124 protein-coding genes are annotated in these 112,238 nt (G+C 70.0%); 105 read left to right on the top strand and 19 right to left on the bottom strand.

Annotation, left to right across the window (positions count from 1 at the left end; genetic code table 11):
- Nucleotides 1-45: 45 nt before the first annotated feature.
- From FHX73_RS42835 to FHX73_RS42825, 3 genes are all read left to right on the top strand, one after another.
- On the top strand, nt 46-327 hold the full coding sequence (locus FHX73_RS42835; RefSeq protein WP_145911548.1) for a DUF397 domain-containing protein: 282 nt from the start codon (nt 46-48) through the stop codon (nt 325-327).
- Between the two features lie 264 nt (nt 328-591).
- Complete coding sequence (locus FHX73_RS42830) at nt 592-1,068, top strand: hypothetical protein (RefSeq protein WP_145911547.1); 477 nt, start codon at nt 592-594, stop codon at nt 1,066-1,068.
- Nucleotides 1,065-1,538: a hypothetical protein gene (locus FHX73_RS42825; RefSeq protein ID WP_145911546.1), complete on the top strand. Its 474-nt coding sequence runs from the start codon at nt 1,065-1,067 to the stop codon at nt 1,536-1,538. The genes FHX73_RS42830 and FHX73_RS42825 overlap by 4 nt, the downstream gene beginning before the upstream one ends.
- A 22-nt stretch (nt 1,539-1,560) precedes the next feature.
- Here FHX73_RS42825 and FHX73_RS42820 read toward each other — a convergent pair whose 3' ends face one another.
- Entirely contained in the window at nt 1,561-2,655 is a 1,095-nt protein-coding gene (locus tag FHX73_RS42820) for a site-specific integrase (protein WP_145911545.1), read from the bottom strand.
- Between the two features lie 235 nt (nt 2,656-2,890).
- Between FHX73_RS42820 and FHX73_RS42815 the strand changes: the two genes are divergently transcribed.
- A complete protein-coding gene (locus FHX73_RS42815; RefSeq protein ID WP_145911544.1) occupies nt 2,891-3,622 on the top strand; it encodes a hypothetical protein in 732 nt (243 codons plus the stop codon).
- 293 nt (nt 3,623-3,915) lie between these two features.
- Nucleotides 3,916-4,200: a hypothetical protein gene (locus tag FHX73_RS42810; protein WP_145911543.1), complete on the top strand. Its 285-nt coding sequence runs from the start codon at nt 3,916-3,918 to the stop codon at nt 4,198-4,200.
- A 1-nt stretch (nt 4,201) separates the two neighbouring features.
- Here FHX73_RS42810 and FHX73_RS42805 read toward each other — a convergent pair whose 3' ends face one another.
- Both FHX73_RS42805 and FHX73_RS42800 read right to left on the bottom strand, forming a co-directional pair.
- The gene (locus FHX73_RS42805) at nt 4,202-4,819 is read right to left on the bottom strand and encodes a DUF6372 family protein (protein ID WP_145911542.1); all 618 of its coding nucleotides are present in this window, start codon (nt 4,817-4,819) and stop codon (nt 4,202-4,204) included.
- A 75-nt stretch (nt 4,820-4,894) separates the two neighbouring features.
- Nucleotides 4,895-5,269, bottom strand: a complete 375-nt coding sequence (locus FHX73_RS42800) for a hypothetical protein (protein ID WP_145911541.1) — start codon at nt 5,267-5,269, stop codon at nt 4,895-4,897.
- Between the two features lie 150 nt (nt 5,270-5,419).
- Between FHX73_RS42800 and FHX73_RS42795 the strand changes: the two genes are divergently transcribed.
- Nucleotides 5,420-6,352: a hypothetical protein gene (locus FHX73_RS42795; protein WP_145911540.1), complete on the top strand. Its 933-nt coding sequence runs from the start codon at nt 5,420-5,422 to the stop codon at nt 6,350-6,352.
- Nucleotides 6,353-6,503: 151 nt separating this feature from the next.
- Here FHX73_RS42795 and FHX73_RS42790 read toward each other — a convergent pair whose 3' ends face one another.
- Nucleotides 6,504-7,154 carry a hypothetical protein gene (locus FHX73_RS42790; protein WP_145911539.1) on the bottom strand — a complete coding sequence of 217 codons (651 nt, stop codon included), beginning with the start codon at nt 7,152-7,154 and terminating at the stop codon, nt 6,504-6,506.
- A gap of 170 nt (nt 7,155-7,324) precedes the next feature.
- Entirely contained in the window at nt 7,325-7,924 is a 600-nt protein-coding gene (locus FHX73_RS42785) for a hypothetical protein (RefSeq protein ID WP_145911538.1), read from the bottom strand.
- A 354-nt stretch (nt 7,925-8,278) separates the two neighbouring features.
- On the opposite strand from FHX73_RS42785, the gene FHX73_RS45900 reads away from it, so the two are divergent.
- From FHX73_RS45900 to FHX73_RS42760, 5 genes are all read left to right on the top strand, one after another.
- Nucleotides 8,279-10,558 (top strand): hypothetical protein, encoded by a 2,280-nt coding sequence (locus FHX73_RS45900; protein ID WP_211786513.1) that lies wholly within the window; start codon nt 8,279-8,281, stop codon nt 10,556-10,558.
- Nucleotides 10,555-12,138 (top strand): helicase associated domain-containing protein, encoded by a 1,584-nt coding sequence (locus FHX73_RS42775; RefSeq protein ID WP_145911537.1) that lies wholly within the window; start codon nt 10,555-10,557, stop codon nt 12,136-12,138. Before FHX73_RS45900 ends, FHX73_RS42775 begins: the two co-directional genes overlap by 4 nt.
- A gap of 109 nt (nt 12,139-12,247) precedes the next feature.
- On the top strand, nt 12,248-13,177 hold the full coding sequence (locus FHX73_RS42770; RefSeq protein WP_145911536.1) for a hypothetical protein: 930 nt from the start codon (nt 12,248-12,250) through the stop codon (nt 13,175-13,177).
- A gap of 55 nt (nt 13,178-13,232) precedes the next feature.
- Nucleotides 13,233-14,453 (top strand): hypothetical protein, encoded by a 1,221-nt coding sequence (locus tag FHX73_RS42765; RefSeq protein ID WP_145911535.1) that lies wholly within the window; start codon nt 13,233-13,235, stop codon nt 14,451-14,453.
- Nucleotides 14,450-14,794 (top strand): hypothetical protein, encoded by a 345-nt coding sequence (locus FHX73_RS42760; protein WP_145911534.1) that lies wholly within the window; start codon nt 14,450-14,452, stop codon nt 14,792-14,794. Before FHX73_RS42765 ends, FHX73_RS42760 begins: the two co-directional genes overlap by 4 nt.
- Before the next feature lie 24 nt (nt 14,795-14,818).
- Here the strand turns inward: FHX73_RS42760 and FHX73_RS42755 are convergent, their stop codons facing one another.
- From FHX73_RS42755 to FHX73_RS42745, 3 genes are all read right to left on the bottom strand, one after another.
- Complete coding sequence (locus FHX73_RS42755) at nt 14,819-15,052, bottom strand: DUF397 domain-containing protein (protein ID WP_145911533.1); 234 nt, start codon at nt 15,050-15,052, stop codon at nt 14,819-14,821.
- A 193-nt stretch (nt 15,053-15,245) separates the two neighbouring features.
- Complete coding sequence (locus tag FHX73_RS42750; protein WP_145911532.1) at nt 15,246-15,482, bottom strand: DUF397 domain-containing protein; 237 nt, start codon at nt 15,480-15,482, stop codon at nt 15,246-15,248.
- A gap of 29 nt (nt 15,483-15,511) precedes the next feature.
- The gene (locus FHX73_RS42745; protein WP_145911531.1) at nt 15,512-16,372 is read right to left on the bottom strand and encodes a helix-turn-helix domain-containing protein; all 861 of its coding nucleotides are present in this window, start codon (nt 16,370-16,372) and stop codon (nt 15,512-15,514) included.
- Between the two features lie 216 nt (nt 16,373-16,588).
- On the opposite strand from FHX73_RS42745, the gene FHX73_RS42740 reads away from it, so the two are divergent.
- The 24 genes from FHX73_RS42740 (at nt 16,589) to FHX73_RS47460 (ending at nt 37,008) form a co-directional block, all read left to right on the top strand.
- Nucleotides 16,589-17,089 carry an ATP-binding protein gene (locus FHX73_RS42740; protein WP_170305340.1) on the top strand — a complete coding sequence of 167 codons (501 nt, stop codon included), beginning with the start codon at nt 16,589-16,591 and terminating at the stop codon, nt 17,087-17,089.
- A gap of 134 nt (nt 17,090-17,223) precedes the next feature.
- The gene (locus FHX73_RS42735; protein ID WP_145911529.1) at nt 17,224-18,255 is read left to right on the top strand and encodes a hypothetical protein; all 1,032 of its coding nucleotides are present in this window, start codon (nt 17,224-17,226) and stop codon (nt 18,253-18,255) included.
- The gene (locus tag FHX73_RS42730; protein WP_145911528.1) at nt 18,252-18,584 is read left to right on the top strand and encodes a DUF3263 domain-containing protein; all 333 of its coding nucleotides are present in this window, start codon (nt 18,252-18,254) and stop codon (nt 18,582-18,584) included. Before FHX73_RS42735 ends, FHX73_RS42730 begins: the two co-directional genes overlap by 4 nt.
- 44 nt (nt 18,585-18,628) lie before the next feature.
- Nucleotides 18,629-19,255 carry a hypothetical protein gene (locus FHX73_RS42725; protein ID WP_145911527.1) on the top strand — a complete coding sequence of 209 codons (627 nt, stop codon included), beginning with the start codon at nt 18,629-18,631 and terminating at the stop codon, nt 19,253-19,255.
- Entirely contained in the window at nt 19,252-19,827 is a 576-nt protein-coding gene (locus FHX73_RS42720) for a hypothetical protein (protein WP_145911526.1), read from the top strand. Before FHX73_RS42725 ends, FHX73_RS42720 begins: the two co-directional genes overlap by 4 nt.
- Nucleotides 19,824-20,102, top strand: coding sequence for a hypothetical protein (locus tag FHX73_RS42715; RefSeq protein WP_145911525.1), 279 nt, complete (start codon nt 19,824-19,826; stop codon nt 20,100-20,102). Before FHX73_RS42720 ends, FHX73_RS42715 begins: the two co-directional genes overlap by 4 nt.
- A complete protein-coding gene (locus FHX73_RS42710; RefSeq protein ID WP_145911524.1) occupies nt 20,099-20,683 on the top strand; it encodes a hypothetical protein in 585 nt (194 codons plus the stop codon). The genes FHX73_RS42715 and FHX73_RS42710 overlap by 4 nt, the downstream gene beginning before the upstream one ends.
- Nucleotides 20,683-21,123 carry a hypothetical protein gene (locus tag FHX73_RS42705; protein ID WP_145911523.1) on the top strand — a complete coding sequence of 147 codons (441 nt, stop codon included), beginning with the start codon at nt 20,683-20,685 and terminating at the stop codon, nt 21,121-21,123. Before FHX73_RS42710 ends, FHX73_RS42705 begins: the two co-directional genes overlap by 1 nt.
- Before the next feature lie 393 nt (nt 21,124-21,516).
- Nucleotides 21,517-24,195, top strand: a complete 2,679-nt coding sequence (locus tag FHX73_RS42700; protein ID WP_145911522.1) for a hypothetical protein — start codon at nt 21,517-21,519, stop codon at nt 24,193-24,195.
- 164 nt (nt 24,196-24,359) lie between these two features.
- Entirely contained in the window at nt 24,360-27,197 is a 2,838-nt protein-coding gene (locus FHX73_RS47470; RefSeq protein WP_145911521.1) for a hypothetical protein, read from the top strand.
- 136 nt (nt 27,198-27,333) lie between these two features.
- On the top strand, nt 27,334-28,203 hold the full coding sequence (locus FHX73_RS42690; RefSeq protein WP_145911520.1) for a hypothetical protein: 870 nt from the start codon (nt 27,334-27,336) through the stop codon (nt 28,201-28,203).
- A 132-nt stretch (nt 28,204-28,335) separates the two neighbouring features.
- Nucleotides 28,336-29,502, top strand: a complete 1,167-nt coding sequence (locus tag FHX73_RS42685) for a hypothetical protein (protein WP_145911519.1) — start codon at nt 28,336-28,338, stop codon at nt 29,500-29,502.
- A gap of 55 nt (nt 29,503-29,557) precedes the next feature.
- Nucleotides 29,558-29,767: a hypothetical protein gene (locus tag FHX73_RS42680; RefSeq protein ID WP_145911518.1), complete on the top strand. Its 210-nt coding sequence runs from the start codon at nt 29,558-29,560 to the stop codon at nt 29,765-29,767.
- A gap of 27 nt (nt 29,768-29,794) precedes the next feature.
- Entirely contained in the window at nt 29,795-30,298 is a 504-nt protein-coding gene (locus FHX73_RS42675; RefSeq protein WP_145911517.1) for a hypothetical protein, read from the top strand.
- Between the two features lie 242 nt (nt 30,299-30,540).
- Complete coding sequence (locus FHX73_RS42670) at nt 30,541-31,509, top strand: hypothetical protein (protein ID WP_145911516.1); 969 nt, start codon at nt 30,541-30,543, stop codon at nt 31,507-31,509.
- Nucleotides 31,510-31,614: 105 nt separating this feature from the next.
- Nucleotides 31,615-32,226 (top strand): hypothetical protein, encoded by a 612-nt coding sequence (locus tag FHX73_RS45380; protein WP_170305339.1) that lies wholly within the window; start codon nt 31,615-31,617, stop codon nt 32,224-32,226.
- A 167-nt stretch (nt 32,227-32,393) separates the two neighbouring features.
- Nucleotides 32,394-33,488, top strand: coding sequence for a hypothetical protein (locus FHX73_RS47465; protein WP_145911515.1), 1,095 nt, complete (start codon nt 32,394-32,396; stop codon nt 33,486-33,488).
- Between the two features lie 88 nt (nt 33,489-33,576).
- Nucleotides 33,577-34,104 (top strand): hypothetical protein, encoded by a 528-nt coding sequence (locus FHX73_RS42655; RefSeq protein WP_145911514.1) that lies wholly within the window; start codon nt 33,577-33,579, stop codon nt 34,102-34,104.
- Nucleotides 34,105-34,170: 66 nt separating this feature from the next.
- Nucleotides 34,171-34,419, top strand: coding sequence for a hypothetical protein (locus FHX73_RS42650; RefSeq protein WP_145911513.1), 249 nt, complete (start codon nt 34,171-34,173; stop codon nt 34,417-34,419).
- A gap of 47 nt (nt 34,420-34,466) precedes the next feature.
- Nucleotides 34,467-34,700 carry a hypothetical protein gene (locus FHX73_RS42645; protein WP_145911512.1) on the top strand — a complete coding sequence of 78 codons (234 nt, stop codon included), beginning with the start codon at nt 34,467-34,469 and terminating at the stop codon, nt 34,698-34,700.
- 89 nt (nt 34,701-34,789) lie between these two features.
- Nucleotides 34,790-35,179, top strand: a complete 390-nt coding sequence (locus FHX73_RS42640) for a hypothetical protein (RefSeq protein ID WP_145911511.1) — start codon at nt 34,790-34,792, stop codon at nt 35,177-35,179.
- 148 nt (nt 35,180-35,327) lie between these two features.
- The gene (locus FHX73_RS42635) at nt 35,328-35,567 is read left to right on the top strand and encodes a hypothetical protein (protein ID WP_145911510.1); all 240 of its coding nucleotides are present in this window, start codon (nt 35,328-35,330) and stop codon (nt 35,565-35,567) included.
- Nucleotides 35,568-35,740: 173 nt separating this feature from the next.
- The gene (locus tag FHX73_RS45375) at nt 35,741-36,205 is read left to right on the top strand and encodes a hypothetical protein (protein ID WP_170305338.1); all 465 of its coding nucleotides are present in this window, start codon (nt 35,741-35,743) and stop codon (nt 36,203-36,205) included.
- A 74-nt stretch (nt 36,206-36,279) separates the two neighbouring features.
- Complete coding sequence (locus FHX73_RS47460; RefSeq protein ID WP_145911509.1) at nt 36,280-37,008, top strand: hypothetical protein; 729 nt, start codon at nt 36,280-36,282, stop codon at nt 37,006-37,008.
- Nucleotides 37,009-37,029: 21 nt separating this feature from the next.
- Here FHX73_RS47460 and FHX73_RS45370 read toward each other — a convergent pair whose 3' ends face one another.
- On the bottom strand, nt 37,030-37,197 hold the full coding sequence (locus FHX73_RS45370) for a hypothetical protein (RefSeq protein WP_170305337.1): 168 nt from the start codon (nt 37,195-37,197) through the stop codon (nt 37,030-37,032).
- Nucleotides 37,198-37,453: 256 nt separating this feature from the next.
- Here FHX73_RS45370 and FHX73_RS42620 point away from each other — a divergent pair, with 256 nt between their 5' ends.
- The 11 genes from FHX73_RS42620 to FHX73_RS42570 all read left to right on the top strand — a co-directional run bounded on the left by FHX73_RS42620 (nt 37,454) and on the right by FHX73_RS42570 (nt 43,149).
- Nucleotides 37,454-37,828 (top strand): hypothetical protein, encoded by a 375-nt coding sequence (locus tag FHX73_RS42620; RefSeq protein ID WP_145911508.1) that lies wholly within the window; start codon nt 37,454-37,456, stop codon nt 37,826-37,828.
- Between the two features lie 49 nt (nt 37,829-37,877).
- Nucleotides 37,878-38,222, top strand: coding sequence for a hypothetical protein (locus FHX73_RS42615; protein WP_145911507.1), 345 nt, complete (start codon nt 37,878-37,880; stop codon nt 38,220-38,222).
- Nucleotides 38,215-38,793, top strand: a complete 579-nt coding sequence (locus tag FHX73_RS42610) for a hypothetical protein (protein WP_145911506.1) — start codon at nt 38,215-38,217, stop codon at nt 38,791-38,793. The genes FHX73_RS42615 and FHX73_RS42610 overlap by 8 nt, the downstream gene beginning before the upstream one ends.
- Complete coding sequence (locus FHX73_RS42605) at nt 38,790-39,110, top strand: hypothetical protein (protein WP_145911505.1); 321 nt, start codon at nt 38,790-38,792, stop codon at nt 39,108-39,110. The genes FHX73_RS42610 and FHX73_RS42605 overlap by 4 nt, the downstream gene beginning before the upstream one ends.
- 105 nt (nt 39,111-39,215) lie before the next feature.
- Nucleotides 39,216-39,797: a hypothetical protein gene (locus tag FHX73_RS42600; protein ID WP_145911504.1), complete on the top strand. Its 582-nt coding sequence runs from the start codon at nt 39,216-39,218 to the stop codon at nt 39,795-39,797.
- Between the two features lie 66 nt (nt 39,798-39,863).
- Nucleotides 39,864-40,385 (top strand): hypothetical protein, encoded by a 522-nt coding sequence (locus FHX73_RS42595; RefSeq protein WP_145911503.1) that lies wholly within the window; start codon nt 39,864-39,866, stop codon nt 40,383-40,385.
- A 14-nt stretch (nt 40,386-40,399) separates the two neighbouring features.
- The gene (locus FHX73_RS42590; protein WP_145911502.1) at nt 40,400-41,161 is read left to right on the top strand and encodes a hypothetical protein; all 762 of its coding nucleotides are present in this window, start codon (nt 40,400-40,402) and stop codon (nt 41,159-41,161) included.
- Entirely contained in the window at nt 41,158-41,556 is a 399-nt protein-coding gene (locus tag FHX73_RS45895) for a DUF6283 family protein (RefSeq protein WP_211786512.1), read from the top strand. The genes FHX73_RS42590 and FHX73_RS45895 overlap by 4 nt, the downstream gene beginning before the upstream one ends.
- An 8-nt stretch (nt 41,557-41,564) precedes the next feature.
- The gene (locus FHX73_RS42580; RefSeq protein ID WP_145911501.1) at nt 41,565-41,753 is read left to right on the top strand and encodes a hypothetical protein; all 189 of its coding nucleotides are present in this window, start codon (nt 41,565-41,567) and stop codon (nt 41,751-41,753) included.
- Nucleotides 41,750-42,547, top strand: a complete 798-nt coding sequence (locus tag FHX73_RS42575) for a class I SAM-dependent methyltransferase (RefSeq protein ID WP_145911500.1) — start codon at nt 41,750-41,752, stop codon at nt 42,545-42,547. Before FHX73_RS42580 ends, FHX73_RS42575 begins: the two co-directional genes overlap by 4 nt.
- Before the next feature lie 170 nt (nt 42,548-42,717).
- Entirely contained in the window at nt 42,718-43,149 is a 432-nt protein-coding gene (locus tag FHX73_RS42570; protein WP_145911499.1) for a hypothetical protein, read from the top strand.
- Between the two features lie 48 nt (nt 43,150-43,197).
- Here FHX73_RS42570 and FHX73_RS42565 read toward each other — a convergent pair whose 3' ends face one another.
- Nucleotides 43,198-43,491 (bottom strand): hypothetical protein, encoded by a 294-nt coding sequence (locus tag FHX73_RS42565; protein ID WP_145911498.1) that lies wholly within the window; start codon nt 43,489-43,491, stop codon nt 43,198-43,200.
- Nucleotides 43,492-43,703: 212 nt separating this feature from the next.
- On the opposite strand from FHX73_RS42565, the gene FHX73_RS42560 reads away from it, so the two are divergent.
- From FHX73_RS42560 to FHX73_RS42515, 11 genes are all read left to right on the top strand, one after another.
- Entirely contained in the window at nt 43,704-44,156 is a 453-nt protein-coding gene (locus tag FHX73_RS42560; protein WP_145911497.1) for a hypothetical protein, read from the top strand.
- A complete protein-coding gene (locus FHX73_RS42555) occupies nt 44,153-44,479 on the top strand; it encodes a peptide ligase PGM1-related protein (protein ID WP_145911496.1) in 327 nt (108 codons plus the stop codon). The genes FHX73_RS42560 and FHX73_RS42555 overlap by 4 nt, the downstream gene beginning before the upstream one ends.
- Before the next feature lie 25 nt (nt 44,480-44,504).
- Nucleotides 44,505-45,500: a hypothetical protein gene (locus FHX73_RS42550; protein ID WP_145911495.1), complete on the top strand. Its 996-nt coding sequence runs from the start codon at nt 44,505-44,507 to the stop codon at nt 45,498-45,500.
- Between the two features lie 149 nt (nt 45,501-45,649).
- Nucleotides 45,650-46,195 (top strand): hypothetical protein, encoded by a 546-nt coding sequence (locus tag FHX73_RS42545; protein WP_145911494.1) that lies wholly within the window; start codon nt 45,650-45,652, stop codon nt 46,193-46,195.
- Entirely contained in the window at nt 46,192-46,560 is a 369-nt protein-coding gene (locus tag FHX73_RS42540) for a hypothetical protein (RefSeq protein ID WP_145911493.1), read from the top strand. The genes FHX73_RS42545 and FHX73_RS42540 overlap by 4 nt, the downstream gene beginning before the upstream one ends.
- Before the next feature lie 14 nt (nt 46,561-46,574).
- Nucleotides 46,575-47,138 (top strand): hypothetical protein, encoded by a 564-nt coding sequence (locus FHX73_RS42535; protein ID WP_145911492.1) that lies wholly within the window; start codon nt 46,575-46,577, stop codon nt 47,136-47,138.
- A 61-nt stretch (nt 47,139-47,199) separates the two neighbouring features.
- Nucleotides 47,200-47,367 carry a hypothetical protein gene (locus FHX73_RS45365; protein ID WP_170305336.1) on the top strand — a complete coding sequence of 56 codons (168 nt, stop codon included), beginning with the start codon at nt 47,200-47,202 and terminating at the stop codon, nt 47,365-47,367.
- Nucleotides 47,368-47,448: 81 nt separating this feature from the next.
- On the top strand, nt 47,449-47,934 hold the full coding sequence (locus tag FHX73_RS42530) for a hypothetical protein (RefSeq protein ID WP_145911491.1): 486 nt from the start codon (nt 47,449-47,451) through the stop codon (nt 47,932-47,934).
- Nucleotides 47,931-48,314, top strand: coding sequence for a hypothetical protein (locus FHX73_RS42525; RefSeq protein ID WP_145911490.1), 384 nt, complete (start codon nt 47,931-47,933; stop codon nt 48,312-48,314). The genes FHX73_RS42530 and FHX73_RS42525 overlap by 4 nt, the downstream gene beginning before the upstream one ends.
- A 97-nt stretch (nt 48,315-48,411) precedes the next feature.
- On the top strand, nt 48,412-50,328 hold the full coding sequence (locus tag FHX73_RS42520) for a coiled-coil domain-containing protein (RefSeq protein WP_145911489.1): 1,917 nt from the start codon (nt 48,412-48,414) through the stop codon (nt 50,326-50,328).
- Between the two features lie 48 nt (nt 50,329-50,376).
- Nucleotides 50,377-50,814, top strand: a complete 438-nt coding sequence (locus tag FHX73_RS42515) for a hypothetical protein (RefSeq protein WP_145911488.1) — start codon at nt 50,377-50,379, stop codon at nt 50,812-50,814.
- Here the strand turns inward: FHX73_RS42515 and FHX73_RS42510 are convergent.
- Nucleotides 50,804-51,613, bottom strand: a complete 810-nt coding sequence (locus FHX73_RS42510; RefSeq protein WP_145911487.1) for a hypothetical protein — start codon at nt 51,611-51,613, stop codon at nt 50,804-50,806. The two genes, FHX73_RS42515 and FHX73_RS42510, sit on opposite strands and share 11 nt — an antisense overlap.
- Before the next feature lie 183 nt (nt 51,614-51,796).
- Between FHX73_RS42510 and FHX73_RS42505 the strand changes: the two genes are divergently transcribed.
- From FHX73_RS42505 to FHX73_RS42490, 4 genes are all read left to right on the top strand, one after another.
- Nucleotides 51,797-53,698: a hypothetical protein gene (locus FHX73_RS42505; protein ID WP_145911486.1), complete on the top strand. Its 1,902-nt coding sequence runs from the start codon at nt 51,797-51,799 to the stop codon at nt 53,696-53,698.
- Nucleotides 53,698-54,636 (top strand): hypothetical protein, encoded by a 939-nt coding sequence (locus FHX73_RS42500; protein ID WP_145911485.1) that lies wholly within the window; start codon nt 53,698-53,700, stop codon nt 54,634-54,636. Before FHX73_RS42505 ends, FHX73_RS42500 begins: the two co-directional genes overlap by 1 nt.
- A gap of 130 nt (nt 54,637-54,766) precedes the next feature.
- Nucleotides 54,767-55,489 carry a spherulation-specific family 4 protein gene (locus tag FHX73_RS42495; RefSeq protein WP_145911484.1) on the top strand — a complete coding sequence of 241 codons (723 nt, stop codon included), beginning with the start codon at nt 54,767-54,769 and terminating at the stop codon, nt 55,487-55,489.
- 14 nt (nt 55,490-55,503) lie between these two features.
- The gene (locus FHX73_RS42490; RefSeq protein WP_145911483.1) at nt 55,504-55,977 is read left to right on the top strand and encodes a hypothetical protein; all 474 of its coding nucleotides are present in this window, start codon (nt 55,504-55,506) and stop codon (nt 55,975-55,977) included.
- Between the two features lie 12 nt (nt 55,978-55,989).
- Here the strand turns inward: FHX73_RS42490 and FHX73_RS42485 are convergent, their stop codons facing one another.
- The gene (locus tag FHX73_RS42485) at nt 55,990-56,358 is read right to left on the bottom strand and encodes a hypothetical protein (RefSeq protein ID WP_145911482.1); all 369 of its coding nucleotides are present in this window, start codon (nt 56,356-56,358) and stop codon (nt 55,990-55,992) included.
- 207 nt (nt 56,359-56,565) lie between these two features.
- Between FHX73_RS42485 and FHX73_RS42480 the strand changes: the two genes are divergently transcribed.
- The 9 genes from FHX73_RS42480 to FHX73_RS42440 all read left to right on the top strand — a co-directional run bounded on the left by FHX73_RS42480 (nt 56,566) and on the right by FHX73_RS42440 (nt 66,884).
- A complete protein-coding gene (locus FHX73_RS42480) occupies nt 56,566-58,644 on the top strand; it encodes a hypothetical protein (protein WP_145911481.1) in 2,079 nt (692 codons plus the stop codon).
- 3 nt (nt 58,645-58,647) lie between these two features.
- The gene (locus FHX73_RS42475) at nt 58,648-60,843 is read left to right on the top strand and encodes a GDSL-type esterase/lipase family protein (RefSeq protein WP_145911480.1); all 2,196 of its coding nucleotides are present in this window, start codon (nt 58,648-58,650) and stop codon (nt 60,841-60,843) included.
- A 13-nt stretch (nt 60,844-60,856) separates the two neighbouring features.
- Nucleotides 60,857-61,453 carry a hypothetical protein gene (locus FHX73_RS42470; RefSeq protein WP_145911479.1) on the top strand — a complete coding sequence of 199 codons (597 nt, stop codon included), beginning with the start codon at nt 60,857-60,859 and terminating at the stop codon, nt 61,451-61,453.
- 71 nt (nt 61,454-61,524) lie between these two features.
- Entirely contained in the window at nt 61,525-62,571 is a 1,047-nt protein-coding gene (locus FHX73_RS42465; protein ID WP_170305335.1) for a peptidoglycan-binding protein, read from the top strand.
- 30 nt (nt 62,572-62,601) lie between these two features.
- A complete protein-coding gene (locus FHX73_RS42460) occupies nt 62,602-63,378 on the top strand; it encodes a peptidoglycan recognition protein family protein (protein ID WP_145911478.1) in 777 nt (258 codons plus the stop codon).
- A gap of 128 nt (nt 63,379-63,506) precedes the next feature.
- Nucleotides 63,507-63,893: a hypothetical protein gene (locus FHX73_RS42455; RefSeq protein WP_145911477.1), complete on the top strand. Its 387-nt coding sequence runs from the start codon at nt 63,507-63,509 to the stop codon at nt 63,891-63,893.
- Between the two features lie 66 nt (nt 63,894-63,959).
- The gene (locus FHX73_RS42450) at nt 63,960-65,498 is read left to right on the top strand and encodes a hypothetical protein (protein WP_145911476.1); all 1,539 of its coding nucleotides are present in this window, start codon (nt 63,960-63,962) and stop codon (nt 65,496-65,498) included.
- Between the two features lie 64 nt (nt 65,499-65,562).
- Nucleotides 65,563-65,985: a hypothetical protein gene (locus tag FHX73_RS42445; RefSeq protein ID WP_145911475.1), complete on the top strand. Its 423-nt coding sequence runs from the start codon at nt 65,563-65,565 to the stop codon at nt 65,983-65,985.
- 143 nt (nt 65,986-66,128) lie between these two features.
- Nucleotides 66,129-66,884 carry a DUF6011 domain-containing protein gene (locus FHX73_RS42440; protein ID WP_145911474.1) on the top strand — a complete coding sequence of 252 codons (756 nt, stop codon included), beginning with the start codon at nt 66,129-66,131 and terminating at the stop codon, nt 66,882-66,884.
- 62 nt (nt 66,885-66,946) lie between these two features.
- On the opposite strand, the gene FHX73_RS42435 is transcribed toward FHX73_RS42440, so the two are convergent.
- The 4 genes from FHX73_RS42435 to FHX73_RS42420 all read right to left on the bottom strand — a co-directional run bounded on the left by FHX73_RS42435 (nt 66,947) and on the right by FHX73_RS42420 (nt 70,026).
- A complete protein-coding gene (locus FHX73_RS42435) occupies nt 66,947-67,579 on the bottom strand; it encodes a phosphatase PAP2 family protein (RefSeq protein ID WP_145911473.1) in 633 nt (210 codons plus the stop codon).
- Nucleotides 67,576-68,853, bottom strand: coding sequence for an MAB_1171c family putative transporter (locus FHX73_RS42430; protein ID WP_145911472.1), 1,278 nt, complete (start codon nt 68,851-68,853; stop codon nt 67,576-67,578). Before FHX73_RS42430 ends, FHX73_RS42435 begins: the two co-directional genes overlap by 4 nt.
- 15 nt (nt 68,854-68,868) lie before the next feature.
- Entirely contained in the window at nt 68,869-69,315 is a 447-nt protein-coding gene (locus FHX73_RS42425; protein WP_170305334.1) for an ImmA/IrrE family metallo-endopeptidase, read from the bottom strand.
- A gap of 180 nt (nt 69,316-69,495) precedes the next feature.
- Nucleotides 69,496-70,026, bottom strand: coding sequence for a helix-turn-helix transcriptional regulator (locus FHX73_RS42420; RefSeq protein WP_145911470.1), 531 nt, complete (start codon nt 70,024-70,026; stop codon nt 69,496-69,498).
- A 333-nt stretch (nt 70,027-70,359) separates the two neighbouring features.
- Here FHX73_RS42420 and FHX73_RS42415 point away from each other — a divergent pair, with 333 nt between their 5' ends.
- The 18 genes from FHX73_RS42415 to FHX73_RS42335 all read left to right on the top strand — a co-directional run bounded on the left by FHX73_RS42415 (nt 70,360) and on the right by FHX73_RS42335 (nt 85,376).
- A complete protein-coding gene (locus tag FHX73_RS42415) occupies nt 70,360-70,662 on the top strand; it encodes a hypothetical protein (RefSeq protein WP_145911469.1) in 303 nt (100 codons plus the stop codon).
- A 350-nt stretch (nt 70,663-71,012) separates the two neighbouring features.
- A complete protein-coding gene (locus tag FHX73_RS42410; protein WP_145911468.1) occupies nt 71,013-73,403 on the top strand; it encodes a DUF7178 family protein in 2,391 nt (796 codons plus the stop codon).
- A 68-nt stretch (nt 73,404-73,471) separates the two neighbouring features.
- The gene (locus FHX73_RS42405; protein WP_145911467.1) at nt 73,472-74,383 is read left to right on the top strand and encodes a hypothetical protein; all 912 of its coding nucleotides are present in this window, start codon (nt 73,472-73,474) and stop codon (nt 74,381-74,383) included.
- Nucleotides 74,384-74,578: 195 nt separating this feature from the next.
- Nucleotides 74,579-75,082: a hypothetical protein gene (locus FHX73_RS42400; RefSeq protein WP_145911466.1), complete on the top strand. Its 504-nt coding sequence runs from the start codon at nt 74,579-74,581 to the stop codon at nt 75,080-75,082.
- Nucleotides 75,083-75,116: 34 nt separating this feature from the next.
- Nucleotides 75,117-76,115, top strand: a complete 999-nt coding sequence (locus FHX73_RS42395; RefSeq protein WP_145911465.1) for an HK97-fold major capsid protein — start codon at nt 75,117-75,119, stop codon at nt 76,113-76,115.
- Nucleotides 76,116-76,323: 208 nt separating this feature from the next.
- Nucleotides 76,324-76,692 (top strand): hypothetical protein, encoded by a 369-nt coding sequence (locus tag FHX73_RS42390; protein ID WP_145911464.1) that lies wholly within the window; start codon nt 76,324-76,326, stop codon nt 76,690-76,692.
- A gap of 3 nt (nt 76,693-76,695) precedes the next feature.
- Complete coding sequence (locus FHX73_RS42385) at nt 76,696-77,043, top strand: hypothetical protein (protein WP_145911463.1); 348 nt, start codon at nt 76,696-76,698, stop codon at nt 77,041-77,043.
- Between the two features lie 3 nt (nt 77,044-77,046).
- Entirely contained in the window at nt 77,047-78,138 is a 1,092-nt protein-coding gene (locus FHX73_RS42380; protein WP_145911462.1) for a hypothetical protein, read from the top strand.
- 108 nt (nt 78,139-78,246) lie between these two features.
- A complete protein-coding gene (locus FHX73_RS42375; RefSeq protein WP_145911461.1) occupies nt 78,247-78,900 on the top strand; it encodes a hypothetical protein in 654 nt (217 codons plus the stop codon).
- On the top strand, nt 78,900-79,760 hold the full coding sequence (locus FHX73_RS42370) for a hypothetical protein (RefSeq protein WP_145911460.1): 861 nt from the start codon (nt 78,900-78,902) through the stop codon (nt 79,758-79,760). The genes FHX73_RS42375 and FHX73_RS42370 overlap by 1 nt, the downstream gene beginning before the upstream one ends.
- A 78-nt stretch (nt 79,761-79,838) precedes the next feature.
- Complete coding sequence (locus FHX73_RS42365; protein WP_145911459.1) at nt 79,839-80,333, top strand: hypothetical protein; 495 nt, start codon at nt 79,839-79,841, stop codon at nt 80,331-80,333.
- Nucleotides 80,334-80,395: 62 nt separating this feature from the next.
- A complete protein-coding gene (locus FHX73_RS45360; RefSeq protein ID WP_170305333.1) occupies nt 80,396-80,554 on the top strand; it encodes a hypothetical protein in 159 nt (52 codons plus the stop codon).
- Nucleotides 80,554-81,225, top strand: a complete 672-nt coding sequence (locus FHX73_RS42360; protein ID WP_145911458.1) for an FYVE zinc finger domain-containing protein — start codon at nt 80,554-80,556, stop codon at nt 81,223-81,225. Before FHX73_RS45360 ends, FHX73_RS42360 begins: the two co-directional genes overlap by 1 nt.
- Nucleotides 81,226-81,227: 2 nt before the next feature.
- Entirely contained in the window at nt 81,228-81,653 is a 426-nt protein-coding gene (locus FHX73_RS42355; RefSeq protein WP_145911457.1) for a DUF1003 domain-containing protein, read from the top strand.
- Nucleotides 81,653-82,381 (top strand): hypothetical protein, encoded by a 729-nt coding sequence (locus tag FHX73_RS42350; protein ID WP_145911456.1) that lies wholly within the window; start codon nt 81,653-81,655, stop codon nt 82,379-82,381. Before FHX73_RS42355 ends, FHX73_RS42350 begins: the two co-directional genes overlap by 1 nt.
- Entirely contained in the window at nt 82,378-83,154 is a 777-nt protein-coding gene (locus FHX73_RS42345; RefSeq protein ID WP_145911455.1) for an NAD(+)--rifampin ADP-ribosyltransferase, read from the top strand. The genes FHX73_RS42350 and FHX73_RS42345 overlap by 4 nt, the downstream gene beginning before the upstream one ends.
- Nucleotides 83,154-83,783 carry a hypothetical protein gene (locus tag FHX73_RS42340; protein ID WP_145911454.1) on the top strand — a complete coding sequence of 210 codons (630 nt, stop codon included), beginning with the start codon at nt 83,154-83,156 and terminating at the stop codon, nt 83,781-83,783. Before FHX73_RS42345 ends, FHX73_RS42340 begins: the two co-directional genes overlap by 1 nt.
- Nucleotides 83,784-83,852: 69 nt before the next feature.
- Complete coding sequence (locus FHX73_RS42335; RefSeq protein ID WP_145911453.1) at nt 83,853-85,376, top strand: hypothetical protein; 1,524 nt, start codon at nt 83,853-83,855, stop codon at nt 85,374-85,376.
- A 100-nt stretch (nt 85,377-85,476) separates the two neighbouring features.
- Here FHX73_RS42335 and FHX73_RS42330 read toward each other — a convergent pair whose 3' ends face one another.
- Both FHX73_RS42330 and FHX73_RS42325 read right to left on the bottom strand, forming a co-directional pair.
- Nucleotides 85,477-86,307, bottom strand: coding sequence for a hypothetical protein (locus FHX73_RS42330; RefSeq protein WP_145911452.1), 831 nt, complete (start codon nt 86,305-86,307; stop codon nt 85,477-85,479).
- Complete coding sequence (locus tag FHX73_RS42325; protein WP_145911451.1) at nt 86,307-87,140, bottom strand: P-loop NTPase family protein; 834 nt, start codon at nt 87,138-87,140, stop codon at nt 86,307-86,309. The genes FHX73_RS42330 and FHX73_RS42325 overlap by 1 nt, the downstream gene beginning before the upstream one ends.
- A 222-nt stretch (nt 87,141-87,362) precedes the next feature.
- Here FHX73_RS42325 and FHX73_RS42320 point away from each other — a divergent pair, with 222 nt between their 5' ends.
- The 17 genes from FHX73_RS42320 (at nt 87,363) to FHX73_RS42240 (ending at nt 111,083) form a co-directional block, all read left to right on the top strand.
- The gene (locus FHX73_RS42320; RefSeq protein ID WP_145911450.1) at nt 87,363-87,869 is read left to right on the top strand and encodes a hypothetical protein; all 507 of its coding nucleotides are present in this window, start codon (nt 87,363-87,365) and stop codon (nt 87,867-87,869) included.
- A complete protein-coding gene (locus FHX73_RS42315) occupies nt 87,869-88,414 on the top strand; it encodes a hypothetical protein (RefSeq protein ID WP_145911449.1) in 546 nt (181 codons plus the stop codon). The genes FHX73_RS42320 and FHX73_RS42315 overlap by 1 nt, the downstream gene beginning before the upstream one ends.
- A 128-nt stretch (nt 88,415-88,542) precedes the next feature.
- Nucleotides 88,543-88,788 (top strand): hypothetical protein, encoded by a 246-nt coding sequence (locus FHX73_RS42310; protein ID WP_145911448.1) that lies wholly within the window; start codon nt 88,543-88,545, stop codon nt 88,786-88,788.
- Complete coding sequence (locus FHX73_RS42305) at nt 88,788-91,013, top strand: phage tail tape measure protein (RefSeq protein ID WP_145911447.1); 2,226 nt, start codon at nt 88,788-88,790, stop codon at nt 91,011-91,013. Before FHX73_RS42310 ends, FHX73_RS42305 begins: the two co-directional genes overlap by 1 nt.
- Before the next feature lies 1 nt (nt 91,014).
- On the top strand, nt 91,015-91,653 hold the full coding sequence (locus FHX73_RS42300; RefSeq protein ID WP_145911446.1) for a hypothetical protein: 639 nt from the start codon (nt 91,015-91,017) through the stop codon (nt 91,651-91,653).
- Nucleotides 91,650-91,889 carry a hypothetical protein gene (locus FHX73_RS42295; RefSeq protein ID WP_145911445.1) on the top strand — a complete coding sequence of 80 codons (240 nt, stop codon included), beginning with the start codon at nt 91,650-91,652 and terminating at the stop codon, nt 91,887-91,889. The genes FHX73_RS42300 and FHX73_RS42295 overlap by 4 nt, the downstream gene beginning before the upstream one ends.
- Nucleotides 91,890-92,061: 172 nt before the next feature.
- Nucleotides 92,062-92,607: a hypothetical protein gene (locus FHX73_RS42290; protein WP_145911444.1), complete on the top strand. Its 546-nt coding sequence runs from the start codon at nt 92,062-92,064 to the stop codon at nt 92,605-92,607.
- Between the two features lie 195 nt (nt 92,608-92,802).
- On the top strand, nt 92,803-95,262 hold the full coding sequence (locus tag FHX73_RS42285; protein WP_170305332.1) for a C40 family peptidase: 2,460 nt from the start codon (nt 92,803-92,805) through the stop codon (nt 95,260-95,262).
- A 19-nt stretch (nt 95,263-95,281) separates the two neighbouring features.
- Nucleotides 95,282-95,932 carry a hypothetical protein gene (locus FHX73_RS42280; protein WP_145911442.1) on the top strand — a complete coding sequence of 217 codons (651 nt, stop codon included), beginning with the start codon at nt 95,282-95,284 and terminating at the stop codon, nt 95,930-95,932.
- A gap of 63 nt (nt 95,933-95,995) precedes the next feature.
- Nucleotides 95,996-96,388 (top strand): hypothetical protein, encoded by a 393-nt coding sequence (locus tag FHX73_RS42275; protein ID WP_145911441.1) that lies wholly within the window; start codon nt 95,996-95,998, stop codon nt 96,386-96,388.
- A gap of 88 nt (nt 96,389-96,476) precedes the next feature.
- Entirely contained in the window at nt 96,477-98,372 is a 1,896-nt protein-coding gene (locus tag FHX73_RS42270; protein WP_145911440.1) for a baseplate J/gp47 family protein, read from the top strand.
- Entirely contained in the window at nt 98,372-99,688 is a 1,317-nt protein-coding gene (locus FHX73_RS42265) for a DUF7297 family protein (protein WP_145911439.1), read from the top strand. The genes FHX73_RS42270 and FHX73_RS42265 overlap by 1 nt, the downstream gene beginning before the upstream one ends.
- Nucleotides 99,689-99,699: 11 nt before the next feature.
- Nucleotides 99,700-103,926: a poly-gamma-glutamate hydrolase family protein gene (locus FHX73_RS42260; RefSeq protein WP_145911438.1), complete on the top strand. Its 4,227-nt coding sequence runs from the start codon at nt 99,700-99,702 to the stop codon at nt 103,924-103,926.
- A gap of 39 nt (nt 103,927-103,965) precedes the next feature.
- Nucleotides 103,966-106,470 carry a glycosyl hydrolase family 28-related protein gene (locus FHX73_RS42255; RefSeq protein WP_145911437.1) on the top strand — a complete coding sequence of 835 codons (2,505 nt, stop codon included), beginning with the start codon at nt 103,966-103,968 and terminating at the stop codon, nt 106,468-106,470.
- Between the two features lie 116 nt (nt 106,471-106,586).
- Nucleotides 106,587-108,206 (top strand): hypothetical protein, encoded by a 1,620-nt coding sequence (locus FHX73_RS42250; protein ID WP_145911436.1) that lies wholly within the window; start codon nt 106,587-106,589, stop codon nt 108,204-108,206.
- Between the two features lie 12 nt (nt 108,207-108,218).
- Entirely contained in the window at nt 108,219-109,580 is a 1,362-nt protein-coding gene (locus FHX73_RS42245; RefSeq protein ID WP_145911435.1) for a hypothetical protein, read from the top strand.
- A gap of 15 nt (nt 109,581-109,595) precedes the next feature.
- Nucleotides 109,596-111,083: a hypothetical protein gene (locus FHX73_RS42240; protein WP_145911434.1), complete on the top strand. Its 1,488-nt coding sequence runs from the start codon at nt 109,596-109,598 to the stop codon at nt 111,081-111,083.
- A 265-nt stretch (nt 111,084-111,348) separates the two neighbouring features.
- On the opposite strand, the gene FHX73_RS42235 is transcribed toward FHX73_RS42240, so the two are convergent.
- Nucleotides 111,349-112,238: helix-turn-helix domain-containing protein (locus FHX73_RS42235; protein ID WP_145911433.1), on the bottom strand; the 890-nt coding region annotated here is incomplete at its 5' end.

Here is a 112,238-nt window from a genome sequence, read left to right as displayed (position 1 = left end):
TACGCTGATCCACGAACCGCAACCAGAAGGGCACCCACCCACCCCATGACCGACGAAAGCGCTGGACCCGACCTGCCGTCCAACGGGAAGCCCGTCCTGGACCTCACCGGGGCCGAATGGATCTCCGCTGACCCCGAGGGGATCATCCAGATCGCCTTCGTCGAGGGCTACATCGTCATGCGGGACGGCCGCAACCCGGACGGCCCGACCCTCACCTACACGCCCAACGAGTGGAGGGCCTTCGTCCTCGGCGCCCGCGACGGCGAGTTCGACCTTGACCCGCAGTCCTCGACCCCGGCCTGGGCGACCCCAGCGCCCCAGGACTAACGGCCAGCCCGTGCCCCGGACCCTGAACAGCAGGGCCCGGGGCACAGTGGCGCCCGGAAGTGGTAGACAGTCAGTGACGGCACCGCTACACTGTCGCCACGCGGCAAGCCACGCACGCCGTGAGCCGTGGTCGGCGCCCACATCGCCGACCGCTTCGGTGAAGGTCTCCCGGGGCCCGTGCAGAGCGAATGCGTCCACTGGAATCGTGCCGACGTGCATCCGATCCGGCGGAGGTGTGGGGTCCGCCGCGTCAAGGAGCGCACCGTGTCGCCGAAGCACCAGTCGACCGCCAGCCGCCGGGCCCGCCAAGCCGCCCAATCCGGGGCCAAGTTCACCACCGCCCTCCTGCCCGCCGAGCCCGCCGAAGAGCTGCTCTCCGACGAAGAGATCGCCGCGATGCCGACCGGGTCGCCGGAGCGGATCGCCGCGATCCAGGCCCGGGAGCGGGCCGTCGCGCTGACCGCCGTCTGCAGCGCCGACACCACCGGGCCGTTCACCCTCCGCGTCCTCGACCCCAAGGGCGGAGCCGACCTCGTGCACCTGACCTACGACTGGGACGACTTCCGCCCGGCCTCCGCCGGGCACCGGCTCATCGAGCACGGCTACATGGTCCTCCCCAGCCGCCACTCCGGCTACGAGCAGGTGGCCGGGTGGACGCCCGCCCCGGGGAAGGACTGGAGCCAGTTCGAGCCCGGCAACGCCCAGGAGTGGGTCAACCTCGTCCTCCCCACCAACCGGTGACCGCGATGCACACCCCGCGCACCGAGGATCAGCAAGTCCCGTCCATTCCACGGCTGTTGGCCCAGCCGACCGCCTTCCCCGTCGGCGATGCCCTGATGGCCGCCGTCGTGCTCGCACCGTACGGCGGAGCAGGCCAGGCCGAGATCGACACCTTCCCCTCCTACGCCTCGCTGACTCCGCTCGACCAGGAGGCCCCGATGACGTCGCCATGGTGCTTCTGGGACGACGGCACCGGCGCCGTCACCTTGGCGTTCGACAAGCCGGGGGAGCCGGGCGCCGTGGAGGTGATCATGGAGCTGGACGAGCCCCCGGCCCTGTGGTGGGACCTCGCCCGAGGTCGGGCGCAGCTGGTGGTGGTCTGGCTGCCCCACCTCCGGCACCCGACGACGGAGGAGATGCTGGAGGCGATCAACACCCACTCAGGGTGGATGGCCTCGGCCCGGCGGGTGCCCACGGTGCGGTTCCGGTAGGGCGCCGGGTGCGCGGGGCGGGTCACAGGCCCGCTCCGCGCATCGCGTTCTCCTCCTCCTCCGGCCGGTCGTATCCCTTGGCAGCCGTGGAGCCGGGCACCCAGCCGCCCTGCTCCTCGATCGACGACCAGGTCTTCCCAGCCTTGCGGGCGATGCGGACGGCGGAGGCCCGGGTGGAGTGGGCCTTGAACGTGCGCCCGTGCGGGGCCTTGAGCCCAGCGCGGGCAGCGGCGTCGCGGACCAGGAGGCGGGCGTGGTCGGTGTTCAGGCGCCGGTCGAGGATGCGCCCGCCCCGGCTGAAAGGCCGCCACAGCGGGCCGGTGGTGACGCCCTGGACGCCCATCTCGCACAGCCACGCCTGCAGGTTCCCCACCGGGTCCGACAGCTCGTGCTCGCCGGGCGGGATCACGACCGTGCGCCCCCGGGCGGCCTGGTCGGTCTTGGAACGGCCGACGAACGCCCGCAGGTCGGCCAGCAGCTCCTGGTCGGCCGACTCGGGGTCCAGCTCGTCCTCGGTCACGTCTTCGATGTCCAGGGAGTTCCAGGCTTTGCGCCGGTTCATGGACGCCACCATGGTGCACAGCAGGGCCCGGTCGCGGACCCCGGCCGGGTGGTCGTTCGGGATGGTGAGCAGCATCTCGCGCAGCTGGTCGGCGTTGAAGGTGGCGGCCTGGTCGGCGCGGTGCCCGGCGTCGAACCGCTCGCGCTTGTAGGAGGAGAGGATGCGCCAACTCTCCTTCGTCTTGGGCCCCTTGCCGACTCCGTAGCGGGTCTCGTGCGCCATCACCACGGCGCCGATGCCCTGCCGGATCGCGGAGATGCCGTCGCTGCTATCACACCGCTCGGCCACCCAGTTGGACAGGTCGTCGTCGGTGCACGGCAGCGGCCGGACGGCGTTCTTCCAGCACCAGGCGAAGAACCGGTTCCACTCGCGCTGGTAGGCGCGGCGCGTCTCCTCCGGGGTGGACTGCTCCAGGCGGCGCCGGGCCGCGTCGGACAGACCCGGGCGCGTTCCAGCCCGGCCGTCGGCGACGACGAGGGAGGTCCCGCGCAGCGGCGGAGCCTCGGGCGGCTGCTCGTCGACCAGCTCGGCGTCGACGATCTCGGTGGCGGTCACCGGCGGTCCTCAAGGGCGTGAGATGGAACCATGTCCAGCCCACGCTACAGGCTACTCATGAGTAGCCTGCGGTAACCTCCATTACCGCAAGCTACTCATGAGTAACATCCAAGGCGGCTCTCCGGTCCCATCGAGAGGATTTGATTATCAACTCTCTATATTTCATTTCTGGAAAGGATGGGATGTTTCGTGAAACCCCCGATGCCGACTGGATTGGTGCTAGATAATCGCCTTCATGCAAATGATTCACCCACGAATCAGCCGCCAAAAGCAGCTCCGGAACGGCCAGCGCGTCAGGGTGCGCGGAATCTGGAGCGAAGGCGCCGGGAAAGTCCACGTCGTACGCAGCTACACGCATCGGAATAAGACCAGGCATCTAGTCGCCGATATGGGGCTGTGTGCGGATCTGGAGACCTTGGAGGTTGTCTGCGCCCTGGCGACCATGCTGCGGATCACGGCTCCAGTACCCATCCAGATGCACTTCTCGCGCCACACGTCCGCACTGGCATGGAACCGCCTCCTCGCCGGAAGCGCCGTCCGCCTCCGCTCCCGATCGCCTCAGATCGAGACGCTCATTGCACAGGCAGCTTCGAAGGCCCTGCAGATGGGGGCACGGCTCACTGTGGTGGAGGAGGCTGGAGACTCAGCGCAGCGCAACATCGCCATCTCCACCCAACTGAATGCTGCTGCTGCTGAGCAAATCACCCCCCTGACGACGTGGTGCGACGACGCCCTGGAGGCATGGGACAGGAGCGGCCAGGCTCAGAAGCCCAGCCGCTGCGTGTGCGGGAAGATCCCCTTTACGTGGGACCAGGCCGAACAGCAGCTTCTCGAATTCAAGATCCTGCACGACGTGCGCGGCAACGAGGCACGACGGGAGCGCCGGATCTACGCATGCCGGACAGTCCCCTGGACATGGCACTTCACCTCCTCGGAGAACTGGTATGCGGGCGAGACGGTCACCTGACCTACTGCTGCGCGAGGGGCGGATCTCATCGTTATAGAACGGTGACATTCAAGGCGGGTCGAGCTGCGGGGACCTGAAGCGTCGTGCGTTGCGTCTGATGGCAGCCGAGCCGCATCCAGCACCGCCACCAGGCGCTGCTTCGGGGCAGCCAGAGCAGCGATCTTCCCCTCCGAGCGGCCAAATTCCTGCGGTGTGAGGACAGTTGAAGCACAGGGGCTCGATGCGTAGCGTCAGTGCTGTCGGTGATCGCCGACCACCTCCACCACATCACCCCAGGAAGGGGCTTACTCGGCATGGCCAAGAAGACGAACCCGGACGTCGTCATCCTGCGCGCGTACATCGTGCTGCGCCCGAGCGACGGCGAGAAGATCAGCGGCGGGGACTTCGGCACCCTCTCGGGAGCCGTCCCGGAGGAGTGGGACGGCCACTCGTTCGAGCTGTACGACGGCGACGGCGAGACGATCGCGCTCCTGAGCGCCGACGTGCGGTGCGAGGACATGCGGCGGGCGAAGCTCGCGCCGGACGTGGACCAGGACACGGTCGCGGCGGCCTGGGAGGCGGGCGAGACCGTCGCCTGACCTACTGCTGACCGGAGGCCACGCCGTCCTGCCGGGCGGCGATGGCCTGGTAGCAGTCCAGGCACACCACCACCATGCCGGTCTCGACCTCGGCGGGCTCGGGGGAGAAGACCTGCCTGGAGACCACCCGGACGAACAGGCCCGGCTGCCCGGCCCGCAGGCAGACCCCGGGTGCCTGGTGGAAGAACTGGCAGGCGCACCGGCAGCCCCCGGGCTGGCGCTGCTCCCAGCCGAGGTCGACCGGCAACTTCACGGTGAGGACCGGAAGTTGAAACAGCTCACCCAGCTCATCGAGCTGGCTGAGCGTGCCCCGGATCATCATGATGGCCCCCGTCAGCGCCAACGGGTCCTCGCCGCCCAGGCGCAGGGCGGCGAGCGGGTCGACGGTATAGGCGCAGGAGACCGACCGCAGAACCTCTGCCAACTCGTGGACGTAGAACTCCTGCTCCACGAGCGAGCGCAGTGCCGTCAGGGCGTCTGGCAGCTCCTCGGTACCGTAGGGGCCGAGGTCGCTGATCTGGGCGGTCAGTGCCAGCAAGGTGAGGCTGGTCTCCTGCAGCCGCTGGTACGCAGCGAGGAGCCGCTGCACGTCCGGGTGGTCCTCTGCCTTGTCGGACATGGCTGCTCCGCTGTCTGAGATGGTGTTAGCTGCTGGAAGGTCGGTCCGATGGAGGCTACCGCGATCACGGGCTACCTACTCTTCCTCCGGCTCCTCGGAATACCGTGCTGCCGCCTTCTTGGCTCCCTGCCACAGAAGCCCGTCGACGATCTCACTGCCATGGCGCACCATGAAAAGGACCCCGACGAGAAACGAAAAGAGAACCGTTTCCCAGTAGTCCTCCATGGCGGTTGCGAGATTAGGGGAGAGCACGATGAAGAGCAGAGACAAAGCGAAGTAGACCAGGGCTCCCGTTACGGCCGCCAATCCCGTAAAGAATGTACTGACGAGGAGCCATGAGCGGAATCGAATTCCTCTATCGGTTACGTAGAATTCCGGTGGGAACGGAGGGGGATTGGCTTCTTTCTCTGCTAGCCAGCGATCAATTCTCTTCCGGAGTCCGTCGAACATGGCAAGTAGTGTACCGAGGCGAGTAGCGAGTGTCACCCATTTGGCCTTTCCGGAACCCATAAGTCCCGTGGGATTGCATATGCAATCCCACGGCAGTCGTACTTTCTGGAATCGTTGAAGAACCTTCCGAGAATGATTCACAATGCCGTCATGCTGAGAATCGTGAAGGACGGCGAACCCGCCGAGACGTCGGAGCCCAAGCCCCAGCAGCAGGACGACGAGCCCCCGTACGAACCGGTCCGGCCGTTCGGCGCCAGGCACATCGTGAACGAGGACCTGATGCGACTCGGCCTCGGCGAAGGTGTGGACGCCCAAGGCCACCGGGTCCTCCCGAAGGGCCTCGGCTGGTGCCAGGCGCTCCAGGCACCCGAGGAGTGCTGGCCGGACGGGGCGGAGCTGTGCGTGGTGGTCAACTGGTACCCCGACGTCGCCCACCGCCCCCAGTACAGCAACGACTACCGCAAGCGCACGATCCCGACCGGGGCCGCTGCGCACTGGGAGAAGCGGATCGCCGCCACGGTGGCCGCCCTGGAGTCCCTCGGCTACGTCGCCGAGTTCCACAGCGACCTCTGGACCCCGACCCACCACCCCGGAGCCGAGATCCTCGTCTACCGGATGGCGCCCGGCGTGGAGCCCCCCAGGAAGCCCGCGAACGCCTGGGCCACCTACGGTCCCGCCCGGCCGAACTTTGAGTACGGCATCAACAAGGCCGCCTACGAGCAGGAGCGCGTGCGCCGCGTCCTCGAAGCCGCTCGGCTGATGATGCAGAACTACGTGTACGGGGAGCGCCCGCTGGAGAAGGTCCCGTCCCGGATCGGGAAGGGCTGCGTCGTATGGGACCTGAAGCCCACCCTGCGGCCCCTGGGCGCCGTCGACTGCGCCCACGTCGCCTGGTTCCCCGACCCGCAGCTCGCCCGCTACCAGGAGCACTGGACGGAAGCCCAGACCCTCATCACCGCCACCCTGCGGGAGGACGGCTACGCCACCCGGGCCCGCAAGGAACCGTGGGGCCCCGGCAGTGCATCGCTCGGGATCGTGGCCTGGAAGAACGTCGAACCGGAACTCGAACCCTGGCAGCGTTAAATGCCGCTGGTGGGGCCGGGCTACCACCTCCGGCCCCACCAGCTGAGCCGGACCAGGGATGGCACCCGAACTCGTCACTGCGTGGGAAAGTGCACCACACCATTTCCCCGTGTGGAAATGCGATTCCCCATCATTGGGGAATCCGTGCCGATCAGATCGTCTCGGTGACGCTTTCTGCGGGGATATGGATTTCAGTGACGAGCCTGGTGCCAGCGTTCTGCCCGCGAAGGTACTGGACCTGCCCGCCCAGGACGCCGTTGGCGACCGTTCGGACCCGCGTTGCAACGTAGGTGCCGGGGTCCTTCTTGGAGGGGCCGGGCTGGTAGACCATCTTCTCCTCGTAGACGTCGTAGCGCAGGTCCTTCACGGGCCGGGTCCGGGCGTTCCACACCTGGACAACGCCAGCACCGAACTTGGCCCGCAGCGCGTCGAAGACGGCGGTCTTGGCCTCCTCCTCGCTCATGCCGGGGATGTACAGGGCGAGGGAGAGGTTCGTTCCGGCGGTGGAGAACTTGGGCATCGCCTGACCGTCGGGGTCGGCGGTGAACACCTGCGTGGCCGGTACCCAGTACTCGACGCCGTAGATGTTCTGGACCTGCAGGCTGCCCTGCTTCAGGTAGTACTCACCGCGCTCGGCACGTCGCGCCTCGACCAGGATCAGGATCAGAGGGTTGGGGTCGGAGTCGTGCTTGAACGGGTCGTGCTTGAAATCGGGGTCCGGGACGTAGATGACGTCCTCGGGGGTGAGGGCCTTGATCTCGTCGTCCGTCAGAGCGCGGACGGTGATCTCCTCCAGCTGCATGGCTGGGTCCTTCCTCGGAACGGGGTTTCCGTCCCTGGATCAGCGGGGTGAGGAACGGGGCTTCCGTCCCTCGGCGAGGACCATAGCACCGAAGCGGGCCGGAGGGGCAAGAATCGGCCTGCCCCTCCAAGTCGCCGACTTTCAGGCGGAGTTACTGGCTCGCGCCCTGTTCACGAGTGGTAGTCGGCGCCGACCAGCCAGGTCCCGAGACTCTCGGCGTACTGGGCGCTGCGGACCCACTGGTCGGTGATCGCGTTCCAGCCGCCGATCTTCCCGGCGACCTGGGCGACGTCGCCAGCGAGGTTCTCGGCCATCTCCACCACGGTGTCGCCGGTGAGGACCCAGCGCTCAAAGATGCCGGTCAGCGTGTCCAGGGCGGCCTGGTCGACGCGGCTGGGCTTGACGCCGTCGCCCTCCCAGATCAGGTTCCTGAGCCGGTCGGCCTCCCAGGAGCCGGGGCGACCGGCCGTCATGACCGCGATCCGGCCGCCGCTCTGGTCCATCACCTTGCGGGCAGTCGCGTAGAGGGCGGCGAGCAGGGTGATCACGGCCTTCTTCCCCGCTGCGGTGAGGGCCTCCTGGATGGCCTGGCTGTCCTCGGCCGACTCGGGGGCGATCTCCCTCAACGGGCCTCGCTCGGAGACGAGTTGGTCGTACTCCATGTCGCCCAGGTCGGTGCGGGGGAACGTGCTGTAGAGGCCGTCGCCGGTGTGCAGCCAGCCCTCGCCGGAGCTGTCGGCCAGCCGGTAGGGGAACGTCGTCTCGGTCATGGAGACAGCTTGGCAGATCACGAACTGCCCACGGGCAACTTCGGCTTGGCCGTCGACCTGGGGACTTGCGCTCCAGCGGCCGGTGTGGTCTATCGTTGGCGGTGCAGCCGTCGAGCCGCTGCCCCGTCCGCGTCCGGTTCAGCCGGAAGGACCAGCAGCTCGTGGCAGGCCCCTTCGGACCCGTTCCGCTTCGCCTCCGGCCACGCCCCGACCACGTTGGGGACCGTCGCGGTGACCGGCCAGGCCCTCCGCAGGGAACCCTGACCCGCTTGCCTACGCCACACTCATCGCACCGTCCGTCGAACCCCCGGTTCCGGCCGTCCGTGCGTCGTGGCAGAAACGACGTGACCTCTGATGACGTCCATCGACGACACCCCGTCCACCTTCGGCTACGGGACCTTCGAGCTGCCGCCGCTGCCCGCCAAGGCCGACGCGGTCCGCAAGCTCGCCCAGCGCCTCCAGAGCACCCTCCAGCTCGACGAGGACACCAGCACGGCGCTCGCCCAGGCGAGCACCGACCCGGCCGCCGTCCGCGTCCAGCTCACCCAGCCGCTGGCGGGCCTGTCCACCATCCAGGGCAAGAGCCTGCTGATCCTCACCACCCGGATGTGGGCACCGTGGCTGTGCCCCCCGGCCGACGAGATCCAGCGGCACATCACCAAGAAGCTCACCCGTTCCAGCTCCGGCGGCACGGTACCCCCGCTGCCCAGCAGGAGCACGGTCGAGGAGACCAGCGGCGGCGCCACCATCGCCTGGCCCAACCTCGCCGACCGCAACTGGCACCTCGCGGACAACGCCCGGATCTACGAGCAGCAGGAGGACCCCGACAGCGACCTGTGGATCATGGCGGACGAGGGCGGCATCCACACCCCCCTCGTCGTCATCCCGCAGACCCTCACCTTCAAGGACGGCTCCCCGGCCGACCACCGGCTGCGCATCGCCGACGGCATGCGCCGCTACTACGCCACCCGCACCACCCTGCAGCGCCCCGAGATGCTGCAGCGCCTGAACATCGACCCGGCCGACATGGACGCCGCCTGGAACCTCGACCGCCCGGCCCTGCTCCGCGTGGTCACCACCCTGCGCACCGCCTGCGAAGCCAAGGACGAGATCCTGCGCGAGACCGCGCGCCACCTCGCCTCCGTCATCGCCCTGCCCGTCCACGTCGTCGTCGGCCAGGTCAGCCGCAACGGCACCCAGACCCTCCTCGGCCAGGCAGCCAACCGCTACGGCGACACCGTCAACCTGCTGCACAGCTCCATCCGCCACTGGCACACCGGCGACGACAGCAAGCGCCCCCGCGTGCAGCAGATCGGCACCAGCCTGATCAACGGCCTGCCGATCCCGCAGGCCGAGATCGACAGCGAGCTGCTGCGCACCCTCCCCGCCCGCCTCAAGGCCCGACTCTCCCGCAGCCCCCAGGCCCCCACCCGCGCCCTCTCCTACGGCCTCGACCGCACCAGCCGCCCCGCCGTCCGCCTGGTGTGGTGGTGCCGTGCCGTCGCCGCCCTCGGCGGCAAGCCCGCCACCGCCCTCGCCGGATTCGCCCAGCACCACACCGGCACCCTGGCCGAGGCCCTGACCGGCGACCTGCTGCGCTGCACCACCTACCTGATGGAGGAGGACCCCGGCGCCGCCTGGCCGCCCGGCGACTACCGCGACCCCAACTCCCACCCCGACTCCCTCGCCCTGCTGGTCCACGACGCCGAGAACATCGACGCCGTCGCCCAGATCACCAGCGACGGCACCGGCGGCTGGCTGACCCACCCGCGCGAGCGCAACGCCCAGCACATCGCGCTCGCCGAACTCGCCCTGCGCGGCCTCCTGCCCACCGCCCACCCGTCCGACCAGTACCAGGTGCCCGACCGCCTCCTGGCCCACCGTCACCTGCTCTCCCGGGCCGCCCGCACCCCCGACAACGAGCCGATCACCCTGGTCGACCACTCCGGCCGGACCGTCACCGGAACCGACAGCCACCCGGTCACCCTGGAGTCCGGCTGGCTGGACCGAAACGACTTCAAGGGCCAGAAGGAGCCCAAGAACGCCCGCTACCAGATGCTCCTGCCCACCGCCCCCGCGCTGCCCTACCCGGGTGTCAGCCACATCTTCCAGCTCCGCCACGGCGTCACCCTCACCGTCCCCTCCACCCCGCTGAGCGCTCTGGAGGAGCAGGACGACCCGGACGCCGACCTCGCGCAGATCCTGCGCCGCTGGTTCCCCGACGCCACCGACCTGGTCATGACCGACTGGGAAGACCTCTTCACCGTCGGCGTGATGGTCGGCTCCGTCTTCGTCCGCATCCACGACCGCTCCATGGAGCGCGAGGCGGCCCGCCGAGAGCAGCGCTGGTACCCCGAGGGCCGCCCGCCCGGCACCAAGGACACCCTGCCCCTGGACGCCCCCGACTCCGGCTTCCCCGACGGCACCCTCCTGGGCGTCGGCGCCCACCTGGTCACCGGCTACGACGGACCCGACGGCGCCAGCGACGCCGCCGTCTTCGAGGCCCTGATGGAGGAGACCAGCGAGGAGATCATCCAGGAAGCCGACGACGCCACCCGCCGCCACGAGGCCGCCTCCGGCCGCACCTACCACATGCCCGTCGTTCCGCTGCCCGCCGCCGGGAGCGCCAAGTGACCACCACCGCGCCCGCTCCGGACATCCTGAAGACCCTCGACAACACCCCCGGCCTCGTCAACGACCTGACCCGCGTCATCCGCCACCTGGTCGACCACGACGGCCGCCTCCCCGAGGACAGCGACCCGCTGGCCTGGTGGCTCACCGACCTGTGGGAGCGGCCCCAGGACGACCCGCTGCGGGCCGCCGTCGCCTCGATCCCGATCCTGCCGAACAAGCCCTCCACCCCCCGGCGCGCGCACGAGTGGGGCACCCGCCTGCACTGGCTGCACAACCTCGACCGCTGGCTCGCCCACAACGGTCCCGAGCCCCGGCACCCCCACGTGATCGACACGTTCTGCCAGGGCCTCGGCAAGTGGATCAACCAGATCTGCGTGCAGCACTGGTCCGGACGCCTCTCCCTGGCCGAGGAGATCCTGCTCCGCTCCCGGCCCGGGTGGACCTTCGACCAGGAACTGACCCGCAAGGGCAACCGCGCCGCCGACACCGGCGAGGGCCTGCGGCTGATCACCGACTTCGTCCGCACCCACGGCCACAGCAACGTCCCCGACGGGACGGCCGTCAACGGCTTCCGCCTCGACCGGTGGTGGGCCGACACCCGCGCCAGCATCGCCCAGGGCAGCGCCCGCCCGCAGGTCGTGCAGCGCCTGGAAGCTCTCAAGGCGAAAGGCGCCGACCTGCGCTCCGACGCCGAACAGCGCAGGTCGTTCGCGGAGCAGCGCCGCGTGCAGGCCGTGCAGGCCATCGCGACCTTCGTCGGCTTCAACCAGCACTGCAACATCCCGTACGACGCCACGACGCCCACGGGTTTCACGTACGGGCGGACCGTCTCGTCGTGGCGGGGCGAGTACGCCCAGGGCAAGCTCGACCCGGCCATCCGGGCCGCTGTCGAGGCCATCGACGGCTGGGAGTGGGTCCGGCCGGAGCTGGTCGCCCTGGAGGTGTACGCGCGCACCTGGGGCCACATCGACGTCCCCGTGGACTACGTCACCGAGGACGGCCTGCTGCTCGGCGAGCAGATCGAGAAGCTGCGCTCCCGCCGCTGGGTGCGGCGCCTCGGCAACGGCGGCAACCAGGTGAAGAAGTACCTCGACCGCGCGGCAGCGGTGGGCTGGCAGACCGGCATCGACGCCGTCACGGACACGCTGCAGGCGCTCTGGGACGATGCCGAACCCCCGGTACTCGAAGGCGGCTTCAAGGTGCAGGACTTCGCCGCGTACTGCCGGAACAGCGCCTCCCGGGGCCTGCTGACGGCAAGCCAGCTCGACGACTACCAGAACGCCACCAAGATCATCCTTGCCAGCCGGGAAGAGCAGCTGAAGATCTTCCGCGCGAACACCGACGAGCTGTTCCACTACCTGGAGGAGTCCGACGACCACGTCCCTGCCTGGGACCACCGCAGCCCCACCGGCCTGCCCTACGCCCGCTGGATTCGGGTGATCCGCACCGACCACTGGGCCGGACGCCTGCCCTGGCCGCACGAGAAGTACCTGCTGAACTCCGTCCCGGACTGGTCCTGGCACAACGACACCAGGGTCTTCAGGAACGACAACCCGCTGCGCCCCGAGGACTTCGACTAGCCACAGCCGGAACCCGCACAGCGCTGAGCCCCTCCCGGACCCGGACCGGAGGGGCTCAGCGCACGTGACTTCTTGGCGCGGCCCGGCAGCCGCCGCCTAGTGTTGTTCCATGAGCAGCGGGCAGCAGCCGATCTCCCTGGCCGAACTGGCCAGCGTGCACGCACGCCTCCTCGCCTCCCAGGAGTGGAGCAAGGAGCAGGCGCGGCAGCTGAACATGGTCGTCCGTCAGCTGGAGCGGGCCGTGACCTCGGGAGAGCTGCCCCCCGAGACCGAGGTCAGCCTGTCGGCCCTGCTCACCGGCCGGGGCCAGGCCGAGTTCCGGCGGCTGGCGAAGGAAGGGGCCTTCCGCGACCCTTCGCGGCGCCCGGCCAAGGACTCGTCCACCTCGAACAGCGGCAACGTCCGGACACTGTGGGTCGAGCGGCTGGCGGCCCAGGCCGGGATCGAGATCACCGAGTACGTCCCGTACGACTGGGAAGCCCAGCAGCCGGTCTCCGGCCAGCAGCTGCGCATGTTCCAGGGCCTGCTGCTCCAGCACGCTCAGCGCCCCACCGGGTCGCTGGAGTGGCAGCGCTTCGTCGCCATGGCGCACGTCGTGGTCGAGTCGGCGCCCCGGTCGGGGGAGCTGGCCGCGCTCTTCCCCGACGACTTCGGGGCCGACCGGCGCAGCGTCTGGCTGCAGCGCAATCCGCAGCGGGTGGAGGGGCTCGGGGAGCGCGAGCGCGTCGACCTGTCCCCGGTGGCCGCGCGGGCGGTCCGACAGTGGGAGAGCGGCGGCCGGGCCTCGCTGACCGCCGGGCTGACCGGGGGCAGGGTCGGGATGTGGGTGACGCTGGCCGCGAACCACCGCCACGGCGTCTCCCTGCGCGCCGGGGTGACGCTCCAGGAGATCGGGCTGCACAAGGCGTGGCGGCGCGGGATCAGGACAGCGAACGGCGTCCTGTCGGCCTGGCCGGGCTGGCCGGGTCCGATGCCGGTCAGGATGGAGTGCATGCGGCTGGGGGTGCTGCAGAGCCGCGAGTCGGGGCTGGCGGCCTGACAGGTTTAGTGAACTCACTTGCGCATGCTCTTGTGGGTGTACTAGATTCCGGGCCATGGACACCGACCAGCGCCCCCTGCTGTGGCGCACGACCACGGATGACCGCACGGACTACGACTCCGACCTGACCCAGGGCCGTCTGGGCAAGCTCCGCCTCGTCACCGCCGCCCTTCGCGAGCAGGCCGTCGACGTCGCCCTGGACGAGTACGACGCGCGCAGCGGCGAGGGGCCGATCCAGGCCACCAGGGTCGAGGTCGAGATCTGGGCCACCGCCCACGACGTCTACACCGAGATGGTTGACGAGGCTCTGGCTGACCTGAAGGTCCACGAGAAGGTCTTCGAACTCGCCCTGCAGCGGTACCAGGACCGCGTAGGAGCGGCCGAGCGCCTGTACCAGCAGCACGCCGGAGAGCCTATCGCCGCCCGCTACGAGGAGATGGCCGCCAGCCTCGAAGCCGAACGCGAGCGCGCCGAAGCGGAACAGGGGCGCCAGGCCGAGCAGCAACTGGCTGCCGAAGATGCGGTGCTCGGCAGCCGGGACTGGGTGATCGCCCGGCCCAAGATCGACATCTCTGAGAGCTTCCCCGCCGACGCTCTCGTCCCGACCATCCACACCGCCGCCTGCCCGGCCGTCGCCAAGAAGTCCCTTCCCGGGGTCCGGCTGGAGGACATCGGCGACCTCGCCGTCACCGGCGCGGACGAGGTCTACAACTCCCGGCACGACGGACCCCGCCGGGGGTGCCCGACCGGCACCAAGCTCCCCGTCAAGTGGTGCCGCCGCTGCAAGGCCGCCGCCACCGCCCTCGACTGCCTCGGCGACCACGCCCCGGCCTGGCGAGCCAAGGCTCAGCAGGCCATCGACGACGCCGAGCACGAGCGGCTCCACACCCGCCCGAAGATCGGCATGGACGACGTGAAGGCGCTGCTCACCCGAATGGGAGCGGCGCTCTACAACGCCGACACGTTGACGTCTGGGTTCCACGTTCACCCGCCTCGCAACGCCCAGACCTTCAGGGCGGTCAAGGCCGCCGAGCAGGTCCCGGTGAGCTACACCTTCGAGGGGGGAGTGCGGGCCGCCAGCTCCGACCTCGCCTCCGGCCAGCTGCCCGATGTCGCCAACGAGTACGAGTGGGTCGCCGCGCGCATCCAGGAGCACGGCCACAAGATGATCCGCGACAGGCACAGCGCCGACTTCTTCATCACCAGGATGACCGTGGCCGAGGCGGAGGAGTACAAGGCCCTTCAGGCCCAGCAGCTCGCCAAGGAGTCCCAGTGACCGACAGCTGGAAGCCGAAGCAGCTCAACCCCGTGGAGGAGCTGGCCTACGTCGGCAACCGGGCCGAGGTCACCTTCGACCTCACCCACCCGCTGCTCGCGCTCACCGACTTGCCTGGCACCGTCCCGGCCACCGACGCCGAGCGCGAGCAGTGGCAGGCCGCCCTGCAGGCCGCTCGCCACCGGATCGCCGATGCCCACCAGGAGATGACCGGCGCCGAGGCGACCTTCGAGGCCGCCTTGGCCACCTACCGCGCCACGGTGGAGGCCGCCCTGGCCAACTACAAGCCGGTCTCCAGCGAGATCGCCAACCGCGCTGCTCGGGTACGGGACCAGCCGTGACCACCGTTTCTGTTGCCGTGCTGGTCAGAAGCCGCCCGCGAGACGGTGGCCCTTCGTCTTCACGGCGCTGGTGAGGGCGCTGACGGCGGAGGCGGGGAAGCCGAGGACCGGCCCGCTGCCCTGGAGCGTGCTGTCCCGGATGGCCATCTCCTCGGCCTCGGGGGCGGCTGCGTCGATACCGACATCGACGCAGCCGCCTTGATCCCCGTTGGAGTGGGACGAGATGTGCCACTGGTTGTAGCCCTGAGACGGTGTCACCGGAACGCCCTTCGCTCTCGCGGGTTGCGACTCACAGCGTAGCGAGAATGCCCCGGGCGGGATCGTCTATCGCCGGAATGTGACCATGCATCTTCAAACGGGTATGAGAGGCTCTGACGGCCCGATGGGGTAGAAACAGGGGTGGCCCCCGGCGAATCGCGCGCCGGGGGCCACCATTCTGGTTGCGCACTGGTCAGAAGCCGCCCGCGAGACGGCTGCCCCTGACCTTGATTGCGCCCGTCAGCGCGGTCACTGCGGACGCAGGGAAGCCGAGGACCGGCCCCCTACCCTGGAGCGTGCTGTCCCGGAACGCGACTTCCTCGGTCTCGGCGTCGAGGTCGCCGAGGCCGACATCGACGCAAGACCCCTGGTCACCGCCCGATTCCGACGAGATGCGCCACTGCTTGTACCCCTGGGATGGTGTGTTCACTGGAGAGCCCTTCGTACTTGCGAGTTGACTCACAGAGTAGCGAGAACTTCCCGGAGGAATTTCCGGCTCTGCTGAGTCGACTCGGCTTGGGACCGCAGGCGAGTGAACCTTGCCTGGTTCTCCCCCACCAACTTCTCCTCATCGGTGATGATCCCGGCCGTCTCGAAGTACAGGGCTTGGTAGGTCAGGACCTGGTCGAACCCGAGCAGGGTGAAGCTGCCTGCCACGCCTGGGTGGGCTCCGGCGGCGAACGGCACGACCTGGATGTTCACGTGGGGCTGCTCGCTGATGTCGAGCAGGTAGCGGATCTGAGTCTCCATCACGGCCTTCCCAGGGCCGCCGGTCCTGGTCCTCAGAGCGGCCTCACCGAGGATGAACCACGCCTCGGGAGCACCGTCCTTCTCCAGGGTATGCCTGCGTTCACGGCGCAGGTGCGCCAGTTCGCGCAACGTTTCGTCGTTGGTGGCCTGAACGCTGGCGCCGCGCAGTGTGGCCTCGGCGTACTCGTCGGTCTGCAGAATGCCCGGGATGACCCCGAGTTCCCACCACAGGATGCTGGTGGCGATGGACTCGGCGTCGGCCAGGTCCCGCAGGGTCGGGCCGATCTCCGTGCCGAAGGCGTGCCAGGTGCCCCGCTTGCGGCCGTGCTGACGGAACGCCTCCAGACGGGAGCGCTTGTCCAGGTCGCCGACCTTGTAGAAGTCGAGGAGGACTTCAAGGTTGGCGCTGGAGACCGCGCTGTGGCCGCTCTCCTGGCGCATGACGGTCGGCTTGGCGACCTGCAGTCGAGCAGCGGTGTCCTCCCACTTCAGACCCTCCGCTTCGCGGAGTTGCCGCAGGTGGTAGCCGAGCAGGCGCTTGCGAACCGTTGGAACGCCCTCGTACGCCATCCCGTTGTCTCCCTGGTCTCGTCCGGTGTCCAAGGATCAGTCTGACGTGTCGAAGCGTCAAACTCCACTATCGAAATGACATTCGTTCAGCTGACATTGTTGCAGTTTCGCGGATCTTGCGGGACCGTGGGTATTGGAGACGCTCACGCTGTGCGCACGTCGGGCCAGGGTGGGTGATGCCCGGTTCCACTCGTACGCCCCTGGAGCGTGAGACTTGTGAGCCAGACCGCGAAGGCCGCCAGCAACAGACTGGCGCGCGCCAACCCCGACGGATTCCAGCCGTACCGGCGCCCCTACCCCGCCCATCCCGAGAGCGTCGGTGTCGCCCGCGACGACCTGCGCCAGCGCCTGACGCAGTGGCACGGGATCACGCGGGTCATCGAGACGGCAGTGCTCCTGCTGTCCGAGATCATCACCAACAGCGTCCGCCACGCCGACGACCCGGAAGGCGACGAAGCGAAGGTCGTGGTGCGCGCCGAACTGCGCGCCGACGCCCGGGTGCTGATCGAGGTCATCGACGGCGACCCCGAGTCCGCCGACAAGGTCGCGGTGCCCGCGCAGGCGTCCGAGCCGGTCAGCTTCGAGGACATCGACGGCGCCGACGGTGAGGGGCTGGTGGGTGGCCGGGGGCTGCTCCTGGTCGAGGCCATGGCGGAGGAGTGGGGCGTCGTGAAGCGCGGCGACACCAAGGTCGTCTGGTTCTCCCTGGACTGGTGAGAGCTGCGCAGCTGGCTGGCGCACGTCCCGGCCCAGAAGACAGAATTCCCCGAATTGGCATTGCGGTCACCCAGATATCTGGGTTACGGTGTTCTTGCCAAGGAAGTTCACCCCTCTGCCAAAGGGACAACGCCATGCTGCCTGCCCAGCAGGCGGACGCGACGCACACCCGGCACCAGCACGGCTTCTGCACTGCCACCATCGAAGCCCTCCGCTGGAGCACCGCTGCTCAGCTCCTCGCCAAGGAGCTGACCGCCGGTCAGGTCATCGTCGCCTCCGCTACCCCGTCGATCATCTGCGCGATGGTCGTCGTCGACACCACCTCCCTGTCGAACGCCCACTCCGTGGCCATCCGTCAGCGCCCGGTCATGGGCGGCAACGACACCTTGCTCATCCTTCCCGGAGACCGTCCCGTCCAGGTCCGGGCCACGAACGGCATCCCGCTGCTCCTCGCCCCGGACCTGGTCCCGGACGTTCCCGAGGCCCGCGTGCCCAAGAACCCGGCCACCGGCGACCGCATCCTGTCGCAGTGGGCCACCAGCACCGCCTCCTGGGCCCGGACCGAGTTCACCTTCGACGGCACCGCCTGGGTCAACTCGCTGAACCGCCCCACCAGCACCCTGGCCGTCGACAAGGCGGTCACCGCCACCGAGCACCTGCGCGACCACTGGTACGTCTACTCCCCGGCCGCCGACCGGCCGCACCTGTACGTCGACGGCCGGGCCTACCCGGCCAAGCCGGTCGCCGACCTGCAGCCCGGCGACGTGATCCCGCTGCCCGGCGGCGGCCTGCTGGCCCTGGACGACGTCGTCCATGACGTCCCGGGCCAGCCCGGCTACTCGGGGGTCTTCGGCCGGATCGCCGCCCCCTCCGTCTACCCCTGGGCGCACCACTCCCGGGTCCTCGGAGAGCGCTTCTCGGACTGGCACCACCAGCACCTGACCATGCCGGTCCTCGCCCGCACCGCCGACTTCGAGCAGCCCTCCGCGTTCCGGACCGGCCAGCGCGCCATAGACACCGATGGCCGACACCTCACGCTGCTGCGCTTCGACACCGACGCCTACACGGCCGTCACCCCGATGCGCCGCCACAGCCCCGGCCCGCTGCTCCAGCACTCCCTCACTGACTCCTCCGCCCCGGCGCTGCTGCGCCTGAGCAGGCGGTGACCCCGGCCGATGAGGACCTGCCCGTACGCGGCCCCGACGGCCTGTTCGACTTCCAGCGCGCGGTGCTCGACTTCGAGCGCAGCGGCAGCTGGGGGCCGCACAACCGGGGGACCAAGGAGAGCCAGATCCGGGAGCAGCTCGGCATCTCCGCCTCCCGGTACGCGCAGATCCTGAACCACCTGCTCGACGAGCAAGCCGCCCTGGCCTACGCCCCTGTGCTGGTCAACCACCTGCGCAGGGTGCGCCACCAGGCCCGGATCGCACGCGGCAGCCTCCCCCCGGACCCCGCCCCGCCGACCGACGACTCCGCCCCGACGCTGCCCATCTGATCCCCGCCCGCCGCGCCGGGCGGGCCCCGGACAAGGACCACCCCATGCCCATGATCACCACCGCCACCGGCCTCCACCTCAGCCGCAGACACCCGCTCACCGGCGAGACCAGCCGCTCCCGGCACGCCGAGCCCCTCGTGTACGCCGACCTGGACGGCGTGGTCTTCACCATCTCCGCCCCGAGGAACCCCGGGAAGTCCCGCACCGCCGTGATCGCCACCGAGCACCTGACCGAGATCGGGCGCAGGCAGTGGCTGCGGGACACCGACGACCGGCCGCCGACGTGGTCCGGCCCGACCGTGGACAGCGTCGTCGGGCGCCTCCTGCTCTTCTGCGACTCCGCCGCCTTCCCCGCCGTGCGCTACCGCTGGCAGCGCCTGGAGATCGACCCGGCCAAGGTGCCCGAGCCGCTGCGCGTCGTGCGCGTCGACGCGCACCACTACCAGGCCGTCGCCAACGACCCCCGGCCCTACTCCGGCCTCGACACCGACGGCACCCCCGAGGCCCACCACGTGGTCGCCGAGGCCCGCAGCCAGTCCGGCTACCGCTCCGGCCGCGACCTCGACAACGGCTGGACGATCCGCGCGGGCCTGGACGAGGTCGGCCCGGTCCGCAAGCACGCCGACATGCTCGCCCAGCTCAAGGAGATCGCCCGGGAGCGGCTGGCATGAGTACCCCGGTCCTGCTGCAGCAGCACCCGATCACCGGCCAGAGCAGCCTGCCCGACGCCCGGTTCCAGGTCCTCTACGCCGTCGTTGCCGACGTGGTCTTCTCCGTCCACCCGCCCGCCCACCACCCCGAGCAGGCGTGGGCGGCGGAGATCAGCACCCAGCACTTCACCATCCCCGGACTGGCCGCCTGGATGACCCGCCACAGCGGCGAGCCCGGCCGCTGGACGGCCCCCACGCCGAACCAACTGCTCGACAGGCTCAGGGAGTTCACCACGACCGACGCCTTCGCCCCGGTGCGTGGGCTGTGGCTGGCCCAGGAGACCGACCCCCAGTGGCGCTCCCGCACCGGAACGCCGAGCAGGCCGGAGCCCGACCAGGTGCGCAGCGGCGCGGACAGGGCCCGCGAGCTGCTCCGGGAGGCCGCCGCGATACCGGCCCGCTTCGACGAGACCAACCCCGTGGCGGACGGGCTCCGCTGCGAGGCCCAGACCCTCGCGATGCTCGAACTCAACGACTCCATCCAGCAACTCATCGCCACCATGGGCGAGTTGACGAACAAGGACAGACCGTGAACGACATCGACGACCGCCTGCACCGAGCCGTCCGCGACCTTCAGACGGCGGACGCCACCAGACCGACCTACGGCGTCTTCGACGACGCCGACGACGGCCGCCTCATCGAAGGCGGCTTCCCCAGCGCGGATGCCGCCGAGGGCATCGCCGAGTACTACCGCGCCGAGGGCGAGCAGGTCCGCGTCGAGCCCCAGTGCCACCAGCACCCCGGCTACCCCGAGGGCGAGCAGTGCGAGGACTGCGCCGAGCCGAACGAGAAGGAGACCTCCCGGTGAGCACCGAGACCATCGAGACCCCCCGCAAGCTCCCGCCCCGGATCAAGCCCCGGGCCCTCAAGCGGCGCAAGGACAGCCTCGGCTTCACCTACTACCGCACCAGCGACGGCCGGTACGAGATCACTCCCATGTACGCCCACCGCCCGCGCGGCGGCCTGACCATCACGATCGAGCAGTGGCGCGTCGAGGACCTGAAGAACCCCAAGGCCGAGAACCGCTTCTACGGCGACCTCGACACCGTCCGCCACTTGCTCTGCACCCGCACCAGGGAGATGCCCTGGGTGGTCGGCGACATGGACCAGGGCATCCTGCACGTGGCCGCCAGCCGCAAGGCCGCCCGCGACTGGGCCGAGGACTTCGCCTGCGCCCCGCTGGCCTCCCGCAGCCACTTCGAGGGTTCGACGTGCTGGGACTACCGCTTCAACCACCCCGGCGAGGACGGCGGCACCGACGTCTACATCATGCGTGCCGACCACGCCCACCTGCACGGCTTCGACGCCGAGCAGGAGCCCTTCTACCCCTACCCCGACGACCCTCACGAGGAGGGCCCGCGCGGCCGGGCCTGGAACGAGGAGAACTGATGCTCCGCATGATCATCAAGCCCACTCAGGCCGAGGTCGAGGCCGTCCTGACGGCGCCCGACGCCGGGCCGCTGTCCATGACCGAGATCGCCTACCGGGTCGCATTGCTCCAGGGCGTCGACCCGGGCGACTTGGTGACGTCGGACCAGATACAGAAGGCCGTCTCCCACTACACCCTGAAGAACCTCCTCGCCGCCATGACCGTCAACGGGCTCGCCGTCAGGACCAGCGCGTTCCGCCGGGGCCAGAACCGCCCCGTCTGGGAGTCGCGGGAGGCCCACGCCGCCCGGATGCAGGCCGAGGACGAGCAGCGGCAGGCGGCTCTCATGGCCAAGGCCCAGCACGGCGCCTGGGCCGAGCTGGCCGCGCGCCACGACGAGGAGTACGCCGAGCTGCTCGCCGTCCACCTGGCCGCGCTCGCCCCGGCCGGTTCCGCGTGAGCGCCGGGGAGTGCGGCCAGGCCCATCCGGACCGGCCGGAGGTGCGGTGCGAGCGGGAGGGGGAGTGCGGACCCGGCGTCGAGCACCTGAACCGGGCCCACCGGCTGCGCTGGCCCGGCCAGCCGCTGCCGCAGACCCCGGTGACCGGCCGCCGGGCGCTGGCGCGGCTGGCCCGCCGTACCGCTGCGGCGGTCCGGACCGGGTCGGCGGCGGAGGCGGTGGGGGACTGGGAGCGTCGCTCGGGGATGTCGGCTCAGGGTCCTAGCGTGACCGGTGTGACAAGGCAGGAGCTGCCCAGGTCATGACAACTTTAATGAAACAACTTGCGTATGGGCATTGGTGTGCACTAGATTCACCGGTGTCGCCACCTGCGCTACCACCGGAGAGCCCCTGATGCCCGAGACCACGAAGCCCACGATCACCGTCGCCCTCGTCCAGACCCGCCTGAAGCGGGCCGGGTTCCAGGTCTCCGTGAAGGTGGAGTCCAGCTACACCCACCCCTCCGTCAAGCCCGGCGCCCGCCTGAGCAGCGGTGGCGCGGGGGCCCGCTCCTACGTCTCCCTCTACTGGGGCCCTCACCTGGACAAGGTCGGGCTGGGCAGCAGCGAGCGGATCGCACGGGAGTTCGCGGCCGACTACGCCGCGTACCTCTCCGACTTCTTCGACGTCGAGCACAACGAGAAGTCCCCGCGCGAAGGGGCGCTGGAGGTCACCGCGCTCGCCGAGCCGCGCCCCCGCGTGGAGGGCGCCCCCGTCGTCGCCCGGGTCGTTCAGACCCTGGAGGCCGCCGGGAAGGGCCCGAAGGCGTACTTCGCGTTCGAGCGCCTGGACAGCGTCGACGTCGGCGTCAGCGAGGCCCTGCAGGACGACATCGGCGAGTTCGTGCAGGCCCTGCGGGCCGACGGCTGGACGGCCGAGGTCTACGACCGCACCGACCAGCACATCATCAAGGTCACCGGCACGAGCACCCGTCCCGAGCCCGTCAAGGCCAAGCCGGAGACGTTCACCACCCCCGACGGCATCACGCTCACCCCGGCCCAGGCCGACGCGTGGAAGCGCCTCCAGGAGGGCGAGCTTCACGCGGGCTACGGCATCAGCCTGCGCACCGTCCAGTCCCTGGTGGAGAAGGGCCTGGCCACCTACACCGAGCACATGTCCGACACTCTCCACCACCCCAGCAAGAAGTTCTGGATCGCCAGCGCCACCACCAAGCCCGACACCACCGAGGAGAACACCGCCGTGCCCCAGCAGCCCGCCACCGTCCTGGCCGTCCGCGTGGCCGAGCCCATCGAAGGGACGGTCGTCGTCCACGGCGGCACCGCCCACGGCTGCTACCCGGACCAGGCCGACGACGCCGTGGTGCAGGCCGCCGTCCGCGTGCTGGCCGCCGCTGGGCACCACCCCGCCCCCGTCACGGATGACCCCGAGGACTTCGAGCAGACCTCCGGGTTCGTCGTCCAGCGCCGCGACGACCGGATCGCCGTCTACGACTACGCCGCCGGTGAGCTGACCTGGGTCCGGGACACCAAGGACCGCAAGGCCCTGACCAAGCTCAGGGAGTACGGCCAGGCCCTGGCCGCCGCCGGGTGGACCTTCGACGAGATGGCCTCGTCGCAGCTGCTGTGGGTGACCCCGCCCACCGACACCAACATCACCGAGGGCACCTCCCCGCGCTTCGACCGCCTGGCCACTGTGCGCGCCGCCGTCCACGTGCTCACGGACGACGGTCAGCGCGCGGTGCGCGTGGTGGGCGACGACATCCGCACCGGCAACCCCGCCGCCAGCGGCTTCTACGTCGAGGGCAGCGAGTACGACGTCCGCGTCTTTGAGTTCCTCGACGGCACCCGGGTCATGGGCGCCCAGCCGGGCGAGGAGCCGAACAGCGTTGACCACAAGCTGAACGCCTACGCCCAGGCCCTGCGCGGCTACGGCTGGCGGGACGTCGTCGCCAGCAGTGCCGTGGTGTGGGCGACGGCCCCGGCCTCGGCGCTGCCCGCCGGTAAGCGCTACGTGCTCGCCTGGACCAGCGGCGGCGAGCGCCACACCGGCGCCGACGACTACGTGTGGGACGACGCCCAGGTGCGCGCCGAGGAGCTGCGCGGCGGCGGCGCCGAGCACGTGGTGATCATGGCTGCCCCGGACGGCCGCGCCATGCCGCCCGCCCCGGAGAGCTTCGACCCGCCCCGCCCCGAGCAGCGCCCGTTCGAAACGGACTGGGAGGCCAAGGCCGTCGCCTGCGGCGACCGGCTGCGCCAGCTCACCCGGGCCGTGCTGGACGCGCAGACCGAGGAACAGCGCGTGATGCTGGGCCTGGGCATCACCCGTATCCGCGCGCAGTTCGAGGTGTGGCTGGACGCCCTGGAGGTGCCCGGCCACGACAAGCCGAACGGCCTGCGCTACCTCGCCGAGCTGGTCGCCGGGGGCGACCTGACCGCCGACCAGGTCGTGCACCGCTACAAGCCCGAGGATGTCGAGCTGTCCGCCGTGGTGGCGGCGGTGACCGGCAGCAAGGTCGACGAGGGCACCGGGCTCCGGCCGCTGATCAACGTCGCGACGGCGGTCGCCATCGCCCTGAACACCAGCAAGTACGGCGCGTACCTGCACGTGCGGGACGCGGCGGCGGCCAAGCTGCTCACCTGGGTCGACACGGACGAGTACGGCAAGGTCGAGCGGGACCGGTTCACGAACCCGCTGGCGGAGCTGCCCCGGCGGGTGTGGGTCGACGGCGTCACTGGCCGCCCCACGCTGTCCCGGGGCGACATCGCCCCGAACGCCGCTCGCCGGGTCTGGGTCGCCACCCCCGACGAGGTCGCCGCGCTGGCGGCCGACCTGGCTGCCGAGCTGCCCCAGCACCTGACCAAGGCACAGGAGACCCTGCTGGAGACGATCCGGGCCAACCGCCGGGCCGTCCACTGGGTCGACAAGCCGGGCAAGGGCGGCAAGCGCCGGGCCTACGAGCCCGCGAGCGTCCACGCGGCCGACGTCGAGTACCTGGAGGCGGTCGGCCTGGTGCGGATCGTCTCGTTCACCCAGAACCGGGGCGCGGTGGAGGCCGTGGAGGAGACCTCCTGACCTGCGGTTCTTCCTGCCCTCGGCGGCCGGAGCCCCTTTACCGGGCCCGGCCGCCGAGGCGTCTCCAGAACGAATCTAGTGAACCATCTTGCGCATACTCATTATGTTGCACTAGATTCAGCGGTGCCAAGGAAGACCGCCCCCGAGCAACCGGGAGACCTGCCGTGAAGACCACCCACAAGGGCCGCACCATCGAGGCCACCCGTCCCCAGGGCAACCAGTACAACCCGACGATCATCAAGATCAACGACCACCTCGTGCCCGCCCCCAACCGCACCATGACGCCCAAGGAGGCCATCACCTGGGCCAAGACGCTGATCGACGACGTCGACGCCGCCCCGCTGAAGGCCCGCGACCCGTACGACCGCCCCTGGCTCTACGACCAGACCGCCCTCGACGCCTGCCCCCTCTCCGTCAAGAACGCGGGCAAGATCAACGGCCACCTCGACCACCACGCCCTGCGCAAGGGTCAGCCCTGCACCGACTCCCGCTGCGTCGAGCGCGCCACCAAGGCCGCCCGCCGCAAGGCCCGCTCGTTCGGCATCACCGGCGCCAGCATCTCCGCCATGCTCGACACCGCCGAGTTCCCCCGCTACAGCGACACCAAGCGCCACGGCTTCTCCGCCTCCAGCGACACCAAGCGCCGCTGCGTCACCGTCCACGGCTACGGGATCGACCTGGAGCCGATGGCCGAGGCCCTGCGCGCCAGGGGCCTGCACGTCGTCCACGTCCTGCCGAACGGGTACCTCGCCGTCTACCACCGCGCCGAGGCCCTCGCCCAGAACCTGCCCGACGTCGCCCCCGCCCCCGAGACCGCGCCCGCCGCCCCGGCGCTCAGCGTCCCCGCCGTCCGCGCCGCGCTGAAGCGGGCCAGCCTGACGCTCGCCCAGTCCGACAAGCTCGGCGGCTTCGACACCGACGGCCTGTACCTGCGCCGCCTGCGCGGCAGCAACCGCGTCCGGGTCGCCTGGACCTGCGGCCGGAGCGACGGCGACGCCTACCGGGCCTCCGCCGAGCGCGGCCAGGCCGCCCTGGACGAGGTGGCCAAGCTCCTCGACCGCGCGCCGCTGGCCGCCGTCCGCGTCACCGAAGGTGTCGACGTCTTCGAGCAGCCCGCCTCGGCCCCCGACGCTGCCCCCGCGCCCGTGGCCGTGGCCGACCCTGAGCCCGCCTTCGCCGTGGTCCCGCAGCCGCCGTTCGGCGCCTTCGCCACCGTGGGTGAGGCCGTCACCGGCCCCGTGCAGCCGCGCCCGCTGCCGCGCGCCCACCGTCCGGCCGCCCCCGCCTGCGACCACGTCGCCCGGCAGGTCCGCGTGTTCAAGGCGTCCCCGTTCGTCGGCGTCTCCATCGCCCTCGACTGCGTGTGCCGCTGCAACCACTGGCAGGTGGGCGGTCACGGCGTCGCCACCCCCGAGGCCGTGACGCTGAACGAGGTCGCCGAGCACATCCGCCGGGAGGGCTACGAGATCACCGGCGGGTGGACCGCCCACGAGGAGGGCGCCGAGTTCCCCCACGTCTGCTACCGCGCCGCCGTCCGCGCTCTGCCCGAGGTGCCGCGCATCGTCCGCACCATGCCCCTGGTCGGCGACGGCGAGTCCATCCGCCCCATGAACCCGAAGTTCCCTGAGTCGAACTGGTGGCTGTTCACTACCGCCAACGGCCGTTCCTACGAGGTGAGTTGGCGACAGAGCAGCAACCCTGACAGCCTGCGCTGGCACGCGCTGACCGACCGCAGCCACCCCGCTCCCCACCGCCAGGCCGCCAACGCGGCCACCGCCGCCGAGCTGCTCGCCGCCCTGCGCGACCTGCCCCAGCAGCAGGCCCGCGCCGAGGCCGACCGCGACGCCGCCGCCCAGGCGCTGAGCCGCGCGGGCTTCGCCCCCATGGGCGAGCAGCACGAGGGCTTCACCGTCATGACCAGTTTCGACCTGCGCGGCGCCTACACCGGCCTCCTGGTCCTGCACGAGCACCCGAGGGGCTGGGAGACCGACCACGACCCGGCCGAGCGCCGCGCCCGCTACGCCGAGGCCCTCACCCGCACCGGCTGGCAGCGTGGCGAGAACAGCACGGGGGAGTGGAGCCGCCCGGCGGCCGACGACAGCGAGCGCATCCGCGCCCAGTGGCTGGCCGTCAAGACCGACCCGGCCGCCATGTACCGCCAGACCGCCTACCTGGACGGCAAGCAGCGCTCTGAGCTGACCGTCACCGGCGCCCAGGTCGACCAGTGGCTGAAGACCCGTTACGGGAACCGCTCGCTCCTCGCCGTGGCCAGCAGGCCGGACATGATCGCCGCCACCGCCGCCCTGGGCACCGGCACCGTCCACATGGTCTGGCACATCATCCCCGGCGACGGCCCCAACTCCCTTGCAGGGAAGGTGACTTCCATCCTGTCCACCCTCGGCCTGGTCAAGGCGGACAGGATGCCCGGCCACTGCTCCGACCCGGCCCGGTACACGATCCCCGACCACGCCACCGCCGCCGTCTACTGCCTGGTCAACTTCTCCCACGCCACCCCGGTGGAGAAGGTCCGGGCGGCCGTCGCCGCGCTGCGCGCCGAGGGCCTCAACGCCCGGGAGAGCAGCACCCTGGCGCCCCAGGTCGGCTACGGCTACGGGCTCACGGTGGAGGCGGACGGCAGCCTCACCGATCCCCGGGACGGCCTGCGCCCGGACACCCCGGCCGTGGTGGAGGCGCGCAAGGTGCTGTGGCGGGCCGGGTTCAGCCGGGAGAACACCGAGCTTGGCACCATCGGCCACCGCGTCTACCCCCAGCTCCCCGCCCACCTGCGCGACGGCTCGGTGAACGTGGACAACACCCCGGCCGACGAGCTGACCAGGCTGCACGACCGGGTGAGCGTCACCGCCCCGTGCAACGTCTGGGCGGACGGCGAGGGGGAGCAGCTCGCCCGCGCCCTCTCCGGGGCCCATGAGGCCGCCTTCCGGGCCGCTGGGTGGGCGGTCGAACGGGAGGACGAGATCACGGTGACCGTGCTCCCCGCCTGACGCTGCGGAGAGAGAGGGTGCCGCCCCGGGAGACGACGGGGCGGCACCCATTCTTGTGCACTGTCTTGCGCATACTCATGACAGTGCACTAGATTTCTTCCTGTCACCACCGCACCCGAACGCCCCTGGAGCCCTCATGCCCGCCATGCCCTCCCCCCGCCCGCAGGTCGCCCCGTCCGAGGCCCGCTGGCACGTCGAACTGGTCATCGGCCGCCCCGGCGAGACCACCGACACCCACCTGTACTTCGGCGGCGCGAGCGAGCCCACCGCCGCCGACTGGCCCGGCATCGAAACCGACGGGTGGGAGATCCTGGGGACCACCGTCAACCGCACCCCCCAGGGCATCCGCGTCGGCTGGAACACCGAGGGCTACCGCGAGCTCATCGACGAGATCCGCACCAACGACCTGGACCACGACACCATCGTCGACTGGATCATCGCGCTGAGCGCCGTGCACTACGCCCGGACCGGGACCGCGCTCGACGACACCACCGCGCACGCCACCCCGGCAGTCGTGGCCAACGCCTACCGTGACACCTACCCGGCCGCGATGGTGTTCGACATGATCGACACCGACGACGTCACCGACACCGAGGTGACCACCGACGACGTCGCCGCCGCGTTCCGCACCATGGCCCGCTACGCCCAGTGGCACAAGGCGGCGGCCCGCCTGCCCGAGCACCCCGAGACCGGCCGCACCCCGGGCTACGACGCGATCATGGCCGAGATGATGCGGGACGACATCGAACACAGCCCGTGGGGCACCTACACGTCGTGGGTGTTCGCGGTCGCCGACGTGGCTCTCACCGTCTACGGCGAGTACCTGCCCGGCTTCCGCCAGCACCGGGCGCAAACCCGCGAGGAGATCGCCGACGCCAACATGGCGGGCATGAGCGTGCTCGGCCTGGTGGACGACGGCACCGCCACGTACGACGACCTGACGGCCGTGCACACCGTGCTGGGCGAGTGGTCCGAGCGCATGACCGCGTGGGGCCTGGACTACTGACTAGACAGCCGGGCGGCCCCGTCACCCCGGGCCGCCCGGCCCCACTCTCGTGAAACCACTTGCGTATACGCGAAGTGGTGCACTAGCTTTCTTCCTGTCACCACCCAACCCTGCCAAGGACTGGAGACCACCATGGCCACGGACAAGCCCGCCAAGCTCACCCCGACCATGATCACCGCCCTCCTCGACGCCCTCACCGCCTTCGGCCACGAGGTCCACGCCCCCAAGGGCACCGCCAACGCCCTCATCCGCCGTGACCTGGCCTTCGAGCACGGCACCGGCACCAACCGCCGCGTGCTGCTCACCGCCGCCGGGCGCGCCGAAGCCGTCCGCCACGCCGAGGAGCCCCCCACCGGTGACGACGACGCCCAGGCGAGCAAGGCCCGTAGGGACCACGTGCGCACCATCGCGGACGCCATGGCCTGCAACCCCGCCACCGGCACCTACCCCAACCGGTACAACACCAGCGTCACCGCCAACGGCATCCCCGAGCCCGGCCGCATCATCACCCCGCCCCTGGTCCGCGCCCGGATCGTGGCCGCCGTGTGGCGCGGCGCCGCCGTCACCCGCCAGAAGAGCGACGACGGCCGCGACGTGATCGTGATCCGCGAACTCTCCGGCACCGTGACCAAGATGACCGACACCACCCCCGCGCCCGACGCCCCCAACAGCGGCCCCATCGCCGACCGCGTCGGCCACCGCAGCCACTCGCCCATCGGCCCCGCCCTCGACCTGCTCGACGCCGCCGGGCTGACCGGCTGCACCGTCGAGAGCGGCGGCCCCGGCGTCGTCCGCGTCACCGGCCCCAAGCTGAGCGCCATCGTCGACGCCTTCACCAACGACCCGTACCGGGAGTGGCGGGCCAGCATCGAGACCAACCTGGTCACCCGCAACGAGTACGTGCGCGCCGCCGTCTCCGGCCCGGCCGGGCTCGCCGTCTACCCCACCACCCCCACCCCGGCTCACTTCGACTACCCCCGGGATGCCCGGGTCGCTGTTGCCGATGGCACCGTCCGCAGGGTGGCCCGCATGGTCTACCGCGACGGCGAGCCCACCCGCGTCAAGGTCACCGACGACGGCGGCGCGGAGTGGCTGGCCACCGAGTGCTCCCCGGTGGTCTCCGACTTCCCCAGCGGCACCCTGGTCAACGTCGTCTCGCTCCAGGGCGGCGGCTCGTTCCCGGCCATCCTGCGGGACACCACCACCCTGCACGGCCGCCGGGCCTGGCTCGTTCAGAACGCCGACACCGACCAGCCCGCCATCATGTCCTCCCGGGACAACATCCTCACCATGCGCTGACCGCCCCCGCCCGCCCGGTACCACTGCCGGGCGGGCCCGGCCCGATTGGAGAACCATGGCCCGGAATCCCAGTTCCGACCCCAGCCGGAGCGAACTCGCCATCAAGATCGTTGAGGCGCTCAACGGCAATCTCCACTGGGCGAGCTACGTGGACGTCCCCACCGACCAAGACATCCACGTCGGCCCGCTCGTCTTCCGCTTCGGTGGTGGCCCCCATCGTGATCGCTGGTACATCGCTGGCCCCGCCGACGTTCCGACCAACTGACCTACCCCAGAGGGAGACCCCACGACCATGGCCCAGCAGATCGCCGCGTCCGGCCGCATCAAGGTCAACGCCATCACCGCCCGTTTCCATCACATCGGTACCGCCGACCCGGGGACCGTTCAGATTCAGCGTTGGGCCGTCATCCTGTTCCGCGCCCTGCTGGACGGCACGGGGATCGCGCTCGGGGACGACAAGGAAGACGGCGCCCTGTCCGGGCACCACGGCCGCTACCTCCTGGTTGAGTACGAGACCCCGGGCGAGTACGGCACCCGGGGGCCCTTCGGTAGCACCCCCATCCTTCAGGACCTGCTGCACCACCTGGTCGAGAACGCTCGGGACTTCGACCGCAGCGCCGGGGACTTCACCGTGTGGCTGGACCGCAACGAGACCGCCCGCGCGGACGTGGACGCGGAGTGGGAGGAGTTCACCACGGCCCAGGTGGTGACTCCGCGCCTGCGGGAGTTCCTGGGAGAGGAGCAGTACGCCGCGTTCCTCGACCCGGCCCTCACCGACTGGTGGTCCGAGGAGTAGGGCAGAAGCGGGGGCACAACAGCGGGGCGCGCACCTGGGAGACCGGGTAGCGCGCCCTTCCCCTTTGGTCACTGATTGTCATAGTTCGTGGTGGTGACTCCACCTCGTGTTACCGGCCGTGATGGGGCGCCGGTTGTCACCCTGGCCCGCCGGGAAGTCTCGTGAACCCACTTGCGTATACGCGCAGCGGTGCACTAGCTTTCTTCCTGTCACCAACGCCCTGCCAAGCACCGGAGGACCCCATGGCCCGCAAGCTCAGCCCCGCCAAGTCCAAGGCCCTGCTCACCGGGATCGAAAGCCCCCTCGACAACCCGCTGCGCCGCGTCACCGGCAACCTGCGCACCCTGGTGTCGCTCGCGGCCGACGGCTACCTGAGCGCCGCCGGGGACGGCGGCTACGTCCTCACCGACACCGGGTTCACCACGGCCACCGGCATCGAGTCCGACCGCCAGGCAGCCCTGGACGCCACCCTTGCCGAGGTCCGCGCCGAGCGGGAGCAGCGTGAGGGCGGGGAGCAGCAGGCGGTGGTGGAGGTGGCCGCGCCCGCGCCGGTGCGTGAGCCGGTCAAGGGGTCCATCACCCGGGTGCTGAAGGGGGCCGGGCTGGAGCAGAGCGTCAAGTCCGGAGGGTTCTTCGGCGTGCACAGCGACGGCTTCCGGCAGGACGCGCCCGGCCGGGGTGAGGGCGGGGGCACGTCCGTGACGGTGTCCTGGTACTACCGCGCCCAGAACCAGGCGGCGTTCCAGCGGGCGTTCTCCGACGACAAGGGGGCGCGCATCGCTGCGCCGGAGGGGCACGCGGACACCGTGGGCAAGGCTAAGGCGGCGCTGGAGGCGGCCGGGTTCGGCGTGCTGCTGATCGAGGGGCGCGACGGCGCAGCGCTGCGCGTGGTGGACCAGACCATTCTGGACTGGCACCGGGAGGGGGAGCGGCGCCGGGCGGACGCGGATGCCATCGCTGAGGCGCTGGTGCCCCAGGGCGAGCTGTTCGAGGGGGTGTGGGAGGAGTTCCCCACCCACGCGACCCGGAGCAAGCACGGTGACCGGGCGTGGGCGGTGGCGCTGGTGCGCTCGGCGGTGGTGGCCGGGTACCGGGAGCAGGGGCGCGGTGAGAGCGTGATCACCCTGGAGGACGTGCCCCCGGGCGGCATCCTGGCGAAGTGGCAGCGGCTGATGGTCGCGGTGGTCAAGCCGGTGGCCGAGGTGGCCTAGCGTTGCGGTGGGCGGGGGCGTGGCGGTGGTGCTGCGCCCCCTTGGGTGGGGCGGTCCGGGGTGGTCCCGGGGCGTTGGACGGTACTGAGAGGGTTCAAGATCACCATGGGCAAGTTCGACTGCGACGCGCGTATCCAGGGCCTGCTGGCCGAGTTCGAGGGTGACCCGCTGGTGCACGGGGCGTTCGCGGAGCAGCGCATCGAGGCGGCCGAGGCGGGCGACACGGAGCGGCTGGCGGAACTGGACTCCCTCGGGGTGGTCGGCTACGCCCTGGCGGACCGGGCGGCCCGGGGGGAGCGGGAGATCATCGCGGCCGTGGCCGAGGTGGGCCGGGACGGGTTCGAGGTGCTTGCCGAGGAGGGGCACCAGTGGCTTGAGACCGTCGCGCAGCTGGTGGACGCGCACGGGGAGCACGCGGTGAACGCCATGGGCCTGTTCGTGGAGCAGCGCAACGGCGAGCACGAGGTGACGGCCCTGGAGCTGGAGGAGATCGCGGAGGACGCCTACCAGGGGGTGTTCGACTCGGTGGCGGCGTGGGCCCGCAGCGAGTACGAGGGGCGTGACCGCATGGGCATCCTGACGGGCCTGGCGGACTTCGTGGACTGGCGGTCGGCGGGGGAGTGGTACTACCTCAGCCGTGAGGACGTGCTGATCTTCGAGGTGGGCGGGCGGGCGTACGTGTTCGAGCAGGAAGCAGGAGACCCGAGCGAGCAGTGAGCCCGTGGCGGTGGCCGCCCCGCTGCGCCCCTGGTGACGGGAGCAGCGGGGCGGCCTGTTGTCCGGCCCGGCCAGCCAATCTAGTGACACAGCTTGCGCATACTCATCGCTGTGCACTAGCTTGGCCTTGTTGCGTTCGACCGACCACCGCCCAGGGAGCCACCGAGATGACCGCGAAGCCCGCCACCACCGCCCACGCCGCCACCATCTCCCGCCAACTCGCCACCACCACCGCACTCACGGACAAGGGCATCCGGCGCAACCCCCACACCGGCTACCAGGTCTCTCAGACCGCCCCCGGGGAAGTCGCCGTCACCTGGGAGGGCACCGACGCCACCGCCCTCGACGACATCGCCACCGCCCTGGAGCAGCGCGGCTACGACGTCGAACGCACCTCCCAGCACCGGGGCGCCCAGAGCACCTACCACGTGCCCATGCTGCGCGTGACCCCCGGCACCCCGCTGCGCCCCGTCAAGGGCATCCCCGTCACCCGCGAGCACCTCACCGCCCCCGCCTACGGCTACGCCGACACCTGGGGCGGCACCTCCCGCCCCCTCACCCACCAGACCCCGGCCGAGGTCTGGGAGGCGGTGGAGCGCGTCCGCGCCGAGCACGGGGAGGTCATGATCAACAACGGCGGCACCATCACCCTGTACGCGGGCAAGACCCGGGACGAGGTGGGCGTGATCATGGTGGTCACCGACACCCCCACCCTGGAGCGCTTCCGCACCGAGCACGAGCGCAGCGCCGCCCACTGGGCCGACCAGGAGCGCCGCGAGACCGCCGAAGCCGAGCGCCACCGCCGGGCCCTCGCCGAGCGCCCCGGCGACGACCGCGCCCACCACTGGACCACCGTGGCCACCAAGGCCGAGAAGTCCGCCGCCGACTGCGCCAAGACCGTCGCCACCCACCGGGCCGCCGCCGACGCGCTCACCGCGATCATGACCACCACCGCCGTCGCCGTCGACATGGTCGAACGCGGCAAGGGCCTGGTCACCTCCGCCAACTTCGGCGGCTGCGTGATCACCGAAGACGGCAAGTGGTACGCCGAGGAGGGCACCGCCGGGTGCGTCGTCGGCACCGCCCAGACCACCAAGGACGACGCCGTGCGCGTGCTCGCCGCCTACTACGGCGTCACCGGCCCCATCGTGCTGACCGTGGTCGAGGAGTGGCGCAAGGGGTGGCCCGAGACCACCCGCACCCTGCCCGCCCCCATCCCCCTCCCGTACGACCAGACCGACGCCGCCCAGCACGCCGCCTGACAGCCCCACAGCCCCCGCTGCGCCCCGCGCGGCGCAGCGGGGGCCCGCAGACCGCCCAGCACCCCCTACAGCCCCTCAGGAGCCCACCGTGAACGCCACCACCCCCGCCGCCGGAATCCGCACCGGCTTCCGTCTCACCACCCTCAGCCGCGACACCCTCACCGACAACATGAACTTCGGCCCCGTCCGGGACGCCCTGGACGCCGCCGCCGACGACGCCGACCTGAAGAACCGCACCCTGTGCCTCTGGGAGATCATCGACACCGGCAAGCCCAGCATCATGGGCGGCACCGTGCAGGATTGGCGCCTGGTCACCCTGGTCAACCCCGCCCCGCAGCAGTACCGCACCCTGCACGACGCCGAGTGCGACCCCGAGGAGCAGGGTTACTGCTCCTGCAAGCGCCGGATGCCCGTCGACCCCCCGGCCTGGGTCAACCTGTTCGCCGGGCACACCCTCTCCAGCATGTTCTACCTGTCGCCCCAGACCCGCGCCCAGCTGACCGCGCTGCGCTGGCCCTTCCCCGAGAACGCCAACCAGTGGACGTACCCGGGCGTTGCCGACACCGACCCGGACGCCACCCCCGACGCCACCAGCGCCACCGAGCCGACCGCCTGACACCCGCGCCGCTGCTGCGCCCCACACCGGGGCGCAGCGGCCGCTGTAGGCCCCCTGGAGGCCCTCGTGAGCACCGACCGCACCCCGGCCCAGCCCGAGCCCGTCACGATCCCGCTCAACTTCATGGTGGCCGTGGACGTCGCGGCCTACGCCGAGCGCTTCGGGGTCGAGCCGAGCCGGGGCATGGTCATCGTCGACCTGATGGAGCGGCTCACCCCGAGCACCACCGATGACCTGCTGCGCCTGTTCCCGGAGCTGGAAGGCATCGCCACCCTGGCCCAGCCGCCCGCCTGGCGCCCCGGACAGAGCAACTAGCCACCACCGCAAGCCAGTTGGCCAGACGACCGCGAGGAGAGACCGCCGTGAACCCGAAGACCGCCAACGCCGCCGCCACCTTCCTGCCCGCCGACCCGGCCGAGCCCGGCACGCTGCCGTGCATCGAGATCGGCGGCGCCCAGGTGTACGCCTACCTGGACGACGACGGCACCCTGTGCGTGTCCGTCAACCTGGAGACCGCCGCCCCGGGCCTCGTCCGGGCCGACGACACCGTCCCCCTGCGGATCACCGTGGGCGACCGCGAGGTGTTCACCGGCTGAAGCCGCCCACGCCGCCCCCACGGGGCGCAGCACCGCCCGCTGCGCCCCGCTCCCTCCAGCACCCCGCCCAGACCGCCAGAGAGGCCGCCATGCCCGCCACCGCCGCCCCGCTGTCCCGCCCCGTGCGCACCGTCCTGGAGCGCCTGCTGACTCAGCACTCCGTCACCGGCGACGAGCACCGCACCGCCCGCCACCGGGCCGCCCGGCTCGGCCTGGTCGCCGACACCCCCACCGGGTGGGACGCCCAGCTCACCCCTGACGGCCGGGACGCCATCCTCCGGTATTGGGCCGCCCGCCCGTGCCGCGTGCTCACCAGCAGCGCCGGGGACGTGTGCGGGGAGGCGTCGGCCGTCGTGTTCGTCACCTCCAGCCCCCTGGGCAGCGTCGTGGACTTCGACCCCCGGTGCGCCGCGCACCGCACCCCCGGGGCGGGCAGCGGCAACGTCGGCCGCGTGCTCGACCTGCACCACACCGCCTGACCCAACCCGGGCAACTGCCAAGCCCTGCAAGCCAGTTCACGCCCCGGCGCTGCGCCACCCTGCCACGGAGCAGCGCCGGGCGGACCGGCCGACCACTGCCACGGTCCGGCCAACTCACAACCCTGCCAAGCCAGTTGGAGAACTCGCCATGATCTCTTCCGCCGCCGACGCCGAGCGCGCCAACGACGACGCCCAGTTCCACCCCGCCGACATGTACGCGGGCCCCACCCTGGAGATCGGGGGGACGTGGGTGTTCGTCTCCTTCGAGCCGGACGGCACCCTGCTCATCGGCGTCGCCTCCAAGGACGACGACTGCACCGCGACCCGGCCGGACGGCACCATCCCGATCAAGGTCACCGTCGACGGCGAGACCGTCCACACCGGCTGAGCCCCCCGTCCGGGCCGCCACCCCCGACGACGGAATCCGTAGCCCAATCTACGGATTCCGTCGTCTCGCCCCCTAGGGCCGAGCCACGGATTCCGCACGATCACTGCCAGTCGGCGACGGAATCCGCATCACCCACCGCCTGCCTGCCGCCTGCCACGGAGGGACGACCTGCCATGAGCCCCCACCCGATCGAGACCGCCGCCCGCCCCGACCCCGCCGCCGCGCTGCTGCGCACCGTGGACGTGGTGCACGAGAACGGGTGGCGCACCCTGGTTCAGCACTGGGCCGCCGACGTGCGCACCACGACCGGCGGAGCCCCGGCCTGGGAGCGGCGGGAGTGGATCACCAGGATCTCCGCCCGGGTGGGGGAGACGCGGGCGGCCCGGGTGATGGCGCACCCGTACGGGCCGGGGCAACTGCCGCAGGCGCGGGCGCACTGGGCGCAGGTGATGGGGGCGGTCCAGGGGGAGTGGCGCGCCGGGCGCGTCAGGGTGCAGGGGGACGTCGGGGCCCTGCCGGAGCCGCCGTACGCGGTGTCCGTGGACCGGGGGGAGGTCCGGCGGTCGGCCGCTCCCCGGCCGGTGGCGCAGCGCGGGCCGATGACGCTGGAGGCGGTCGCGGCCATCACGTTCTCGTGAACACCTTGCGCATACTCACAGCGTTGCACTAGGTTCCTGCCTGTCACCAACCCTGCCAAGAACCGGAGACACCGATGACCACCACCGCCCCGCTGCGCGCTACCCGGGGACAGCTCGCGGTCTACCGCGAGGTCCACCGCGCCTTCTACATCAACCAGGAGCAGCCCTCCGAGGCCGTCACCTTCACTCCGGCGCTGGTCACCTCGGTGCGCCGCGACGGCACGGTGAAGGCGATGCGCGGACCGGACGGCCGCACCTTCGCCACGGCCGCCGTGCTGCCCAAGGACCACAAGATCCTGCTCGTCGAGTCCGGCCGCTGCGCCACGGACGCCGTGCTCAAGGCCGCCGCCGCCCGCACCTGGGGCGGGAGCAGCCTGTTCAAGGCGTACGACACCCTGGACGAGGTGAAGGCCCTGCTCGCCGAGCACCCCGCACCGGAGCAGCCCGCCGCCAAGCCGCCGCGCCCGGCCGCCCCGGCCACTCTGGTCGTCGCCCGCCGCAAGCCCTCGAACCACTCCCCGATGGCCTGGACCGTCGCCCTGCCGACCGCCGACGCCACCCCGGGCGTCATCGTGGCGATGGACTGCCGGACCAAGACCCGCGCCATGATCATCGCCGGGTGGCTGGAGGACACCGGCTTCGACTGGACCGCCGACCGCTCCGAGATCAGCAACAACCCGGCCGTCCTGGCCCTGTACTCCGCGATCACCCACGACCTGAACGAGGCCCGCAACGGCTACGGCGTCTGGCCCGAGGAGCAGCCGGAGAAGTACACCGAGCTGCTCGCGGCGCTGCGCCGGTGAGGGCCCTGCCCTCCGTAGGGCTCAGGCGGAGTCCGCGTCCGCCTTGGCCAGGAACGCCCGGCCCCCGTCATCCCACGACATCACGCAGGGCTTGCCGTCGGGCTGGTCGTGCGGGCCCATCTGGTTGAACGGGTCTACCGGAGCCGGTCCGCCGCACTCGGGGCACATCAAGAAGCGCGTAGGTGTCATGCCACCAGGCTAGGCGCTCAACGGGCGTGGGCGGGCCCAGGACCCCGGCGGAGGTTCCCGGGGCCCGCCTGGGCCCGCTGCGCCGCCTTCACGCCCGGCCCGGCGGCGGTCGGGCCAGTATGGCCAGCCGCTGCGCCGCCACCACCCGGCGCCAGGGGGAGTGTCGGCCGCCCCGCCCATCATGGGCCCGGACAAACCCCGCGCCCGCTACCCGGCCGCCGACTACGGTGGCCGGACACGAGGAGATGAAACGATCATGACTCACCGAGTGACGGACCGGATGATGGCCGTCCTGGCACCCGACCGCACCGAGCTGTGGAAGGGGACCGACATCGAGAGCGCGCTGATGGCCGCCTCCCTGGCCCCCGGCGCGCAGCTGCTCACGACGGGCGCCTGGGGCTGGGAGGAGCGCTCCGCCCACACCGTGGTGGCCGTCCCCGCCGACCGGCGCCCCCGGGTGCTGCTGCTGCGCGGCGCCGAGCACACCCGGCACGGGGACCTGAGCGGCGCCCGGCACGAGGCTGAGGCCCACGGCGGCCCGCTGGCCTGGAAACCGAGCACCGACCCCGACACCGGCGCCACCACCTGGGCCGCCGCCGACTGGTCGATCACCGAGGCGCAGCCGCGCTGACCGCAGAGATGCTTAACTCAGCAACACAGCACTTCGAAGGAGGAGCACCGTGACATACCCGCCGAAGGGCCTGGAACAGGCCCTGGCCGACGACCGGGCGGGGGTGGTCTGCGGGGACACCTACGACCACGACACCGAGACCACCCACTCCGGGCCGGACGGCGAGGGCTGGCGCTGCGTCCACTGCGGCGCCGAGGGCTTCGAGCCCCGGGAGCCCGCCATCGGCCCGGACGGCCTGACCGACCGCGAGCGCGGCCTGCTGGAGGTCGCCCAGGGAGCCGCCGCCAGGCTGAACGGCCTGCTCGCCGAGCGGAGCAGCCACCTGCGGTACAACGTGCTGCTCTCCGCTGCCCCGCCCGCCGTGCACGGCGCCCGGGAGGCTGGCCGTGGCTGACCGCCCGCTGCTCTTCCTGGACGTCGACGGCCCGCTGAACGCCTACGGCACCCGGCCCGAGGGCCGCCCGGCCGGGTACACGCCGCACCGCTGGACCCACCTGCGCAGCGGCGGCACCCCGGGCAAGCCCTCCTACTACGTGCGGCTGCCGAAGGTGTGGCTGCACCCCGGCCACGGCGCCCGGCTGCGCGCACTGCCGTACGACCTGGTGTGGTGCACCAGCTGGAACGAGCTGGCCAACCGCTACATCGGACCGGCGGTCGGCCTGGTCGGCGGCGAGGAGCAGCTGCCGGACCTGCCGCTCGTGCCGGTCGGTGACGCGCCGGAGGAGGACCGGCCGGGCGGGGTGCACTGGAAGCTGGCCGCGCTCCTGGAGTACGCCGCCGGGCGGCCGTTCGCCTGGGTGGACGACGAGGTGACCGACGCCGACCGCGCCTTCGTCGCCGACCGGCACGCGGCCCCGGCGCTGCTGCGCCTGGTCGACCCGGCCACCGGGTTGACCGACGACGACTTCGAGACGCTGGCCGCCTGGGCCAGCCACCGCACCGAGACGGAGATGGACCGTTCATGATCGACATCACGGGGCTGGACCGGGCCGAGGTCCTGGCCGCGCTGTTCAACGAGGCGGGGCTGGGCGGGGGCGGTGGCCAGGTGGCGCTGGTCTACGCGGCAATGGGCGCCGTGCCCGAGGACGTGCCGGTCGAGCAGGCTCGCCGGTGGCTTGAGCAGGTCCCGGACGGCCAGTTCGAGTACGTGGCCGCTCGGCCGCTGAAGGTGGACCTGCGGCCCGGGGCGACGGAGTTCGACGGCTGGCTGTTCGACCGCGAGCACGGGCAGGGCGCGGCGCAGCGGGCGGTGGACCGGGTGAGGGGGCGCCGCCAATCCTAGTGAACCCTCTTGCCTATGCGCATAGCGGTGCACTAGATTGGGGTGCAGAAGGCGGGCCACTGCCAGGCCCGCCGACCCTGCCGCCCCACCAGGAGACCACCTGCCATGAAGCGCTCCGCCCTGGCCGCCAACCAGACCTACCAGCTGCGCCTGACCAAGGAGACCCCGGTCCCCGTCCCCGCGCGGCTCCTGGACGCCACCGACCTGTGGGCGTACCGGAACATCGCCTGGGACGACACCCTGCACCCGGCCCCCGGAACCCACCGCCCCATGATCAACACCCCGCGCTCCGGGCGCAGCGGCCTGCTGGTGATGCTGCCCTCGATCATCCCGCTCACCGACAAGGCCGCCACCGAGGCCGCCGCCCGCCTGGCCATGCTGCCCCCGCTCACCGACGACGCCCGCACCCTGGAGGGCCTGCGCGCCTGGCGGGCCCTGGTCGGCGCCAACCTGCTCCTGCCCCGGCTGCGCCCCGAGCTGGTCAACAACTCCAACCTGCTCGCCCCCTGGGCCCCCGACGAGCGCGCCGTCCCGGGCGGCCCCCGGCCGCGCCCCTGCGACTACTGCTCCCAGCCCGTCACCTACCGCACCCACGACGAAGGCCGCCACTGGGAGCACACCCTGACCGACGACCCGATCTGCGCCACCGAGCGGGCCGACGACTGCAACCGGCCCTTCCAGCCCTGAACCCCACCGGGGTCCGGCAGGATGAACCTGCCGGACCCCGGCCCAACCAACCCCCTTGAGGAACCCATGACCCCCGCCGACCCGGCCCCCCAGATCCCCGTCACCCTCGCCCGCGACACCCTCCACCACTTCGGCTACCTGCCCGGCCACAAGGTCGGCTCCTTCACCCGGCCGCTGATCGCCGCCCTCGCCGCCGCCGACCGCCGCAACCGCGCCATCCTCACCGAGGCGTACCCCGTCGAGGCCGCTGCCGTCGACCTCGCGATGAACCACGAGGACGGACCGGACCGGCTGGCCGAGATCGCCTGTGTCGGCCCCGCCGCCAAGAAGGACCCGCACACCGACCGGCAGCCGCCCTACGCCGAGGGCGACACCATCAAGGTCTACGACCGCCAGTACGGGGAGCGGTACTTCGCCAAGGTCACCAGCGTCGACTACACCGGCCGCCTCGACCCCTGGACCGTCGGCTTCGAGTCCGTCCACCCGGTCACCCCGAACGACTCCCGCCACCACGTCGGCACCCTGGAGTGCGACCACGACGGCGCGAGCCTGAACATCCTGCCCACCCTGCCCACCGATCTCGTCTGACCAGGAGCCACTCCGTGCAGCTCAAGTCCGTCGCCAAGTCGATCCGCTCCGCCTACAAGGAGGTGATCAAGGACCAGACCGCCGCCCGCGAGGCCACCGGCGCGTGGCTCGGAGACATCTCCCGCTTCAGCGAGCGGAGCATGGAGGAGCTGATCCAGGCCAACGCCCACTTCAAGCAGTGGCAGGACGTCGCAGCCAAGGCCCAGACGATCGTCTCCAACACCTTCGAGCAGCCCGCCGACCTGGACGGCTTCTCCGACCAGGTCGTCTTCGACGCCACCATGGCCGTCCGCGACGACGTCAACACCTGGCTGGGGCAGCGCCGCAACCAGCGCGCGGGCCTGGCCCAGGAGATCGACACCGCCATGCACAACGCGGTCTCCCGCTTCCTCTCCAAGACCAGCATCGTCGAACTCCTTGACGACGAGGACGACATCCCGGTCCCCACCGTCAAGACCATCGACGGCCGCGTCAAGCTCCACCTGGAGCCCCCGAAGGACCTGATCATGGCCCGCTATGAGAAGCCGGAGGAGCGCATCCTGGTCGACAACGTCTTCGTCACCTTCGACCTGACCGAGCCCAACCAGTGGGCTGTCGGCACCGTCGTCGCGGCGGGCCTGGTCGTCAACGAGAAGAACAAGCCCGGCCGCAGCCGCGCTACCACCAGCTTCTCCGGCTCCCTCGCCGAGTACGACGACGACATCCCCAAGGAGCTGGTCGACCTCGTCGACGGTGCGCTGCGCCTGCTCGCCCTGACCCAGGGCAGCCAGCAGTGACCGACGCCCAGACCCCGGAGCGCGGCTCCTGCAGCACGGGCACGCCGCACCGCCGCTACCCGTGCAACGAGTGCCCGTGGAAGCGCGAGACCGAGCCCGGCCAGTTCACCGCCGAGCGGTACGAGCTGCTCCGCAACACCAGCGAGCAGATCGAGGTGACCAGCATGGAGGACATCGTCTCCCAGCCGATGTTCGCCTGCCACAAATCCCCCGAAGGCGACGAGGAGGCATGCGCGGGCTGGCTCGCCGTCGAGGGCCACCAGCACATCGGCATCCGGCTCGCGGTAGCCACCGGCCGCATCCCGGCCCAGGCGCTGCGCCCCGGCGAGGGGTGGCCCGAGCTGTTCGACACCTTCGAAGAGATGGCCGAGCGGCAGGGCGCGGTCGACGGGTGACCCGACGGGTGACCCGGCTCCCGTACCGGTACGACCCCGAGACCGGCATCGCGACCTGCCGCCGGTGCTCGGTCTCGGGGTTCGACCGCTCCCACACCCAGGCCGCCGCCTGGTACGCCGTGCACCAGCAGGACTGCAAGACCCCGGAGGACCAACCGCCGGGCACCGTACTGGAGTTCAGGAAAAAGAGGGCATGACCGACATCCTTGAGGGGCACGGCCCGCTGATCGACCCCGCGCGGGCCGTGGAAGCGCTGCAGGCCGCCTGGAAGAACCCGGAGCTGCCGGAGAAGCCGTTCTTCTTCTCGGAGGGCGCTGCGCCGCTCGCGGGCGGCCCGCACGACCAGCTCGTTCCTGACGGGGTGCAGAACCCGTACTGGGAGGTGGTGCGGTGGATGCCGTCGACGCCGCCGGTCTTCGGGACGATGCCCGAGGTGCAAATGGAGCCGATGTACTTCGCGCCGGAGCTGAGCATGCGCCTCGCGCTCCTCGGTGCCTCCCGGCAGCAGCTGTGCACGCAGTACGCCTGGTCGATCCCGTCCCCTGGCGACATCACCTGGATGGTGGAGCAGCTCGGCGGCCGGGCCGTGGTCGAGGTCGGCGCCGGTACGGGGTACTGGGCGTGGCAGCTGGAGCAGGCCGGGGTGGACGTCGCCGCCTACGACCCGCTGCCGCCCGGCTGGGAGAACCGGTGGTGCTCCGGCGGTCCGTACACCACGGTGCTGGTCGAGGGCGCCGAGGCTGCTGCCGCGCACCCGGACCGTGTGCTGCTGATGGTCTGGCCGCCCCACCAGGGCGAGCACGCCCGCCACGCCCTGTCGGTGTACCAGGGCGACCTGCTGCTGTACGCGGGGGAGGGCTGGGGCGGGGCGAACGCCGATGACGGGTTCTACGAGCTGCTGGACGAGGAGTGGGTGGAGGTGTCGGCGTCCCCCGCGCACGTCAACTGGTGGGGTATCCGCTGCCGTCTCGCCGCGTACCGCCGCCAGTAGAACATCGGAGCGAGAAGTCGTACGCAGGAGCGACCTGAAACCCCGGCACCGGCGGCATCTGGCCAGCCGGAGGCCGGGGTTTCGGACACAATGGGCCGGTTGGAGACGGGAAATTGCGCGGGCCCAACTTTGGCTCTACATTTGGTAGTTGGGGGAATAGCGTCTTTCGCATGATGAAGCGACACCCCTCAGAGATCGCTGTCTCCGACCAGGAGCAGGCCGCCGTCCGTGACATCCAGGAGCACGTCGAAGTGCTCGGGGAGCTTGCCGGGGGAGAGGCGATCGAGTCCACGATCCGCCCGGAGGAGCGGCCCGACTGGTTCCGGAACGTCCTCGCCACGCACAGCAATCCGCGCAAGAAGCGCTACTACTGCCCGCACTTCCCGAGCAACGGCGAACTCACCGTGCCGCTCGTCGCCTGGGCCGAGATGCCCGACACCGTCGCCTGCGTCCCCTGCGACGTCAAGCGCCTGTCGATCACGGCCCGCAAGTGCTACTCCTGCAAGAAGTCGCTGCGGGAGACCGGTGGGCGCAGCCGCACGATCTTCCTGGGCCCGCTCGCCGTCAGCGCCGCGTTCTGCCCGTCCTGCCCGGTCTACTGATCATGAACACGCGGTGCCCCGGCCGAGTCCGCCCGGCCGGGGCACCGTTCATTTCTCGGTACGGCCCTTGGAGGGCCTGGGCGGGGGGAGGGTGCGGTCCTGGCGCTCCCGGGAGGCCAGGAGGTCGGGAACCGCGATGATGACGATCACGCAGACGCCGACGGTGAGGACGTACAGCGCGGCTGCGGCGGGGGTGTGCTTCTCGGGGGAGAGGAAGACGAAGACCGCGCCGGTGGCGAGGATGGCCAGGGCGATGAGCGAGAGATAGAGGGTGAGGGTCCGGCGGCGTTCACTCGATGGGGTGGTGTTGTCGGGTCGGGGTGGTGGCTGGTTCTTGGTCATGCAGCGGTGCTCTCCGGCGGTTGTTGGTGGGGGGCCACAGGATCGGCTCGTTCGGTTTTGGCCAGTTCCTGTGCAGCGCCCGCAAGAGGCTGACATTATTGCATTGTGCGGATCACCCGGTCTGTCATCTGCGCTCTTTGGCGCATGCCCTGACGGGACGTCACTCCGCACGCCGTGCTCGTGCAGCTCAGCTCTTTGACCTGGGAGAAGCGTTGTCCGACTCCACCGTCCGCACCGCACAGCAGGTCGCCTTTGCCGCCCAGCGGATACGGGCCAGCGCCGAGCGGCACGGCGAGGACTACGAGAGCGAGCGCCGCAGGTTCAACTCCCTGCTGATCCTGCGCAAGCACGCCCCCCACGGCCAGGTCGGCACCTACGTCCGCGCGCAGGAGAGGGAAGCGATCTGGCGCCGGGTCAGGAAGCACGCGGGCGTACGCCACCTGGACGAACTGACCGACGAGGAGCTGGTGGCCGCCGTCCGGGAACAGCGCGAGGAAGAGTTCGAGCTGGGGATCAAGGCGCTGCTGGACCAGGACGAGCCCGGAGTGACCGGGTCCGCCCGTCTGGCCAGCCTGGCGGAGTCCGGGCAGTTCTGGATCGCCACCGCCCAGATCGCCGAGCTGCCCCTGACCGTCCCGCCGTGGCTGCTGGACGGTGCCAGATGACCCGGCGTTCCCTCTCCGGCCTCGCCCAGCGCAGCGCGGACGCACTGCGGGACGCCGGGTTGGTGGCCGCCTCCCTCTCCAGGACCGGAGTCGTCACCCACGCCGGGTACTTGGTCGAGGACCTGTCCGACGGCACCGTCCGGGTCACCTACGTCGCCACCAGCCTTCCGCCCAACGCCCGGCTCGTCTTCAACATCACCGAGACCTGCGCCCAGGTGCTGGAGAAAGCGGGACTGACGGTGGACATCGCACTCGGCATGAACCAGCTGCCCCACCTCAGCATCACCTCACCGCCGCCTTCCGCCCAGGCCCTCACTGCCTGACCTGCCGCCCCCTTTGGAGTACACCGTGTTCGTCTACACGCTCGTCCTGCCGGACGGGACACCCAATCTGGAACTGTCCCTGGTCGACGCCCGGAACGCCGCCTCCTGCCTCCTGCCCGATGACGCCGCGCCCCAGTGGCTGTCCGAGGACCATCCCGGCGACCCGGAGCACCGCTCGGCACCGGCCAAGGCCATGGAGTACGCGTACCCGCAGGGCGGCACGCTGACGGTCTGGCGGCAGTCCGTGGAAACCGAAGAACTGGAGCGGGCCCTTCACGCCGAGGAGCAGCGGCTGCGCCTCGCATGGCCGAAGCGCCCCGAGGTGGGCTCCGTGGAGGCCACGGCAGCGCTGGTGCCCCCGAGGCCCACGCCCGAAGCCTCGCCCTCACCGGAGAAGGTGGCCGCCGAGGAGGGCGCGGTCCTGGCCAAGTACGTCACCGAAGGCGGCGAGGAGCCGCTGCAGCGCATCCTCCTCGACCACGGCGTCGGCGTCATGTTCTACAACCTCCCCAACGCCCGCCCCAGCGTGCGCGCGTACCTCGAATCCGCATCGGGCATCCACCGGCTGTCGGAACTGGCGGGCGACCTGATCCCGACGCTGCAGCAGGCCCGGGTCGACCGTGGTCTTCGCCCCCACCAGGTTCCGCAGCTCCTCGCGGTCCGCATGATCGGATGGCTGGTCGTCACCGGTGAGCTGGTCCGCGTGACCTGGGACGCCAACGGGCAGCTGCTGCAGGCGCAGCAGGTGGTCGACGACGAGATCGACTCGTTCGACCTCGACGTGAAGCTCCCGGAGCCGGTCTACACCGATGCCGCCGGGCAGCTGGGCCACCAGCCGCCGTCCGGTCTGCGGGGAGCAGGCTCCGGCCTCGCGGTGGCCCGGCACGTGGCCAAGCTGTTCCCCGGTCTGGCGGGCGCCGACCAGGAGGAGGAGCAGGAGCCCTCCCCGGAGGACACCTGTGTCCAGGACGAAGAGGCGTGGTTGTTCAACCAGGACAGCCCGGCCGAACCCGCGTTCTGACATGCTTGGCGCTGCTGGCCCTGGAGCGACGACCGGGGCCAGCAGCGCTGTCGTGAGATCGTTTCAGACCTCGACGGCCTGCGAAGACGGCATGTAGGCTGGCCGGACCTGCCAATGCTCCACCACTCCTCCTGCCAGGAGAATCCGCCATGCCGTCCTCGGGCACTGCCACGCCCGGGTGGTACGAACTCGCCGCAGCTGAGTACGAGACCACCCTTCCCTTCCTCGCTCCGGCGCCGTACCTCGTCAGCACCCGCGACCGCCTCAAGGCCCTGAAGGCCGCCCTCGCCGCCCTGGGCATCGTCCCGATCTCGCCCGCGAGCATCGACGCCGAGAACCTCCACCCGGCCCTGCTGGTGAAGTCCTCCCGCACCGACAAGCTGCGCGCCGTCTGGGCCACCCACGACGGCGCCGCCACGGTGCTGCTGGTCTCCGGCTGGGAGCCGGAGGAACCGCTGCTCTACGCCCGGCCGCTCACCCGCGCCGCCGACGTCGTCGCCGCCCGCCTGGAAGGCCCGGACTACACCAGGCTGGTCGGCGAACCCGAGCTGCCGGACTACCGGAGCATCGTCGACGGCTTCCTGGAGGCGGGCGTCCCCGGCGACCTCGGCGAGAAGAAGACCTTCACCGTGCACGGCATGCGCGCCCTCATCGCCGCCCTGATGCTCAACTCCGAGGCCCGCCAGCCCCGATGAGCAGCAGCAAGAAGACAGCCGTCCCGGTCGACTTCAGCACCTGCTCCCTCCACGACGCCGCCGCTCTCCTCGGCAAGACCGAGGACCAGGTCCGCCTCCTCGTGGAGTACCAGACGCTCCCGGTCGTCCCCGTCGACGGACTGCGCGCCCCGCGCCTGCTCCTGTCGGCCGTCCACGCCTACAACCGCCGCATCCACCCGCCGAGGACCACCACCCTCGGCCGCCCCGGCTTCACCGGCCGCGCCTGCGCCCGGCCCACCGACCACCGCCGCACCTGGAACCACGGCACCCACCCGGACGACAAGCGCTGGACCACCTACCGCTGCTCCCGGTGCCGGACCTACTGGCGCGTCCGCAACGCCTGACGAAGCGAGCCACGATGACCATCGCCACCATCTCCACCAACAGCACCGGCCCCACGCCCCCGGCCGTCCTCTACGGACTGACCCTGCAGCAGCGCAACCGCACCGTCCTGGTCGCCGCGATCTCCGACCTCCGCAACAACCGCCACGCCCACGAGCAGATCCACCCGCTGCTCGCCGACATCCTCGGCGTCAACACCTGGCTGACCGAGCTGTGGGAGTCCTACAGCAACTACCAGCACACCGGGGTGGCCGCGATCTACCAGAAGGTCCGCCTGACCGGCCGCGTGCTGGAGGTGCTGGACCTGGACAACCGCGTCGTCCAGCGCCGCACCCCGCTCACCGCCGCCCTCACGCTCGAACCGCAGCTGCTGTCCTGGGCCCTGGACTGGGCCGCCACCGAGCGCGCCGTCATCGACCCGGACGTCACCAGCCGCGCCGAGCGGGTGCTGTGCACCGCCGCCGGAATCGGCGAGCTGACCGAGCTGATGGACGAAGTCCTCACCGAGCGGCGCCGCCACGAGGGCCTCCCGCGCCACATCACGGACCTCCACCAGTGGAAGGTGAGCCAGGGCCGGTGATCGTCCCCGGCCCGCTGCCCTCCGTCTACTTCATGCCCGAACCGACTCCCGTGGATCTGATGTGCGCCGTACCGCCCCCGTCACCCTGGCCTGCTCCACCACCGTCGCCGCTGCCGCCGAAGGCGCCTTCCACCTCGGCGTGGTCACGCTGGCGAGCGCGGCGGCGGCCGGGATCTTCACCTGGATCACGCTGACCGTCACCGGGGGAGCCGACCACCCCGACCCCTGACCCGGATTGTCACAACCAGCGACTAACCTTCTACATACTGCCACCGCCTGCCGCCTGAACTGCCGAAACAGGACCCACCCCATGACTCCCACCACGCTGCCACCGCAAGGCACCTGCGCCAGCTGCGGCCGGAAGGCGAACCTCACCAAGGCCGGGATGATCCGCCACCACGGAGCCCCGAACCCGTACCACCTCTCCTGGCTCATGGGCGCCGCCTGCGCCGGAGTCGGCGAACCGCCCCGCGAGCGCGTCCGCCTCGACCCCACCGGCCTGGAAGCCGTCGTCAGCGAGGTCGTCACCGCCGCCCTGAGCAGTTCCCCGGCCGCCAGCGCCGCCGCCATCACCAGGGCGGTCGTCAAGGCCCTCACCCCACGCCTGACCACCCTGGAGGCGCAGAACGCGATGCTCACCGACACCGTGGTGGTCGCCGCCGCCCTCTACTTCGACCAGATCAGCAAGGCCAGCGAGCGCGACTACGCCAGCGAGCAGCTCCACCTGACCGCCTCCGACCTGGTCGCCGAGAACCCCCGCCTCAAGAACGCCTACAACCCCGGGACCGACAAGTGATCCACCCGCCGCTGGCCGTCGGCGACCGCATCCACCACGCCCCGCAGCAGGGCCTGCTGGGCCTGTGCACCACCGTCACCGCCATCGACCACGCCCAGGCCCACGTCACCGTGCAGGCCGACGACGGCCGGACCAGCACCGTCCGCTGGCCCAACGCCCCCGAGGCCCTCGCCATGTTCCGCGACTACCGGATGCTCGACCTGGAGACCCTCGCGTACTGCTGCCCAGCCCCAACGGCGGCGGCCCCCACCCCCCAGGAGCCAGGCCGGTTCGGACCGAGGAAGAAGGCCGCCTGGGCTTGTTATAGAAAAATGTTGCGCAGGATGGTAGCCCTACTCCACGGGGGAGTTGGGCAGTTCCGGGAACGTCGCACCGGATGACCTGCTCAGTTGCTTAACTAGGACTCGACCGACCGATGTCGGCGCCGCGCGCGATGATGGAACCGCTGCCGCGCCCCAAGTACAGAGGAAGTACCGCATGGCCATCCGGCCCAAGACGCTGACGATCCGCTGCCGCCCTCTCAACTCCTGGCTCGGTAGGGGACTGCTGCGCGACGCACCCGCGCAGCTCCACGAGATCCTGACCCACGCCGAGCGGCAGGAGGACCACCCCGAGCCGAGGTTCGAGCTGCTCGACATCCGGGCCGCCGACGTCAGCAAGGCCAACGGGTACGGCTTCGCCGCCCGGTGGACCGAGCCCCGCAGGACGAACGACCCCACCCCGGTGCGGATCTACGCCACCCTCACCGTCCTCGACACCAGCCACTGCAACATCGCCGACATCCGCGCCTCCGACGAGTCGTTCTCCCCAGGGCCTGGCCTCCCAGTGAGCAAGGCCAAGGGCGCGGACAAGCGAGGCGCCTGGACGATCGTCGCCTACGCCCCGGGCGAGCCGACCTGGCAGAGCCACTGGCTCTCCCCAGCGGTCAGGCTGATGCCGGAGAACAAGAACGTCGGCTGGGACCGGGCCCACGGTGGTCTCGGCGGGCGCATGCTGAAGATCAACCGCCTGACGAAGAGCAGCTTCGGGAACACCAAGAGCCTCCAGGTCCAGCTGCAGGAGTTGGGCAGGTACGCCGACACGACCACCGTCTTCGTCCACGACGACGACCTGGTCAAGGCCACCAACGCGAAGGCCCTGGTGGAGGACTTCACTCCCTCCATGCACGGCAACACGGTCCTGTGGACCGTCTCCGGCCCTGAGTACGACCAGCTCAACGAGGCCCTCGCCCACCAGTACGACATGCGCCTGCATCCCGGTGGCGCGTTCATCCTGCCCACCCTGCGTGAGGGCCTGCGCTCCTCGAACGTGATGTTCACCCACGACGATGTCGTCTCCGGCCGCGCCGCCCGGGGTCTGCAGGTCTACCACCAGATGCCGTGCGACATGACCCAGTGGGTGGAGAACAACGTCCGCAACACCGTCGGGATCGCCGAGACCATCGAGGAGCACGAGGAAGAGCGCAGCGGCTTCATGCTGGGGGACCTGGTCGAGCTGTTCGGCTCCCTCACCCGCGTCGACGTCGGGCCCGAGGGCATCACCGTCCAGGAGGTCACCGGGCCCTCTCCACAGGAGGAGATCGCCATGCTCGCCGAAGGCCGGGAGGAGATCCTCGGCGAGCTGAACGGCACCCTGGAGGAGCTTGAGGACACCAAGATCCAGCTGACGGCGGCCAGGGCCGAGGTCGAGGAGCTGCGGGCCCGCCCGGACACGGCGGCGCTGCGGCAAGTCGCGGTGGCCGCCGTACGCGACCGCGACGCGGCCAACCAGCGGGTGGTGGAGCTGGAAGCCGAAGGCGACGACCAGGTCCGGGAGATCGCCTTCCTGCGCCGCAAGCTCGCCGACCTGCAGAAGGCCCCCTTCGACGAGGCCGTGCCCGCCGCCCGGCCGGTGGCCGCCTCGTGGGACGAGTTCCTCGAAATGGGCCACGAGCTGCTGGAGTACGTGGTGCTCGGGGACCGGGTGCCCGACAGCATCGCCGAGCTGGACTCACCGCACAGCGCGTTGTGGATCAATCGCGCCTGGGGCGCGCTGGAGATGCTGGAGTCCTACGGGCAGGCCCGCGCGACCGCCGGAAGCGACCGGCCCGAGCTGTCGTCGATCTACCAGTACCTGCGCTGGCCCGGTGCCCTGAACCCGATCTCCGCCAGCGCGTTCGTCCCGGACGAGTCGGCGGCCGTCAAGGCCCGCGACGAGTGGTTCAACGCCCGGGTGTTCCCGGTGCCGAGGTCCGCCCACCCGTCGGAGCGGGCGTACATGGGCGCGCACATCCGGCTCGGAGCCCAGGTCCCCTACCCCCGGCTGCACCTGTTCGACTCGACCCGGGCTGACGGAAAGATCCACATCGGGTACATCGGACCCCACCTCCCGAACACCCTGACAGCGAAGATGTGACAACAGAAAGTGACCATAGCCATGGCCAGAGTCCTCTAGACTCCGGCCATGGCCTTCTCCCCACCGCAGCACACGTACAGCATCGAGTACCAGCGTGCTGGCTACCGGGCGCTGGGCAAGCTGTTCAGCAGGGCTGCCAAGGCCGACATGGAGCCGATCAACTGGACCATCAGCCACGGCGGCGTGCTCATCGGCGAAGTGCACGCCGTCTACGGCATGGACGCCAAGCGGGACATCGGCAAGGAGCTGGCGCTGTACACCCGCTGGCTCATGCACCTGGCCGGGGACGTCGAGCACGACGACAAGGACTACACCTACGCCCTCCTGGACGAAGGCAACGTGGACAAGGCCGCCTACATCTCCAACTCCCCCGGACTCGGGGGTGCGAGCGTACGGCTCACGATGAGGCCGGTGCCGAAGAAGGAGCTGCTGGCGGCGGGCGGCACGATCAACACCAAGCCGGAGCAGGGCGAAGCTACGCCGTAAGGGCAGACTGCCGTCCGGCCGCGCGGTCCGCGATCTCGTGGCACTGGGCGTCTGTGAGCAGGTACTGCACCATGCTGGGGTTGTGGGGGCCCGGTACGCCTTCGACCGGCATCCCGAAGTCGGCCAGCCGTGCGGCGGCCTTGCGCTCGAAGTAGACGGCGCAGTGTCCTTCGGGGGCTGCTGCCCAGCTCAAGGTGGTCGCGCTCACCCCGAGGTGCTTGCGCAGGGCGTAGTTGAGCCGGTCGGCGGGGAAGGTCAGGCTGTCCTCGACGAGGCTGCCGTTGATGATCGCGTCAACCCTGGCCTTGAAGGCCGCTTCGTCCTGCGCGGTTCGGGCCGGACGGCTCTGCCTGGGTGCGCGCGGCGTGCAGTGGATGATGCCGAGGGTGAGCCAGCGGGTGCTGCAGATCGGCAGGGTGAAGGCGATGCCAGTCTCGGCCTGGAGCAGGGCGAGCACGTGGCGCCCGGTGGAGCTGTGGAGCAGGTCGTGGATGCGTCCGCTGCCCAGGTAGCACTCCAGGCGCACGCGGGTCACCCGATGAGGTGACGATGCGTCAGTCTCTTCGACGACCGCCCGGTACGGCCAGGCGTTGAGAAGCAGCTGTTGCAGCGGGGACGGCGCCCCCGTCACGCTGCTCGCGTGGCGGTCGGTGAGCTGCCGCCAGGCGCTGGCGACCGTGTCGGCGGTGCTCTGCGCCGTCTGCTCCAGGACGTCGGCGTCCGCCTCGCTGGCGGACTCCCGCGCCTCCCAGCCCGGGACGACGTCCGGGGTGCCGTCGAACCCCCTGATCTTGAGCACCGCTGCCTCCGTCCTGCTGGTCTCCCCGAACGGTAGCGCACTCAGGGGACAGTCCGGGTCCTGTCCGGCCGCCTCTGCCCGGTGGGAAGGGGCGGAGGGAGGTCCACGATGCTGCGTCGCCTGTCGCGTTGGCTTGGTCGCCTCTCCTCCGCCGACCTTGCCGCAGCCGCACTGGAGGAGATTGTGACGACCCCCAAGGACCGGGGCGCGATCCTGCGGGCCATCAACGCCGCCCCGACCCTGGCGGCGCAGGCCCGGCTGGTCGCCCAGCTCGACGAGATGGACCGCACGGCCGCCGTGGACGCCGCCCGGGAACGCGAGATCGACTGGGCGGCCACCGTGGTGACCGAGACCCTCACCCCGGCCCCGACGTTCGAGCGCACCAGCTCCGCCAGCGACTGGCTGGCCGGTCTCGGCGAACCCGAGGTCGACCGGTCGGCGATCGTCGCGCAGGCAGGGCTGTGGTTCTCCCAGCTGTCGCCTGAAGTCCGGGCCGACGAGGCCGAGTTCACCGAGCAGGCCAAGGGGCTGGCCCACCGGGTGGCCGCCGGGTACGGCGCTGGCCGGGAGGAGGCCGTCCAGGTCTTCACCGACTACGCCGCGTTCCTGCGCGCCCAGGCGGGCTCGGGCCTGGACCAGATCCAGCAGACCACCGCCCCGGACGGCGTGACGAACAAGCCGACCGAGCTGCCGACCGACGTCTTCGACAACTTCGCTCCGCCCGTGCACGAGCTGAACTCCGGCTCCGTCGGCACCGAGACCTCCGAGCGGAACCCGCTGCTGCAGGAGATCATGTCCGGCAACGGCGGCCAGGGCACCCCGGAGAAGCCGGGCGGGCACTCCACCACCGACGAGCTGAGCTGGAACCCGCCCGGCGGCGGTAACGGGCCGTCCCCCGCTCCGGCCGGAGACGGCGGCCAGGGCAGTCCCGAGCAGCTCGGCGGCCACCAGGACGGCGGGGACGTGCCCCGGCGGGCCCAGGCCGCCTCCGGGCTGCCGCAGATCCAGCAGGCCATCGACGTCCATGACCACCCCGCCCCGACCCCGCTGCCGGAGCAGGTGATGTTCCCGTGGGAGATGAGCGGCGAAGAGCACGACGAGGGCGGCCACGCCGTCCCCGGCGGCGTACCGGCCCGCCCTGCGCAGCACACCACGGCCGGTCGGCAGGTGCAGGCCGACCAGTGGAGCCACCCGCACCAGACGGTGCAGCCGAACATCGCCAACACCCCGGCGTCCACGCCGCCCGCTGCGCCGGGTACGGCCGCGCAGGGCGCGGCTGACGGCAAGGACCCGGCCGGGCAGGCGCCGTCGTTCTCCGACGGGCACGCGGCGCGGTCGTACGTGGATGCGTACACCTCGGCGCAGCCCGCCTCCGTGGGCCAGGACGTGCCGGTGAGCCTGGGGGGCGACAACGGGCAGGGCACGAAGAAGCCGCAGCAGGTGTACGCCTCGCGGCACGTGGCGACCCGTCAGGAGATGCAGCACCCGGACTTCCAGCGGGGGTACCGGTACGCGATGCGGTGGCGGCCGGGGACTCCGCTGGTGCTGGCGGGGACGGCGGAGATGGAGGCCGGGATCTACGCCGGGCTGACCGACCACCCGGCGCAGCGCGGGGAGTGGATCAAGGAGCACCAGCGGCTGGCCGGTCGGGCTCCGGCGCTGGGCCAGCGGATCGCGCTGCACCGCCGGTTCACCCACCAGGTGGCGGCCGAGCACGGCCTGCCGACGGACGGCACGTACCTGCAGGCGCAGGCGGCGACGACGCTGCAGATGGACACGACCGCGCCGGGGACGTCGGCGGACCCGTCGGGGTCGACGCCGATCAACGGGCCCGGACGGCCGGGGCCGCTGGCAGGCGGGATGGACGCGGCGGCGGCCGGTGGGCCGTCGCCGTACAACGGAGCGGCTCCGACGGGGGCGCCGGTGGTTCCGGCCTCGCGCGGCGTGGACTCGCCGGGTGTGGTGCAGACGCTGCCGGACAGCGGCATGACGCCGCCTCAGTACGCGCTGCCCGCGTCGGCGGCGGCGTTCCGACGTCGGGTGCAGGCCGGGCTGCTGCAGGAGCGGAACGGGGAGCAGAGCTGATGTTCGCGGACATGATGTGGAACAACGCGGCCCGGGACCTGGAGGCCGAGCAGGAGCAGCTGGCCCGCAGCGCGGCGCTGCAGGACGTCGAGGTGTCGGTGTGGCCGCTGCTGTCGGCAGCCGTGGACGAGCGGGACGCGCTGCACCGGCTGGCGCTGGCGGCCGAGCCGCTGCGGCGGGCGGCGGCTCAGCGCGGGTACCCGGTGGAGGCCCTGGAGCAGGACCTGGTGCGGCGCTGGAAGCTGCTGAGCGAGGCCCGCGCCGCCAGCGTGCCGCCGCCGGTGCGGCAGGACGACAGTGCCCGGGTGGCGGCGGTGGCGAAGCTCGCGGCGCGGGCGGCGGCCGACAACCCCGGGCTGCCGCTGGCGCGCTGCCTGGAGCTGGCCGAGGCTGCGGCGGAGCAGCACGCGAAGATGGCGACCGCGTACCCGCTCGCGTACGAGAACTTCGGCAACGTCGCGGATGGCCCGTTCACTGACCGGGCGAAGCACTGGAAGCCGTCCATGGACCAGCTCCCGGGCACGCCCTCGGCCGGAGGCGGCAGTGCGGCTCCGTCGGCCGGTGGCGGCGGTACGGGCGGTGGCGGGCCGTCTCCGGCGGTGTTCTCGGACGCGCCGAAGCCGGACACCCCGGTGCAGCCGTCCGGTCCGGCTTCAGCACCGTCGTTCTCGGACCTTCCCGGTGCGGACAGCGCGCCGAGGTCGACCGGCCCGGCGCCGCAGGTGTCGTTCGAGGACGGGATGTCGCAGCCGTCCGGGCCGGTGCAGCTGCACCTGCCGACGGACCCGGAGGCCACGTTCAGCCACCCCGAGTCGCAGTCCCCGGTGGCCCCGCCGTCCGCTCCGGCGGCCGGGCCGGGCTTCAGCCACCAGGCGCCGCCGCACGTTCCGCGTCCGCGTCCGGCCGGTCCGCCTGAACTGCCGCTCTTCCGAGCCTGAGGAGGGGCCGATGAAGGAGAAGCTCTGGCCGCTCCTGGTGAGCGCCTGCGCCGGGCTGTGCGCGGCCCTGTGCTGGCTCGCGCTGACCGCCTGGTTCGTGCCGTACGTCATCTACGGGGGGAACTGAGCGATGCTCGCACCGTCAACGATGGGCGCCGGGGTGCCGCTGTACGTGCACCCCGGCATCAACGGGGCGCCCTGGGCCGACCTTGCGGTCCCGGGGCTGCCGGTGGACTGGGTGGTGCTCAACCAGTTCAACGGGCCCGGCACGACCGAGGACACCGTGCTCTCCGACGTGGGCAAGGCCGTGATGGCCGCTGGCACCACGGTGGCCGCCTACATCGCGTACACCTACGGGACTCGGCTGGACTTCAACGTCTTCCAGGACATGGACACCTGGCGGGGCCGGGGCTTCAGTGCGGTCTTCCTGGACCAGTGCCCGCCCGACCCCGGGCACATCCAGTCGACGGCCACGACTGTCCTGGGCCTGCGCAAGCACGGCGCCCGCTTCGTGGTGCTCAACCCCGGGGTGGTGCCGGACCCGGCGTACATCGCGATGGCCGACCAGACGGTGATCTTCGAGGGCACCGTGCAGGACTGGATGGCCTGGACGCCGCCGACGTGGCTGGGCAACTTCCCGCCGAGCCGGTACGCGGTGGTGCTGAAGTCCGTGCCGGACCTGGCGTCGTCTCAGCAGGCCATCGCCCGCGCGTACGCGCGGGGCATCCGGACGGTGTTCTGCTACAACTCCCCGAACCTCGCGGCGGGCAACCCGTACGACGGGCTGCCCTCGTACTGGCCGCAGAACGTCAAGCAGTTGTCCTCGCTGCACCCGGACGCCTGGACCGGATGATCATGGAGGTAGCGATGACGCAGCTGGTCCGGCACGCGCACCAGTCCGGGGACGGCGTCCAGGTGATGCACTGCCCGATGTGCGGCAGCGGGCAGGTGATCGGACGGTCGGACGGCAACATCGAGTGCCAGTTCTGCAACACCGCCTTCATCGTGCGCGTACAGCCGATGTACTCGGCGTTCCCGCAGAGTGTCGGGGGCATGCCGGTGCAGATCCCGGGCATGCCCGCCCCTGCCCCAGCGCCCGGCGCGGTGCCGCCGGGCGCTCCCGGGGCGCAGCCGGGTGCCCCGGAGGATGGCAGCCAGGGCGACGGCGGCCCGCCGTTCGATGACGGCAGCGCTGATGGCGGTGACGGCAAGTCGGAGGACGGTGATGACTCCGGCGGCGGGCCACCGTTCGGGAAGAAGGAGTCCTACCGGACGGCGGCAGGGGCGACGGTGGGGCGGGAGGCGTACGTGGCCTACCTCGCTTCCAGCCTGCGCGGCTGACCGCGATCTTGGTCAGCCGCCGTGGATGACCATGCCCCCTCGCACGATCGTGAGGCGGTGTGGCCCGGCTTCCATCCAGGGCCCGAAGAACGGATCGTCCGGCGTGCACTCTCGTGCGAACGCCCCAGCACTGCTGGCGAACGTCTCCGGGTAGGTGTGGGAGCGGAGCTGCAGAGTCAGCTCATCCCACTCATCGCGGACAACCTCGTACATCTCCTCGATTGCGGGCAGGGCACCGCTGGCGGGCCAGCGGACCGTCAGCAGGTCCCCAGACTGGGCCGGGTACCACTGGGCGCTGCGGAGGGCGTCCTGGCCGTCCATCAGGGCCGACAACTCGCCCGGCAGGTCCCGCCGCGCCTTCGCGTTCTCGCTCTGTGCCACAGGTGACTGGTCCATGCCCTACTCAACGACGGGCCGTCCCCCAAGGCACCGAGCGTGGCCTGGTTGCGGGAGACTCCGCGATCAGTCATACCGGTCTGCGTCTCCTGTTCGCCGCCTGCCCGCCACCCGGAAGGGGTGACCGACAGGGAGGACGGGATGGCGGGCACGGCGAGGGACCGAGGGCCGAGCGAGGCAGCGCTGACGCGCATGTCGAAGCTCTTCCGGCGGGCGTCGAGGACGGCCGGGAGCGACTCGGAGTCGCCCGAGGTCTCCGAGATGCGGCACAACCGGCGGGTGCGGATGCGCAAGGAGGCCGACGGCTCCGGGCGCTCCGGGCCGAGCCTCGGGTTCGCCACCTCCCGGCCGCGCGACCCGCTCTTCTACTGGAAGCAGAACAACCTCCCGTTCGAGTTCGACGACTCGGAGCAGATGAAGCGCCTTCGGGCGTACTGCCGCCTGGTGTACGCGGCCCATCCCATCGTCGGGTCGTGCATCGACATCTACGCGAAGTATCCGCTGCTCGGGATGAAGCTGTCCTGCAAGGACGAGCGCCTCACGGAGTTCTACTCGGACTTGTTCTTCGACGAGGAGCACGGGCTGAACTACGACGAGTTCCTCGTCTCGATGGGGCGCGAGTACTGGCTGGTCGGCGAGGCGTGGCCGCTGGGGACCTTCAACGAGGCGCTCGGGGTCTGGGACGACGAGGAACTGCTGGACCCGGACAACATCGAGGTCCAGCGGAGCCCGTTCCTGCGCGACCCGAGGTACACGATCCGGCTGCCGGAGGCCATGCGGGAGCTGATCCGCACCCGCACCCCGGCCTGGGAGTACGACAAGCTCATGGCCGCCTACCCGGAGCTGGCCGCCTACGCCGCCGACAACGTCCTCATGCCGGTCAGCAACATCCTCCTGCGGCAGCTGAAATTCCACGGCGGCGGCCCGAACGCCAAACGGGGCGTGCCGCTGCTGTACCGGGGGATGCGCAGCCTGATGCAGGAGGAGATGCTGAACGCGGCCGTCGACGCGGTCGCCGATCGGCTCTACACCCCCCTGATCCTGGCCAAGCTCGGCGCGTCCGCCTCCGACCTGGGCACCGAGGTCCCGTGGATTCCCACCCAGGACGACCTGGCCGACTTCGAGGAGGCCCTGGACTCCGCGCTCGCCGCTGACTTCCGGGTGATCACCCATCACTTCGGCATCGACATGGCCCCGGTCCTCGGGAAAGAGGACATGCCGGACTTCACCGACGACTTCGACCGGATCGAGGGCCGGATTCTCCAGGTCTTCGGCCTGTCCCAGACCATGCTGTCCGGCGCCAGCTCCGGTGAGACGTACGCCGCCGACGCCCTGAACCGCGACCTCGTCACCCAGCTCCTGACGGACTACCAGAAGCTCGTGCGCCGCCACTACCGGCAGCGCGCCCTGGTGGTAGCGGAGGCCCAGGAGCACTACGACTACGAGACCCGGGGCGGCCAGCGGTTCGTGCGTATGGAGGAGGTCCTGGAGGTCGACGAGGAGACCGGCGAGGAGCGGATCGTCGAGCAGCCCAAGCTGCTGATCCCCGAGATTGAGTTCCGGACCATGTCCCTGCAGGACGAGGCCCGGCAGACCGAGTTCTTCGAGGCACTGCGCGAGGCCGGGGTGCCGATCTCCATGCGCACCCGGCTCCACAACGTCTCCATCGACTTCGACGACGAGGTCAACAAGACCCGCGAGGAGCAGATCGAGCTGGCCGTCGAGGAGCAGCGCACCCGCAAGGAGCTGTACCAGCGGCTGCGGGCCGAGGGGCTGCCGATCCCGGCCGACCTGCGGGCGGACTTCGAGCCGCGTGCTCTGCCCGAGGGCCAGGACCCGGCGATGGACATGATCCGGGCGCCGCTGATGGGCCTCGACCCGGTGGCGCTGCAGCCGACGCTCGCGCCGACCACGACCGACATCGCGGGCATGCCGCCCGCCGGGGGAGTGCCGGTGCCGGGCTTCGGTGCGCAGCCGGTCGACGCGGGCCAGGGCGACGGGAGCGACGGGGCGGCGGCCGGGGAGGGCTCGGCGGTGCCGCCGGAGAGCAGCGAGCAGCGCGGCGGGATGCCCAAGCCCGCCGCGCTGTTCAAGGGCGCGGCGCGGATGCGGGCGTTGGGCCGCGCGTACAACGCGCCGGTGGTGTACGGGCCGGATAGCACGGTCGCGCCGGAGCACCGGCGCCCGCACGGCCGGTACGGCGACCCGGTCCATGTCGGTGCCCGCAGGTTCCTGAAGATCGACGCGGCTGTGCCGCTGGAGAAGGGGTAGCAGGTGGGGATCACGCAGGTGACCGTGCGCGGGACGTACGTGACGGGGACGACGCCGAGCGCGGGGACGGTGCAGCTGCAGCTGACGGCGCCGGTGATCAACGGCGGGCAGATCGCCGAGCCGGTGCCGGTGTCCAAGGCCCTGGACGCGCAGGGCAAGGTCTCCTTCACCGTGCCGTCGCCGATGGACGACGGCACGTTTCCCGTCGGGGTGATGTACCGCGTCGACGAGGCGCTGACCGGGCAGCCGGTGAGCACCTACTACATCAAGGTGCCCGCCGACGGGTCGGTGGTGGACCTGCAGGCGGTGGTGCGGCAGACGACCCCGCCGCCGCAGATCGTGGTGCTGCAGTCCCTCAACCAGCGGGGTCTGCCGGGCGGCTACCCGGAGCTGGACGGCTCGGGGAAGATCCTGGCCGTGCAGCTGCCGGACGGGCTGACGCCCGGCGGCGGAACCGGCGGGGGCGGAACTGGGGGCGTCACCTCGGTCAACGGCAAGACTGCCGCCGTGGTGCTGACGGCCGCCGACCTGGGGGCGCTCAGCCAGGCCGACGCCGACGCCCGCTACGCCACCAAGGGGTCGGGGCTGACGTCGGTCAACGGCAAGATCGGCGTGGTCGTGCTGAGCGCGGGCGACGTCGGCGCGCTCAGCCAGGCCGACGCCGACGCCCGCTACGCCACCACCGCGCAGCTGCCGACATCGCTGGTCACCTCCGTGTTCGGCCGCACGGGCGCCGTGGTGGTCTCGGCCGCCGACATCGGCGCGCTCACCCAGGCTGCGGCCGACGGCCGGTACGTCCAGCCGTCCCAGCTTCCCGTGCTGCAGGTCAACGGCAAGACCGGCGTGGTCGTCCTGGGCGCGGGCGACGTCCGGGCGGTCCCCGCGAGCGACGTGGGCGCGGCGAACGGCGTCGCCGCACTGGACGCGACCGGACACCTGGCCGCCGCGCAGCTGCCCTCGAACGTCGTGACGCAGGCTCAGGTCGGCGTCACGAGCGGCATCGCGACCCTGGACACCACCGGCCGCGTACCCGCGTCGCAGGCCCCGCTCGGTGCCCCCCTGGGTATCTACGTCCCGCCCGGGTGGGGCCAGTTCTGGCGGGCGAAGCGCAGTGCCGCGAGCACTGGGCTTGCGACCGTCGCGGCCGTCGGCAGCTCCAGCACCCAGGGCCTGTACGCGTCCAACCTGGTCTCCACTTCCTGGGTCGGGCGCCTGGCCAGCAGCCTCCAGGCCACCTACGGGGATGGCGGCAGTGGCTACTTCAGCACCGGCCGCAGCGCGGCATTCCTCGGTACAGGCGCCTCGGTTACTGCCTGGCAGGGGACTCCCGGGAACCTGGTCACCCAGTCCGGCACCTGGGGTGTCGGAAACCGCTACGGGCCCGGCGCGAACTTCATCTACACCAGCACCAACGGCAGCAGCCTGACCTTCACCGTGCGGGGCAGCACGGTCCGCGTCTACACCCTCAGCGGTGCGGGACGGGTCAACTGGACCTACTCGATCGACGGCAACGCGGCCGTCTCGGTGGCCGACAGCGGAACCGCCCAGTCCAGCATCCAGGTGACGACCATCACCGGGCTGTCCAGCGGAACCCACACTGTCACGATCACCCACAACGGAGCCGCTGGCAGCTATCTCTCCGTCTGCGGTGTCACGGCGGAGAACGCCAGTGGCATCGTCGTGAACAACTACGGCCTCGCAGGGGCCGGTAGCGCTTCCTTCGCGTACAACACGGTCGGAACCGCTGTCGCGAACTGGTCGGGCGGCCCGGACTACCCGGCTGACCTGGTCATCTACATGTTGGGATCGAACGATGTCCTGACCGGCATGACGGCGGACACCTGGTCATCGAACCTCAGGCAGTACCTGTCGGCGGTCAAGGACGGCACCACCGTCGGCGGTACCGCCGTCACCGGGACCTCCGACGTGATGATCGTGATGCAGCACATCGGCGCTTACGACAACGCCAACTACCGGTACCAGGACTACGCCGCGCGGGGGCGCATGGTGGCCGAAGCCTACGGTGCGGCCTTCGTCGACCTCTGGCCCATGGGCAGGAACAGCTGGAACTACTGGGCCTCGTTGGGCTACTGGGGCAACGAGGCCAGCGTCGGCAACGCAGGTACCGACACCATCCACATGTCGGATGCGGGCCACCAGTTCACCGCCAACACCATCCTGTCCATCCTGACGGCCTGATTAGGAGCCCCGCATGTCCGGCCCGAACCCGATCCACAACATAGTCGGCGTCTTCTCCGTCAACGGTGTGCAGACCCCGGCAGGCATGTACCTGCCCTCCGACCATGGTCTCCTCGCCTGGAACTACGACCCGAGCGGCACCAGCAACTCCTCCGCCACGGTATCCGGAACCGTCTACCTGGCCCAGGTGATCCTCCGTACCCCGCAGACCGTCAGCAAGGCCATCCTCAGCCTGACTGGCGCAGCATCCGGCGTGGTCGCCAATCAGAACTTCATCGGCCTCTACGACTCCAGCGGAAACCGGGTCGCAGTCACCGCAGCGGGCGCCCTCGACGCGGCCCTCACCTCCTCCGGAACGCTCCCGGGCACTTTCACCAGCCCCTACGCTGCGGCTGCCGGTGCCTACTGGGTCGCGTTCGTCAACAACGCGACCACGCCAGCGCAGCTCGGCCGTGCCTCCGGGTTCTCCAGCACCCCGAATGCCAACCTCGCGGCAGCGCAGTACAGGTACTGCACCAACGGAACCGGCCAGACTGCTCTCCCGTCCAGCATCACTCCGTCCAGCAACAGCCTGGCGAACGTGATGACCTTCTGGGCCGGACTGGGCTGACCTCCGGTCCTGTCCCAGGGGCAGCAGACCTCCGGAAGGGGTGGAACCCACCCTCTCTGGAGGAGCAGAGCATGCAGCTCATCACCCGCGCCCAGCTGGGCTGGCCCGCCTCGGCGGCGGCCGACCAGCCGACCACCCAGGGCGTCAAGATTCACTACGAGGGCACTCCGGTCTCCACCGACCTGCTCGGCGACCACAGCCGGTGCATCCAGGAGTGGCAGTCGATCCGGGCCAGCCACCTCGCCAACAAGACCGAGAACTGGGTAGACGTCGCGTACAACTACGCCTCGTGCCAGCACGGTTACGTGCTGGAGGGCCGTGGCATCGGCAAGCGCACCGGGGCCAACGGGAACCAGCAGCTCAACCGGGACCACTACGCCGTCGTCGCCCTGATCGGCTCCGAGGGGCTCACCCAGCCCACCGACGCACTGCTCGGCGCGCTGCGCGACGCGATCGAGCTGCTCCAGGCCAACGGGGCCGGGCCGGAGATCAAGGGCCACCGCGACGGGTACCCGACCGAGTGCCCGGGTGACCCCCTGTACTCCTGGGTGCAGGCCGGTGCGCCCCGGCCGGGCGGCACCTCCCCGGCACCGCAGCCCGAGCAGCCGCCCACCCCGGCCATCGCCCGCTACCAGGTCACGATCGACGGCCAAGTCTACGGCTACGGCGCCCACGGAGACCAGGTCACCCGGGTCGGCCAGGCCCTGGTGGCACGCGGCTTCGGCAGCCACTACCAGGTCGGTCCGGGCCCCGACTGGACGGACGCCGACACCCTCAACTACGCCGACTACCAGCGCTCCCTGGGCTACAGCGGAGCGGCGGCCGACGGCGTCCCGGGCGAGCAGTCCCTGCACCAGCTCCTCGACGCCGCCCTGGAGCCCTTCCCCGGCCAGGACTTCTTCCACGACGGCCAGCACTCCGACGTGATCACCCGGATGGGCCAGCGCCTGGTCGCCCTTGGCTTCTCCCAGTACCGCGTCGGCCCCGGCCCCGACTGGGGCCCGGCCGACCAGGCGTCCTACGCGGCCTTCCAGCGCTCGCTCGGCTACTCCGGCGACGCCGCCGACGGCATCCCGGGCCCCACCAGCTGGGCCCAGCTGCGCGTTCCGGCGAACTGACGTCAACTCAACTACCAAAGGGGTAAAGGAATGCAGCTTCTCACCCGCGACCAGCTGGGCTGGCCCGCGACGGCAGCCGCCGATCAGCCGACCACCCAGGGCGTCAAGGTCCACTACGAGGGCGGCAACGTCCCCACGACCCTGGCTGGCGATCACAGCCAGTGCATCCAGCTGTGGAAGGACATCCGCGTCGCGCACATGTCCGACCCGGTCCAGGGCTGGGTGGACATCGCGTACAACTACGGCTGCTGCCAGCATGGTTGGGTCTTCGAGGGCCGTGGCCTGCGCAAGGAAACCGGCGCGAACGGGAACCAGCCGCTGAACCACGCCGATTACGCAGTGTGCGGGCTCCTCGGCTCGGAGGGGATGACGCAGCCGACCGACGCGATGCTCGGCGCGCTGCGCGACGCGATCGAGCTGCTCCAGGCCAACGGGGCCGGGCCGGAGATCAAGGGCCACCGCGACGGGTACGCGACCGACTGCCCGGGTGAGCCGCTCTACGCCTGGGTCCAGGCCGGTGCGCCGAGGCCGGGCGGCCAGCCCACCCCGTCCCCGACGCCGCAGCCCCCGGCGTCGTCCGCGCCCGCGTGGCCCGGCCGGTACCTGCAGCAGGGCATGAGCGGCGACGACGTGCGGCAGTGGCAGGCGCAGATGAGCCACCGGGGCTGGACGATCGGCGTCGACGGGATCTTCGGTCCGCAGACCGACCGGGTCGTCCGGCAGTTCCAGGACGAGAAGCAGCTGGGCACCGACGGGATCATCGGGCCCAAGACCTGGTCCGCCGCCTGGACCGCGCCGATCACGTGATCGGGAGAGCTTGACCGGAGGGCCCGCCAGCTGCTGGCGGGCCCTCCGGCGTTCCTGGCCTTCCCTGTTCCGCCTGCGCCCGGCCCAAGGAAGGGGTGAATCAGGACTCACACCGCAGGGGGCGCAGGATGTCGGACGACCAGATGAGCACCGGCGCGCTGTGGGAGCTGATCCAGAAGGACGCGGAACAGACGCGCCGTCAGATCCACGAGGTACTCACCGATGTGCGGGAGCGGTTGGACTCCTTCCTGACCCGGGAGCAGTGGTCGGCGGAGAAGGCGCTGCTGGAACTGCGGCTGGGGCGAGCTGAGCAGGAGCTGGCCGAGCAGGACCGCAAGCGTGCGGCCTTGGAGGAGCGGGTTCGGCGTGAGCATGTCGAGCAGCTGCGGCGTGAGGAGCAGCGCCGGGAAGTCGCCCACCAGCGCCGGATGAACGTGTGGTTCAAGGTCGTGATCCCGGTGTCGGCCATCATCGTGCCGGTCCTGGTGGCGCTGTGGAGCCCGCTCGGCAAGTGATCTGCTGTCGGGGCGCGTTCCCGACCGGATCAAGGGGTGAGAGTCGGGAGCCACGGAGGAGAGCACATGGCGAGCAGGCGGCGGATGCGGCGGACGGCTGGTCACCAGACCCTGGCGGCCCAGCGCCTTGCTGTGGCCTCGGAGGAGTACTGGGAGTACCGGCCGGACCAGGTGGTGATGACTCCCGAGGGACTGCCCGGAACCGTCCGGGCTGTGCTCGACGGCCCGTTCCCGGGCTGGGAGGAGTACAAGGTCGACCTGCATGGGGGTCTTGGCGGCGGGTCGTACACCGCTTCTCAGCTGCGTCCTGCTCCGACCGCGCTGGCGGCCCGGGGGACGGCGGCCGACGACTACCCGGAGTTGGCCGAGGTTCTCGTCTCCCGGCCTGATCCGGCCGGGCTGCGCCACGTCGCGGCGAAGCAGGACGGCGACTCCGACGACGACGATCGGGATGACCAGGACGACGATGACTCTGACTCTGACTCGGACGACGGCAAGAAGGACGACTCCGACGACGACAAGGGCAACGGCGACGACGACAAGGACGGCAAGAAGGACGACGGCAAGGACTCCTTCCCCTTCACCTCGATGCTGGTCATCGCAGCGACCGACGGCGACTTCCGGTTCCAGATCACCGCCGCGTGGAGGGACGTCGTTGCGAAGGCCAAGCGGATCAGGACCGAGGGCGGCGTCCGGGTCACCCTGGCCACGGACGGCCTGGTCGTCGGCGAGGTCCGGGGTGACCACGAGGTCTACGAGACGGGCCTGCAGCGGCTGCCGGGCAGGTCCTCGATCCAGGCATGGAGCTGCGGCTGCAAGTGGGGCGCGTACCACTGGGGGGCCAGCGACGACTTCTCGCGCTTCGCCGGGCGGATGTGCAGCCACGCTCTCGCGCTGACGTACGAGGCGCAGAGCCGGGGGATGTTCGGCCGGGATGTGATGGCGGACCAGGAGCGGCCGGACTGGGTGCCCAGGCATGTCGTGGTCAAGTGGGACATCGACCAGGCCCGGAACGAGTTCGGCCGGGCGTCCTCGCTCGCGGTGGCCGAGGCGCCGCTGCGGCTGGTCGCGCGGGCCATGGTGGAGTCGGGAGAGGACCCGGCGGAGGTCCGGTTGGCGCTGGCGGCGGCAGGGGTCGTGGCGTCGGTCGGTTCACCGTTCGGTGAGCCCGGCAGCGGCAGCGTGCTGGCGCCCCCGGCGCTGGGGGCGACGTCCCCGCCGCGTGCCGGGGAGAACCCGGTGTCGGCCGGGCCGCTGGCCGGAGCCGATCCGGAGGGCTGGAGCCACGCTCTGCCCGGATCGCTCGACGACCGGCTGGGGACGCTGGCCCCGGACGAGGCAGGGGCGCAGGCCGTTCTGCACGACCAGCCGGACGGTGCGCTGCCCTCGACCGACGGCGGTGACCTCGGGATTCCGGCGGAGGACGAGGCGCTGACGCCGTATACGGCGCGCCGGTTCGCGAAGCACGCGCTGCGGGACTTCACCCCGGCCGAGCGCCGGGCCCTGATCGAGGAGGGGGAGGACGTGCTGGCCAGGAACCTCGGCTCGCTCCAGATCGAGGGCACGCACTACGCCGACCTCGACCCTGTCCCGTGGCTGGACTGAGCGGGGAAGGGGCGGAAGCACTGCGGACCACCAGCAGTGCCGGTTCACGGGAGGAGTGATCGTTGTGGCAGACGAGGGCATGACGCAGGACGCCGGGGTCGGAGCCCTGGACCCGTTCGGCGGCAACTCGCAGATGGTGACCTGGACGTCGCCGATCAACCTGGGCCAGTTCCAGCACGAGCTGCGCGACGCGCTGGGCGATGCAGTCCAGCTGGCGGTGTACGTGCCCCGCGAGGCGCCGGTGGGCAACTTGCCCGGCGCGGAGATTCCGGTGGACGCGGACCACCCGCTGACGCTGTTCGTGTCGCCGTCGTCGGTGGACCCGACGCAGCTGCGGTCGCTGCTGGCGGCCCACCGTCCGGACCCGTACTACGGGGCTTCGGCGGAGGAGCGGCTGGTCATCCAGGTCCGGCAGAAGGTCGCGGCCGGGCAGGAGTTGACGCCGGAGGAGCTGACGTTGGCGCTGAAGGTCCTGATGAGGGCGTGAGCCAGGGCCGCCAAGTGGCGGCGGAGGGTTGAAGAGCGGTCGGTGCCTGCGGGCCCGGCCGCTCTTCGCGTTTCCAGAAAGTGTTTGCGTAACCTAGATATCTAGGTTACGGTCTTCTTATTCAAGCTCGGGAGGAAGCAGTTATGGCGCATTTCATTTCGGGGCCCCTCCGGGTCCTGGGCATCGAGAACGGCAGGCCGGTCTTCTCGTACGAGACCCCCCGAACCGCGCCCCTCCCCGCGCCCGAGGCCCCGAAGACCGCCTCCAAGCCCGTCCGGGAGGCCGCGAACGCCTACCCCGGCACCTGCACCGTCTGCGGCACCACGGTGGCCGCCGGTGCAGGTCTGCGGGAGAAGACCGGGACTGCCTGGACCGTCCGCCACCGCACTGACGACAACGGCCGCTGCCTGACGACCGCCTCGGCCGAGCCCAAGGCCGCCGCGCCCGTCAAGAAGACGGCTACCCCGGCCTCCTCCGCCAGCTCGCCGAAGTCGGGTCCGGTGCGCCTGCCCAGCGGCACCGTTCTCCTCCCGGGCTACTTCACCGTGGAGGGCGTCGACGGCGGCGGGCACGTCACCCTGCGGGTCCGGCGGCAGAAGGCGGGCGAGAAGTTCATGCCGGGCCGCTTCCTGGTGGCCTACCTCAGCGGGCCGGAGAACACGGCGGACTACACCAACTTCGCCAACGCCGACGAAGCCGACAAGACCCTGTTCGTCTGGAAGGCCCACCAGGGCAGCACGCGGCTGCGCCAGGCCCTGGCCGCACTCGCCGGTGACCAGATCACCGCTGGGAAGGCGTGGGCACGGGCATCGCAGTGCTGCTGGCGGTGCGGGCTCCCGCTGACCACGCCGGAGTCGCTCGACCGCCTGATCGGCCCGGAGTGTGCGACGAAGATCTGAGGACACGGCTGCGCCCCGGGGCGATTCGCTCCCGGGGCGCAGCCCATGCTGATGTCGCGGCCCTAGTTCAGCAGGGCGAAGACCGTCCCGGCGACGGTGACCCCGAGCGCGGCACCGGCAACGGTCTGGGCCAGGGTGTGCTCGCGCAGCGTGACCCGGGCCCAGGCGATGATGACCACGAGGGGAAGCGCCAGCCACCACCAGGGGCCGAGTTCCACAGCGGCCATCGCCACGGCCCCCGCGTAGACCGAGGTGTGCCCGCTGATCTTCCAGGTCCACCACACGGTGATCAGGTAGACGGCTCCGAGGGTGGCCAGCATGGCGGCCTGCATCGCGATGATCGCCTTCGGGGCGTGCAGGGCGACCAGGAGAAGGAGTCCCGCTGTCACCATCAGCAGGATGATCGGGATGACGACGATCCGCAGCTGGACCTCGGTCAGGTGGCGCTGCGCCCAGCCTCCGCCTTCGCGCTTGACCACCCGGTGGATGAAGAGGACGGGCAGTACGGCAGCGAAGACGACACAGATCGCCGCCCAGCCGAGTCCGGGCAGGCCGAAGCGGCCGGACCCGATGATCGCGCAGACGGCGGTGATGATGTTCTTGGGCTCCATCCCGTCGGTGATCATCTGTGCCCAACGTCGGGCTCTGGTGCCGTCGTTGTTCTGCGGGCGGGCGGGGGCGGCTGTGGCGGTCATTGGGTCTCCTGGCGTGTCCGCAGGCCGAGGGAGAAGCGGATCTGGTTGAGGAACTCGGTGTCGAGGTTGGGGAGCAGCTGGTTGATCTGCTCTTCGTCGGGCATCTCGGGGCGGGGCTCGATCGCCCAGGAGAGCTGTTCGAGGTAGGCGAGGCGGACCCTGGGGCTCGGCGAGGTGGGCAGGAGGGGTTCGGTGTCCTGGACCTCGGCGGCCGGGCTGCCCTGGCGCTTGCGGTTCGCCGCGATCCGGATGATGAGGGCCTGGGCGAACAGCAGGTCCGCACCGGAGGCGGCCTCGCGGACGGCGTGGCCGAGGGAGGCCGAGCACCAGGTCTGCAGGGCCATCGCGCCGTCCTCGATCTCGACGATCCGGCGGTGGAGCCGCTCGTCGAGGTGGCGGAGGTTCAAGCGGTCGTTGAGCCGGGTGGTCTTGCGGGGACCGCAGTAGACCACGGCTGGCACCGCGCTGGTGACCTCGTCCCACAGTGCCCGGAGCTTGATCAGCGAGGAGCGGTACGACAGCTCGGTCTTGATCCGTTCAAGGACCGGCAGGGACGTGCCAACAAGGATGAAGCCGACCGAGAGTAGTACGAAGCCGTTGGTGCCCACGTAGAGCACCCAGCTGGGGAGGCTGGCTCCGGCCATGATGCCGACCAGGTAGGTCAGGCGGAGGAAGCCGTAGCAGAACCCGGCGGCACAGCCGAAGGCGACGCACCACATGCTCAGGCCGAGGATGCTCCGGCGGTCCCGGTGCCAGGCGTCCCAGCACATCAGTGCGCAGCTGATCATGCTGAAGCACAGGTAGATCTGGAAGGTCTGCATGCTGACCGCGCCAAGCGGGTGGCCGATCTGGGTGAGCGCGAGGTCGGGGCTGTCCGGCAGCGCCCGGTCGGCGGTGTCCATGAAGGGGAACAGGCCGACGGCGAGGGAGACGCAGATGGTGGTGACGACGTGGCGGGTCCGGCCTCGTGCGATGCGGAAGTAGAGGCGGTTGGCCTGGCCTGGCCTGGGCGGCGGTGTCACCGAGACGACCCAGCTGAGGATGAAGGCCATCGCCACCATGCCGCTGACCTGCTTGATCAGGTCGGCGAGGCCCGCGATGTGGGTCCAGCGGTACAGCAGGTCGACGACCTGGGGTCGTATGGCGGTCAGTGAGATCGAGAGGGAGAGGAAGCTTCCGTAGAGGGGCCGTGATCTTCGCTGCCGGATCGCCACCGGGGTCCGGGCGATCACCACGACCCACAGCGGCAGGATGACGAAGAGCCAGATGATCATGTGGGGTTCCTGGGGCTAGCGGAAGCCGAGGGAGTCGCGCAGGCCGGAGAGGACCTCATCCGCCTGGGCGTCAGCGTGGCGCATGGCCTCGCGCTTGATGTGGAGGGCCACGAGGGTGCCGAACCCTTCGGCCTCGCGCTCCTTGTGGTCCTCGTAGGTGGTGCGCCCGAGGGCGACGCCGCTGAGGGCGTCGCGGACGAGGCTGGGCGGCAGGATCTGGAACATGTCGACCAGCTGTGCCATCTCGGAGACGAGCATGGCCGGGGAGAGCGGCTCGTGGCCCATGAGGATGTGGCCGATCTCGTGGCCCACGGTCTGGTCGTACTGGGGTCCGGTGACACTGCTGTCGATGAGGATCAGGTCCCGGTCGCAGCTCTTCACCCAGAGCCCGCACGGGGTGTCCCCGAGCGAGCGGAAGTCTCCTTGGACGATCTCCAGCGGACGGCCACGGTGGCTCTCCACGGCAGCGCGAAGCGACTCCGTGGTAAATGGCTCGTCAACGACGAGTGTCCGGAGCGTCTCATTCCATCGTTTACGTACCCTGCGACTGACTCCATGCATATTCGCCCGATTCCGTCCTAATTTCGCCCCCGAAATCCGGTCAGTTCCGGGGCCGCCTCAGCGTATGGCATATGACTGACGTCAGGAACCGTCGGGGCGAGCTTGATCGTCTTCATCGGGGACGGACACTTGGGGGGCGACCTTCATGTGGCCCATGATGGCGAGCACCGCCGCCAGTCCCGACTTGTCGAGCCTGTCGGCGGCGCGCGCGAGCGTTCGGACGTGCGGGTTCTTCAGGAGCTGGAGCATCTCCAACTCCCGGTCCATCATCGCCGCCTTCTCCCCGTCAAAGAAGAAGGATGGGTCCATGTCAAAGAACTCGGCGAGGCACTGCATCCGGATTCTGGTCGGGTTGTCGGCGGCGCCGCTGACGAGCTGCCCGATGTACTGTCCCGTGATGACCGACTTGACGGCCTGCTGGGCGACAGCCTCCGCAATCTCCTCAGCGCTTCTTCCCTCGGATTTAAGCGTTGCGGCGAGTTCGGTCATCAACGCACAGTGATGACGCTGGTTGATCTGTTCAGCCACCTCGGAGTACGGCCAACGCGTGCCGTCAGTCTTGCGCTTGAGGTCAAACAGTCGTTCCAGTCGGCCTGCCAGACTTCCTGACACCTTGCCACCTGGGCCTTTCCGGGTCCGAGGGACGCGACATGGAGGTCTCGCCGCACGAGTGGTACGCAACTGGGGCCAGATGCTACACAGTCAAGCCAGTTTCACGAGAGACCGTCCAGCCAACTTCCGTGAAAGTGACCTTGACACGCTCTGTATGCATAAGCCTACGATGATCGGCATCCGGGCGAACTGTGACAGGGGGGTGGGGGCGCGGTGTCGATCGCGGTGGCGTCTCCGCGCGGTGGTGGCCAAAAATGGTTCACCGCTCAGCTCCTGTCCCAAGGCGGGCTGGCCCTCGGAAGGGGTGAGATCACCCCTCTTCCAGGAGAGCGCATGCCCCAGCCCCAGGCCCTCATCCGTACCTACGTGCCCGTGGCAGTCGGCTCTGCCGTCACCGCCCTCGCGGACATCGGCGTGAACGTGGACTCGACTTCCAAGGCCGCCCTGATCACCGGTCTGACCGGCGTGGTCATCGCGGCCTACTACACCCTGGTCCACCTGCTGGAGAGCCGGTGGCCCGCCTTCTCGGTGCTCCTCGGATCGACGTCCCAGCCGACCTACACCAAGACCACCCCTCCCAGCCCGTCGACGACTGCCGAGCCGTCGGGCGACCCGACTCCGGGGGGCCTCGGGTAGACCTGCCACTACCCACCCCGCTAACTCCGGAGCCCCTGGACCCCGGTCGACCTCAATTCCCTTGCCCGGGTGGTCGACCGGGGTCCTTCCTATTTCAACTACCCGCAGACCGGCGCGGGCTATCTCTCGCAGAAGCTGACAGTGCATCAGATCGCGTTGGCGGCACGGCAGTACACATGTCGCAAAAGACACTCTACCGCGAGATGGATTAAGGCTGGCTCATACAGAGGTTAAGGCAGAACTCCCCGTGTACGCGCCATCTCGCGGGTTAAAAATTGCCGGACGCTGTCTGCACGGCCTCCCAGGACCGGAAGGGGCGAGACCCCGACAAGCCCGGGAGGCCCATCACCGTGCGGAAGTACGCCGCTGCCACGATCCTCGCGGCCCAGCTCGACGGCACTGCGCGCCTGCCGAAGCAGGCCCACCGTCACACGTTCGAGTACACAGCACGCCCGGGATACCTCTACGTCCGGTCCCGGGCCATCAGCTCGCGATGCAACGACAACTTCGACGAATTCCCCGCAGAAGAGATCAAGGCCGCTTATAAGACATTCGTCGGCAAGCCGGTATTCGTCAACCACGAGAACAGCGACCACCGCCGAGCCCGAGGGGTGGTCATCGACGCGGCGCTCCACGAGGACCGCAACCCCGACGGCACACCGGACACCTGGTGTGAAGTTCTTATGGAAGTCGACGCACGCAGGTTCCCCAAGCTGGCCAAGGCCATCCTGGACGGCGACGTCGACCGCACCTCGATGGGCTGCGACGTCGCCTACTCGGTCTGCAGCGCGTGCGGCAACCGCGCCACCACCCCGGCCGAGTACTGCCAGCACATCCCTCGCTCCAAGGGCCAGCGGATCTACCGGCACACCGCTTCCGGGCAGCGGGTCGGAGAGCTGATCCGCGAGGTCTGCTTCGGGCTGGGCTTCTTCGAGAACTCCCTCTTGGTCGAGCCGCCCGCCGACCCGACCGCGCACTTCCTCGGGGTCGACGCCTCCGGTCTGGGCAAGGCGGCGGGCCTCCAGGCCGAGGCCGCCGCCCCGCAGTTCCAGAACCCGGCGGACCACCCCTTCTACAAGAAGGTGCCGCTGCACCACAGCCACATCGTCGACCACTGGAACCAGGCCACCGACGAGGAGAAGACCCAGGGCGCCCGGTGGTACCCCGACGCGCACCACGTGGCCAAGGCCATCGCCAAGCTGAACCCCGACATCACCGACGACGCCGAGGCCGCCCACAAGGGCGCGGGCGTCCTCTCCGCGTACTCGCCCCAGCAGAACTGGTGGGCGAACATGCACAACGCCGCGAGGTCCTTCGTCGAGCAGCGGGCCCTCGGCAAGGGCGAGGGCCTGATGATCATGGGCTCGCACGCCAACGCTGCCCAAAAGATCATGGACGGCGAGCACCACCAGAAGGCCCTCAAGGGCCCGAAGACGCAGGACTTCGCCCACCTGATCGAGCACGGCGGCTACGAGCCCCAGACCGACGAGGAGAAGGCCAGCGGCACGCCGCCCGCCCACTCGCACCGGGTGGTCGTCGACCGGCACGCGCTCTCCGTGGCGGCCGGACGCCGGGTCGGCTCAGAGGAGGGCGGCGAGTTCCCGAGCGGCTCCCGGCACTACTACGAGCACGCCGCCCAGCAGTACCGCACGGCCGCCGCGCAGATCTCCGGCTCCGAGGGGCGCACCGTCGCCCCGCACGAGGTGCAGGCCACCACCTGGCTTGTGCGCCAGCGCCTGAACGCCGATGAGGACGCATCCTCGCCGGGCGGCAAGGGCCGCCAGACCAACATGCGCAACCAGCGGGAGAAGTGGCGCGGGCTGTCGAGCGAGCACGTTCCGCAGCTCAAGGCCGAGGACAACTCCCACACTGCCCGACAGCACCTGGCGTACGGCGAGACGAAGGCCCCGGCTGACGTGGACACCTTGCGGGAGGACTCCTGCCCGGTGTGCGGCGACTCCGTCACCTACGACGGGGAGATGTGCCGCATCTGTGGGTTCATCAGCCCGCCGCAGCAGTTCCGCGATCCCGACCTCGACATGGCCAAGCAGCTCGACCTCCGCAAGCAGGTCGTCGACCCCAGCATGGTCGACGACGACGGCACGCTCACCCCGGTCGGCGGCCCGGACGGCGACGGCACGCTGGACCCGCGCGACCCGCTCGCCGATCCGACCGGCGGACAGGCCGTCGACCCCTCGATGATCGGGCCGGACGGCCAGGTACTGCCCTCGGGCCAGGCCCTGGATGGAACGCAGCTCAACGGCGCCCCGACAGCGGTCGACGGGAACGGCGATGGCATCGTCCAGCCCGACGAGATCGGCCTGGACGGCGAGGTCATCCCGCCCGAGGCCGGGGGGCAGGCAACGCCCCGGGTGCTTCCGTGGAGGGCGCAGGACCACACCGGTGATCCCTTCACCCCGGGTCCGGACATGCCGGACCGGCCGGAGGAGCCCGAGGGCCCGGACGTGCTGCCCCCTGAAGAGGACCGGGCGGAGGCCGAGATGGCGATGCCCGGCACTCCGGGGGACTCGGTGCCGGACCTGATGTGCCCGAGCTGCGGGTTCCAGGCGGCAGCCACGCTGCCGACCAGCCAGAACATGGGCGATCCGATGGCGGCGGCTGACGGCACCGTGGCGGGCGACGTCTGCCCCAACTGCGGCCAGGCCCAGCTGCTCACCCCGGCCGAACTGCAGGGGGCCGACTCGGTCCCGCCTCCTGTCGCGATGCCCGTCCGGCGATGAAGGGGCGAGGCACCACCGCTACGGCAGACGCCGGGAGCGGTCCGCACAGCGAAGGAGACCCAGTAGCTATGAGCCGACCGCTCATGACCGCTGTCGCGGCGCAGCAGACGGTCCTGGACCAGCTGCGCGCCACGGTAGGCCAGCAGGGCGCCGTGATCCAGGCCCAGGCCCGTGAACTGGCCGCGCAGAGGCAGCAGATCGCGATGATCGCCCGGCTCGCGGGCATCACCGACGAGATCGCCAAGGTGGCCGACGTGAACAACCCGGCGCAGCCCTGGCCAGACCCGGCGTCGCAGGCCGCCACGGAGACCACCGAGCAGGCGGTCACCCCGGCCACCTACGACGACGTCCGCTCTCCGGGGCAGACGCCGGGGTCGACCAGCGGCGTTCCGGCAGCGGCCACCGACGTGGCGATCAACCCCGGTGGCACGCTGCCGACCCAGCCGTACACCAACCTGGTCGACGTCACCGCTCCGACCGTGGGCACCCAGCCCGGGGAGCTGAGCCCGGAGCAGACCCGGATCGAGACGGATGTGCGGGTCGGTGACCCGATGCAGCCGGAGGTGGCGTTCCCCTGGACGATCTCCGAGAACCGCTCCAACTCCGCGCCGCCGAGCGACGGGGAGATGGGCCAGGGGGCGCGCCACGCCGCGCTGGAGGGCCGGTTCGCGGCGTCGCTGCGTCTGGCCCGGCTGCGCATCAACGCTGGCCTCGCGTCGGGCGACGACATCTCGCTGGCGGCGTCGATCCAGTCGGACACCGGGATGACCGGTGAGGTGATCGAGCACGAGATCCGGACCCTCGACGGTGTGGTGAAGGCGGCGTCCCGGGTGCCGAGCCCCGAGGCGGTGCCGCGCCGCTCCGCGAGCACCCGCACGGCCCCGTCGATGGCGTCCGCGCCGATGCCGCTGAGCCCGGAGGGGTCGTCCGTCGACGACTCGATGCTCTTCCTGTCCGCCTCGGATCTCGCCGGGCTCTGATCCGCGCACGAGGCCCCCGGCGAGCAGGTGCTGGGGGCCTCCGTCCGTTCGTGGGGAAATTCCGTGGCCCTGGTCCCTGTCTGCGGGCTCTGCGGCTCTCGCAAGGGGTGAGGAACGGCTTCTTCCACTCCACCAGGCCCACCGGCCACCCGGGGAGCCGTACATGTCCGAGTCATAAGGAGAGGACTCCCCAGGATGATCAGGACTCGTCTCGCCACGGCCCACCTGAAGCGGACGTTTCGCCAGCTCTACGGCTTCACGCAGAGCACCCCCAAGACCATGTTCCTGGACCCCGCGTGGGACCGCAGCGTGCCGATCTGGCCCGGCATGGTCGCCATGAAGACGGTCGGTGAGCAGGCCACCCTCATCAACGCCACCGGTGCTCCGTACGGCTTCATCGGCCACTACATCGGCGGGGACGGCATCGACGAGCTGCTCGAAGTGGGCCTCAACGCCATGGCGGTGTGGGTGCTGGCGCCGGACGCCGAGTTCGAGGTCCTCAGCCCCGCGTTCGACGACTCCCTCGGCACCTGGACCGAGGTCGGTGACGGCACGGAGAAGCTCATCTACGCCCAGACCACCGGTGCCACCCGGGGCAAGCTCGTGCCCGCCGGAACCGCCGGTGCCTCGGCGCTGCCGATCGCGCGCCTGCTGAAGGTCAACAGCCCCTCGAAGATCACCATCGGCGGCCTGCGCTAACCGCGCGAGCAAGCGGAAAGGAATTCACAAAAACATGTCCACTTCCGTGCTCAGCGGTGGCCCGCTGCACAAGAAGGGCTCCACCTCCCGGCGTTCGGATTCCTACGTCGCCGAGATGCTGGAGAACAGCCAGAAGGCCGGTGCCGCGCCGATCACCCATGAAGCGAAGGTAAAGCGCCTCGCTCTGGTGGTTCAGGACGAAAACAACGGCATCAAGCGTCTCGGTGTCGGCATGATCGGCCCGATTCAGCTCAAGCTGCGCTACCAGGGAATCACCAGGAATGTCCTCATGGAGGACCCGGTGACGCCCGGGACGCCGGTCCAGTATGACGTCTGGGATGATCTCGGCCAGGCTTACCTGATGTCCGGGACCGAGGGCGAAGTCAAGATCACGCCCTTCGAGGGCAAGCGCGTCGACGTGAAGTTCTTCCGAATTGCCGCCCGCCCGGCAATTCGCAAGGAAGACCTTTTCTACTTGCGAATCAACGTCGTCGAGCAGGCGCAGGACGAAACCAAGCAGGCAATTCTCAAGCAGGAGGATTCGCGCCTGATCGCGATCCTCCAGGCCGCCATCACGGACTACGCCGGTCGCGCTGACCACGTGGTTACCCCCAACCACACGATCACCGAGGCATCCGGCTACCTCACCCCGGGCAGCTTCTACAGCGCGGTCTCCATGACCGACATGCACGAGCTGCAGTCCTCCCGAATTCTCATCAACCCGATGGACTTCCGGGACATGTACCGGTGGGACATCAACCAAACGGGCTGGGCTTTCAAGGACCGTGTGGTGGCCGGGGAGACCATTACCTCCTTCGGCGAGTTCCAGATCCAGCGGAGCATCGTCATTCCCCAGGGAAAGATGTTCCTCACCCCCGAGCCGAACTTCCTGGGGGTTTTCCCCGTCCTCTACTCCCTGGACGTCGAGGAAAACCACAAGGTCGAGTCCTTCTGGAAGGGCTGGGTTTTCGACGAGATGGTTAGCTTCGCCATCCTGAACCCGCGCGGCCTGGCCCAGGTGGTAAAGCAGTAGTAAATGAGCCACGGAATCTGGCCTTATCCGCTCCCATTTATCCGAGGAATGGAAAAGGGCTTTGTGGTGGGGCCCCGAGCGGGCCACTAAGGCCGGAAACCCTCCGATAGCGGGCCCCCTGGTACCTCCCACCAGGGGGCCCGCTGCTGTCTTCCCCGACCCAGCCGCACGCAAGGGGTGACCGACACAACCACCTGGGAGGACCGAGATGTCGTTCGTCCAGCAGCAGATCCAGCTCCGCAACCCCAGCTCCGGGGTCACCGTGCTCACCCCCAACCCCGAGCGGCCCGACTTCTTCCTTCGCTTCGAGGGCGCCGGGGACGAGAACGGCGGCGACCAGCACTGGGTCACCCGGGAGATCGCGAGCCTCCCGGCCACGACCGCCGCCGTCCGCAAGGGCCTGCTCATCGCGGACGACCTGGACCCGGCCGACCCGCTCGCCCGCGTCCTCGTGTGCCAGGGGAACCCGAAGAAGGCCAACGCCGAGCTGACGGCGCAGCGAGTGGTCTTCGACGAGGAGGGCAAGCCGGTCGTCCAGAGCATCCCGGTCATCATCCGCCCGCTGGTCAAGGAGTAGTCCGTGAGCAACTACGAGCAGATGCTTCTGGTCAGCGGCACGCTCGACACGAGCGGCGTGGGAGCGGGGGAGCACGGTGATCTGACCGCCGTGTCCACCGCGTTCTCAGGTCCGGTACAGCTGCCCGATGCCGTGCCGGAGCCCCTCCTGGAGGGCGCCCTCGATCCCGTGGAGAACGGCGACTCCGAGGGCGGCAACCCGGAAGCTGTGGAGCAGGACGGCCCGGAATCCGACCCGGAGGTCCCGGAGACCGTTGAGGAGGAGTCCGAGGCGCCGATGGCTGCCGAGGCCGAGGCCCCCGCGACACCGGCCAAGCGGACTCGCCGTCGCGGCGCTCAGGGTGAGGAGTAAGGGGTGGCAAGCGGTGATGTGACCAGCACGCTCGACACCGAGGGCGTCGCGGGCAAGACCGGTCCCCGGGTGACCACGGCGGACACGTCCGGGGCCGTGGTCGAAACCGACGGGGCGATCGGTACCCGTGGGCAGGCCCCCACGGGCCCTGTCCCCGCGTCCTTCGTCGACACCACCGGGGTGGCGAGGGTCGCAGCTGCGCCTGGCGGCTGGAAGCCCTCCAGCACCGCTGTGACGGGTCAGCGGGAGACCACGCTGGGAACCGTGGTGGACGTCCAGCAGAAGTACCAGAAGCCGAACGCTGCCGGGGTGCCCGGGTCCGTGCTGGACACGACCCGGACGGATCTGAAGACCACGGACGGCCAGGGCGCGACGCGCCCGGACCCGAACGCCCCACCGGTGACGGGGACGGTGGAGACGCTGTCGATCGGCGCCGTGCCGAAGGGATCGGTTCTGGTCCCGGCGGCCCCGGCCGCCCCCACCCTCGCAGGGGCGGACCGGGCGATCGTGGTGACGTGGGTGGCCGTCGCAGACCCAGCGGCCGACGCCCCGGTACTGCGGTACGAGATCGAGAGCGACACCGGGGGCCACGCTGACGCCGGTCGGAACGCCACGGCCCTTCGGTTCACCCAGGTCGTCGGCGGCCGGGGCTACCTCTTCCGGGCACGGGCGGAGAACCGCAACGGTACGGGCCCGTGGTCGCCGTGGTCCGCGTCCGGGGCGGTGGCGACCAACTCCGACGAAGTGGCAGCGGGGGGGCTGACAGCGGCCAACGCCGTGAACCCGATCTACCGTCAGGACGGCACGGTTGTCCCCGGATCGTGGGGCGCGCCGACTCTGCCGGGCCAGCCGACCGTCGCGCCCCAGGGGACTGCGGGCACGGCCACAGTGTCCTGGGCCCCCTCCACCCCGGCTCCGGCAGGCGGGTACGACGTCACCGCGTCCTCCGGGCAGACCATCCACGTGGGCAGTGCCGTCGTCTCGGCCAACGTACCCGGCCTGACGGTGGCGGCCCAGGTGACCTTCACCGTCAAGGCGATCGGCGCGCTGCAGAACGCGCTCAGCGCCCCGTCCGCCTCCTACACCGTGGCGTGAAGCCCTTGCGCCACGGCGCCCCTCCCCCGGCCGGGGGAGGGGCGCCGTGCTGTCCAGACTCCCTCAGCGCCCCGGAAGGGGTGGTAGCGGAGGACGAGGAGGAGCGCCATGTCGGCGAGCACACCACGTACGGGCCTGAAGACCTGGGACGGGAGCGATCCCTTCCTCCGGTCGGACTTCAACGACAACTTCAGGAAGATCGACTCCTACCCCGGCGCGTACATCTGCACCTCCAGCACCCGGCCGAGCTGGGGCGCTGCGCAGGCCGGGATGAAGATCATCGAGAGCGACACCCGCAGGGAGCTGATCTGGAACGGCTCCTCGTGGCGCGAGCCGCTGACCGCGCCCCCGCTGTTCATCGGCTGGCTGCGCCCCTGGACGACCTTCGTCGGCGGTGCTGGCGGCTCCTTCGTCGTCGGCAGCATCCAGATCAACCGGCCTGGCACACTCTTCATAATCGTCACCACCGAGGTCGCCTGCTACAGCGACATGGCGATGACTTACGAGGTCGCACCTCAGGTGAACGGCAACGACTGCATCGTCGGCGGGGGCACGAACTGGCAGGTGATGCCCAACACCTCGCCCTGGGGCGCCGGGTACTACCGCAGCGAGATCAGCGCGGCGATCGGCGCGGCCAACGTCGTACCCGGCACAGCCACGTACGGCCTGCGCGTCCACGCGGGCAACCTGACCCCGATCGGCCAGATCATGCTCCCCACGGTGCGGGCTGCCTGCATCCTGACGAACTACACGGACAGCTGATGCTCGACCGCGCCTACGTCTCCCGCTACGGCGCCGGGACCTTCGGCCTCCTGGTGCACCGCGATGGCCAACCTGGTGACGCAGACGGTCCAGTGACGGTCGTTCTGGCCCACGACGATACGACCAATGCCCAGGTCTTCTCCCGGGCCGCTGACCACGGTGGGCCCGGCGAGTACACCGTGCGTCTGACGAGCGCGGAGACCGCCGCCCCCGGGTACTACTACCTGCTGTGGACCTACACGGTGGCGGGCACTCCCGACAGCTACCGCCTGGACGTCGAGGTGGGCTCCTCCGCGCCGGACTACGACAAGCTGGCCGATCCGATGAAGGCCATCGTCGAGGGCGTCATGATCCGCTTTGTCGACCTCTACGACTTCGAGGTGGGCGGTCCGCACCTGCAGGCGTACGTCCAGGCCAACTGGGGCCGCAACCGCGTGGCACAGCTGCTGCGCATCGCGGTGGGGAAGCTCAACACCACGGCGCAGCCGTACCAGACCTACACGATCGACGGTGACGGCGGAGCGGGCTTCCCGGTCACCCAGTGGGGATCGCTGCTGGAGTCGGCCTTGTATGTGGAGTGCCTGCGCCACCTGGTGCGCTCCTACGTCGAGCAGCCCGAGTTCTCCTCCGGCTCCGGCGTCTCTCGGTTCGACCGGCGGGACTACATGGACCGGTGGCAGAACATCCTGGCAGGCGAAGAGCCGGTCCTTACTAGCCAACTCCAGACCTTCAAGATCGCGAACATGGGGCTGGGCAGGCCCCGGGTTCTGGCGAGCGGAGGGGTGTACGGCCGGTTCGGACCGACGCGGTTCCCGCTGTCGGCGGCTGCGAGGCCGCGCTTCTCCACCCGCTTCTACTGATCCTGTCCCGGACCGTGCTGCGGTGCTCAAGGGGTGGACGAGTCCGTTGACTGTCCCAGGCCGGAGAAGGGGAACAAGATGCTGACCGTGTTGGACCGTGTCGAGGCCGGACGCCTCATCGAGACGTGGCTGGGTACCGAGATCGCCAAGGTGTGGGGGGACGAGCCCTGGGTGACGAACCTGATCGTTGTAGCCAACGTGGAGGTCGCAGCTGACGGGGTCTCGCTGCAGACGCGCGTCCAGACGCGGACCTTCCAGGAGAAGCTGCCCGTCGTCGCCACCCACACCGTTCAGCCGGACGTGCCCAGCCAGGCCGAGGTCGCCGCGTCGGTGCCGGACCTCGTGGCGGCGATCAAGAAGCCCCTCAAGGAGCTGCGGGTGACCGCCGGGCTGGAGACCGCGCCGCCCGCTCCCACGCCCGCCCCCGGCAGCGGAACGGGCTCGGCACCGGCGCTCCCGCCGGTCCCGGCCGAAGCCCCGGCTGACACCCACACCCCGGCGCTCCCGCCGGTCCCGGCCGAAGCCCCGGCCGATACCCACACCGTCGACCAGCCGGGCCAGCAAGCCTTCTAGCTAGTTGCTTATCTCCGCATCTGCCTGTCTCAGGTTCTGCTCTTCTGCCTAGGAGGCCGCCGGTGGCGTACAGCGTGACCATCCTGGCAAGACGCTGGATCTGCAGCAGCGTGGCCCCGGCCAGCAACATCACGCTGGCCGGGGCCAAGGTGGGCGCCACCGTGCCGCAGGAAACCCGTGCTGCGGTGCTTGCGTCAGTCGCTGGTACCCCGGAGTCCTGATGGTCAACATCCACCCCATCGGGACCTACACTCGCCGAGTCCAGGACTGGGAGGTGGAGCAGGAGCGCGCTGCCCACACCCAGGCGCTTTATGCCCTCGGTGAGTACGCGCTGTTCGTTCTGCTCTGGACCGCCCAGGACCACGAGGCTGGTGACGTCGGCCTGTGTCCGGTGTGCTCCACCAGCCGGGTCTCGGCCGCCTACGGCCAGCCGGAACGCAACAAATGCCCGAGCTGCTACGGCACGCGGTTCGAGGGCGGCTACCGGGCCCTGATCGTTCGGCCTGCCATCTTCACCGACGGTGACGACTCTCAGAGCTTCACCGCCCGGGGGGTCGTCGCTCCCCAGGAAGTCAACCTGGAGACCACGAGTGACTTCCGCGCTCACTCCGGCGACTTCTGCATGCGCGCTACCGGCGAGCGCCTCCAACTGCGCGTTCCTGCCAGGACGACCGTCCGCACCGGCATGGGAACGCCCTACCAGCGTGATGCGGCGATCTCCTACAACCTCGCCCGCGCAGCGGCGGAGGACCAGGACTCGGTCGCCTACCTCATCCCACCGAACACCACCGCCCTGGTCTCGATATTGAGCCGCACCGGGCCCACCCCTCAGTCCTTCGGCGACGTCGAGGTTCTGCGGGGGCCCCTGATACCGCTCCGTGAGAGGAACTGAGCTTGTTCGCCCTGCACCGGCACCCCGCCAACATCGCTGTCCATGAAGATCGCAAGCTCGGCGACCGGCTTGCCGACGGCGTCGCCAACAGCATGGGCACCTGGACCTTCATCCTCGGGCAAGCCGCCTTCACGATGGCATGGATCGTCCTCAACAGCTCGCACGGCTGGATACATGCCTGGGACTCCTACCCGTACGTCCTGCTGAACCTGGTCTACTCCTTCCAGGCCGGATTCACCGGACCAATCCTGCTGCTCTCCCAGAACCGGCAGAGCAGGCACGACAGACTCCGCGCAGAGCATGACTATGCGGTGGACGAGCGCACCAACGAACTCGTGCACCTGATCGCACAGCACCATGGGCTCATCCCTGCAGACAGCACCCCTGAGCTTCCGCTGCCTGCTGCGAAGTCGCAGCAGGAGCTGTAGTGCCTCAGGTCGAGGTCCCGGAGGTCCACCTGTCCGCACACCCGGACAGGATGATCATGGTGGAGAAGGGGCTGGCACCGGGACCAGCCCGCCAGGCCGCGCTGATCGCTGTGCGCGACGTACGACGCAAGATGCCTAAGCTGAGCGGGGCAGCCGCCCGAAGGGTCCAGCCTCTCTACGGCCGGGGCTACTTCGGCGTGCAGTGGGCCGACGACTACGTCTGGTACCAGGACCACGGCACCCGGGCCTTCACCATGCGCAGCCTGGCGGGCAAGACCATCCCGATGTGGATCGACGACCCCACGGGCATGGAACGGGAGAAGAACCCGAAGGCCAAGACCCGCACCACGGCCAGCGGCAAAGTCCAGGTCCTGATCTTCAGGCGGGCCGCACCGATCGGTGCCCGACGCAAGACGTACCGGGTCGACCGGAAGACCGGTCAGCGCATCCTGGTCTCGGACAAGCCCATGTCGTACCCCGGAGCCCCAGGCCGGATCTCCAGGCGGGAGGCCGCCCAGCCGTGGACCACTCCAGGCCGCCGCCCCGGTGCCATCGCTCCCGGTAACGTCGGCGTCCGGTGGCGGCACCCCGGGCTCCACCCTCGTTCGTTCCTGAACACGTCGATGACCGCCGCAGCCCAGCGCTGCGGCCTCGTGGCCCAGCGGGTCTATGTCGGTGACAGAGGCTGGCGGAACTTCGTCCGCCTGCACGGAGAGGACTTCAAATGAGCCTGCTGTGGAAGAACGCCGCGCAGCTGAGCCGGACTGCCGGGTGGCAGCCGTGGGAGGGGACCGACGAAATCCACCCGAACGACCTCGAAGGCGGCTACTACCCGCACAGCGGTGCGGGCGACGGCGGCCTGTCCCACCACGACGTCTGGGGTGGGCAGGCCAGCGAGAACGTCCGCAGTCTGGCCAACTCCATCCGCCAGCACGGGTACAGCCCCGAGCGCCACGGCCAGGTGAACCTGAACGTCACCGACCACGGGGAGAACCTCTACAACACCGGGCCGGGCTCGCACCCGACCGACCCGGCCTACCATGACGTTCACCACGAGCACCTCCTGCAGGCCCTGAAGGACAGCGGCCACGGCCCGGTGCCGGTGCACATCCACGACCAGCGCTCGGACGAAGACGGCACCTCGGCTCCCCGCTACTACCACGGCACCACCGCCGAGGACCTGGAGCACGTCCACCCCAACCACGGCTCGAACGGGAACTTCGGCCGCTTCACCCACGAGGCCGGATACGCCTACGCCACCGGCAAGGAGAACGCCTGGCACTACGCCGAGCGCGCCGCCGGAGCGTACGGCGGCACACCGCACGTCTACGAGGTCAGCCCGAGGGGGCCAGTGGAGGAAGACCCGAGGTACGACCAGCACGGCAACAGCCGGGGCAACTTCGCTGACGACGTCCGCTCCAAGCACGGCTTCACCGTGGTCGGCGAGGAGCCGTCACGGCACGAGGCTCACGACGAGGACGACGAGGAGCACTGGGGCTGATGTTCGTAACCCGGATCAAGACGATCGGGCTGGAAGCGTTCAAGGTCGTCTTCGACTCCCAGTACGACGACCCCGAGTTCCGCGATCTGCCGTGCAGCCTGGAATACCCCGTCAGCAAGACAGCCTTCCCCAGCGTCTGGATCAACTACTCCGACACCGACAAGATCGAGCGGGCGGGCGTCGCCCACCTAGAAACAACGCACCCGACTACCGGGGGCCTGGTCGCCCCCTACACCCGCTGGCGGTTCCACGGCTCGCTGAGCTACACCGTGGTGGCGCTGTCCTCGCTCCAGCGCGACCGCATCTTCGACCAACTGCTGCGGGTCACCGCGTTCGGCGGCCAGGACCAGATCCTCGGCCGGTTCCGGCGCACCTTCGAGACGAACGACCTGATCGCGGTGAACGTCCAGTGGGACCAGGCGGAGCCGACCGGGGACGATGCCAGTCCCGGTACCCCCTGGGAGACGGACGAGATCGTCTACGAGCGCACCCTGACCATCGACCTCCAGGGCGAGTTCATCCCCGACCCGGCCACCAACACCCTCGTCCCCTTGAGCCGCTTCCAGGTCACCGCCACCCCGGACATGTCCATCGAGAGCAACGGCGGCGGCTTCGGTATCTGGCACTGATCCTGTCTGCCGTCCAGTCGTCTCCGCGAAGGGGTGAATGCAGCAACTCCTCAACGCGGGTGGTGGACCATGGTGGATGTCTCCGGTACGACGTACACGCCGCCTGGGGTGTCGGTAAGCGATGTCACCGCGCCGTCGGTGGCCCCGCGCTCGGTGACGACGAACGCGGTCACACTCGTCGGCCCGGCCCTCGGCTACCAGACGGCCTCCGAGGTGCTCGCCGTCTACTCCGCGAGCAACGTCGCGCTCGCACAGACCGGCGCCTACACGCAGGCCGTGGTCGGACCGCCTGCCATCCCGGCACCCGTCGTGCGCAAGCTCGACGGCACCCTCCTCACCGTGGGAGTCGACTACTCCCTGACCACGCTGGCGGGCACCGACGGTGCGTCCACGGCGGTCACCGTGCTCAAACGACTGAGCGCGGACAGCGGCGACCTGACCAAGCCGAGCCCCAACGGCCTGAAGGACGGGGACCTCGTCCGCATCGCCTACCAGTTCACCTCGCCGTCGTACTACACCCCGCAGCAGTTCGAGTCCTTCGCGGACGTGGTGGCGACGTACGGGGCGCCGATGCTGACGACCGCGCCGTTGGACCCGAGTGCCAGTCAGGTGACGTCGCCTCTGACTCTGGCCGCCAAGGTGGCCTTGGAGAACGGCGCTGCCTCGGTGATCTGCCTCCCGACCAACCCGGCCGAAGGCATCGACTTCCGGGAGCAGCTGCGCGCGGCCTACGCGAAGCTCGAAGCCAACTACCTGATCCAACTGATCGTGCCGCTCTGGGTCGACGGGGCCTACAACACCCACAGCTCAACGAACGTCGCCAACCTGCTGACGGACATCAAGAACCACTGCGAGAACGCCGCAGCAGCCGGGTACGGCCGCCTCGCCTTCGTCGGCCTGCCCCGCAACTACGACAACGCCTCCACGCACGACCAGCTCGCCATCCAGACGGCCTCCAAGCGCGTCGTGCTCGCCTACCCGAACCGGCTCCTGCTCTTCAACGCGGCGGTGAACGCCTCGACCGAGGTGGATGGCTACTACCTCGCGGCGGCCATGGCCGGGCAGCTCGCCCGCAACGCCGTCAACCGAGGTCTGACCCGGTCGGTCCTGTCGTCCTTCAGTGGCCTGCCTGCCAGTGTCGCCCAGGCCATGACGATGGCTGCGAAGAACACCCTCAGCAAGAGCGGGGTCGCGGTCGCCGAGATCAACCGCACCTCCCAGCTGATGGTTCGCCATGGCGTGACCACCAACATGTCGGCACTGCTGACCTCCGAAATCAGCATGGTTCGCATCGGCGACACCCTGCTGCAGATGGTGCAGACGGGCCTCGACTCCTCGGGGCTGATCGGCGCCCCGATCGACGCCGACATGACGATGAACGTCAAGGGCGCCCTCGCCGGAATCCTCGAACGGGCTGTGGCAGACGGCACGATCATCGCCTACGCCAACCTCCAGGTTCGCCAGCTCTCCCCGGACCCGTCGGTGATCGCAGCGACCTTCCAGTACAAGCCCGCTGCGCCGCTCAACTACATCACCGTGTCCCTGTCCGTGGACCTGACCACCGGCGACACCTCCGCGCAGCAGCAGCAGTAGGAAACCGTTCCGCGCGGAACACTTTTGGACATGGATCGGCCCGGCCGCCCTGCCGAACTGGCGGGGGCCGGGCCGGAAACCGTTCCGCGCGGAACGGTTCTTACTGCGCGTCCTGGCCGATGGCTTCGAGAACGATGTTGCGGACGGTCCCAAGAAGGTCGGCGTACTCGCGGGCGGCCTTCGGATCGCGGGCCGCATCGGCGCGAAGGCGGTCTGGGTCGAAGTCCACCCGGACTGCCTTCAACTGCAGCATTCGGCCGTTCTTCGCCTCTAGCTCGTCGGCATCCTCGTCGTCGGACGCGGTGGTCGAGAGGTTGAGGGCCTGCTTGGCCTTCTCCAGGTTGGCCAGGGTCGGGCCGCCGAACTCGACCGCCTTCTGCCACATCCCCGCCATGGCTTCCCCGCCGTGCTTGCGCATGACGGTGTAGAGGAAGTCGACCTGGCGGGTGGTCAGCTGGCCGGTGTAGACCCCTTCCAGGGCCTTGGAGACGGGCACCTCCTTGACCAGCCGGTAGAGATGGGTCTTGGAGATGCCCCGGTCGTCACCCCACTTGATCCAGCTCCTGTAGACCTTGTCGGTAGCCGGGTCGACGGCCTCTTTCCACGAGCCGGACTCCTTGGCGAGCCGCACCACGGGGCCGACCTTGTTGACCCAGATGATGGCGGCCGTGGCCTGGTTGACCGCGAGTTCGGCGTTGGCCTCTGCGATGACCTTGTCGACCACCTCGCAGATCTCTGCCGGGGGGGCATCAACAGCAGGCAGAGGAGTGGTGGCCTCCTCCGGGGTGCTGGCCTTGACCACCTTGGCAGGCTGCTTCGCGTTGGCCTTGGAGCCGGAGGCCGCGCCCGATCGGGCCTCCTGCTCTACGAACTCGGGCGTCACTTCGAGAGGCGCGCCCGTGCTAGGGGGCAGCATCTGTCCCTTGGCCATCAGACCGTCACCGCCTCAAGCTCTTCGGGGGTCAAGATGTTGGCGTCCTTCAGCTCGCGGTGGGTGATCAGACTGGCATCGACGGCTTGTTGAGCAGTGAGCACACCAGTCTCGATCAGGAGGGGGGCGAAGTTGCTCAGGTCCTTCCAGCGGATGTGGTCCTCAGCATCGTCGGGCACCTTCTGCCCCGGGATGCGTCCGAAGGAACGCTGGTAGGCAACCAGCTGCGGCAACTCGATGTCGCACAGCGGGAACGGGCCGTCAGCCTGGCGCTCGTCGAGGAGAACGTTGCGGGCGCTGACTCGGTCGTTGCTGGTCATGCTGCACCGGTTGAGAAGGTAGAACATGACCACGCCGCCGACGGTGTTGCGTGCGGCGCCCATGAGAGCCGCTTCCCGGGTCTGCGGGGCCTGCTCGATGTCCCCCTCGTCGGGACACAGGGGGACCAGGAGGATGTTCGAGCGCCTGACCGCTGCCAGGAACGAGGCGAGGTTGCCGCCGCCGACGTCCACGATGATGTCATCCACATCGCCCCTGGCCCGGATCTTGTCGATCTCCTGGTCCAGGGTCTCGAAGGGGTGCCGGATGACCTCGAAGGGCCATGCGTAGCCACGGAGCTTCGCCTTGTCCATCCACTTCATCGACGTCTGGCTGGCCGAGTCGGCATCGAAGACGACCACACGGCGCCGGAAGACGACGGCCAGGATGAGGGCGATGAGCATGGCCAGGCGGGACTTCCCGGTTCCCCCCTTGAGAACACCGACCGTGATCACACGGGTTTCGGTGCTTTCCTCGTCGGGTGGTGCGGCCGGTTCGGGGAGGGTGATCGTCATAGATGGGTCCTCATGGTTGGCAGCGGGGCACTCATTCTCTCCGTGCTGAAGTGTGCGGTCCGAACCGCCCCAGCATTGGTGCAGTGCCCGTTGGGACGATACCGCCACGCGCCATCCCTATTGCGCAGAACCGGCATTCCGACCTGACCGCGCCGCTGCCCTGTCTCGCCCTGTTCTGCGGCCCCTCAAGAGGTGACAGGGGTTCTGAACAGGGGAGCGGCGATGCCGACAACACAGGCGAGGGTCACCGGATCGGGGTACAGCGTCTTCTCGTGGGCCGGGAGGCCGATCGCGTTCCTGCTCAGCGTGGAAGATTCTGGCCAGCGGGCCTGGAGCGACAAGGGGCAGGCGTACGCGGCGATCCACCCGCTCGGCAGTCGCACCCCGGTGGAGATCGCGACTTCCCGGGTGCTGTCCCTGGGCACGCTGCAGATGACGATCCAGGAGCTGTGGAACGAGGCGATCTGGGAGCAGCTGGCCGACATGAGCGGGACGAACAACATCGTCGAGATCTTCGACAGGCTCGCCTCGACGCCGAATGCTGTAACCGCGCAGACCATCATCAAGCCGCCAGGCACCGAGAACAACCCGTCGCGCTGGCGCGGGAAGACGTACCACAACTGCACGATCGTGGACATCGCCGACGGCGACACCATCACCGTCGGCGGCCTGGACGTCGCCAAGCCCATCGTTGCTGCCTACACCCACTCGACCCGGCTGGGGGCGTGATGGGCGAGTACGGCACGTACGACCCGGCGAGCGTCCGGCCAGGGGCCCCCGACCGCGTTCCTCCGGCTGGGGCGCTGGTGGACAGCGACGGCAACGTGCTGCCGACGTTCGACCAGCGGCACACCGAGCCCTTCGAGGGACTCCTGTACCTCGGTGCGCTCACGAAGACTTTCACGTGGCTGGGGCACTCCTTCGTGCTCCGCACCCTCGGCCCTGACGAACAGCTCGCCATCGCTCTCCTGGTCAAGCCGTACGTCGGGACTGCGGGCGAGCAGCTCGCCTACACCACCGCCATCGCGGCGCTGGCGACCGTGTCCGTGGACGGCGAGGAGCTTCCCACACCCATCGGAGAGGACTCCCAGCTCGCGGAGTGGGCCCATGCCCGCTTCAACTACGTGAAGAAGAACTGGTTCGGATTCACCATCGCCCAGGTGTTCCAGGAGTTCCTGGAGCTGGAGCACACGGTGGCTCAGGTGGTCGAGGCCATGGGAAAAGCCTTCGGGCCGACGGACTCGACCCCTGGCTCGAACGGCGCCTCCGAGTAGCCGAGCGCCGGGGTCTGCTGAACGTCCGTCGGCCCTCCGCCGTCCAGGCCCTGGCGGCCGACCTGCTCAACTTCGCCGACGGCCTCAAGGCCGCCCGCGCGGACCGTGAGGCGCTGAAGCGCGCCCTCGTGGCCGCAGGCGTCGACCCGGAGCGCGTCTTCGCGGACGAGGTCCGGGAGTGGCGGCCGGAGAACGACGACGACGTGGACTTCGACTACAGCGGAGTGGACTGGGACGAGAGCGCCAGCATCTCCGACTGGGACCGGATGCAGGCCGCCATGTCGAACAACCGGCGAGTGACCGTGAGGGACACCTACGACCCTGCTGATGCCCCTGTGCTCGCCGATGACCCGACCGACAGGGAGTGGACCTGATGGCGACTCCACCGCCTCCGAACACGCCGCCTGCGCTCGCGGCACTGCTCGCCAGCACCCAGGCTCAGATGGCTGCCACCCGGCAGATGCAGCAGACGCTCCAGGCCCTGGTGCACATGCAGGGCACGTACGGGCCTACCCCGGGCGGGCCGCCAGCGAGCCCTGCGGGCGGAGCGATGGCGCTGGTCCAGGCCCTGATGGGTGGTCGCATCCCGCAGGCCCCTCTCCTGCCTACGGTTGGGTGGTTCCAGGCCCAGGCGCAGCGCTTCACATCCCAGGTGCTGCTTAACCAGCCCCAGCGCGGCCAGGCTGGAGCGTCGGCTGCTCCTCAAACCCCTGCGGCCCCAGCCGGGCCCGCGTCCACGCCGTGGCCGGGCGTGGGCGGCCATCCCATGACAGTCGTCGGCGGCATGCCGTGGATGATGCCGGGAGCGCAGGGGCAGCAGGGCCCGTACCCCTACACGCCGCCACCTTCGCCATCAAGCGGTGGCGGCGGTGGCGGCGGTGGCGGTGGCGGGGTGGGCGGTAGCTGGTCCGGCGGTTCCGGGATCGGGCAGTGGGTGCAGCAGAACGCGCCTTCGCTGCTCGCCGCCCGGTTCGGCCCGTGGGGGGCTGTGGCGGGTGCCGCAATCGCCGTAGGGAGCCAGATCCCGGCTGAGATCAGGTCTCAGCGGGACAAGAATGCGTTCTACCAGAGCGTGGAGGGCGGCTCGAACTTCGCGGGCTTCGGGGAGCGGCTCCACGAGGAGGCGTACCGGTGGAGCACGCTCGGTGTGTTCTCCAGCGACGAGGCCCGCCAGGCGTTCAAGGGGGTGACCAAGCTCGGCTACAACTCGAAGGTGGAGGGCGGCCCCGGGCGCCAGGACGCGCTCAACATGATCTACCACGGCAAGACGGCCTACGGCGCGAGCGTCGGTGAATCACTCCAGACGCTTCAGGTTGTCAGCAAGGCCGCCGTCACGAACTTCAAGCAGCTCTCCGACGCCCTGAAGGACGTCAGCGACTCTGCGGGGAAGGCGGGCATCAACGCGCAGATGGCACGCGCGGAGTTCACCAACCTGGTGGGCACGGCGGCCTCCAACGGCATGGGCGGCAACACGGCGGTCGATGCCGCCAGGCTGCAGCAGCAGCTGAAGACCTCTCTCGGCCGCTCGTTCCAGGACACGGACTTCTCCAACCGGCTCGGCTCCAGCTATACCCTCCTCGCGTCCTCCGTCGCCGGAGTGACGCCCTCCCAGTACCTCGCGTCCGCAGACGTCCAGGCGAGTGCGCAGGGCAAGCTGGACAGCCTGGTCACGGGGAACGCGTTGAAGCCCGGCGTGCAGGAGTGGGTCGAGAAGGAGATCACCAACAAGCTCAAGGTCAGCGGCAAGAAGGCACTGTCCGACGCCGAGGTAGACGACATCGCCAGCCGTCTGCTGACGACCTGGTACCCGGTGGCCTACGACCTGGTGGCCGCGCTGACGCTCGTCCTTCCCAAGGGCGCCGAGCAGCCGCTGGATGCCGCCCGCTGGGTCGTGCGGCAGATCGCGGCCAAGTCCCAGGGCGGGCTGGCAGGCGCAGCCAAGCAGGAGTTGAGCGACGCCGACAAGAAGCACCAGGCCGAGACCAGCAAGAAGAACAAGGTGGTCGAGGGCATCAACCGAGGCGGCAACGACAACTACAACCCGGCCATTGGTCAGAGCACGGCGGTACTCCCGATCAACCTGGGGAACACGGCCGCCGACGAGGCGTACCGCAAGTGGGCTATGGACAAGATCACGGGTGGCAACATGGACCCCGTGGTCGAGGCCCTGCTGGGCAAGGTCAAGGACGACGGGAAGACCCAGGTCGTGGTGACCACCGCCGGGGGGAAGAAGCGAGTCGTCTCCCTGGAGGACGCCGTCACCAACCACCGGAACGAGCTGGCCCAGGGCGACGCCGTCATCCTCGACAGCAACGGCCGGGGGCAGACCGTCAAGGACATCCTCGGCGGCGACAAGATCGACCCCTTGCGTGATTTCAAGGCGGAAGCCAACGCCACCGACGACAGCGGCCAGTCCCTGGACGACTGGAAGAAGCAGAACGCCGCACCGGGCGGCGGGGTCACGATCGGCCTGACCCAGGAGGCGAAGCGGCTGCTCATGCTGCTCGACACCAGCGGCACCAACGGAGCTGCGGCGTCCGCGACCCCGCCGACCAACCCGAACACCACCTTCCCGTCGATGCCCGCGACCGGAGGCTGAGATGGCTCTCGCATCCCTCGGCTTCACCGGTGGCCCCCAGATCGTCTTCCGGATCAACCCGGAGCAGATCGACTGGGGCTTCCAGATCCACACCTCGGTGACCGACACAGTCGGCGGCCGGGTGGTCCAGATCACCGGCGCCACGCTCTCCGACCTGGTCATCGTCGGCCAGCTCGGAGAGGACCGCAGCCAGGGACGAGCTGCACCGGGACAGAGCGATCACCCCGGTGTGTCGTGGCGACTGGCGGAGAAGTTCGTCTCCCAGTGCCGCGCCATCATGCAGTACCAGTCCCGGGATGCCACGACCACCGGCCGCATGCACGAGCCCGCGACGTTCTCCTACCCGGCTCGGGGCTGGCGCTGGCAGGTGTACCTCAAGGCCGTGCAGGAGGTCGACGGCGACGGGAGCATCGAGCACCGCACCGCCAAGTTCGCTCATGGCTACCAGCTGACGCTCTTCCCCGTACAGGCCGGGTCGGACGTCATCGTGAAGGCCGGATCGTCCCAAGGGGGCTTCCAGGAGGCCCAGGCACAGGCCATCGCGAGCTACATCGAGCGAATCTCCGCCGGTGTCGGCTGGCGGCAGTCCGAGTTCAACGGCGGCATCCTCGACAGCATCACCAAGGGAGGCAGTGGATGACGGACAGCCAGTGGGGAGCGGACGTCCCCGTCTCGATGCCGCAGCCCCTGCCTCCGGACCTGGTTGGGCTGGTGCCCATGACCGGTTTCACGATGACACTGAACGGCTTGTGGCCGGACCTCAGCCAGGCCGACTGGGAGCGGATCTCCAGACCGACCTACGCCCCGTACGATCCGGCTCTCCAGGAGGACGCCCCTGCCGCCGAGGCCGCTGACCACGACCGGGAGTGGACCTGAAGCGCAGGCCATGCCAGGTGAAGGACGAGACGATCACAGAAGTTCACGCTGAAGGTGAGGTGAAGGCGTGGCGGATTCACGACGCGGGCTGAACTGCAGCCTGTCCTACGGCTCCGGAGGAACAGCCCGGCAGTACCGGCTGCGCGTGGCGGGGCTGAGTCATGGTGCCGTGATGGTCGCCGCCGAGTCATCCGGCCGAAACCGGCGGGCCTACTACCCGCACCGCTCCGCCCCCGCCCAGTTCACCCTCCAGCCCCTACTCGTGGGCGTCGATGAACGGACAGCCTTCTCTGACTGGATGCAGAGCTACGCCGACCTCATCATGGACCCCGGCCGGGCCGGTCTGGTCACCCCCATGCGCGTGCTGATCGCTGCACGCAGCTTCGACCGAGAGGGAGTCCCGCTGCGCGGGATCGAGTGGGGGGACAAGGTCGGCGGGATCATCTGGACCCCGTCGGTGGTCTTCGAGACCACTCGCGAACCCCAGGACCCCGATACCTTCACCCCCTCGCAGGCGGTGCTCGGGACATCTGCGGACGCCGATATGCGCTACTTCTGGCCGACCGGGGTCCAGCTCGGGGGCGACAGCGCACCCTCGGGCGGGTACACCACCGTGATCAACCCGTCCGGCGGGACGGGCTCGGACATCGGCGATCTGGTCAGCCCGACCCCCGGGCCGAACGAGGGAACGCCGCCGAACATACGGTACGGCTACTGAAAAGTGTTCCGCGCGGAACACTTTTGCCCTGGCCCCCTCCCCTGTCGAAAGTGTTCCGCGCGGAACACTTTTCAGTGAAGGCACTGTCACTTCACCACCTCCGCCCCGTGAAGGGGTGGAGGTGGCCGCCACATGCCCCAGTTTCTCTACGCCCCTGGCGTCAAGGTGTACGTGCACACCGAACACAACGGCATCGTGGACGTCTCGGACGACCTGGTGACCGGCACGCTGGTCCGGCGAAGCGATGGCGTGTCGACCTTCTCCTTCTCCCTGCAGAACGCCCGACGGAAGTACGACCGCATCTTCACCCCGAACGATCGGATCGCCGTCCAGATGAAGCGGCTGCAGTGGGTGCAGGTCTTCACCGGCTACCTGAATTCAGTCCCACTGGTGACCGCGTGGCCCCGCGTCGTCAACCTGACCGCCTCCTGTTCACTGAAGCGCCTGCAGTACTGGTACTGGGACAGCTACTCCGAAGCATCGCAGCTGATGGTCAACCAGGCCCTCATCGACGCCCGGAAGGACAGCGGGATCAGCGACGGCGGCATGACCAACGTGATCCTCACGATCCTGAAGAAGGTCGTGGGCTGGCCCGAGCACAAGGTCCACATCGCCCGCATCCCCGACAACTGGTTCAAGGTCGTCGAGAAGCTCGCCAAGCAGGTCAACGACCAGGTCGACGCCGCCGACAAGCAAGTCCGGCAGATGCTGGCCTCCATCGGCGGCTCTTCGATCGGCGGCAGCTCGGGCGCAGGCGGCGTGTCGAACGTCCTGAACGGCGCGTACGCCGGGGAGACCTTCCCCGCTGACGGGCTGCGCAACGCAGAGACCATCTACAACGTCGGCCGCAAGCGGGGCTCGGCAACGGAGACCATCACCGCCGCGCTGATGGCGGCGATCCAGGAGAGCACCCTGGGCAGCGACCCCAACTCGAAGACCCCGAACCTCTTCGGCAACGTCGGGATCTTCCAGATGAGGCCGGGCAACTACTGGGGGAGCCTCGCCCAGGTCACCGACGTGGCCACCGCCGCCGAGCGCTGGTTCAAGGAGTGGGACGACAAGGTCGGCCCCACGTCGAAGCTCACCCTGGGCCAGCAGTGCGAGAAGGTCGAGGTGTCCGGCATGGACCCCGAGGCGACCTACGGACGCCACCAGCGTGCTGCTGCCGCCATGGTGTCCGCGATGTCCTCCAGCCCCGGCGGGACCTCTCCCGGCACCAGCAGCCTCACCAGCCGACCGATGGGCGCGACCTCGGGTCTCGTCCTCGCCCAGACCGCCGTCGACCTGTGCAACAAGTGGCCCGACATCCCGTACACCCAGCAGTATGGCGGCACTCAGGAAGCGGTACTGCTCGGCTCCCCGCCACCGGGCCTGGACTGCTCCTCCTTCGTCCAGAGCATCTACCTCCGCGCGCTGGGGAGCCTCTACAACCTGCCGCGTGTGGCGGCCGACCAGGCGAAGTGGTGCCGCGACCAAGGCCAGCAGGTCACGGTCGACGTCGCCCTGCGCACCCCGGGCGCGCTGGTGTTCAAGGGCTCCTCCCTGGACTCGATCCACCACGTGGAGATGTCCCTCGGGGACGGCCGGTCGACGATCGGCGCGCACCGCCAGGGGGCCCAGCCCCACGAGGTCGGCGCTAACCCGGCGGACGACCCCTCCTACTGGGACTACGGCGGCTTCCTGCCCCGGATCTCCTACACCACCGACGGAGGCGGAGTCGTTGCCACCGGCACCGGAAGCCCCACTGGCGCGCCCACACCGCCCCAGTTCACGACCGGCGACCAGATCCCCGGCTACAACCCGGACGACCCATTCGACAAGATGTTTGGCGACAACGCCTGGCTACCGGTCATGTCGACGCAGACCGACGGGAACTTCTTCCTGTCCCAGGCCCTGTCGGGGCCTCGGGCGCTCCTGAACGATCAGCCCTTGCTGCCGTACCTCAAGAACGTCTTCACCTCGACCATGCGCAGTTTCAGCAGCGCGCCGAACGGCGACTTGGTGGCGTGGTACCCGGACTACTACGGGATGTGGGGCACCGCCGCCACCATGGTGATCGAGCCCATCGAGGTTCGGGACTTCACCGTGAACTGGAGTGACGACTTCCTGGTGACGCATCAGTTCGCGGTGGTGTCGTCACTGAACGGCAACCAGTTCAACGTGGCCACTGGTGAGTCGGGCAACCTCGGGTTCATCGAGAACATGGCGTTGTTCACCACCGGCGTGGTGAACATCGACATCCCCGCCGTCTGGTCAGCGCTCTTCGGCCTGGACCTTTCTGACGACGAGGCCCAGAAGCTGTCCTCCTGGATCAAGGATCGGTTCGGGGCCAGGCCGGACTACCAGGAGATGCCGGGTCTGGTAGGGCCCAAGGCCGAGCTGTTCGCGGCCATCTTCCTGTTCCTCCGGCAGTTCGCGTACCAGTACTCGGCTTCGGTCCCGCTCACCTTCATGCCGGAGGTGTGGCCCGGGATGCTGATCAAGATCCCGGCTTTCGACTTCCAGGCTTACGTCACCACCGTGACCCACCAGTTCCAGTTCGGGGAAGGCGGCAGCTTCACCACGGACCTGACGATCGCGGCCCCGGCCCGGCTCAGCCGTCAGGGGCCGAGCAGCCTGCTGGGCCTGCCGGTTGCCGGTGGCGCTGTCCGGTGAGGGGGCTGTGGTGAATTCAGTGGTGAAGGGCGTCGGCTTCAGCTTGAAGCAGGTACAGATCAGGCAGATCGACGAGGCCAAGGGGATGGCCTTGTGCGTCGACCCGCAGGGCCAGTACATCGAGGTCGCGCTGTCGATCCGCCGGACCGTGGTCCGGCCGATGCTCGGGCAGACCTGGCTCATCGACCGGTCGATGGGCACGTGGACGCTGGCGGCGCTGGTGGACGCGGCCTTCCCAGCTGACCCGTGGCCCCCTCAGCCGTGGGGGCAGTCGCGGCAGGCGCCCGGCAGCTACGTGCCGGGCACGTACCCACAGCAGACCTGGACTCCGTTCCCCGCGTCTGTCTGGCAGCCGGTGACGGTCCTGGTCGGCCCGCTCGGTCAGGTCGAGCTGTCCATCTACGGGGTCATCGGGGCAGCGGCCGGAACCCTCCGCATCGCCGTGGGCCTGACCGGGGCGTCCACGGCCGCTGCCGCTGCGGGCGACTGGCAGCTCGCGGTGGCCGCCAAGGACGGCATGCAGCGCAGCATGTTCGGAGTGATCAGCGGCTTGGCTCCGGGGGACACGACGATCACCCCGCACTGGTACACCTACATCCCCCCGGGGACCACCCCGAGCGGCGCCACCCACGACATGAGCGATCTGAGGCTGTCTGCCAGGGGCTGGTGACCGGTCAAGGGGTGAGGGAGGTGGCTGGTGAAAGGACTGGCCCTGTCAGGCGGGGATCTCATCGTGGGGGAGGGCGGATACGGCATGCTCACCGGCGCGTCTCGCATCCGCCAGGACCTGGCGCTCGCCCTGGCCGAACCGTACGGCAACGACCAGTACCACCCCACCTGGGGATCGGTTCTCAGCTCGTACATCGGCCAGCCCCTCGACGCCGAGTTGGAGCTGCTGGTGCGCTCCGAGGTCGTCCGGGTGCTGCAGCAGTACGTCGACGGCCAGGCCGCTGATCTCGCCACAGACGCCCTGTCGGGCGCTCGCTCCCGGTACGACTACGGCGACGTGGTCAGCCAGATCGTCTCGATCACCACCATCCCGTCCTTCGACACCGTGGTGGTGGCCGTGGAGCTGAAGACCCGCGCCGGAGCCATGGTGAAGATCGCCCGGACGGTGAACCTGTGAACCATTCACCTGCCCACATCACTGAAATTCACCGCTCTGACCAGGGCTTTCTCAACTTCGGTACGACCTCGGCCAGGGAGGAGTGAAGGTGGCCACATCCCAGAACGACATCGTCTCGCAGATGCGCGAGGCACTGCGAATCTCCGACCCCGAGCTGGACACCGGCGTCGGGTCCGTCGCCCGGAAGATCCTCGACGCCGTGGCTGCGTCCGTTGCAGACGCCTACGTCGAGAACCACCTGCTGAGCTACGCCTACGACGTAGACGCCAAGGTCGACGCCGACTTGGACTCCTTCTGCCAGCTCTTCGGGATCAGCCGAATCCCGGCCCGCCGTGCCGTCGGCACCGTCACCTTCTCCCGCAGCCAGGACCTCAACTCCACGGTCTACATCCCGGTCGGCGTCGAGATCAATGCCGCCTCCGACCCCTCGCAGGTCGTCCAGACCGTCACCGGCGGCATCCTGCTGCCGGGAGTCGCCAGTGCCTCCGTCGCCGTCCAGGCCAGCACCGCAGGCGCAGCGGGCAACGTCGCGGCCGGGGCCCTGGACACCCTGGCGAGCCCCGTCCAAGGCGTCAGCACCGTCGTCAACCCAACCGCAATGACCGGTGGCACCAGCCGGGAGACCGACTCGGAGCTGCGCACGCGCTGGAAGCGGACCGTCTTCCGGAGCCTGGCCGGGACCGAGAGCATGTTCACCGGCATCGCGCTGGACGACCCCGACTGCTACGCGGCGAACGTCATCGGCGCCTCCAAGTCCCGCACGGAGATCCTCCAGATCCCCAGCAGCGGCGACACCGTCGCGCAGATCCAGAACGCCGCGTACGTGTACGCGGCTCCGGTCCGCGTCGCCAGGTCCGACGGCACGGCCCTGGTCCGGGACTACGACTACACCTGGATTCCGTCGATCCCGCCAGCCATCCGGCAGCTGTCCCCTGCATTCCCTCAGCCGGGCGAGCTGATCACCGTGGACTACCAGTACCTCCCGCTCGTGTCCCGGAACTCCCCGACCACCGGGGTGACCAACCGGGTCGATGTGTTCTGCGGCGGTGTCCGAGCCCAGGTCGCACAGCAGAGCGTCATCTTCTCCAACGCCAAGGCGTTCCAGAACCTGCCCGCCAACGACCTCTACCGGGGCGTGTGGCTGCGGGCCGACCAGTCCCAGCCCGACCCCGGCAACATCTTCATCCCGCTCGCCTTCGGCCCCATCCTCACCGTGCCGTCGACCCTCACCGTCGGGAGCGCCATCTACGGCCTGGCCACCCGGGACCACCCGCTCGGCACGGTTTCGGGCGGCGTCACCTACGCCTACACCGTGGTGCACGAGGACACGGCGGACGGCTGGACCCCGACCAGCCGGTTCGGCCTCGAATGGCATGCCTCCTACCTGCCGGTCAACGGCACGCCGTTCCTCGTTGGGGCAAGCAGCAACTACGCCTTCAACGAGATTCCCTCCAGCGTCCAGGACGCCATCAACCGCTGGCGCCTGGTCGGCAGCGACGTCAAGGTCCACCAGGCGAAGCAGCGCTGGCTCCGCTTCGCCATGGGCCTGGTCGTCGACTCCGGCGCCTCCGCCACAACGGTGCAGAATGCGGTCCGCACCGCGCTGTCGGACTACCTCAACCGCATGGTGTTCGCCTCCACCGTCCAGGTCTCCGACGTCCTCGCGGTGGCCCACCAGGTCCCCGGCGTGGACAACGTGCGGTTCCTGAACGGCGGCGACGTCAGCGGCTACTCCCCGGCCAATCCGAACGCCAGCGTCGTGGGCATCCAGCAGATCAGCCCCCTCGCCTCGGTGAGCAACGGCGCCTCCGGCAGCAGCACCTGGTACCCGCTGGGCACCGGCCCGCTGGGCCCCGCGCTGGTGTCCTACGTCGACCTGGCGACCGGCCGCGCGTCGGACGCCTACTTCGAGGACAACGAGCTGCCGGTCCTGGGCGCCGTCGTCTTCAAGAACCTGGCCCGCAACTCCTTCGGGGTGGCGTGATGCCCGCGAACCAGGGCGGCGCGCCGTACGCCGCCGCCAGCAGCACCCTGGTCCCGCTCCAGCTGGACGTGACAGCTCCGCAGCCGACCGCGCTGGCGTCCGGGACGAGCATGCTCGTCACCGACACCACGCTCGCCTCGCAGCTCTCCCACTTTCCCGACCTCTACGACCTCCGGCCGACGAGCCACCTCATGCGGTTGATGCAGGCCCTGCTGGGGGAGTCGGGCGTGGGGCAGCTGCGCAAGCGGCTGCTGCTCGCGCAGTGGGGTGCCGTGTCGGCACAGGGCGCCCGCTTCTACGACCTCGACCGCTTCTACGGCGCCATCTTCAACGCCGACCGGACCAGCGACGAGCAGCTGGCCGTCAACGCGCTCGACACGGCAACCGCCACCCCCGATGAGTGGGAGGAGATGGAGGCTGCCGACGCCTCCTACCGGGACCGGATGACGGCGCTGGCCCGTGCCGTGAGCTTGGGCGGCACGCTGCCGGGGCTGAAGGCCGCCGCCGAGGCAGTCATCGGCGCACCGGTGGAGGTCTTCGAGAGCTGGGCCCTCCTGGAAGCGGCGGCGGGCGGCCAGATCGGCAACAGCTGGGACCACCTGGAGGCGACACTGCCGACCTGGACGCAGGCCGACGGGCAGCTGTGGTCCGCGATGGAGGGCCTGCCGTTCACCGGCCGCTCGGGGGTCGGCACTCGCGCCGAGGTCCTGGTCCGAATCCAGCAGGACTACCCCTTCACCGACGAGGGGCGGCGACGCCAGCAGGACGACGAGTGGGCGCTGACCAAGGTCCTGGGCAAGCTGAAGCCCGCCTCCGTGCTGCTGACGGTCGACGCTCAGGGGCTGACGGTGCAGAGCGAGGTCCATGTGGCCTCGGCGAGCAGCGACAGCGAGCACTGGCAGGTGGCCTACCAGGTGACACCGAGCCAGCTCCCGACGTCGACCCCCCTCTACCCGCTGTCAGCGGCCCAGCAGGCGGCCGGGCTGTCCGATACGGCACCGCGCGTCGTGCCGGTGCCCCCGCTGGCAACACGGCTGGGCGACGAGTGGTCGTACGGCGCCCACGTGCCGTCCGCCCGTTCGTACGGCTACCTGCCCGACGAGCCCGCCTGGGGGGCTCCCGGCTCGATACCCGACAGCGAGGCCCCCGGGCTGGACCAGACCGTCGTGTGGATGGACGGCAGCCAGAGCGTCTACGCGGCCGTGCGCGGCCTCCTGGACCCGACTCAGCTGCTCGCTGCCAGGGCTGCCTCCGAAGGGGTCCTGGTGGCCCACCCGTACAGCGGTGACCGCCGCGTCGTCCCGACGCACGACTGAGAGAGGCCACGATGGCGGACACCTACGCGAACTACGCCGCGCTGGCCGCAGCCCAGCGCATCGGCATCGACTACCAGATCCTCTCCCGCGTCCCGTCCGGCTCCCGCCTGGCGCACATCGCGATCCACGCGGGCGACATCGAGCCCGGCACCGGGGAGATCGCCGACGTCCTGTCGTCGACGGACACGGCTGCCGATCACCTGTACTACGCCTTCGACGGCATGCGCCCGACCGGCAACAACGTGCTCTTCCTCGGCGGCCCCCGGTTCGACGAGCCGATCGCTCGTGCACTGGTAGCCAGGTCGGACTACACCGTCTCCTGGCACGGCTCCGCCGGGTCGGACGCCATCACGTACGTCAGCGGTCTGGACACCGTTCTCGCCCAGAAGATCACCGACAGTCTGAGGACCGCCGGATTCACTGTGGTCACGGCAGGCAGCCCGGCCGAAGCTGATGGCGCCGACCCCGCGAACATCACCAACCTCAACGCGCAGGGCAAGGGCGTCCAGGTCGAGCTGACCTTGGCCCAGAGGCAGGCGTTCTTCACCGGCGGCGACCTGACCCGGGCCAACCGGGGCCCAGCTACACGCACCCCGGTCTTCACCACGTACGTGGCCGCCGTCCAGGCGGCCCTGGCGGGACTCGACGAGCCGAAGCATGCGCGGGATGTCAGCGCCGTCGCGCTGGCGGTGAACCGACGCGGCCCAGCAGCAGGTCAGCTCCCCGGTGACTTCGGGGTCGCCGCGTTGTCGCCGCTGTTCATCGACGGCATGCCGCTGGAGGCCGTGTCCGAGGCGATCCGGCTGGCCCGCCGGGGCACCGGCGGCGGAACCACCGCTGGCGAGCGGTTCTGGTCGTCGCCGCCGCGCCCCAACGGCGACCCGCTGCGCGAGGTGTACGAGGTCTCCCTGTCGACTGCTCGGCGGGTCAACCGGCTGGCCTTCTCTCTCGCGCACTTCCCGCAGCGGGTCTGGCTGCAGTACCGGGACCAGGGCGGTGTCTGGCGGCCCCTGACGCAGCCTGGCGGGGCTCCGGCCCAGCTCACGATCGCCGACTCCGAGCCCCAGGTCATCCCTGCGGGCGTACCCAGCACGCTCCGATTGCACCCGCAACACTTCGGCGCCCAGCACTGGATGGCGCAAGAGGTCGACGTCTCCCCGGTGGTCGCTGACCGCTTCCGGCTCATCATGGCCCGCATCCCTTCCTCGGGAGCGCCCAGGAGCACCGACGGCAGCCCGGTGGCCTACTCCCTCGGGGTCAAGGACGTCTCACTCAGCTACCGGCTCGCCTCCCCGAGCGACATGCCGTGGCTGCCGATGACCGATGCCAGTCACACCACTCCGATTGCCCAGGGCCAGGACCTACTGGGTTCCGCGATCGACTACGTGGTGCGACGTAGCCGTGCAGCCTCTGTTCTTGGTGACGGAGGGGTGTGGCGCTGTGCTCCGCAGCCGGTGCCGAACGCGGTGGTCAACCTGTACCTCGACGTCCGCTCGGCTGACGGCAAGCCGCAGGTCATCGACCGGATCGAGTGCGATCCGCTGACCTCCGGGCCGACCGTGAACCTGTACTACGCCCCGGTTGATTCAGTGAAGGACTGGGGAGTCTTCAGGTTCGCGCCGATCAGTGAACCGCTCGGATTTCCGCAGGTCAGAGCAGTTAATGACGGAGTTCAGGCGAGCAAGGAGGGGCTGTACCTGCCGGGCTCCGCCGATGCGGTACGCATCGACGGAGCGGCGCTGCAGTTCGACACCACGAAGCCGTTCCTGGTCGCCGGGATCGTTCAGCCGCAGTTCACGTCCGTCTCCGGCACCCTGCACACGATCTTGGACACCGGTGGCCTGGCCGTCTGCGTCAGCAGCGGGGCGGTGTCGGCCACGCTCGGCCAGCTGACGGTCTCCCTCGATCCGATCGACTTCGGCTTCAACGCGCGCGTGCCGTGGGCCGTCGCCTTCGACGGCGAGAACCTGACGGTGCGCACTCCCTGGAGCACCCGCATCCAGCCGATCGGATCATCGGGGCCGACGTCCTCGGGGCCGGTAGTGATGCTGGGCGGCCCGGTTTCGGGTGGCCCTGGGGGGATGCTTCGGATCACGTCGCTGTTCCTGGCGCAGGGCCGCGCCCAGGACATCGGCGCCATCGACGCCTACTGGGGCGATCCGACCGGCTACGGCATGACACCCGGCGGAGCGGTCGACGCATCGACGCACACGTGCGCGAACGCCCTGCTGCGCTTCGATGGGTCGCTGGTGACGCCGGGGGACGACTCGGTGTGCCCGCTCGGTCTCATCGGCGGCCCTGGTGTGGACTACAGCACGACGGTGTGGACGCCGATCAACGGCGACTTCCAGCTGCAGAAGCAGGCGTTCACCTTCAGGCCGGTGAAGGCCAGCTTCCTCAAGCTGGAATTCACCAACCTTCAGCCGATGCTGGTCAACCCGACCGGGTCGCCCGTCGTACGGGTGCAGCTCTTCCCGGGCGACACTGGCGGAGGCATCGCCACGACGGCACGAGCGTCGGACCAGGCGTCGACGGCCTCCCCGCCGGGCCTGGGCCCGGCCAGGAGTATCGGGGTGGCCTTCCAGGACTCGCCGCAGCGGACCGCGACGTCGCCGTACGACGGCCAGCCGTACCTGCCCACCGAAGCCCTGTTCGCCGTCGACCCGCAGGACGCCCAGCGCCTTCGCAGCTCCGGTACAGCGAAGCCGTGGAGGTTCATGCCGCTCCCCGGCACCCAGGCTCCCCGGTGGCTGGCCACCGGGGTCCACAGGTACCGGGTGGTGGAGCTGACGATGGACGCCAAGACGGCGTACACCGTGGCGGTGAAGAGCGTACGGGCGTTCCGAACCAGCCCGGCCGCCCAGCAGGACACCGAGCAGTACGTCGAGCTGCTCCACGACACCTCTCACCTGGACGGATTCACCGATGGGAAGCCGGACAGCTGGGTCTTCACCGAAGGCGGCCTCGTCACACCGGATCTCGTAGGCACGGCCGGAGTCCGGGTGACGTCGGTCCCGTACGTGTCGCGACGCAAGGTGCTCGGCATCCAGATCGCCACGACGCAGAGCGACGCGCTCCAGCTGCTCGACGACCCGGAGTTCTCCGACCCGACCCTTCGGCACTGGCGCCCGGTCGGTGACGCGACGCTGACCACCTCGGACGTCTACGAGAGCAGCTTGAGCCGGACGGTCCAGGTCACCCGGGGCCACGCCGGGTCGTCATGGGACGCGATGGAGAGCCGGTTCCGGTCGTGGGCCGCCATCGAGGATGCCAACCCTGACCCGAACCGGCCGCAGTGGAACGAGCTGGAGCAGTCCCAGGTCGAGTCCACCAGCGGCGGCATCGAGTCCGTACGAGGGGTGCAGCCGCCGTCCCACGGTCGGCTCTTCGCGGCGGCTCGGGTGGTCTTCACCAAGCCTCTCGCCACACCTGTGTCGCTGCAGCTGGTCAACGGCGACGGGCGCATCCTGGCCGAGGCCGACGCCCCGGCCGACAGCCAGGTGGCCGAGTGGTACGTCGACTACTCGATGCACGACACGGTGACCACCGGCATCAGGACCTGGGACGTGATCACGGGCATGGCCTCGACCTGGGACCAGGCGGAGGCTCTGGGCTCCTGGGACACCGTGGCCCAGGACTTCGACGTCGAGCGGGTACGCGACGTCCGGGCGCGGATCGTCCAGGACGGCGCGAGCGGCACAGGGGAGTGGCTGGTGGACAGCCTCGCCCTGTTCGCCGACCCGCTGCTGTGGGAGGTCAGCAGGGACGGCGGCGCGAACTGGTTCCCGGTCCTGGACATCCGCAACGACCCGCGCGGGGCCCTGGTCTTCCCGGACCTCCCGGTCAACGACCTCACCGGCGGCACGCAGCTGCGGTGGCGGGTGACCAGCTACGCGCCGAGCACCTCGGTCTCCGCTGTGGTCATCCGGCCGTGGTACGCGAGCCTGGCCGGGGCCATCCCCTACCAGGACACCCTGCAGGCCGCCGGGGCCGCGAGCGCCCTGGCCGACTACTACCCGCCGGTCCACCAGGACCCGTACTTCCAGGCGTGGCACGAGCCCATCCCCCAGTGGTGGTGGGCAGCCTCCCGGCTGTGGCGGGACCGCATCTGGCCGACCGTCACCCCGCCCGATGCGGCCGTGCTCCCACACACGGTCGTCGAGGGGACCAGCGAGACCGCGCCGCCGAGCGTGGACGCGTTCTCTCTGGCCGAGGCCCTGGTCCAGCCCATCTCATGACCGCCCTTTGTTCAGTGAACCCCGAGTGAAGGAGAGCCAGTGAGGGCGCACTTCTCCCGCCCGTACCTCGACAGCGCGGGCAACCGTGTCCCGCAGGCACAGGTGCGCATCTTGGAGGCGGGCACCAACGTCCAGATCTCCGAGACCATCTACACCGACGGCAGCACCGGAGCGGTGAAGACCAACCCGTTCTTCACCAACGGTGGCGACGTCTCCTTCTACCTGGACGCGCCCAGCCGGGTGAAGATCGGCATCACCTCCCCGGGCAACCCGGAGGAGTTCTGGGAGGATCTGGACGTCACCGCACCGGGCCTCGACTCCGTCCACGCCGGTTCCGGGGCGAACTCCATGCAGGTGGGCAGCGGCGCTGCCGCCGCCGGTGTCGGGGCCACCGCCACCGGTGTATCAGCTGCTGCTACGGGCAAGGACTCGGCGGCAGCCGGGCGGGCGGCGCAGGCCCTGGCCGACGTGTCCAGCGCCTACGGAGCGAACACCTCGGCTAGCGCAGCCGGGGCAACCGCCGTGGGCGCGAGCGCCGGAGCCAGCGCGCCCTCGTCAACGGCGCTCGGCTTCGCGGCCACCGCCCGGCACGCCTCGTCCACGGCCGTCGGCGCCGGGGCGGCCACCACCGCACCTGGCCAGGTCATGCTCGGCACCCCGACCGACATGGTCGAGGTCGCGGGTTCGTTCGTCGTCCGCAGCGCCGGAGGCAAGCGCTGGCTCCTGCAGGTCAGCGACGGCGGTCTGCTCGCCACCCAGGCCGCGCCCACCAGCGACAGCGGCACAGCAGGCGGCTCGGCCGGGGGTGCGGGAACGGTCACCGTGCTGCGGTGGGTCAGTCCGCGCGACTTCGGCGCAAAGGCTGACGGGGTCTCCGACGACACGGCGGCCCTGCAGGCCGCGCTCAACGTCTGCCCCAAGGGGGGCACGGTCTACCTCCTCCCGGCCGTCTACCGCACCTCCGCCCCGCTCTACATCCCGCCGTCGGTCACCCTGCTCGGGTCGCACGCCAACATCGAGCAGCAGGCCGCCGACGTCGTACCGGCGACTGCGCTGCGCCCGCTGCCGATCTTCTCGGGCAACGCGGTGGTGAGGATCGTGGACCAGGTGATGGGCTCGTACTCCGAGCTGTCCCGGGAGCAGCAGATCTGCGATCTGACGATCGACGGCCGGGACCTGGCCGCCTCGCCCGCCGTGGACGGCGTGCAGCTGGCGGGCAACGTCCAGGGCGTCCAGGTACGTGGCCTGAACATCCAGCGTGTGAGCGGGCACGGTCTTCGCAGTGTCGTGGATGCGTTCGGTGCCAACACTCCGATCGGACTTCGGGCGCAGCGAGTGGTGGTCTACAAGGCCGCTCTGGACGGCTTCAACCTGGCCAGTCCGCTGAACAGCACGTTCGTGGACTGCGAGTCGCTCGGCGCGACCGGGAACGGCTGGTCCCTGTCGAACCCGGGCGGTGCCACCCTCTCGGCCTGCCGGTCGGGCTGGTCCGGGAAGGACGGGTTCCTGATCGCCCCAGGGCTCGGTCCCGTGGGGCTGGTCGGCTGCACGACCGATCGCAGCAACCAGCACGGCATCCGGATCGTGGCCGGAGACGGCTCCGTGGTCAACCTCAGCGGTTGCCGCCTGTACCGCGACGGCCGTAACAACGGCGCGGGCGGTGGGGGCGGCTGGGCCGGTCTGGCTGTGATCAGCACGACCTGCCCGGTGGTCGCTGACGGCCTCACCGTCACCGTCGGCGCCGACGACAGCAGCACCAGCGGAGGGATCTCGCCCCAGTACGGGGTGCACGCCGACCACAGCCGCTACGTGTCGGTCTCGTCCGGCCTGCTCGCCGCCACCGACACCCCCTGGCACGACGGCGGAGGCAACGAGCTGCTCCTGCGCGGCCCCAACGTCACCGACCAGAAGGGGCGGTCCGGCACCGAGGCCGTACGCACCGTACCGGGCCTGAGAGTCACAACATCGTCCCTGGCGTTCACCAGCGCTGGTGGTCTGGTGTCCGATGTCCTGAATCCCGACGTCGTCCTCCCGTCGGACCACGGTCTGATCGCCTGGTCGCAGGACCCCGGGTCGGTCACGGCCAACTCGGCCTTCGGGGCGGGTGTCGTCCAGCTGATCAAGATCGTTCTTCGGGCTCCCCGGACCGTCACCAACATCGTCGCGCAGGTCGTCACCGGCGGCAGCGGCCTGACGACCGGTCAGTGCTGGGTGGGGCTGTACGACGCCACAGGCAACCTGGTCGGTTCGACCGCCGACCAGGCGACCTCGTGGCAGTCGGGCGGACCGAAGTTCATGGCGCTGGTGGGAGGGCCGGTGGTTCTTCCGGCCGGGTCCTACTGGGTAGCGCTGCTGGCCAACGGGACCACGCTGCCCACCTTCACTCGCGGATCGAGCGTCTCAGCGGCCGGAGCGAACATCAACCTGACGGCGGCTACCGCACGATGGGGGACGGTCGGCTCCGGCCTGCAGACGCTGCCGTCCAACCTCGCCATCAGCTCGATCGTTCTGTCCTCCTCCCCGTACTGGGCTGCACTCGGCTGACGCTGCTCTTCGAAGCCCGGGGTGAAGGCCGCCTTCACCCCGGGCCTTCACTGATGCTGCTCAGCTGGCGGTGACGGCCCTGAAGGGGTGGAACTGCAGACTCCGAGGGGAGGGCCATGACCGCCAGGGCACACGTCTACCAGCCCATCACGGGCACTGACGGGACGCTGCTGTACGGCGCGCAGGTGACGGTGCGCGAGTCCGGGCTGTCGGTGCCGCTGAACCAGCCGATGTTCACCTCGCTGAGCGGCACCGACACGCTGCCGAACCCATTCATCGCCGACCGAGGGATCATCGACTTCTGGGTGGAGGCCCCCCAGCGGGTCAGCATCCTGGTCCAGGCCGCCGGGCACAGCGACATCCTGGTGTACCTCGATGCCACAGCTGCGCCGGAGACGGTCGTGTGGACCGACTCCTCGCTGAGGATCGTGGGCCAGGCGCTCCCCGGGAAGATGCTGCTCGCCGGGGCGACCCCGGGCCAGGCGCTGTGGGGCGACCCCCCGAGCAGCAGCGGCCTGTCCGTCCTGGTGACCGTCTTGGCCGAGAGCTTCTCTGCCGGTCAGGACCCACCAAGCTGGTCTCTGATGCAGCGCACGACAACCTCGCGGTCCTACAGCACCGATGTCCCCGACCAGCAGGGCCTCAGCCGATCCCTGAAGGTCGCCCACACCGGCGACGCCGGTGACCTGATGGTGGTCACCCCGGGCTTCAACCTCCTGGAAACCGGATACGTCGGCTGCTGGCTGAAGGTCGGCCAGTCCGCCGGGGAGTCCGTCAGCATCTCGGTGACGAAGCCGGACGGCACACGGACCATCCTGGAGACCATCACAGGGGTACGCGACTGGGGGTACTACCGGTACCCACTCGCGCCAGGCAGCTACCTGGCGGCCACCTTCGAGTTCCAGGGCGCGGCGACGTTCGTCCCGGACACCGGGCACCAGGCATGGCTGACGGGTGTACGGATCGTCTACGGAGGCCAGGTTCCCGCACACACCCACCCGGGTGCTGGCCCGAACTCCGTCGCCCTCGGGACCGGGGCCGAGGCGAAGTCCAGTGGCGCGGTTGGTGTTGGGGTGAATGCCAACGCGGCCGGGTCCAACAGCGTGGCGGTGGGGTACTGGGCCCAGGCGTGGGGACCAGGGTCGACGGCGGTCGGCATCTCGGCCGCAGCGTTCTCGGACAGCAGCACGGCGATCGGTGCCGGAGCCACCGGCAACACCAACGCGGTCCGCTGGCTCGCGGTGGGCAGCGGCGCCTACGTTGACGCGACCAACGGCGTGGCCGTCGGCAAGGGCGCGAAAGCATACGGCGCCGACTCAGCCGCCATCGGCTCGGCCGCGTATGTCGGCACCGGAGCGAACGGGGCTTTGGCCCTGGGCTCTGGCGCCCAGGGCCTCGCGCCGAACGGCGTCGCCATCGGGCGAAATGCGCAGGTGCAGGCCGCCCATACCGGGTCGACGGCCCTGGGCGAGTCGGCGATGACGACCGCAGCGCTGCAGATCATGCTCGGCTCGTCGTCCGTCTACCGGCAGGTGGTCGTGGCCGGACGCCTCTCGGCTGTCGGCGCCGTCAATCTCGGTTCGTCCGATGCGTCCAGGCTCGGCTTCTTCGGAACAGAGGGGACCACTCGCCCAACCGTCACCGGGGCTGACGGCAACAACCTCGCCCTGCGCAACGTCCTGACTGCCCTCGCCGCGACCGGACTGATCAACAACGGCACCACCCAAGGCACCTAAGGAGGCCAGATCTTGTCAATGGTCATCGCGCCGGGCGTCCTGTATCAGTACGCCACCGGCGTCCTGGACGCCTTTGGCCGCGTCACCGTCGACGGCACCCTCGGGAACCCGGACTTCAGCCCGAAGCCGTACACCTATGCTCCTGCTCTCGGGCCCAGCCTCAGCAGCCCCCAGTGGTCCTTCGGCTCGCCTTCGGCTTCCGCCGTCCTCCCCGGCTGGGGTGCCAAGAAGGGCTCTCCGGACGGCATGGCCGCGCTGCGAGACGTCGGCAGCAGCGACGGCTCCGTGCTGATCCAGCTGATTCCCCAGACCACCGGCGTGGTGCTCGATCCCGCCTGGGGCAACGGCAAAAGCGCCGGGGACGTCTGGGGGGTGCAGGACTTCGCCTTCTGCGTGAAGCACACCGGAAGCTCCAGCTACACCCCGGGCGCGGACCGGTACTACCTCGCCTTCACCAGGCGCAACCAGGAGGCCCGGATGTACTTCGGGTACGACGCCTCGGTTGCGCCCTGGGATGTCCTGCCATCCGATGAGGCCGCAATTCCTCTCAGCGGCAAGGTGAACCTCTGGGACGGCAAGCGGCACGACATCCTGGTCTCGCAGTTCTACAGCTCGGTGGTCTGCCTCGTCGACTACAAGGTGCCGTTGATCTTCAACGAGCCGAGGCTGTTCTACCCTCCGACCACGTCCTTCCCCCGGCAGATGTTCTTCTTCGGTGGGTCGTACATGGGTGTCGACACCCGGGGCACGGACACCCTGCTCACCGCTTGGACGGCCCTCCAGCCGTCCTACGCCGACCTGTTCCTCTGGCACCAGGCCAGCAGGACGATCGAGCAACCGAGCACCAGCACCTACACGCCCACCTCACTCGACTCCTCCGACGGGAGGTGGACGGTGACCGGGACCGCCACGGCCAGCAAGGACGGGGTGCTGCTGGCCTCGGGCAGTTCGATGTTCGTCACCCCGAACCGGGGGAGCGGCTGGCTGGTGACGCGGTTCGGGGCCGTCGCCGCCGCCGGTGGGCTGGTGTTCCGCCGTCAGGACGCCTCCAACTACCTCATGCTCACCCAGAGCGGCCAGATCCAAGCTGTGGTCGGGGGCACCGCCACCACCATCGCCACATTGCCGGGTAGCACGTCGATCACCGCCGAGACCGACGTCGTGCTGCGCTTCAACGGCAGCACGCTGGCCTGCAACCTGAGCAGCGGAGCATCCCTCGGTGACGTCGCCAACCTAACAACCGGCGTGCCCATCGGCCCGTACTTCCCCCAGGCCAAGGGGGTCGGTCTTCTGTCTCCGGCCGGAGCGACCTCCCAGTTCCGGTACTTCTACTTCCAGCCCGACTACGACCTGCCGGTCCTGCCGACGACCTGAATGAAGGAGGGCTCCGTGGAGCGCTGCCATCTCTACCTGCCGCTGGTCGACTCCACCGGCCAGCTGTACCCCTACGCCCAGGTCTCCCTCCTCGACACCCTCACCGGGCAGCCGGTCTCGGTCCCGGTCTACTCCGACCCTGTCGGGGGGAGTCCTCTCGACCTCCCCGTCCTCTGCGCCCCTGCGGTGGTGAACCTGTGGACGGACCTGCCGATGCGGGTGACCGTGCTGGTGACCTTCGCGCAGAACTCCACGCTGACGCTGCCGAACGTAGACATCCCTGCACCCCCGGACGGCCTGGCCCAGACCGAGGTTCCGATCAAGGTCACCGCGCCTGGGGGCGTCACCGGCTCCTCGATCCTCGCGAGCGGGAACGCGGGCACGGCCACCTGGCAGGCCGCCAACGCCTTTGCCTCCCACCAGCACAGCGGTGACGCCCCGGACTCGGTGGTGCTCGGCAGCCTCGACCCGACGGACTATGCCCCCCGGCAGGTGTGGATCGGGAATGGGGCCGGTGCCGGAGTCACCGACCAGGGGATCGGCTCTGTCGCCGTCGGCCACGCAACCGCAGCCCACGGCGAGGGGGGCACCGCGATCGGTTCAGCCGCCGCAGCACAGGCCCTGGGCTTGGCGGTGGGCGCCGGGGCCCAGGCTGGTCCCTCCAGCACCGTCCTGGGGGCGTCCAGCCTCTCCGGGGCAGCCTCACAAGTCCTGATCGGCCGTCAGCTCTCAGCGACCGCTCCAGAGGCGATCGTCATCGGTTCCGGGGTCACCGCCACCTCGGGCCTGAGTCTCGGACCGGGTCTCCGCAGCGACCTCCAGAGCAACCTGCTGCTCGGCAGCGCGCCGGTCCCCGACACCGGCGACTGGCCAGGACCGTTCCTGCACCTGCTCAACAACACCGTGGTGCCCTGGTACCTCAACGCTCCGAGCGACGTCATGCTCGGCGGTGCAGGGGCCAACCTCAGCGTCTGGGGCGCTCCGGGAGCCTTCCGTGCCGTCATCTTCACCGAAGGCGCCACCGGCGCGGTCGCGAGCCTCGTGCAGGCCCTAGACGGCCTCGGCCTGATCTACTCGGTCGACAACTCCACCTTCACTGACGACTTCACCGACCTGTCCAAGGTGACCAACGTCAGCTCGAACCTGGTCATCGAGTCCGGCGCCACCCCCACCTTCGACAACAGACCCAACCACCTCAAGCGCCAGTACACCGACACACCGTCGTCCTTCACCTACACCCGACCGTCAGCCCTGAAGGACTTCGCCCTCGTGATGTACGTCCACGGCTCCTCCACCGTGGAAGGGCAGCTGGCACTAACCCTCAACGGCACCACACCGTTCCCCCTGTCCTTCACCAACCCCGTGGCCACGGCGAACGCCTGGTCCCGAGTCTGGGTCTTCGGCCGAAGGTCCCTGCCAGCCGGAACCACCCAGCTGACGTTCACCTTGCAGGGCAACCCGGAGATCTTCTCCCCAGCCATTGCCAAGGTCTGGCTCCGGTGACAGAGCCCTCTCACCCTCGGCACATGCCCAGGGGCGCGGTAGCTGGTCCGGAGATCGAATGTGCCGAACCTGAGATCAATACCAAACCAAGATCAGATTCCTTCAACAGGGCTACGACTTCTGGGAGTTGCCGGACAAGACGGCTACCCACGAAGTGCGTTCAGGGCAGGTTCGAAAGGCCCGGGAGCCGGGCTTGGGGCTGCTGACCGGAGTCAGGGCAAGATCGTTGTGGCAGGTGGCAGGTACGTCGTGCGGCTTACAGTGTTTAGGCTGCTGATTCCCACTCTTCTTGCGCTTCTCGGGCAAGCATTCGAAGGCGTTCGTAGTCCTCGTCCTTCGGATCTGGTTCGAGCATGAGGTGCCCGTCATCGGCCCTGATGAACCGGGAGATCTCCTCCCCGGTCCCGATGTCATAGACCCGGCCCCCGACCGCTTCGCACCACTGCGGCATCTCGTCGCCGCGTACAGGAACGACGTCCGCACCACGACGCTCAACTACCCGCTGCAGCTTCTCTGCCCACCGGCGACGGTGGTTCAGGTGCAGCACCCGGCGGCGCTCGGAGACCCCGTCAGAGCCCAGCGCGACGGCTACCTCGACCCAGTCCTGCTCCCAGTTCTCCTCGGCCGCCAGGGCGCGGGAAATGGCCTCTGAGGAGTCCTGGGAGAGCTGGTAGACCTCGCCCTCCCGAACCACCAGGCCAAGGTCGACCAGGCGCGGCAGGTGCCGGTACGCGGTCGGCCTGCTGACGGAAGCGGCTGCTGCCAGCTCGGGAAGGGTCGGGCGCTCCATCTCGCTGAGCGCGGCTACCAGCTTGGCGCTGGAGGCACCCAGTCCACGGAAGGAGAAGGCGTCGAGGGACATGACTGCGGCGAAGACGCGAAGGGCCCCCAGGCCCATTCGCTCGTCGGGGTTCTCAGCCTCGACACACTCAAGTTCCGGACCGGCGGCGCCGCCCTTGGGACTGTGCCGGGTACGAGACGGTGCGAGAAGTAGCCACGTGGCGCCGTGGTCGGCGGTGCCGGAGTCCAGGCGGCGCATCAGGTGCCGCTCTTCGACTCGGGCGGTGGCCTTGACGGTGGTGGACAGTGAGAGCCCGGCCAGTTCGGCGCAGTGCCGTAGGGAGAGGGTGTGGGTGCGGCCTCCGGCCTTGCAGG

Origin of the sequence: Kitasatospora viridis, assembly GCF_007829815.1 — a bacterium.
GTDB classification, from domain to species: domain Bacteria; phylum Actinomycetota; class Actinomycetes; order Streptomycetales; family Streptomycetaceae; genus Kitasatospora; species Kitasatospora viridis.
Note: the sequence above shows the minus strand (reverse complement) of the source record. Positions and strands in the feature narration are given on the sequence as shown.

What these genes read in the sequence shown, in the direction of transcription:
- FHX73_RS42835 (WP_145911548.1), top strand. Translation starts at nt 46, where the DNA reads ATGACCGACGAAAGCGCTGGACCCGACCTGCCGTCCAACGGGAAGCCC.
- FHX73_RS42815 (WP_145911544.1), top strand. Translation starts at nt 2,891, where the DNA reads ATGCAAATGATTCACCCACGAATCAGCCGCCAAAAGCAGCTCCGGAAC.
- FHX73_RS42810 (WP_145911543.1), top strand. Translation starts at nt 3,916, where the DNA reads ATGGCCAAGAAGACGAACCCGGACGTCGTCATCCTGCGCGCGTACATC.
- FHX73_RS42805 (WP_145911542.1), bottom strand. Translation starts at nt 4,819, where the DNA reads ATGTCCGACAAGGCAGAGGACCACCCGGACGTGCAGCGGCTCCTCGCT.
- FHX73_RS42800 (WP_145911541.1), bottom strand. Translation starts at nt 5,269, where the DNA reads ATGTTCGACGGACTCCGGAAGAGAATTGATCGCTGGCTAGCAGAGAAA.
- FHX73_RS42795 (WP_145911540.1), top strand. Translation starts at nt 5,420, where the DNA reads ATGCTGAGAATCGTGAAGGACGGCGAACCCGCCGAGACGTCGGAGCCC.
- FHX73_RS42790 (WP_145911539.1), bottom strand. Translation starts at nt 7,154, where the DNA reads ATGCAGCTGGAGGAGATCACCGTCCGCGCTCTGACGGACGACGAGATC.
- FHX73_RS42785 (WP_145911538.1), bottom strand. Translation starts at nt 7,924, where the DNA reads ATGACCGAGACGACGTTCCCCTACCGGCTGGCCGACAGCTCCGGCGAG.
- FHX73_RS45900 (WP_211786513.1), top strand. Translation starts at nt 8,279, where the DNA reads ATGACGTCCATCGACGACACCCCGTCCACCTTCGGCTACGGGACCTTC.
- FHX73_RS42770 (WP_145911536.1), top strand. Translation starts at nt 12,248, where the DNA reads ATGAGCAGCGGGCAGCAGCCGATCTCCCTGGCCGAACTGGCCAGCGTG.
- FHX73_RS42765 (WP_145911535.1), top strand. Translation starts at nt 13,233, where the DNA reads ATGGACACCGACCAGCGCCCCCTGCTGTGGCGCACGACCACGGATGAC.
- FHX73_RS42745 (WP_145911531.1), bottom strand. Translation starts at nt 16,372, where the DNA reads ATGGCGTACGAGGGCGTTCCAACGGTTCGCAAGCGCCTGCTCGGCTAC.
- FHX73_RS42735 (WP_145911529.1), top strand. Translation starts at nt 17,224, where the DNA reads ATGCTGCCTGCCCAGCAGGCGGACGCGACGCACACCCGGCACCAGCAC.
- FHX73_RS42725 (WP_145911527.1), top strand. Translation starts at nt 18,629, where the DNA reads ATGCCCATGATCACCACCGCCACCGGCCTCCACCTCAGCCGCAGACAC.
- FHX73_RS42720 (WP_145911526.1), top strand. Translation starts at nt 19,252, where the DNA reads ATGAGTACCCCGGTCCTGCTGCAGCAGCACCCGATCACCGGCCAGAGC.
- FHX73_RS42705 (WP_145911523.1), top strand. Translation starts at nt 20,683, where the DNA reads ATGCTCCGCATGATCATCAAGCCCACTCAGGCCGAGGTCGAGGCCGTC.
- FHX73_RS42700 (WP_145911522.1), top strand. Translation starts at nt 21,517, where the DNA reads ATGCCCGAGACCACGAAGCCCACGATCACCGTCGCCCTCGTCCAGACC.
- FHX73_RS42690 (WP_145911520.1), top strand. Translation starts at nt 27,334, where the DNA reads ATGCCCGCCATGCCCTCCCCCCGCCCGCAGGTCGCCCCGTCCGAGGCC.
- FHX73_RS42685 (WP_145911519.1), top strand. Translation starts at nt 28,336, where the DNA reads ATGGCCACGGACAAGCCCGCCAAGCTCACCCCGACCATGATCACCGCC.
- FHX73_RS42680 (WP_145911518.1), top strand. Translation starts at nt 29,558, where the DNA reads ATGGCCCGGAATCCCAGTTCCGACCCCAGCCGGAGCGAACTCGCCATC.
- FHX73_RS42675 (WP_145911517.1), top strand. Translation starts at nt 29,795, where the DNA reads ATGGCCCAGCAGATCGCCGCGTCCGGCCGCATCAAGGTCAACGCCATC.
- FHX73_RS42670 (WP_145911516.1), top strand. Translation starts at nt 30,541, where the DNA reads ATGGCCCGCAAGCTCAGCCCCGCCAAGTCCAAGGCCCTGCTCACCGGG.
- FHX73_RS45380 (WP_170305339.1), top strand. Translation starts at nt 31,615, where the DNA reads ATGGGCAAGTTCGACTGCGACGCGCGTATCCAGGGCCTGCTGGCCGAG.
- FHX73_RS47465 (WP_145911515.1), top strand. Translation starts at nt 32,394, where the DNA reads ATGACCGCGAAGCCCGCCACCACCGCCCACGCCGCCACCATCTCCCGC.
- FHX73_RS42640 (WP_145911511.1), top strand. Translation starts at nt 34,790, where the DNA reads ATGCCCGCCACCGCCGCCCCGCTGTCCCGCCCCGTGCGCACCGTCCTG.
- FHX73_RS42635 (WP_145911510.1), top strand. Translation starts at nt 35,328, where the DNA reads ATGATCTCTTCCGCCGCCGACGCCGAGCGCGCCAACGACGACGCCCAG.
- FHX73_RS45375 (WP_170305338.1), top strand. Translation starts at nt 35,741, where the DNA reads ATGAGCCCCCACCCGATCGAGACCGCCGCCCGCCCCGACCCCGCCGCC.
- FHX73_RS47460 (WP_145911509.1), top strand. Translation starts at nt 36,280, where the DNA reads ATGACCACCACCGCCCCGCTGCGCGCTACCCGGGGACAGCTCGCGGTC.
- FHX73_RS45370 (WP_170305337.1), bottom strand. Translation starts at nt 37,197, where the DNA reads ATGACACCTACGCGCTTCTTGATGTGCCCCGAGTGCGGCGGACCGGCT.
- FHX73_RS42620 (WP_145911508.1), top strand. Translation starts at nt 37,454, where the DNA reads ATGACTCACCGAGTGACGGACCGGATGATGGCCGTCCTGGCACCCGAC.
- FHX73_RS42605 (WP_145911505.1), top strand. Translation starts at nt 38,790, where the DNA reads ATGATCGACATCACGGGGCTGGACCGGGCCGAGGTCCTGGCCGCGCTG.
- FHX73_RS42600 (WP_145911504.1), top strand. Translation starts at nt 39,216, where the DNA reads ATGAAGCGCTCCGCCCTGGCCGCCAACCAGACCTACCAGCTGCGCCTG.
- FHX73_RS42595 (WP_145911503.1), top strand. Translation starts at nt 39,864, where the DNA reads ATGACCCCCGCCGACCCGGCCCCCCAGATCCCCGTCACCCTCGCCCGC.
- FHX73_RS42575 (WP_145911500.1), top strand. Translation starts at nt 41,750, where the DNA reads ATGACCGACATCCTTGAGGGGCACGGCCCGCTGATCGACCCCGCGCGG.
- FHX73_RS42570 (WP_145911499.1), top strand. Translation starts at nt 42,718, where the DNA reads ATGATGAAGCGACACCCCTCAGAGATCGCTGTCTCCGACCAGGAGCAG.
- FHX73_RS42565 (WP_145911498.1), bottom strand. Translation starts at nt 43,491, where the DNA reads ATGACCAAGAACCAGCCACCACCCCGACCCGACAACACCACCCCATCG.
- FHX73_RS42555 (WP_145911496.1), top strand. Translation starts at nt 44,153, where the DNA reads ATGACCCGGCGTTCCCTCTCCGGCCTCGCCCAGCGCAGCGCGGACGCA.
- FHX73_RS42545 (WP_145911494.1), top strand. Translation starts at nt 45,650, where the DNA reads ATGCCGTCCTCGGGCACTGCCACGCCCGGGTGGTACGAACTCGCCGCA.
- FHX73_RS42540 (WP_145911493.1), top strand. Translation starts at nt 46,192, where the DNA reads ATGAGCAGCAGCAAGAAGACAGCCGTCCCGGTCGACTTCAGCACCTGC.
- FHX73_RS42535 (WP_145911492.1), top strand. Translation starts at nt 46,575, where the DNA reads ATGACCATCGCCACCATCTCCACCAACAGCACCGGCCCCACGCCCCCG.
- FHX73_RS42530 (WP_145911491.1), top strand. Translation starts at nt 47,449, where the DNA reads ATGACTCCCACCACGCTGCCACCGCAAGGCACCTGCGCCAGCTGCGGC.
- FHX73_RS42520 (WP_145911489.1), top strand. Translation starts at nt 48,412, where the DNA reads ATGGCCATCCGGCCCAAGACGCTGACGATCCGCTGCCGCCCTCTCAAC.
- FHX73_RS42515 (WP_145911488.1), top strand. Translation starts at nt 50,377, where the DNA reads ATGGCCTTCTCCCCACCGCAGCACACGTACAGCATCGAGTACCAGCGT.
- FHX73_RS42500 (WP_145911485.1), top strand. Translation starts at nt 53,698, where the DNA reads ATGTTCGCGGACATGATGTGGAACAACGCGGCCCGGGACCTGGAGGCC.
- FHX73_RS42495 (WP_145911484.1), top strand. Translation starts at nt 54,767, where the DNA reads ATGCTCGCACCGTCAACGATGGGCGCCGGGGTGCCGCTGTACGTGCAC.
- FHX73_RS42490 (WP_145911483.1), top strand. Translation starts at nt 55,504, where the DNA reads ATGACGCAGCTGGTCCGGCACGCGCACCAGTCCGGGGACGGCGTCCAG.
- FHX73_RS42480 (WP_145911481.1), top strand. Translation starts at nt 56,566, where the DNA reads ATGTCGAAGCTCTTCCGGCGGGCGTCGAGGACGGCCGGGAGCGACTCG.
- FHX73_RS42470 (WP_145911479.1), top strand. Translation starts at nt 60,857, where the DNA reads ATGTCCGGCCCGAACCCGATCCACAACATAGTCGGCGTCTTCTCCGTC.
- FHX73_RS42465 (WP_170305335.1), top strand. Translation starts at nt 61,525, where the DNA reads ATGCAGCTCATCACCCGCGCCCAGCTGGGCTGGCCCGCCTCGGCGGCG.
- FHX73_RS42460 (WP_145911478.1), top strand. Translation starts at nt 62,602, where the DNA reads ATGCAGCTTCTCACCCGCGACCAGCTGGGCTGGCCCGCGACGGCAGCC.
- FHX73_RS42455 (WP_145911477.1), top strand. Translation starts at nt 63,507, where the DNA reads ATGTCGGACGACCAGATGAGCACCGGCGCGCTGTGGGAGCTGATCCAG.
- FHX73_RS42450 (WP_145911476.1), top strand. Translation starts at nt 63,960, where the DNA reads ATGGCGAGCAGGCGGCGGATGCGGCGGACGGCTGGTCACCAGACCCTG.
- FHX73_RS42440 (WP_145911474.1), top strand. Translation starts at nt 66,129, where the DNA reads ATGGCGCATTTCATTTCGGGGCCCCTCCGGGTCCTGGGCATCGAGAAC.
- FHX73_RS42435 (WP_145911473.1), bottom strand. Translation starts at nt 67,579, where the DNA reads ATGACCGCCACAGCCGCCCCCGCCCGCCCGCAGAACAACGACGGCACC.
- FHX73_RS42430 (WP_145911472.1), bottom strand. Translation starts at nt 68,853, where the DNA reads ATGATCATCTGGCTCTTCGTCATCCTGCCGCTGTGGGTCGTGGTGATC.
- FHX73_RS42415 (WP_145911469.1), top strand. Translation starts at nt 70,360, where the DNA reads ATGCCCCAGCCCCAGGCCCTCATCCGTACCTACGTGCCCGTGGCAGTC.
- FHX73_RS42405 (WP_145911467.1), top strand. Translation starts at nt 73,472, where the DNA reads ATGAGCCGACCGCTCATGACCGCTGTCGCGGCGCAGCAGACGGTCCTG.
- FHX73_RS42400 (WP_145911466.1), top strand. Translation starts at nt 74,579, where the DNA reads ATGATCAGGACTCGTCTCGCCACGGCCCACCTGAAGCGGACGTTTCGC.
- FHX73_RS42395 (WP_145911465.1), top strand. Translation starts at nt 75,117, where the DNA reads ATGTCCACTTCCGTGCTCAGCGGTGGCCCGCTGCACAAGAAGGGCTCC.
- FHX73_RS42390 (WP_145911464.1), top strand. Translation starts at nt 76,324, where the DNA reads ATGTCGTTCGTCCAGCAGCAGATCCAGCTCCGCAACCCCAGCTCCGGG.
- FHX73_RS42375 (WP_145911461.1), top strand. Translation starts at nt 78,247, where the DNA reads ATGTCGGCGAGCACACCACGTACGGGCCTGAAGACCTGGGACGGGAGC.
- FHX73_RS42370 (WP_145911460.1), top strand. Translation starts at nt 78,900, where the DNA reads ATGCTCGACCGCGCCTACGTCTCCCGCTACGGCGCCGGGACCTTCGGC.
- FHX73_RS42365 (WP_145911459.1), top strand. Translation starts at nt 79,839, where the DNA reads ATGCTGACCGTGTTGGACCGTGTCGAGGCCGGACGCCTCATCGAGACG.
- FHX73_RS42360 (WP_145911458.1), top strand. Translation starts at nt 80,554, where the DNA reads ATGGTCAACATCCACCCCATCGGGACCTACACTCGCCGAGTCCAGGAC.
- FHX73_RS42345 (WP_145911455.1), top strand. Translation starts at nt 82,378, where the DNA reads ATGAGCCTGCTGTGGAAGAACGCCGCGCAGCTGAGCCGGACTGCCGGG.
- FHX73_RS42340 (WP_145911454.1), top strand. Translation starts at nt 83,154, where the DNA reads ATGTTCGTAACCCGGATCAAGACGATCGGGCTGGAAGCGTTCAAGGTC.
- FHX73_RS42335 (WP_145911453.1), top strand. Translation starts at nt 83,853, where the DNA reads ATGGTGGATGTCTCCGGTACGACGTACACGCCGCCTGGGGTGTCGGTA.
- FHX73_RS42330 (WP_145911452.1), bottom strand. Translation starts at nt 86,307, where the DNA reads ATGGCCAAGGGACAGATGCTGCCCCCTAGCACGGGCGCGCCTCTCGAA.
- FHX73_RS42325 (WP_145911451.1), bottom strand. Translation starts at nt 87,140, where the DNA reads ATGACGATCACCCTCCCCGAACCGGCCGCACCACCCGACGAGGAAAGC.
- FHX73_RS42320 (WP_145911450.1), top strand. Translation starts at nt 87,363, where the DNA reads ATGCCGACAACACAGGCGAGGGTCACCGGATCGGGGTACAGCGTCTTC.
- FHX73_RS42315 (WP_145911449.1), top strand. Translation starts at nt 87,869, where the DNA reads ATGGGCGAGTACGGCACGTACGACCCGGCGAGCGTCCGGCCAGGGGCC.
- FHX73_RS42305 (WP_145911447.1), top strand. Translation starts at nt 88,788, where the DNA reads ATGGCGACTCCACCGCCTCCGAACACGCCGCCTGCGCTCGCGGCACTG.
- FHX73_RS42300 (WP_145911446.1), top strand. Translation starts at nt 91,015, where the DNA reads ATGGCTCTCGCATCCCTCGGCTTCACCGGTGGCCCCCAGATCGTCTTC.
- FHX73_RS42295 (WP_145911445.1), top strand. Translation starts at nt 91,650, where the DNA reads ATGACGGACAGCCAGTGGGGAGCGGACGTCCCCGTCTCGATGCCGCAG.
- FHX73_RS42290 (WP_145911444.1), top strand. Translation starts at nt 92,062, where the DNA reads ATGGTCGCCGCCGAGTCATCCGGCCGAAACCGGCGGGCCTACTACCCG.
- FHX73_RS42265 (WP_145911439.1), top strand. Translation starts at nt 98,372, where the DNA reads ATGCCCGCGAACCAGGGCGGCGCGCCGTACGCCGCCGCCAGCAGCACC.
- FHX73_RS42260 (WP_145911438.1), top strand. Translation starts at nt 99,700, where the DNA reads ATGGCGGACACCTACGCGAACTACGCCGCGCTGGCCGCAGCCCAGCGC.
- FHX73_RS42250 (WP_145911436.1), top strand. Translation starts at nt 106,587, where the DNA reads ATGACCGCCAGGGCACACGTCTACCAGCCCATCACGGGCACTGACGGG.